The sequence below is a fragment of the Bariatricus sp. HCP28S3_A7 genome (assembly GCF_052066375.1).
Classification (GTDB): domain Bacteria; phylum Bacillota; class Clostridia; order Lachnospirales; family Lachnospiraceae; genus Allocoprococcus.
In genome coordinates, this window is sequence record NZ_JBQHSG010000009.1 from 1 (window position 1) to 114,142 (window position 114,142).

A 114,142-nucleotide genomic window follows, 5' to 3' on the forward strand; every position below is an offset into this window, starting at 1 on the left:
CGCACACTAGGGGAAATCAGCTATGCTGATTTCGCAGCTCGCACCTGTTTGATATTACATCATCTATCACTTTCCGGCGATATTTCACAACCATAATCAAATGATAATATAGCAAAAATACTGAATGTGCATTATTATCCAAATCCATATTATAATCAATCCTTTCTTTTATTCGACTGATTATATTGTACCACATCTGGCACATTAGAACAAGTGTTCTCTCGTATTTTTTTGCAATTCATCTCGCCACCTAAAGAGGTGGGAGAATTCTTGCTATATCTTGTTAAAGTTATATCTGGCAAATCCGTAAGCAACTACGGCTGCTGAAGCCATAGATCCCACCGCAGAAAGTACGGTTACCGTTAAGGAATTCAAAAAGAATTTTCCGAATGGCTGCGCCTTCCACGCATCAATAAAATTCCCCCAGTTCCAGTTCTCCGGGAAAAAGTTCGGCGGATATGCTACTGCTTCTGCCTCTGTCTTAAATGCAGAAAAGAACATATAGATGAAAGGGAACAAAAAGTAGATTGCAACAAGTGTCAATAATACATAAATGATTATCTTCGATTTTTTAGACATCTTCCCCCGGAAAAATTCAGTGCTTTAATATACGAAATGCTGGAAGCTCACCAGATGACGCTTACCAACGAATTGAAAAGATGCGGGACTTTGTTTCATCTGTTTGCTTTACTTACAGAATCAAAACAAGCCTCCACTTCAACACCGGAAAAACCTCAGTATGACTACTCAAGCAGCACTTACTTTGAGCATGCTCTGCAATTTATACAATTTAACTATAACCGTAATATCCAGATCTCAGATATCGCAGATTACATCGGAATCACACGTTCTTATTTATTTAACATTTTTAAGCAAAATCTGAATCTGGCACCAAAAGAATATTTATTGCAGTACCGCATGGACAAAGCGAAAGAATTCCTGGAGGAAACCACCGATTCTATTCAGGATATCGCATTAAGCGTCGGATATAATGACGCTCTGGCTTTTTCCAAAATGTTCCGGCACATTGTCGGAGTTTCTCCTTCCCAATATCGAAAAAGCTTTATGAATCAAAAATAGCAAACCGTCACACTGACAGATCATATTGCCTGCCCGTGTGACGGTTCTCCTATGCAGCACTGCTGCTGCCACAACTTTTTTCTCTTCCACTCAAAGCCTGACTGTACTCACGCAGCTTCTGCCTTGCTTCAGGACTTAGTTGTCCCGGAGATGGCACCTGGATCTGCACCGTGACATACTGATCACCATGTACAGTTGGATTCTTCATAGAAACGGCACCCTTTCCTTTCAGACGGATCTTGCTTCCCGATTGTGTTCCTTCCCGTATTTTACACACAACACGCCCATCCACGGTAGGCACTGTCACTTCTCCACCAAACACCGCTGTTGTAAACGGAATATTGACTGTAGTATAAATATCTGCTCCTTTTCGTTCAAATCCTGCTTTCTGCCCGACATGCACTTTAAGAAGCAGGTCTCCCGGTTCTCCGCCACCGCTTCCAGGCATACCCTTTCCTTTCAGGCGAATACTTTTGCCATCTTCCATTCCTGCAGGAACATGAATCTGAAGGGACCGTACTTTTTGACCTTGTGTTCCCTGTTCCTGCAGACTAATAATCTTATCACACCCGTGAAATGCCTCATCAAAGCTGACAGAAATATCTGCATGGTAGTCTTCACCTTTCTGCCGGAAGTCCTCCTGACGGAATCCTCCCCTTCCAAAACCTCCTTCATAAAATCTGCTTCCATTTCCCCTAAAGCTTTGGCCTCCAAAGCCACTTCCTGTATTTCCTCGGAACATGTCTCCAAAAACATCTCCGAAAATATCATCCATATTGCTTCCTTCAAAATGGTATTCCCGATAATTTCCATTCGGATCACGGTATGAGCCACTATAGCTTCCATTAAATCCATTGCCATAAGGATTATAACCAGTTGTATTTCCATCCAGACCTGCATGTCCGAATCTGTCATAAACTTTCTTCTTCTCCGGATCACTTAGCACATCATACGCTTCATTGACTTCCTTGAAACATATTTCTGCTTCTTTATTTCCCTGATTGGTATCTGGATGATACTTCTTGGCCAGTTTACGATATGCTTTTTTAATCGTGGCAGCATCTGCATTTTTATTAATTCCAAGTATTTCATAATAATCTCTTTTTGTTCCCATATCCACTCACCTCTGTTCTATTTGTAATATAACACCCGTTTTCAAGGAAGTCAACACAAGAATTAAAAATTCTGAATTTTTTTCATTAGAAAAGGGAACGATTCCTCTAACAGAATTCGTTCCCGCTCTGCTCAATACAGTTCTGAAATTATAATTTACTCATTCCCCGCAATCATCTTCGCTCCGCCGTAGATTCCTGCATTATTTCCTAATGTGGCAAGCTTAAATTCGGTATCTCTTGATGCATGGAATGCATATTCTTTAAAATATTTTTCGATAGGATCCAAGAGTACACTTCCTGCCCTTGATACTCCGCCGCCAATAACAAAAGCTTCCGTATTCACTACACATGAAATACACGCCAATGCTTTGCCGAGTGTTTTGCCCACCAGATCGAGGATTTCAATCGCTATAGCATCATTCTCTTTCGCAGCATCACAGACTTCTTTTGCAGTGAAGTCATCATATTGCCGAAGAATACTTGGCTCATCATGCGCCTTAAGATATCTTTTCGCCACACGGACGATACCCGTTGCCGAACCGTACTGTTCCAGGCATCCTCTCTTTCCGCATCCGCACATTTCTGTTTCATCATCCCAAACCGGAATATGTCCCACTTCACCGGCTGCTCCGTTTGTTCCAGAAAGAATCTCTCCATTCAGGATGATTCCTCCTCCGATTCCGGTTCCGAGCGTGATCATGACAATACTGTGACAACCTTTACCGCCTCCTTGCCACATCTCACCCAGAGCTGCAACATTGGCATCGTTGCCCGCTTTCACTTTCAATCCGGTCAATTCCTGCAGACGGTCAGCCACATTGAACACACCCCATCCAAGATTCACACACTTGAAAACAGTTCCGTCTGCTCCTACCGGTCCCGGAACACCGATTCCGATTCCTTCCACATCGTCTTTACTGATTTCTCTTTCTCTTAAGGTTTCAATCACGGAGTCCGCTATATCTCCCAGAATATATTTTCCGCCTTTCTCAGTTCTGGTAGGTATCTCCCAGGTATGTAACAATTCTCCTGAAGATAAAAATAATCCCATCTTAACCGTCGTTCCTCCAAGGTCAACACCAAAAATATATTTCTTCATAGCCCCTGTCCTCCTATTGAATATTTCTTCTTCACATTATACAAAAAAACCCCTGGAATTTACAATGCCTTTACAACATCACACGTTCCAAAATTTTCTTTATTTTTTCTTTCGTCGGCACCTGCCCACTGATAACCACTTTTCCGTCTATCATGATGGACGGCGCAGACATTACTCCCAGTTTTACAATTTCAATCAGATCTTCTACCTTTTCAATCTCTGCTTCCAGTGCCAGTTCTTCCACTGCTTCCTGCACCAATGCATAGACCTTATCGCATTTGTCGCATCCGCTCCCTATCACTTTAATATTCATAAGCAACCTCCCGCATTCTAGTTCTTCAATTTCATCGGTAATCCTACTTTATCTTCCCAGGCAGCAAAAATCTTCTTGATCACCGCCGTACCAATCTTAGAAATAAAAACAAGCTGTGACTTTTCCTGGGGTTCATATGGTGCATAATCAATTTTCTTTCCAACAACATCTACTTTCTGCCATCCTTCCTCCTGCACTTGGAAGAATCCTTTGATTCTGTGCACATCCGGTGACATCGTTCTGAGGAATTCATCCAGACTTTCCTTCGCGACCTCACCTTCAAATTCCATATAAAGTGTCTTCGGTTTCGTTTCAACAGAATTTGTCGTCTCTTCACACTCTGCCCACTGATATTTCAGCAGATCTTGATTCAGAAAATCCAGACTCAAATTACCATTTTCACTTTGTACAATCGGACATACCGGATTGATTTCCCGAATTTTTCCACAGATTTCCATGATTTTCTGTTCATCCGACAAGTCTGTTTTTGTAAGAACCGCCAGGTTACAATGTTTCAACTGACGATCTACCGTCTCCTGATCAACAATCTGATCCATAAAATTCACACAATCAACCAGGCAGATGGTTCCCTGAAAATCATACACATCTCCGCCTGCCGTGATTCTTACCGCCTCCAGAATTTCTTCCAGATTAGACGGATCTCCAAATCCGGAACTTTCTACAAAAAGGTAATCAAACGCTTCCTTTGCCATTTCTGTCAAAGCCTGTACGAATGAAAGCTTCAGACAACTACAGAAAATCGATCCGCGCGTAAGCTCAACCATTTTGATATCATCATCTCTTAAAACGGTTCCGTCAATACTCAGCTTACCCAATTCATTCTGAATGATTCCTGTTCGTTTTCCTTCCAGTTTTTCCAATATTTTCTGCAATACCGTAGTTTTCCCGGATCCTAAAAATCCGGTCAGAATGTACAATTTTGTTTTCCCCATTTTCCTTTACACTACCTTTCTTTTTATTAGTTATACAGATTATCCTGCCAGTTTGTTCTTATGCTCTCATTCTCACATTGAAGCATTTCTATACATTAGTTTATCACATACATAGAATCTTTTCAATATGATTAGAAAAAAAGAAAGCCCATGATTGACTTTCCTTTTTTTCCTGTGTAATATCTTTATAGTAACTATGATTCTTTAACTCTGCCATCTGACGGCATACTTGAAAGGAGATTTATCCATGACTAAAGCAAGCTGCTGCGATACCTGCACTTATTACATCTATGATGACGATTATGAATGTTACACCTGTGACCGGAATCTGGATGAGGACGAGATGGTGCGTTTTATGACAGACCACAGCTATCAGTGTCCTTATTATCGTTGTGGTGATGAATATCGCGTCGTACGCAAACAGATGTAACTATTCTTTTTCCGGTTTTGTCCAATTTACAATAAAAATACCTGCACATACCAGAACCAGTGCAATCCCCCCACTCATTCCAAACGCACTTCCTTCTCCCAGAATCAATGCCGAAAGAATTACTCCGAATACCGGATTGGTAAATCCGAAAATTGACACTTTAGAAACCGGATTATATTTCAGAAGAATTCCCCACAATGTGTAAGCGACTGCCGAAATCAGTGCCATATAAAGGAGGAGCATCCCGCCTTTTACGCTAACCGCCGTAAGACGGCCTCCCGCCGCAGTCGCTCCTGCCACCATAATGATTCCACCAAGCAGAAACTGATATCCGCTTAGCATAACCGGATTCTCCGTCTGAGAATATTTCTTGATCAACACTGAGGAAAACGCATAAGCGAGTGCGGAAATAAATACAAATCCATCCCCCATCAGGTTAAAGCTCATACTCACATCGTTTCCGCTCAAGTTAATAATCACCACTCCTGCAAAGCCGATCATGCATCCGATTATTTTCTTTGCATCCAGTTTCTCCATGCGGAACAACATGCTGGATACAAGAATCGACAAAAACACATTGGACGCCTCTACGATAGACCCCTTCACACCTGTTGTGTGTGCAAGCCCCACGTAGAAGAAGAAATACTGCAGTACCGTCTGAAGCAGGGAAATCTTGATGATCTTTGCGATTGCTGTTCTTCCCGGCTTCAGGAATGTTCTCTGGAGAACGGCTCCAAACAGAATCACGAGCACCCCTGCCAGTGTAAATCTGCATCCCGCAAACAATATTTGTGCCGCCGTATCAGTCGAATCCACCTGAAACAACTTATATCCAACTTTGATACATGGAAATGCGCTTCCCCATAACAGACAACAGATCATGGCAAGCAGGCATACTACCCATGTCTTTCTCATTGTACTTTCTTTTAATTTCATCATGCTTTTCATTCCTTATCCATCAAAATTTTTGAAAGCCGGAAGTAAAACTCCCGGCTTCTCTTCGTTTTTCTATTCATTTTTTATCATACCACAGAATTCTATGACTTTCAACGCAAAGCAAAAATGTACGAAAATAAATTTTCTATCCTGCACAAGCCACAGACGACTGATCTCGGATTACAAACGGCGCGTCAATCGGACTTTCCATATCCCAGAGATGATAACTGCCGTTTGCATAATAAGCCGGACGGCATTTTCTTTCTTTTACTTGTTTCACCAGCTCTTCAACCGTCTGAATTTTTTCCGGGAAAAATGTCGCATAAAGTCCCAACTTCTCCGGTACATGACAATCACTAGAACCAATCGTTGCCAGTCCCAGCATTCTGGCGTACTCCGCAGCCTTTTTATTCGCATCATAGAGCGTACTTCCATTCAGCACTTCTACTCCGTCCAAACCATGAACCAACTTCAGATTCTCTTCCAGTCCGCGATTGTTATTTCGGAACGGATGTGCAGAAAAGCACATTCCCCCCTGCTCCTTTACCATAGTAATAAATTCCTGAGCCGGAATTCTTTCCCTGGGATACTCCTTTATTCCCATTGCCACAATATCTCCCTGAAGCGAGAAAAATTCAATACCCGTAAAAATCGGAAAACCCGTCTTTTCTGAATACTCTTCCGCAAAGTCCCGGATTCCCATATTATCATGATCTGTAATACAGATTGCATCCAGACCTCTTGCTTTCGCCAATTCCACCATAATCTCCAGCTTAAGAAAACTGTCTCCCGAATATCTCATCTCATGCATATGCATATCAATTAACATCTGGTTCCCTCCATATTTACCGCCAATAAATATTCGTTGTTTCCGCATAATTACTAAGCTAATCTTAGCACGAAACCATGCAGCCTTGCTAATTGATATTTGCAATATATCTCCTTCACATATTGATATTCTCTATAATTCAGTTTTCTACCGCATCAACTCTGTCAATCTTTCACAGAGTCCATCCCACGACACTGCTTCCAGTCCTTCTTTCTGTGGGAGCGGCATACTCTTCGCTTTCAAAATAGCATCCGCCAGATTTTTTTCAAATTCAGGAAGGTCTTCTTCCAACGGCTCATCTTCATTCACCATACAAGGAGGTTCTACAAAAACAGTGCCATTCCCCGGTATATTCCTATCCAGCCACGGCCGAATTCCAGGGAGATCCGTACACACTGTATGCAGACCACACGCCAGTGCCTCAATCACAACAAGCGGAAGTCCCTCATAGAACGAAGGCAGTACAAAAATATCGCTTCGATTCAGTTCTGCGGCAAGTTCTCTTTGTGCAAGTTTTCCCAGAAATCTTATCTGACAGGGACATTCCTCCGCCACCTTAAGAATCGTACGGAATTCCTCCTCATCTCCATAGCCTCCCGCCAGAACCAGTTCCACGTCTCTTCCTGTTTTTTTCAACTTCTCGTCCACCCTGTCCATGGATCGGATCAGACTTTTTACTCCCTTTTTCTCAGAAATCTTCCCGGCAAAAATAATTCGTACTTTGTCTTCTTTTTTCTGTTTCTTACGTTCCTCATCAATGCAGAATATCTCACTGTTATACCCGGTTCCAACCACCTCAATCAGCTCCGGATGACAGCCGTAACACTCACAAATTTCCCAGCTCTGCTCCTGATGTAAAGCAAAAATACCATCCAGCTTTCGGATCTGTTCCCGAATATATTCTCTCTCCCATGCATTTTTCTTAATCTGCCGGATATCTGACCCATGCGCAATTCCATATACCCGGATGCCCGGACAGATTTCCCTGGCCATTGCTGTCAGGAAATACAAATGATGGCATAAAATTACATCCGGTCTGAATTTCTTCACTGCATAACGTATCTGACTGCGAAATGTTCTCATAAACTGCTCTGTCATCACATCCGTCATATCAGAATATCTGGTGCTTTTATACGGCATCTCGTCTGACATGCCCGCAATTGGGAACGGCAGATCGCCAGATTCAAAGTATACCGGAAAGCATTCTACACCGTCGGGAAAACGCATCGTATCTTTCCTTCCAATTCCGGCTATGACAGCCTGCTCATGTCCCATTTTTTCAAATCCCCTCACCAGCTCTGTCAGATAGATACCACTTCCGGTACTATCGGGCTTCTGAGCGGTAACGCTTAATATTCTCATATCATCATTCTCTCCTGCATCCGATTTATGACAGCATCATTCTATCATTTGCGAATTCGCCGCCACTTACTTCTTCGAACTTAGCCAGCAAATCTGATACATGCAATTTCTTTTTCTCTTCTCCTGAAACATCGTAGATGATCTTACCTTCATGCATCATGATCAGTCTGTTTCCATGTGCAATAGCATCTTTCATATTATGTGTGACCATCATTGCGGTCAACTGATGTTCCTTAATGATTTTATCTGAAATAGCAAGCACTTTCGCTGCCGTCTTTGGATCCAGCGCCGCTGTATGCTCATCAAGAAGAAGTAGTTTCGGCTTCTTAAGAGACGCCATCAACAAAGTAATCGCCTGTCTCTGACCACCTGAAAGAAGTCCCACTTTACTATTCAGTCTTTCTTCCAGCCCCAGGTCCAGCTCACGAAGTGCCTCTTTGTAGCTTTCTCTTTCTTTTCTGGTAATGCCCCAGCCAAGCCCTCTTCGTTCTCCGCGCCTTGCAGCAATTGCCATATTTTCCTCGATCGACATCGTTGCCGCAGTACCAGTCATCGGATCTTGGAACACTCTTCCGAGATAAATTGCACGTTTATGTTCAGAAAGCTTTGTAATATCCACGCCATCGATAATAATCTTCCCTTTATCCACACTCCAGACACCCGCGATTGCATTCAATGTTGTGGATTTTCCGGCACCATTTCCACCAATAACAGTAACAAAATCTCCGGGATTCAGATTCAGATTCACTCCATCAAGCGCCACCTTCTCATTGATCGTTCCCGGGTTAAAAGTCTTATGTATATCCTGAATTTCAAGTAAATATCCCATTACATTGTCCTCCGTTTCTGTAAGTACTTTTCCTTCATGTAAGGAATCGCAAGGAAGCATGCAACTACAACTGCAGAGAACAGTTTCATGTAATCTGACGGCATCTTCAGCCAGAGTACAAAGGCGATTACAATATAATAAATAATTGCACCAACAAATACTGCGCCAAGAGTCAAAGCAAATGCGATTTTCTTTCCTGAACAGAATTTACCGAAAAGTACTTCGCTGATAATAACTGCTGCCAGACCAATTACGATTGCTCCACGTCCCATATTGACATCGGCAGCGCCCTGATACTGAGCATATATTCCACCGCTGAGTCCCACAAGTCCATTGGAGATCATAAGTGCCAGAACTTTGTTGAACCCAGTATTGATTCCCTGAGCTCGTGCCATCTGCTGGTTGCATCCGGTTGCACGGATGGACGCTCCGAGTTCTGTCCCAAAGAACCAGTAAATAACAGCAATCAGTAAAACAGCCCAAATCAGCAATTTCAGAAAGAAATAACCCCTTCCTTCTCCGGTAACATATCGAAGAGATGCCACCAGATCATACTGCATAACATTGATTGCCTGATTCGATTTACCCATGATTCCGAGATTGACCGAATACAAACTGATCTGAGTCAGAATACTGGCCAGGATTCCCGGAATTCCGAATACGGTGTGCAGTATCCCTGTAACAAATCCTGCAGCCATTCCCGCAAGAAAAGCAAAAGCAAGTGCCAGTGCCGGATCCATGCCGCCGCGGATCAACATAACAGCCACCGCTCCTCCTGTTGCAAGGGATCCATCTACCGTCAAATCCGCGAAATCAAGGATCCGGTATGTAATATACACTCCAAGTGCCATAATTCCCCAAATGACTCCCTGCGCAATATTTCCTGGAAGTGCACGCACAAGAGACATTGGATCAAGAGATGCAAAATACGTTGTTACCATGTCTTCTTCCTTTCTTTTTGCCTCCTTTCCTCAAAATCTACAGAAATTCAGCTTGTAATGATTTATTTCCATTTCCCAAGAAAGGACTGTCCCTCCAAACCCACTTGTTCAGAGAGGCAGCCCTGTCCGGAAATCAGATTCCGTTATTCTCAAAAACTATTCTTCAATTGCTTCGTATCCTTCCGGAATCTCGATGCCAAGTTCTTCGCAAATCGTAGGATTGTACATCTTGGTTACTTCCGGAGCTGTTTCAATTTCCATCGTTGATATATCAGCGCCATTTACCAGAACCTCGTAAGCCATCTCACCAGCTCTGTATCCGATATCATAATAGCTGATAGACAGAGTAGCGATACCGCACCCTGAACAGATTCCCTGTTCTCCAGCAATGATCGGCTTCTTAGCCGGCAGGCAGATGTTATTAATTACTTCTGTATTTCCAGCCATTGTATTATCTGTTGGAATGTAAAGTGCATCACATTCAGAAATTGCTGAATTGACGACAGATTGAATCTCATTCGAATCTGCTGCTGTAAATTCTTTACATTCAATTCCTTCTTCTTTCATAGCTTCCGTAAATAATTTTGCCTGATATGCAGAGTTCGGTTCCGCTGAGCAAAAAAGAATTCCAACTGTCTTTGCATCCGGTAAGAGCTCAACCAGCATCTTAGCCTGTTCATCAATCGGAGCCAGGTCGCATGTTCCGGAAATGTTCATTCCTGTAGATCCACTCCAGTCCTTAATATCAAGAGCTGTTGCATAGTCTGTTACAGATGTTCCCAGAATCGGAATACTGTCCGTTGCTGCCGCTGCACACTGAAGTGCTGTTGTTGCGTTTGCAAGAATCAGATCTACATTATCAGCAACAAAGTTATTTGCAATCGTAGCACAGTTAGCCTGCTCGCCCTGTCCATTCTGAACATCAAAGGTCACATTGTCTTTACCAAACTTTTCTTCACAGGCATCTTTGAATCCCTGTGTTGCCTGGTCCAATGCCGGATGTTCCAACTGCTGACAAATACCAATCTTATAAACCTTTGCGGAATCTCCTGATGATTCTGCTTCACTTGTCGTTGACTTGCCGTCGCATGCAACAAGTGCCAGTGTCATTACAGTTGCAAGAAACACTGCTAATGCTTTCTTCATTTTCATAATATTGCCTCCTGTCATTTGTCTTACTTTGTCAGAGTAAAACCGTCGCACTTTAACGCGCTAAATTTTTTCACGTGTCTGATTATACAACTTTTTACTGATTTAGTCAAGATATTTTGCCGGCCCCCATCTATAACTGTCAGCCCTCATGGCCAGAGAACAACTATTTTCAGATAATAAAAAGTCGCAACCCCTTGACTATTCAAAGAATCACGACTAAACTGCGGATGACAGGAATCGAACCTGCACGGTTGCCCACCAGATCCTAAGTCTGGCGCGTCTGCCAGTTCCGCCACATCCGCATAATCTTGAATCCACTCGCTTTCCTCTAAATCGAACTGGATTATTAATCCGGAAATCATTTCTTTCCGACTCATGAGCGTGCGGGGATTCGAACCCCGGACAACTTGATTAAAAGTCAAGTGCTCTACCGACTGAGCTACACGCCCTTACCTGGGCCAGTTGGATTCGAACCAACGAATGCAGGAGTCAAAGTCCTGTGCCTTACCGCTTGGCGATGACCCAATAAAATCCCATTTAATAAAAAAAATGCCAGCATCTCTGCTTGCCTTTTTTTACCCTCTATAAATGGAAGGGTGGATACAGGGATTCGAACCCTGGGCCTCCAGAGCCACAATCTGGCGCGCTAACCAACTGCGCTATACCCACCATAAAACGTGCTTGGAGGGATTCGAACCCCCGACCCACGGCTTAGAAGGCCGTTGCTCTATCCAACTGAGCTACAAACACATATGGCATTCAGCCAAGCGGGTGATGGGAATCGAACCCACGTATCCAGCTTGGAAGGCTGGTGTTCTACCATTGAACTACACCCGCATAACCTATCGGGGTGACAGGATTCGAACCTGCGACCTCCTGGTCCCAAACCAGGCGCTCTAGCCAAGCTGAGCCACACCCCGATAACACTTCGCATGATTCATCATTTGCGATCAACATCACTACCCGTGACGCAAGATTTATTATATAATATGTTTTCTCGCTTGTCAACAATAATTTTTATTATTTTTCAATATTTTTTACAGTTATTTATCCAGATATTTAATCTCGCATTTCACATCACAATCCGGTTCGATCTCCATCATAATATAACTGCCTTTTCTTCCTTCCTGCCGAGGATAAGAAAGGCTTCCCGGATTCAAGACAATCATGCCGTCAATCATTTCCAGAAACGGCTTATGCGTATGTCCAAACATGACAATATCTGCATTTCTCATTTTCCCCTCTTCGATGATCCGCTCCGGGCCCAATGATACATAATAATAATGCCCATGTGTCATAAACGCTTTTTTAGTACCGAACACAACCTCCATTTCTCTGAGATTATCAGAGAAAAAATCATTATTTCCCGCAAGCACGTATGCCGGGCATCCACAAACTGCTTCTATGTAATCTTCGCCACCTTCGGTATCGCCAAGATGAACCAGCGCATCAATCTTTCCCGCTTCTTTTAATGCCTTGTCAAACGCTGAATGTCTTCCATGTGTATCACTCACAATCAGAATTTTCATAATTTTTTCTCCATTATCTCACGCATCATGCGGAGTCCTTTTCCTCTGTGACTGAGTTCATTTTTTTTCTCGGGAGCAAGCTCCGCTGAGGTACACCCATACTCCGGCAGATAGAAAATCGGATCATATCCAAATCCATTTCCCCCTGCAATCTCATATCCAATTTTCCCCTCCATCGTTCCACGCACAACTTCATGACTTCCATCCGGGAAAACTGCCGCAATCGCACAGACAAACCGGGCCGTCCTTTCTTCGTCCGGAACCCCTTTCATCCTTGAAAGGAGAAGGCTGTTTTTAATATCATAGGAAGTATCTGTCCCAGCATAACGCGCCGAATAAATCCCCGGTTCTTTATTCAGATAATCAATCTCCAATCCGGAATCATCCGCCATAACAATCGCATTCATATTCTTAACTTTATCCAGGCCTGCGATTGCCTTCGCCTTGATCATTGCATTTTCTTCAAACGTCTTTCCGTCTTCTTCAACCTCCACATCAATTCCAACTTCCTTCATGGAAAGTATCTCCATTCCCAGATCGGACAGAATCATACGGATTTCTTTCATTTTGTTCTTATTTCCTGTTGCAAAAATAATCTTCATCTCTCTACCCTCTTTTCGGCGGTTTCGGTCCCATAAACTGATAAAAATACGTTTTCAGCATTCCATTATATATTTTCCGGTTTTTATCTGCCTTGCGTCCAAAGTATCGTTCTGCGTCCTCATAACTTGTAATCATGTACGCCGACCACGAATCCAGGAGTCGGAAGCTTTCTCCAAACTCGCGATAAAGCTCCGGAAGGTTCTTTTTCTCTTCCAGACGTTCCCCATAGGGCGGGTTCGTGATAATAAAACCATATTTTTTCGGATGTCTCAGATCCTTCACCGCTCGCTCCTGAAAATGGATCAAATGATCCACTCCTGCATCCTTCGCATTCTGTCTGGCAGCCTTCACCGCCTCTGCATCAATATCATAGCCTTGAATATCCACTGAAACATTCACATCTACCAGATCATTTGCCTCATCCAATGCATCATACCAGGCCTTTTTGGGAATCAGATTATCCCATTCTTCCGCAAGGAAAGAACGGTTCATCCCCGGAGCCATATTCGCTGCCATCATCGCCGCCTCAATCGGAAATGTTCCACTTCCGCAGAAAGGATCTACCAGAATCCGCTCTTTCTTCCATGGTGTAAGCATGATAAGAGCGGCAGCCAAGGTCTCTGTAATCGGTGCCTTCACTTTCATCTGACGATATCCTCGCTTATGCAGTGATACACCCGAAGTGTCAATTCCGATCGTGACAACATCTTTCATCAAAAAAACACGAATCGGATAAGATGCTCCGTCTTCCGGGAACCATTCCAGCCCATAGTATTCCTTCAGCCTTTCCACCATTGCTTTCTTCATAATGGACTGGATATCGGAAGGACTAAATAGCTTACTCTTAACAGACGCTGCTTTTGTCACCCAGAATTTTCCGTTTTTCGGTATATATCTCTCCCATGGCAGAGCTCTGGTCTTATCAAATAATTCTTCAAACGTCTCTGCCTTAAAAGCGCCCACCTTCAAAAGAACGCGTTCTGCCGTGCGCAAAAAAATATTCGCATCGCAGATTGCCTGCGCATCTCCCCAGAAACTTACTCTTCCATCATCAACCGACGCTATTTCATACCCCAGATCAAGCACCTCTCTTTTAAGAACCGATTCCAGTCCAAAATGACAGGGTGCAATCAACTCCATTTTTTCCATGTGTATCCTCCAGTTTTTCTTCCATTCTATATTACGTTTACTGATACTGTTTTGTCAACACTTCCCTGCAAACAAAAAAACGTCCTTTGGACGTTTTTATCTATATATGATATTAGAATCAGGGGATGCAGTGCCTGTTTAACGGCACCACATCCCCAGCCTTTACAGCAGTACTCTAGTATTTGTCACTTCCCGCATTCCGGTTCTGACCAGCATTGTTTCTGTCAGATACATTTTTGTCCGCTGCGTTTCTTCCTGACGCATTTTTGTTAGACCCATTCCTGTCTGACGCGTTTCTGTTTGATGCATTCCTGTCTGATGCATTTCTACTCTGTTCGTTTCCATACGAAGAATACGAATTTTTGTTTGTGCTGCTCTCTGATGAGCTATAATTCTTTGCCATTTGATATTCCTCCTGCCTGATTTAATAAACATTTTCCGGCTACAAGCACCACTTGCTTGTATCTGGTACAGACTATAGTATCTCCCGGCATTTCCTTTTTATGCGAACCTTAAAGATTTTTTAATTTTTGCTTGATTTTTTTACCAGTTTATATTATACTGATTTCTGTAGAGAGAACACTTTCTACAACCCCTTATTAATTATTTATACTCCCCTCAAAAGACCGGTAGCTCCCCTATCGGTCTTTTATTGTACCCTTCTATTCCTTTGATCCTTTTATCAATTTTATCAGTAGCATAATGATCAGTATCGGAATCACAACTGGTGCAATCAGGCTGACTAATCCGGTGATTATCGAAACGACAACGCAGATAATACCCACAACAACCAGCACAAGCAACAGCTTTTTCCACCATGTATCAAACCGGAACACTTTCACCTGGTTCGTACTGTAATCCTTTCCGGCCCCACCGGCTGCCCCATATCCACTGTTCGATTCATAAATATACTCTCCGCCATTCTTCGCTTCCTCGGAGTCAATGATCGTCTTCGCAATCACCCAGGGATCTCCCAATTCTTCCAGTATCTCCTGTTCGCTTCGTCCCTTTCTCATCTCTTCATTGATATATCGTCCGTAATATTCTACATTTTCCCGTACCACATGCGGTGAAACATTCTGATCGAGTGCTTCTCTTAATTTTTCCAAAAATTCTGTTCTGCTCATCCTTGTTCTCCTCTATACTCTCCAACTGGCTTTATCCCATCTGAAACAAACTGCATTTTCCAAAATCCACTCTCTGTTTCAAAAAAGACCTTAGACTTAGCGTAGCATAAAAGCTTCCACTTTCCAAGTCTAAGGTCTTAAAATTATATTATGATTTTCTATGCTTTTTCTAAAATTTCCACTTTATCCCACAGAGTTTTAAACTTCAAACAGAAGATCTCCATAAGAAGGCATCGGCCATACTTCCTTATCCACAATCATTTCCAGTTCATCCACCGGTTTACGAAGTGCTGCCATTGCCGGTACTACACTGAAATGATAAAATTCAGACTGAACTTTTCCTTCTTCTTTTTCAGCAGCTTCTTCTGTAATATCAGACAGAGCAGACAGAGCTTTCTTAGCCTCTGCAAGAAGTGCTGTCACTTCAGAAAGCATCTCTTCCTGAACAGAAGCATCTGCTCCTGCCTCTTTAACTGCGATTACAGTATCAGCGAGAGTCTTTGTATATTTCACAACTGCCGGGATAATCTGTTTTGCAGCAATGTCAATCATCGCTTTCGCTTCAATATTAATTGCCTTGGCATAATTCTCGTATTTAATCTCAGCTCTGGACTCCAGTTCCGCTTTGGTAAATACATGGAATTTACCGAACAACTCTACCGCTTTATCAGTTGTAAGCGCCGGAATTGCTTCCACCATGGACTTAATGTTCGGAAGACCGCGTTTCTCAGCCTCTGCAACCCATTCGTCCGAATATCCATTGCCATTGAAAATAATTCTCTGATGTTCCGTCAGATATTCTTTGATTAAGTTATGTACTGCAACATCAAAATCTTCTGCTTTCTCCAGAACATCACATGCCTCAGAAAAAGCTTCTGCAACGATTGTGTTCAATACAACATTCGGGCCTGCAATCGAATCACGGGAACCTACCATACGGAACTCGAATTTATTTCCCGTAAACGCAAACGGTGAAGTTCTGTTTCGGTCAGTTGCATCTTTTGTCAGATCAGGAAGTGTTGACACACCTGTCATCAATTTACTTTCTGCAAGGCTGTGTGTTGCCTCTCCTGTACTGATCAACTGTTCCACAACATCTTCAAGCTGCTCACCAAGGAATACAGAAATAATAGCCGGAGGTGCTTCATTTGCTCCCAATCTATGATCATTACCAGGATCTGCCGCAGACTCACGAAGCAGATCTGCATGGGTATCTACCGCTTTCAAAATGCAGGCAAGTACCAGAAGGAACTGGATATTCTCGTGTGGAGTTTTTCCCGGATCAAGAAGATTAATTCCGTCATCTGTTGTAATAGACCAGTTATTATGTTTACCAGAACCGTTAACACCGGCAAACGGTTTTTCATGAAGAAGACATTTCATGCCATGTTCGCATGCAACTTTTTTCAGTGTCTTCATTACAATCTGATTATGATCTACCGCAATATTTGCCTCGGCATAAATCGGTGCAAGTTCGTGCTGTGCCGGGGCAACTTCATTATGCTGTGTTTTTGCAGCCACGCCAAGTTTCCAGAGTTCCTCATTTACATCTTTCATAAAAGCAGCGATTCTCTGACGAATCGTTCCAAAATAATGATCGTCCAGTTCCTGCCCTTTCGGAGGCATTGCTCCAAACAATGTACGTCCTGTATAGATAAGATCTTTTCTCTGCATGAATTTCTTCGCATCTACCAGAAAATATTCCTGTTCAGGACCAACAGATGGTGTCACTTTCTTGGATGTTGTATTTCCAAATAAGCGAAGAAGCCTGATCGATTCTTTATTAATCGCTTCCATCGAACGAAGAAGTGGTGTCTTCTCATCAAGCGCCTCACCGGTGTAAGAGCAGAATGCTGTAGGAATACAGAGGATTGCCCCACCTGCATCTTTTCTCACAAATGCCGGTGAAGTGCAGTCCCACGCTGTATAGCCCCTCGCTTCGAAGGTGGCACGCAGTCCGCCTGACGGGAATGAAGAGGCATCCGGTTCACCTTTGATCAGTTCTTTTCCGGAAAAACTCATTAATACTTTACCACTCGGCAGCGGTGCTGAAATGAAAGAATCATGCTTTTCAGCAGTCACACCGGTGAGCGGCTGGAACCAATGTGTATAATGAGTAGCACCTTTTTCAATTGCCCATTCTTTCATCTCATGCGCAATTACATCTGCAGTTGCAAGATCCAGCTCTTTCCCCTCTTCAATTGTCTCTTTCAGTTTCTTATAAACTTTCTTTGGCAGTCTCTGCTGCATAACAGTATCATTGAATACATCTTCGCCAAAAATATCTGCCACATTAAACAGTTCACTACTCATAACTACCTTCCTTTCCTGATACAAAAAGTGAGGGCATCCCGCCTTATGCGGAACGCCCTCGTTCATGTTCTAAATATATTTGCTTTTTAGATACGTTTACGATACACTCTTTTTTCAAAAAATGCAAGACAATTTTTCCTTTTTGTGGATTTTTTCACAAATCATCATAGCATCTTATGCGATTTTCAACATATCCACCAATACTTTCATGGATTATACTTCAAATAACAGATCCCCGTAAGAAGGCATCGGCCACATGCTCTTGTCCACAATCATTTCGAGTTCATCAACGGGTTTTCTTAATTGTCCCATCACCGGAACTACTTCCTGCATGATAAAATACGCCTGTTCTCTTCCGATTTCTTTTTTCGCGACTTCATCCGTCACGGAAATAAGCTTCTCCAATGCATTTTGTGTATCTGTCAACAGTTTCGATGCCTGTACAAGCAATTTGTCCTGTACGACTGTGCTCGCATTCGAATTCGCCTGTTTCACCTGATTAATTGAATTCGCGAGAGAAGTCACATAATGGATCACCGCCGGAACGATGTGCTTACTTGCAATATCAATCATAGAACGCGCCTCAATATTCACTGCTTTGGAATAAGTCTCGTATTTAATCTCCGCGCGTGATTCCAACTCAGCACGGGTAAACACGTCGAATTTTTCGAACATCTGAACCGTATCTTCTGTGGTCAGATACTCCACAGATTCAACCATAGTTTTGATATTCGGAAGGCCACGTCTTTCCGCTTCTTTCACCCATTCCTCGGAATATCCATTACCATTGAACACAATTCTCTGATGTTCAGAAGCATACTGCTTGATCAGATTGTGTACAGCCATCTGAAAATCATCCGCCGCTTCCAGCACATCACACGCATCCGAAAACGCTTCCGCAACGATTGTATTCAAAACAACATTCGGAGCAGCTACAGAATCTCTGGAACCCACCATACGGAATTCAAATTTGTTCCCTGTAAAGGCAAATGGTGAGGTTCTGTTGCGGTCAGTTGCATCCTTAGCAAAATCCGGAAGTGTACTCACACCCGTATGCAATTTGCCGCCCTTCAAGCTGTGTGCCGCTTCCCCAGTATTGATCAGCTGTGTAAGTACATCCTCCAACTGTTCCCCAAGATACGCTGAAATAATTGCCGGCGGCGCTTCATTTGCCCCCAGCCGATGATCATTTCCCACATCCGATGCCGATTCTCTCAAAAGCTCCGCATGCCGATCTACTGCACGTAAAACACAAGTCAGAACCAGCAGGAATTGAATATTCTCGTGCGGAGTTTTTCCAGGATCAAGGAGATTGATTCCATCATCCGTAACTAAAGACCAGTTATTGTGTTTTCCGGAACCATTCACCCCTTCAAATGGCTTTTCATGAAGCAGGCAATGCAGATTATGACGATACGCGACCTGTTTCAGCGTCTCCATCACAAGCTGGTTGTGGTCAACAGCCACATTACACTGCTCATAGATTGGTGCAAGTTCATGCTGTCCCGGAGCTACTTCATTATGCTGCGTCTTAGCAGAAACTCCCATTTTCCAGAGTTCTTCATTCACATCTTTCATAAAAGCTGCAATTCTTTCACGGATTGCTCCAAAATAATGATCGTCCAGTTCCTGCCCTTTCGGAGGCATTGCGCCAAACAACGTACGTCCTGTAAACACCAGATCTTTTCTCTTCAAATATTTATCCCGATCCACAAGGAAATACTCCTGTTCAATTCCAACTGAAGGGATCACTTTCTGAGAAGTTGTGTTTCCGAACAATCTCAGAAGGCGAATAGATTGTTTATTGATTGCTTCCATGGAACGAAGAAGCGGTGTTTTCTGATCCAGCGCCTCGCCTGTATACGAGCAGAATGCCGTCGGGATATAGAGAATAGCTCCGGTCCCCTCTGGATCCTTTTTCACAAATGCCGGCGAAGTACAATCCCACGCTGTATAGCCCCTTGCCTCAAACGTAGATCTGAGTCCTCCCGACGGGAAAGAAGATGCGTCCGGTTCTCCCTTAATCAATTCTTTACCCGAGAACTCCATCAGTACCTTCCCATCCGATCTGGGCGCAGAAATAAAAGAATCATGTTTCTCTGCTGTCGCTCCGGTAAGCGGCTGAAACCAGTGCGAATAATGAGTTGCACCTTTTTCAATCGCCCACTCTTTCATCTCATGCGCTATTACATCGGCCGTTGTCGCTGCCAGTTCTTTCCCCTCTTCAATTGTTTTCTTCAGTTCCTTGTAAGTTTTTTTCGGAAGACGTTCCTGCATGACAGCATCATTAAATACATTTTCCCCAAAAATATCAGCTACATTTACTACACTACTCATATGTTTCCCTCTCAGATTCTTTCATTCTTATTTCCGGCAGTTATCCCTCTGCCTAATATTATCAAAAAGGAGTCTTGCAGTTAAGCAAAACTCCTTTTATACCATTTTTCATAGGACATCCTTGTCCATTTTCCAAATGATTATTCAGCTTTTCCCACAGAGCCAAATAATTCCATTTTTTCTTTTACTTTAGCAACAATTGCTTCTGCACCCGGTTTCAAAAGTTTACGAGGATCAAATCCTTTTCCTTCCAGGTCTTTACCAGCTTCAATATATTTGCGAGTAGCTTCTGCAAATACGAGCTGACATTCTGTATTAACATTAATCTTAGACACACCAAGATCAATTGCTCTCTTAATCATATCATCCGGAATACCTGTTCCGCCATGAAGCACTAACGGGAGATCTCCGGTAAGCTGCTGGATTGCATCCAAAGTTTCGAAGCTGAGCCCCTGCCAGTTAGCCGGATATTTTCCATGGATATTACCAATACCAGCCGCAAGGAAATCTACTCCAAGGTCAGCAACCATCTTGCACTCGTTCGGGTCTGCGCATTCGCCCATACCAACAACGCCATCTTCTTCTCCACCGATAGCTCCAACTTCTGCTTCAAGAGACAATCCCTTTTCAGCACAAATTGCTACCAGTTCTTTTGTCTTTGCGACATTCTCTTCAATCGGATAATGAGAACCGTCAAACATAACTGATGAGAAACCTGCTTCGATACATTTCATACATCCGTCATAGCTGCCGTGATCCAGATGAAGTGCTACCGGAACCGTAATATTCATTTCTTCCAGCATACCATTCACCATACCAACAACTGTCTTGTATCCGCACATGTACTTTCCAGCACCTTCAGACACACCAAGAATAACCGGTGATTTTGTTTCCTCTGCTGCAGTTAAAATTGCTTTTGTCCACTCAAGATTGTTGATATTAAACTGTCCTACTGCATAATGTCCAGCTTTTGCTTTCTGAAGCATCTCTTTTGCTGATACTAACATTTTCATTCCTCCACTTCTCTGATGGCATTAAAAAAGGCTGACCCCCAGGGGAATCGAACCCCTGATTCGACCGTGAGAGGGTCGCGTCTTGACCGCTTGACCAGGGGGCCAGGTGATTTACCTCACTTGCTTATTGTATCTCATTTTCCACTAATATACAAGTGTTTTTTTTATTTTTTTACTTTTTTTACTGTTTCAATAGCGAAACTCCCCGTTTTCGCAGGCTATTTCTCCTTTTTCTTTCTTCCTTCTAAAGACAGATCTTTTACACTTTTTGCAGGCACGACAATAGTCAGACCGCGCTGACAATTATAAATATTCACTTCATCATGCTCTCCTCCGAATTCACCGTCCAATGTCCATGGAATCTCTTCCACTGACTCAAAATGGATTTCCTTGGTTCGAAAAGAATACATATATTTCGTATCGATCTGGCTAATCAGAAGCGCTGCTATAATTTCCTGAAGTGCTATCGGATTTTTCGGTGTTTTAATCAGTGTTACTTCAAATTCCCCATCATCAAATATGACGTTTTTCCCGATCATATTGCGAAATCCACCGACTGAACGCGAATTTGTTACCATTCCGAAAATAAATTCATCCTCAAATTCCTCTCCGTCATGCGATACTTTGATTTTATAAGATGGAATATCAAAAAGCCTTGTCATTCCTTCAAGAAGATATGCAAGATGCCCCAGAATGTTCTTCATCTCCTGTTTTGTCTGGTAAGAAACATCCGTAAACAGGCCGAAAGCTGCAATATACACAAATACATCGTCATTAAATTTTCCGATATCACATCCGAACTCCGCTCCGCTGACTGCAGTATCTGCAGCCTGAAGCAAATCTTTCGGAATATGAAGGCTATTAGCAAAATCATTTGTAGTTCCGGTAGGAATGTATCCAATCGGCACTTTTTCTGTTCTCTCCATCATTCCGGTCACAACTTCATCTAACGTTCCGTCTCCTCCGCTGCAAATAACCCTGTCATATTTTTCAGTAAAGGATACAACCTTTCTGTACGCATCTTTATAGCTCTGAGTCGGATAGACCACCACCTCATATCCTGCTTTTACGATAATGTCAAGAATATCCGACAGTTTCGGCTTCAAAAGTTCTTTTCCTGCATTCGGATTATAAATGAATAATGCTTTTTTCATACAGACACCTCCTGATCCATTTCCCCTTCCTCTCCACCCCAAGGCAGTCCGCCGAATCATTTCTACAGACGTTGGGCAAACATTTAAAAAAAGGCATGGCTATCCATGCCTTTTCCAGATTACTTATTTATTCTTTACATTGACAAGAAATGTTTCGATTCCTTTCGCTGCTTCCTCTTCATCTGCCCCGTTGGCTACAACAGTAATCTCTTCACCTGGGGTCAACCGTAAACTCATCATGCCCATAATGCTCTTTGCGTTGACCTGCTTGTCAGCAACTTCTATGTACACTGTGCTTGAATACTGACTTGCTTCCTGAACAAGAAGCGCAATCGGTCTGGCATCTAATCCTTCTGACAATTGAATCGTTATCGGTTTTTTAATCATAATGCTCCTCCTTGCTTTGCCCTTAACTCTTCTGCCATTTCACTTAATTTTCTCAATCTGTGATTCACACCTGACTTACCAACAGGCGGGGTCAGCAGACTTCCCAGTTCCTTCAAAGATGCCTCCGGATATGTAAGTCTTGTAAGGGCCATATCCTTCAATCCTTCCGGCAGCTTATCCAGTCCTTTTGTTTCCTGTATATATCTTATATCATCGATCTGCTTAACAGCAGCGGAAACCGTTTTATTGATATTCGCAGTCTCACAGTTTACCTTACGGTTCACCGTATTCCTCATATCTTTCAGGATGCGCACATTCTCAAATTCCATCAATGCCACATGTGCCTCCATGACGTTAAGCACATCCGCAATCTGTGAACCTTCTTTTAAGTATACTACAAAAGATTTCTTCCGCAGTACGATCTTGCCATCCAGTTCGAAGCACTTCATAATCTTCTGTATCTGCTCTGCCTTCTCTCTCGTAGCGCATACGATTTCAAAGTGATACGACTTTTCCGGGTCGCTCATGGAACCAGATGCCAGAAAAGCGCCTCTTATAAAAGCTCGCTTGCAGCACGTCTCCTGAATTACAATATTCCGCACCACAGAAAGTTCTTCTTCAACCTCTCCGTACTGATCGATCAACTTCGTCGCCTGTAATATTCTGAGTGCTGCATCATGCTCTTTTACAACGATATAATATGACACACTTCCCTTCATACGGTTCGTGCGTATTGCGATATCAGTTCTTATATTAAATGTTTTTGTTAATAAAGTAAAGCACTTTCTTGCAACTGACAGATTTTCTGTATGAATTTTTAAAGAATACCGGCCTCTACTGTCAATCATAACCCCGCCGCAAATACTGATGATTGCAGCAGTTTCGGCGATACGGCAATGCCTGGCACTACCCAAATGATGCGAAAGCTCTTCTTTTACATTTCCCGAAAACGACATTTTTCCTCCTACTTTGCTTTCACCACAGCATCTTTAGCCAGATCTCGGTGTTCCTTCTTTAATCCATAATCTTCTTCCGTTACAGTCAATCTGTCATACAAAGCATTTGCAATTGTAACAGAACGGTGTTTCCCTCCTGTACATCCAATTGCTATCACTAGCTGATGCTTCCCTTCAGCCGCATAATTCGGCATCAAAAATTGAACCATATCTACCAGCTTCTCCAAAAATTCTCTGGCAAGCTCATTATTCATCACATACTCCTGAACAGGCTTGTCATTCCCACTCTGCGGGCGAAGCTCGTCTATATAATACGGATTCGGAAGAAACCTGACATCAAAAACCAGATCCGCATCATTTGGGATTCCGTATTTAAATCCGAATGACAAAACGGTAATATAAAGGTTCTTATATTCACGGTTTTCAACAAATATTTTACTTAGTTCTGCCTTTAATTCTCTCGTAAGGAGCCTGCTGGTATCCAGAATATAGTTTGCGCGTTTTTTCAGGAATCCCACTTTCTGCCGTTCTAATGCAATTCCCTTTTCTACTCGTCCCGCGCCAGCCAGCGGATGATTTCTTCTCGTCTCTTTGTATCGTTTGATCAATGTTTCATCCCGTGCCTCTAAAAACAGGATCTCATACGGGATTTGAGCGAGATCCATCTCATTCAGGATATTTTCCAGTTCATCCAGATTCTGTCCGCTTCGGATATCAAGTCCAAGCGCAACTTTATTAATCTCTCCATTTGGCACCATAAACAGTTCCGTAAGTTTTGACATCAACGGAATTGGCATATTATCCACGCAAAAATATCCCATGTCTTCCATCATTTTTAATGTGGTACTCTTTCCCGCTCCTGACATCCCCGTCACAATCACGAATCTCATCCTAAAACTCTCCAATCTGTTTTACTTCCGGCTCCAATGTCACGTTTGTCGTTTTCCTGACTCGGTCAATCACCTCTCCAATCAGGCTTTGCACATCCGCTGCCGTTGCATTCCCCGTATTAATCACAAAGCCACAATGTTTTTCTGACACTTGAGCACCCCCGACCGAAAATCCTTTCAATCCGGTATCCTGGATCAGTTTACCGGCGAAGTAGCCTTCCGGTCTTTTAAATGTACTTCCCGCGCTCGGATATTCCAGCGGTTGTTTTGTGACCCTTTTTTCCCGGAGTTCTTCCATTTTTGCCCTGATTTCATCTTTTTTCCCACCGCTTAAAGCGATTCTGGCTGACAGCACAATATACCCCTCCGTCGGGACAATACTGGTACGATATCCCAGCTTCAACTCTTCAGCCTGCAAAGTAAGAATTTTACCTTCCTTCGTCAAGACATCCACAGAAACCAGTACATCTTTCATCTCTCCTCCGTAAGCACCGGCATTCATGACAACAGCTCCTCCCAAGGTACCCGGAATCCCGGCAGCAAATTCAAACCCGGTCAATCCGGCTCCCAGTGCAGCAGATGCAATCTGAGCCAGCGAGCTTCCTGCTCCCGCAGCAATCATATTGTCCGACACTTCGATCTGATTCATCGATTTGAAAATCTGGATCACCACTCCACGACATCCTTTGTCACCCACAAGAAGATTACTCCCATTTCCTACTATATAATAAGGAGTTTTCTCCCGTCTGCAAAGTCCGATTATCAATGCGATTTCTTCTGCATTGTTCGGTCTTACAAAATAATCCGCCGGACCTCCAATCCGAAATGTCGTATGATTCTTCATTGGTTCGTCTTTTAGAATTCTTTCTTTATCTATTAGTGTAAACAGTTCATTTTCAAATTTACTTTTCATGTCAATCTCCTGCTTCTCTTCGTTTTCAATCCTATTAATCATACACTAAATTTTCCTTGAGTTCAATGCGCTCTTGCAAAATGCCCGAAAATGCGTTATATTGGATAACAAATACCAATTTATAAAGGAGTTGATTTACACTGTGGACTCGAGTGACGTCACGCAAATAATAATCTTATTCATTCTGCTGATTCTTTCCGGATTCTTTTCTTCCGCAGAGACAGCACTTACAACTGTAAACAAAATACGGATGCGCGCCCTGGCAGATGAAGGCAACAAGCGCGCGGTCACCGTACTGGAGATAACAGAGAATTCCAGTAAAATGCTGAGTGCAATTTTGATCGGCAATAATATTGTCAACCTGGGAGCCGCCTCTTTGACCACGACCCTGGCATATAGCCTCGGCGGATCAGCCGTCGCATTCGCAAGTGCTCTTCTGACCGTATTTATTTTGATTTTCGGTGAGATTACTCCAAAGACAATGGCTACCATCCACGCCGAAAAGTTTTCTCTGCTCTATGCACCGTTCATCCGCGTTTTCATTAAGGTGATGACACCGGTCATTTTCTTGATTAACATTTTATCGAACGGAGTATTATACTTGCTGAAAGTTGATCCGAATGCTAAAAATGATGCAATGACAGAGACAGAACTGCGCACGATCGTCGATGTCAGCCATGAGGACGGCGTGATTGAATCAGAAGAAAAAGAAATGATTTACAATGTATTTGATCTGGGAGACGCTAAAGCAAAAGACGTTATGGTTCCCAGAGTTAATGTAACTTTTGCAGATGTCAACAGCACTTACGAGGAATTAATCCACTTATTCCGCGAAGACAAATTTACACGTCTTCCGGTATATTCCGAGTCGAAAGACAACGTAGTAGGCACCATTAATATGAAGGATTTACTCCTTTTCGACAACAACAAAAAGGAATTTCACATACAGGATATTCTTCGCGAGGCATATTTCACATATGAATATAAAAACATTTCCGAGCTTCTCGTGGAAATGCGTCAGGCTTCTTTCAACATTGCCATCGTCCTTGATGAATATGGTGAAACAGCCGGTTTGATTACATTAGAAGACATTCTGGAAGAAATCGTTGGAGAGATTCACGATGAATATGACGAGAATGAAGAAGAAAATATTGTCGCCATAAACGAGCTTGAATATATTGTGGAAGGTTCTACCAATCTGGATGATCTGAATGACAGCCTGGATCTGCATCTTGAATCTGAAGATTATGATTCCGTAGGCGGTTTTATTATTGAACGTCTTGACCGACTTCCTGAAGAAAATGACGAAGTCACTACCGAAGACGGAATCCGGATGGTTGTTGAAAAATTGGACAAAAACCGGATTGAGAAAGTCCATCTCTATCTGCCATCTTCCAAAGAAAGTGTATAATTTTATCATATAGTATGAAAAAAGGTCCTGACGGACCTTTTTTTCATACTTTTATTCACCTGCAAGCCGCAGAATATCTTCAATTTCTTCTTCGCTTACTCCCATCAGCTCCACCAACTCGTCTACACTGATCTTTCTCCCCATTTCTTCCGTCAGCTTTTTAATCTGCTCATCCAGATTATTGACCTTTTCTACCATTTTGCGATCCTGAAGCTTCATCTCCGTCTGTGATTCCAGAAGGGCCTGCATGCTTTCACGCGCCATAAGGAGCATCGTTTCTTCTTCTTCCGTCTGGCTTGCCGCCAACATCATCCCCATATTTCCTTCTTGTATCAGATCACCAATAAACACTTCCGGGCGATGCATTTCTTTTGCCATCTCTACAATTCTCGGCAGCAACGCAGCAAACGGCTCGTCCCCTTTCATCACCTGTAGTTCCTTCTCATATACTGCCAGATACTGTTCTTCTTCACTGCTGAATACCGAATTTCCTTCCTTTCCGGACGCAGCGATCACGCTGCCCCCGGCTTTCACGTATCCCTTTACAATAACTCTCTGAGACAACAGATAATCAAATACCAGTTCCATCTGTTCCGGTGTAAGGTTATCTTCCTGAAAAAATGCCTCCACCTCCTCTTTCAAAACCACATTTTCTTTTGATTCGCATATCTTCAGAATTCCTGTCAGTTTCTCACGAAATTGCAACTTTTCCGCCATATTTATTTCCTCCAGCTTTAACATTTTATCCTTTTTCTTTGTATATCGATCTTCTAAGACGCTTCATACTCTATAACGGGATACTCACGATAACCGTAGGATACCCCGCCATTTTCAGTCGCCGCTCCATAGTCGCCGCCTCATCCAGTGTCCGATATCTTCCCACCTGTACCCTGTCAAATTGTCCCTTATCATCAATATATGCCGGGAAGTCCTGTTCTGTCAACTCCCTAAGCAATCTCTCTGCGTAAACACTGTTTCGAAAAGCCCCTACCTGTACCCGCAGCTCTGTATCCGGCTGTGTCTGTCCGGTCGTTCCTACATTCAATGTATCCATGATCCCATCTGCAATCGCCGATGCAATATCATTAAAATTTTCGTCAAACAGTTTGTTGTCCGTATCTGAATTCATAAATCCGACCTCCACCAGAACCGCCGGCATTTGCGTTCTCCGAAGAACCACCAGATTAGGACGTGCCTGCACTCCAAGATTAACAAATCCTACCGTTTCCAGTTGGGCATTGATATTTTTTGCCATCTCATATTTGATGCCGGAAAGATCATATACAAGGCTCTCCACTCCCATGTACTGGTTCGGAATTGGACTGGAATTTCGGTGTATTGATATGAAGAAATCCACTCCTGCCTCATTTGCCTCCATCGCTTTCTGATATGGGCTCTCATAAACATCCGTTGTTCTCGTATATTCTACATCAATTCCGTTATTTTGTAAAATCTCACCAATAGCAAGTACAAGGTTCAAAGTATCATCTTTCTCCTGTCGTCCCATATAGACTGCTCCCGGCTCTTCCCCACCGTGTCCTGCATCCAGCATAATTGAATACGGCATTTCTTTTCCTCACAAGAAATCTTTTCCTTATTAATATATGCAAAATGCCATCCCTCGTTCGCCCCTTCTCTTGACTACACTCCATCAGAGTGCTACAATAGACAAGTAAACACGGGGTGCTTGCAGAAGCAGGCTGAGAGTAAGCTGTATTGCTTTAACCCATAACCTGATTTGGATAATGCCAACGTAGGGAACAAATTGCTTTTATACTGCGATACCGGTTGGTGTACCGCAGTTTTTTTGTTCTATAATAGCTTTATTCCATAAGGCACCCACCGCGACCGATTGGGGGCACCACCTTCTGCCGCGGTGAATAGGAGTTTTCCTATTCAGGTAACCAAAGCCGGATACCTCCGGCGCCATTTTCATATTTGAAAACAAGGAGGAAAACGAGATGTCAAATTACACAACACAGATGAATGCCGCACGAAAAGGCATCATTACCCCACAAATGGAAATTGTTGCTCAGAAAGAGCATATGGATGTGGAGGATTTAAGAAAACTGATTGCAAAAGGAGAGGTAATCATTCCATGCAATAAAAAACATACCAGCTTAAGTCCGAGCGGTGTCGGAGCCAAGCTGACCACCAAGATCAATGTAAATCTGGGCGTATCCCGCGACTGGAAAGATGTGGATATGGAATATGAGAAAGTCCGTTCTGCAGTTGATATGGGTGCCGAAGCAATCATGGATCTCAGTTCCTACGGCGATACCCGTACTTTCCGCCGCAAATTGACAGAAACCTGTCCGGCTATGATCGGAACTGTGCCGATTTACGACGCTGTCGTTTATTATCATAAAGCCCTCGGCCAGATCACTTCTGAAGAATGGCTGGACATCGTGCGCATGCACGCAGAAGACGGTGTGGACTTTATGACCATTCACTGCGGAATGAATCGTGCTACTGCTGCCCGCTTTAAGCAGAACAAACGTCTTATGAATATCGTTTCCCGCGGTGGATCTATCATGTTCGCCTGGATGGAAATGACCGGAAAGGAAAATCCGTTCTATGAGCATTATGATGAAATTCTCGATATCTGTCAGAAATATGACATTACTATGAGTCTCGGTGATGCATGCCGTCCCGGCTGTATTGCAGATGCTACAGACACTGCACAGATTGAAGAATTGATCACGCTTGGAGAACTGACAAAACGTGCATGGGAGAAAGACGTTCAAGTAATGATCGAAGGCCCTGGCCATATGCCGATGAACCAGATTGCAGCAAATATGGAAATCCAGAAAACACTGTGCCATGGTGCTCCGTTCTACGTGCTCGGACCTCTTGTAACAGACGTTGCTCCGGGATATGATCATATAACCTCTGCGATCGGAGGCGCAATCGCCGCTGCAGCCGGCGCTGCGTTCCTCTGCTACGTAACACCTGCAGAACATCTTCGTCTTCCGAACGCAGCCGATGTAAAAGAAGGAATCATCGCAGCAAAAATAGCGGCCCACGCTGCTGATATTGCCAAAGGAGTTCCAGGAGCTGCTGATTGGGATTACAAGATGAGTGAAGCAAGAAAGCGCCTTGACTGGGAAGCTATGTTCGAACTGAGCATGGATCCGGAAAAAGCCCGCCGTTACCGTGCCGAGGCAAAACCGGAAAAAGAAGACACCTGCAGTATGTGCGGTAATTTCTGTGCTGTCAAGAATACCAATCGTATCCTTGACGGTGAGATTGTAAGCATTTTCGACGAGTAATACACAGAGATATCACTGTCGGGAGGATTGTCTGAACCACTACAATCCTCCCGACAGCAGTAAAAAACGCTCATATGAAATATATTTTCAGAATTCTAAAGGATTTTTGACAGGAATTCTTTCAGACGTTCATCCTTCGGATGCTCAAAGAATTCTTCCGGTTCAGCCTGTTCTTTCACTTTTCCTTCATCCACAAAAAGAACACGCGTTCCCACTTCTTTCGCAAATCCCATCTCGTGCGTGACGACTACCATAGTCATGCCGTCTCTGGCGAGTTGTTTCATAAGTTCCAGTACCTCTCCTACCATCTCAGGATCAAGAGCTGAAGTCGGTTCATCAAACAGCATCACATCCGGATCCATTGCCAGCGAACGCACAATTGCAATCCTCTGTTTCTGCCCTCCTGAAAGTTGGGAAGGATAAGAATTCGCTTTCTCTTCAAGATTAACAAGTTTCAAAAGCTCCATAGCTCTTGTTTCTGCTTCCTCCTTGCTTTTTTTCAAAAGCTTGATCGGAGCAAGTGTAATATTTTCCAGAATCGTTTTATGTGGGAAAAGATTAAAATGTTGAAATACCATTCCCATCTTCTGACGGTGCTTGTCCAGATCCACATTCTTGTCCGTAATATCTACATTTTCAAAATAAATGTGTCCTTCTGTCGGGACCTCAAGCAGATTCAACGAACGGAGAAATGTAGATTTTCCCGAACCCGAAGGCCCCACGATCACAACCACTTCACCTTTTCTAATTTCTTCATTGATTCCATCTAGTGCATAAAAATCGCCAAAGCTCTTGCGGAGACCTTCAACACGGATTAAAACTTCTCCATTAGTGATCACTGTTTCTCAGCCTCCTCTCCAGCAGACTCACGAGTTTCGTGAAGATCATCACCATAATCAGATAGATCAGCGCCACTGCCATCAACGGCATGAATGCATCGAATGTACGGCTTCTGATAATGTCGCCGCCCTTCGTCAGATCCTGAAGAGCGATATATCCGGAAACCGAAGTTTCCTTAAGCAGAACAATAAATTCATTTCCGAGCGCCGGTAGTACATTCTTAAATGCCTGCGGCATAATAATGTAAAACATTGTCTGCCGGTAATTAAATCCCAGGCTTCGTCCGGCTTCAAACTGTCCGTTATCGACAGACATGATTCCTGAACGGAAGATCTCAGCCACATACGCACTGGAGTTCATTCCAAATGCAAGAATTGCAACCAGTTCTTTGCTTATATCTCTTGCGCTTCCAAAAATAACAAAATAAATAATCAAAAGCTGCACAACTACCGGCGTGCCACGAATCACCGTAATATATGCCTGGCAAAGAGCATTCAGTATTTTCATGCGTCCGGTTTTATCATATGTCGAACGTACAATGGCAAGAAGGAATCCCAATACCACACCGATTATTACAGCACAGAAGGTTACAACTAATGTAACCTTCAGTCCATCTGCGATATAATGCCATCTGCTGTCTTCTATAAAATTCGTATAAAAACGTTCTTGTAAACTACCCATCATGGTTCCCGCCAATCTGTCTATCCACTAATCTGTGATATATTTTGAAATAATTTCATCAAAAGTTCCGTCTTCTTTTAATTCTTTAATCGCAGCATTTACCTTTTCAAGGAGCTCATCGTTTCCTTTTTTTACTGCCATTGCATAATCTTCTTCCACATACTCTGTTTCCAGTATTTTCAAACCTTCCACCTGTTCTGCGAAAGTCTTTGCCGGCTGGTCGTCGATAATCACAGCATCTACTTTTCCCTGCGCCAGAGCCTGTACTGCTTCCATACCTTTGTTGTAACGCTCGATATGTTCATCACCATAATCATCTGTTGCATAAATATCACCGGTTGTCCCCTGCTGAACACCGATCTTGATCTTATCTCCTGCAAGGTCATCCGGAGAAGCAATCGTACTTCCTTCCGTAACAATAATAACCTGGCGTCCGGTATAATATGTGTCTGTAAAATCTACCTGTTTCTTTCTCGTATCATCTACCGTGATGCCTGCAACACCAAGATCTGCTTTACCGCTCTGTACAGCAGACAGAATAGAATCGAATGCCATATCTTCAATCTTCAGTTCCATCCCGAGTTTTTCGGCAATCGCTGCTGCAAATTCTGCATCGATTCCCACAATATCATCACCTTCATAATATTCATACGGTGGGAATTCAGCATTTGTAGCCATAATCAGGGTTTCGGTCTCTTCTTTTGTTTCTCCGTTATTTTCTTCTTTTTTAGATCCACAAGCTGTCATCGTCAAAGCGCAGGTAAGGACAAGCGCAAGACTTACTAATTTTTTCATTTTCATAATCTTTTCCTCCATTCTATCATAGACACTTCGCATTGGTATTATTGTATCACTTTTTTTCTAAAAGTAAAGTGGTTATTTATACATTTATATGCATAAACAACCACTTTTTTCTGTTCAATATGCAGAATTATAGTTTTTTATCCGTCACACTTAGCCCCAGATAATAAAATAAAGTAACACCAGCACACCGAGTGCAATCCTGTAATATCCGAACACTTTGAAATCATGCTTCTTGATATAAGACATCAGAAACTTGATAGCAAAAACAGATACAAAGAACGCAACCAGACATCCCGTGATAAGAATTGCCACTTCCATTGCCGAGTAATGCAGTCCGAACTTAATCATTTTAAGCGCACTCGCCCCAAACATGACCGGAATCGCAAGATAAAATGTAAATTCTGCTGCAACATACCTGGATGTACCAAGAAGAAGTCCTCCCAGAATCGTAGCACCGGAACGGGAAGTACCCGGAATCATCGCAAGTACCTGAAATAATCCTATGTAAAGAGCTACCGTATATGGGAGTTCCGAAAGTTTCGTAATAATCGGACGCACATGTGCATTTCTCTTCTCAATCACAATAAACGCAATACCATAAACAATAAGCATAATCGAAACGACTACATAATTATACAAATACTTATCCAGGACATCATCAAACAGGAAACCGATAATAGCTGCAGGAATACAAGAAACAATAATCTTAGACCAAAGATTCAGTGTATTCTGCCTTTGTTTGGCCGTCTTCCGTTTCGAAAACGGATTCAGTTTATGGAAATATAACACCACAACCGCCATGATAGCTCCGAGCTGAATTACCACCCGGAACATCTCCATAAACTCATCAGATACAGACATATGAAGAAATTGCTCTACAAGAATCATATGTCCGGTACTGCTGATCGGAAGCCACTCCGTAATTCCTTCAACAATACCCAAAATAATTGCAATTAAAATATTCAACATCTTTTTTCCTCTTTTCTCTCACAGTATTTATTTTATTCTATGAAAAACATCCTTCGGTATTACCTGCTCCAGGACGATTTTTTCAATCGCTTTTGCCGCTCCGTCTTCTTCATTCGATTCCGTAATGTAGTCAGCAGCATTCTTTACCTCATTTGTTCCGTTTTCCATGGCAACTCCTACTCCCGCCATACGAATCATTTCGAGATCATTGCTGCCGTCGCCACATGCCATTATTTCTTCCGCCTTAATTTTCAATAGTTCTCCCAGTCGAAGCAGTCCTGCACCCTTATTAACTCCTTTCGCATTGATTTCCAGATTCCTTCCCAAAGAACTGCTGATAGAAAGAGAATCAGCACAATCTTCAATCCGCTTTGCCGCGGCCTTCTGTTCCTCTGTATTCGCAAATAAAGCGTGCACTTTATCCATGCCATGACCATCCATTTCTATGATCTTCTCCCAAAGATTCGGAACAACGATACGGGTATTTCGTATATAATCGGCCATCGGTTTTGATAGGATATACCGGTCAATTTTTGCAAGTTCATCCGCCTGCACATATCCCTGCCCGTCAAAATAAATCTCTCGCATTGTGTCATATTCTTCAAATATCTTCACTACCCGAATCGCATCTTCATATGGCACAAGATTCTCATAAAGTATCTTTTGATACTGCATATCAAGAATTCTTCCTCCGTTAGCAGTCACTGCATAACGCATGCCCGGTATCTCTTTCAATTCTTTTGGAATTCCTGTAATCGGTCTCCCCGTTGCAACAAGCACAGTTACACCCGCATCCAGAGCACGGCAGATTACATCCCTTGCATACGCCGTCAATTCTTTTCTGTCATTCAGCAATGTTCCATCCAAATCCAGACCTACCATTTTAATTTTACTCATTTTTATTCCATTTTCCTCGATTTTTCAAAATTTCCTGTATATCAGCTCTTTTACTTTCATATCATAGTATAACAAAGTTTGCTAAATAAAGCAATTTGTAGTATAATATTATAGACTCATTTTTGACGAAAGGAAATATGTTATGAAAAAGAAGTTAAAAGCGCTGTCCAGGACATGCCTTGCACTTGCCTGCGCTATTACTGTATTCTCTGCCGATACAGTAATCTACGCAACAGATTCTGTAGAGAGTCTCGAAAAACAGACTTCTAATCTGGAAGACAAGCTGAACTCTTTAAATCAGGATCTGGATGCTTTAAGCTCGGACATCTCAGAACTCGCATCAAAAATTGAGGATACAGATGCATCTGTAAAGAAAGCGGAGCTCGATCTTGCCGCAGCCCGCGTAAATGAAGAGATGCAGTATGATGCAATGAAGAAGAGAATCAAATATATGTATGAAGCTGGAAATACTTCGCTTCTGGAAATTATATTCTCATCTCAAAGCATGGGGGAATTTTTAAACAATACAGAGTTTGTCCGAAATGTCACAGAATATGACCGAGAAAAACTTAAAGAATTACAAGAAGTACATCAAAATGTTAAAGCAAAAGAAGTTTCACTGAAAGAAGAACAAGAAAAACTCCAGAAGATGAAAACCCAGCTGGATGATCAGAAAGAAGCATTAAACTCTGCAATTTCAGCAACGTCCAGCGAACTTGCCTCTTCCTCGGATGCACTTGCAAAAGCCAAAGAAGCCCGTGCTGCGGCGGAAGACGCATTAAAAGAAAAAGAGCAGTCACAGCAGCATTCATCCGGCAGCAGCGGAAATATCATTGTTCCGCCAACCACTGCCGAAACAAATGATCTGGTTTTATTTGCCGCTCTTCTTCAATGCGAGGCAGGATCCTCTGATTATGATGCTTTGCTCGCAGTTGCCACAGTAGTCATGAATCGCGTGGAGAGCAATCGCTATCCCAACACACTTTACGGCGTAATCTACCAGAAGGGGCAGTTCTCACCTACCTGGAACGGCTCTCTGAACCGGGTACTGAATAAAGGTCCCGCTTCACTCTGCTATCAGGTTGCTCAGGATGCGCTTGGAGGTGCGCGGCTCGCCGCTGTTAAAGACTGCTATTCCTTCCGTGCTTCCTGGAGTGGACATGCCGGAGTACTTGTAGGAGGAAACGTATTCTTTTAAATTGAGTAGGAGAGATTTCTCTAAATGAGAAATCTCGACCTCTCACACCACCGTGCGTACCGTTCGGTACACGGCGGTTCAATCAATTTAACAAGTAACACACCTTTCGGTGTAGTAATCTAACATGGAGACTAATCCAAATGAGGTTAGTCTCTTGTTTGTTATAGCGATATTAACTGCTCCACAACTGCATACATGTGCATATGCTCGGCTACAGTTAGCCGCTTTGTGAGCTGTTTTCTTATCTATTCCTAACTTCATCAAGTTACGTTCTCTTGTTTGCGGGTTCTTCCAATGCTTCCATATACACTTGCGCAATCGAAATCTAATGTTTGCGTCGAGTTCTTTGCAGAGTGTTTTCATACTTCCTATCTTGAAATAGTTAATCCACCCTCTGATGAGTTGGTTGAGTTTCTCCACTTTGTAGCTGTTGCTAACGCCCCAACTACGACGCGTGAGTATTTTCATCCTTTTCTTGAACTTTTCAACTGATTTTGCATGTGGCTTTGCCTTGTATTGGTGTGCTCTTGAATCAAAGTAAAATCCAAAACCGAGATATTTCAATCCACTTGGTCTGTCTACTTTGCTCTTTGTCACGTTGACTTTAAGTCCTAGTTTCTCTTCAATAAAACGAGATATATTTCTCATTACTCGATTTGCAGACATTTCACTTCCAACCATGATGATACAGTCATCTGCATATCTGACTATGACGCCCAGTTCCTTATGCTTTCCCCAGTAGGAGTCCAATACATGAAGATAGATATTTGCTAACAACGGACTAATGACTCCTCCTTGCGGTGAGCCTTTTTCCGTTGGATAATATTTCCCATTTTCAATGACTCCTGCTTGTAACCACTGTCTGCATAACTTAATGACCCTTCTATCACTGATGCGACGATTTATTAATCCCAGTAGTATTTCATGATTGATGTTTTCGAAGTATCCCTGTATGTCTGCGTCTACTACATACCAGTTTTTATACAATTCTTTTTTCACTTTTTCTGTAGCCTGTTTTGCATCTCTTTTAGGGCGAAATCCATAAGAACTATCTAGAAAGTTTGCTTCAAAGACAGGTTCTATCACTATCTTACAGGCTTGTTGCACAATCCTGTCTCTAATAGTCGGTATTCCCAATGGTCTTTGCTTCCCATCCGGTTTTGGAATGTATACTCTCTTTACCGGCTTGGGTCTGTATTTCTTATTCTTCAAATCCTCTTGAATATCCAACAAGTATTCTTCTACTCCGTATTCCTCAATCATTTCAAAGGTAATGCCGTCAATCCCAGCGCTCCCCTTGTTTTCTCGCACTTCTTTCCATGCCCGCCACAAAATATCCAGGCGAAAGATACGGTCATACAACGCATGAAATCTGCGTTGCTTATCCTTTTTGGCTGCCAGGTATAGATTACGTTGAAGTTGTCGTGATTTTTCTATTGAGTGTTGTTGTCCAATATTTGGCATGCACTATCCCTTACCTTCCCGTTAATCTTGATTAAAGCAGAGCCCCTTTTCTCCCATTGTTTTTCTTACCAATAGTTCATAGATACTATGGGCTCCTCCGACTTCTCATACCACTTCCCGAGAAATTTCGCATGCGTGCTTATATCCTCAGTTACATACTTGTGGTTATATGATGGTATGAGATCTCTTCTGTTCCGTTATCAACTTTCATAACATTCCGCTCCCTCTACACCGAAGGGTTCTTCAATGCTGTACTCCAGTATCTCCACATCTTCCATGGTCTTCGTCAGAAAGTCAGTGACTCGACTCCCTCTTGTCCCTTACAGGGCTAACGTAACGATGCTACAGGATTCACTTTATGTTACGGACTGCTATTTTGCACCTGTTTCTCACAGGCATACCTCGCTTCAACACAATCGGTCACCCAAAGGCATTGGAGGTTCGCTACAAGGCTCACTGGCGATTACCTTGACCAGGCTTTCACTGGCAAGCTGATAACAGCTTGCAGAACACACGACTTTCACCCGTTAGAGCGCGCCCATGGCGCGCAAACTTAAAAAGGAGTGGCATCATGCCACTCCTTTTTTCTTTGGATATTTTCAACTTATAATCCGTCTTTCAAAATCTTCGTCTTATTTTCTAAATGCAGCTTCATTCCACATTAATTCATTCTTGAAGTTTCTGATCGTTGTATCCTTATCAATGTAAACAGCCTCGATACCCATTGCTTCTGCCCAGTCTCCCATCTGCTCAGCAGTCAGGTCATAAGAGAATGCAGTATGATGTGCTCCACCTGCAAGAATCCATGCTTCAGCACCTGTCTTCAGATTCGGCTGCGGTGTCCAGAATGCAGTTGCAACCGGAAGCTTCGGCATCGGTTTTTCAACTTTCTTGCACTCTACGTCATTGATGATCAAGCGGAATCTGTCGCCAAGGTCAATGAGTGATGTTGCAACAGCCGGACCAGTCTTTGAAGTAAATACAAGACGTGCCGGATCCTCTCTATTGCCCATAGAAAGCGGCTGACATTTGATGCTGATCGGGCCATCTGCAATTGTCGGGCAAACCTCAAGCATGTGAGCCTGCAGAATACCTTCTTTTCCCGGAACTAGATTGTAGGTATAATCTTCCATGAAAGAAGTTCCTTTTGCGTTCTTCATTCCCTGAGTCATGATCTTCATGATACGAACCATAGCGGCGGTCTTCCAGTCACCTTCCGCTCCAAATCCATAACCTTTTTCCATCAATCTCTGAATTGCAAGTCCCGGTAACTGCTGAAGAGCCCCCAGATCACCAAAATGTGTAACGATTGCCTGATAGTTTTTCTCTTCCAGGAATTTCTCAAATCCCACTTCAATCTGAGCCTGTACTGCTACATGTTTTCTGAACTCAGCTTCATCTCTTCCTTCCAGAAGGATCTCATATTTATCATAGTATTCTTCAACCAATGCATCGATATCGCCCTGTGCAACATCTTTTACGGCATCGGCAATTTCATTTACCGGATAAGCATCAATTTCCCAACCGAACTTAATCTGCGCTTCTACTTTATCACCTTCTGTTACAGCTACATTTCTCATGTTATCTGCAATACGCATTACACGAACATGACTGCTTTCAATAACACCAATTGCAGTTCTCATCCAGGATGCGATTCTTTCCTGTGTATCCTTATCTTCCCAGTATCCCATAATTACTTTACGGCTCTTGTTCAGACGTGTGAAAATATGTCCGAATTCACGGTCTCCATGGGCAGCCTGGTTCTCATTCATGAAATCCATATCAATCGTATCATATGGGATTTCACGATTGAACTGTGTATGAAGATGAAGCAACGGTTTTCTGAGCTCTTTCAGACCTAAAATCCATGATTTTGCCGGCGAGAAAGTATGGCACCATGTAATAACGCCCGCACAATTTTCATCTGTATTTGCTTCATTAAATGTCTTTCTGATCACTTCATTTGTGATTAAGGTTGGTTTCCAGATGATTTCATATGGAAGAATTCCGGAATCATTTAAAGCCTTTACAATAATTTTTGAATGCTCAGCTACATGTGCAAGGCATTCATCTCCATATAAATCCTGAGAACCTGTACAAAACCAAAATTTGTAATCTTTGCATGCTAACATAATATTAATCTCCTTTTTGTTCATTTTTCAGAAAGTTCCGACACGCTTGGCACGTGTTCATAAATTTGTTATTTGTTTATTGTCCGTAGTAGGCATTTGCACCATGCTTTCTGTAGTAGTGCTTGTCTTGCAGTTCCTGCGGTGCCGGTTTCACATCCGGATTGATCATCTCACAGCGTGCTGCCATTTTTGCTACTTCTTCCAATACTACCGCATTATGTACGGCTTCGTGTGCATCTTTCCCCCACGAAAATGGTCCATGGTTTTTGCAGAGTACTGCCGGCATTGCCATGTATTCTGTTCCTTTAAAATGTTCTACGATTAGAAGGCCTGTATTTTTTTCGTAGGCTTCATCGATTTCTTCTTTGGTCAGATTACGAACACACGGGATTTCTCCATACATATAATCTGCATGAGTCGTTCCATAGCAAGGAATTCCTCTTCCTGCCTGAGCCCAGCTTGTCGCCCAAGGTGAATGTGTATGAACAATTCCTCCCATATCCGGGAACGCTTTATAAAGCTCCAGATGAGTTGCTGTATCAGAAGAAGGATTGTAATGACCTTCTACTTTATTACCTTCCAGATCCATGACTACCATATCTTCCGGGGTCAGTTTATCATACTCCACACCACTTGGCTTAATTACGAACAGCCCGCTTTCACGGTCTATTCCACTTACATTACCCCATGTAAATGTTACAAGACCGTATTTTGGCAGTAACATATTGGCCTCATATACTTCTTTTTTCAGTTGTTCTAACACTTTTACGCCTCCTCATTTAAAATATATTATTTCAGAGAGTCAACGGCTGCTCTTTCAATTGGAAGCCCTTCAAGGTATCTCTTGCTGAATACATCAAAGCCTTCTACATCCTTTGGATTCGGTTCCATTCTGCTTCCTGCCTGACCAGCAAATACTTTATTGGCAAGATAAGCATCCAGAGCTTCTCCTTCTTCCTTATTGAGCATGTAAGAAGCCAGAAGAGCAATTCCCCAGGCACCGCCTTCTCCTGCAGTTTCCATAACAGAAACAGGCGTATTAAGAGCTGCCGCAAGGATTCCCTGTCCTACGCCTTTTGTCTTGAAAAGTCCGCCGTGGCCGAGGATTTCATCCAGCTTCACTCCCTCTTCTTTCAGGAGAATATCCATTCCTGTTTTCAGGACTCCAAGAGAAGCAAACAGATTTACTCTCATGAAATTTGCCAGATTAAACTTGCTGTCCGGTGTACGCACGAATAACGGGCGTCCCTCTTCAAATCCTGTAATGTGCTCGCCTGAGAAATAATTGTATGCCAGAAGTCCGCCACAATCAGCATCACCTTCCAAAGCCTTGTTATAAAGTGTACCAAACAGTTTATTCATATCCACTTCCATTCCAAATGCTTCAGCAAATTCCTTGAAAATTCCTACCCATGCATTCAGGTCAGACGTACAGTTGTTGCAATGAACCATTGCCACAAGATCACCTGCCGGAGTCGTCACCAGATCAATTTCATCGTGGACTTTTTGAAGTTCTTTCTCCAGAACTACCATTCCGAATACACTGGTACCGGCAGAAACATTTCCTGTGCGTACCTTCACGCTGTTTGTAGCAACCATACCGGTTCCCGCATCGCCTTCCGGCGGGCATACCGGAATTCCGGCTTTCAGTGTTCCGGTAGGATCCAGAAGTTTCGCACCTTTTTCGGTAAGAGCACCTGCTTTTTCACCGGCAAGAAGTACCTTAGGTAAAATTTCTTCCAATTTCCACGGATAGCCTTTTGGTGCAACCAACTCATCGAACGATGCAACCATTCTCTCATTCCAGTTTCTGGTAGCGATATCAATCGGGAACATACCGGAAGCTTCTCCAACTCCGAGTACCTTCTCGCCTGTAAGCTGCCAGTGAATATACCCGGCAAGTGTTGTAAAGAATGTTACATCCTTTACGTGTTCTTCACCATTTAATATTGCCTGATACAAATGAGCGATACTCCATCTCTGCGGAATATGGAAATCAAATAACTTCGTCAACTCTTCTGAAGCCGGACCGGTAATTGTATTTCTCCAGGTACGGAACGGAACAAGAAGTTCACCGTCCTTGTCAAATGCCATATATCCATGCATCATTGCACTGAATCCAATAGCGCCAACAGTCTCCAAAGCAACTCCATACTGTTTCTTTACATCCTCTGTCAGATTCTTGTAACAATCCTGCAGTCCGGTCCATATATCCTCCAGCGTGTAGGTCCAGACTCCATCCACATATCTGTTTTCCCATTCATGGCTTCCGGAAGCAATCGGTGCATTATCCTCCCCCACCAGAACTGCCTTAATACGGGTCGAACCAAATTCAATTCCCAATGAGGTTTTCCCATTTAAAATGGCATTCTTTACATCACTCATAGCGTTAACACCTTTCCCTTTCTTTTTTTATTTGAAAGACCTGCGTCTTCTCAATCTTTTAAACTTCTAAAATCCATCTCTCAGGCGTACTGAATTACGATTCACAATTTCAGGATCCAATTCAGTCACTTTTGGTACCGGCATTCCTTTCATCATTTCAAGCATTTCCAATGCTGCTATTTTACCCAGATCTCTTACTGGATTTTTTGCAGAAGTAAGCGGAACTTCACAATAATTTGCCAGATCCGAATCATCAATTCCGATGATAGACAAATCCTCCGGAACCCGGATCCCCTGCTCGAGACAGACCGCAACCAACTTCGTTGCCACTTCATCATTGTAGCACACACACGCAGTACATCCTTGCAATCGTCTGAGGATCCACCCTGCATCTTCCTTCATATGTCTGACTTCTTCCGTATCGATCCAGATTACCTGCATTCCTTTAATTTTGATGTCTGCCTCCATCAACGCTTCCACATATCCGGCATATCTGTGGTGTCCCTGCCCGTCATCAGCCTTGAAAATCGCACCGATATTACGATGTCCGCACTTAAGGAGATGATTGGTGACCATCTTTCCTGCCAGTTTATCATTCAAAGATACATGCGGAATATCAAGTCCCGGATAATAACTATTAATAAAAAGAACCGGGATTCCTTTATTCATAATTTTTCTGTATATATCTAAATTTGGATTGGGAAGTCCGCTCTTGGTCGTCTCAGCGATCAGGCCGTCCACCATATTCTTTTCCAAAATATTTTTCAAAACAAACCTTTCTTTTTCGACCGCATTGTTCGTAAAAGAAATCTGCAAACCATATCCCGCGCGGGATAACTCATTCTCAATCTGTTGTATAATAGAAGAAAAAATATATTTCTGAACATAGGTTGTCATAACAGCAACCTGCATGGTTTTTTCTTCTTTTTCTTGTACATTTACTGTGGCTTTGATATAGGTACCACTTCCTCTTCGCCTCTCCACAATGCCTTCTTCTTCCAGAAGTGCAATTGCATGGCGAACTGTCTGACGGCTCACACGAAAATGTGCGCACAATTGATGTTCCGATTCTACGCGATCACCGGGCTTCAATTCTCCGCTTTCCAAACGCATTTTCAGCCACCTTAAGATTTCTTCATATTTGGCCAGTAACTCTTCCATAGTTATCTGTCCCCCTTTGTATCAGGGCGAAGCCCAGACAAGCTTCGCCCGACATTCATCTTAATAATTATTTTTTCTTCTTGTTAGAAAGTATATCGAATGTTACAGCTCCAAGAAGTACAAGACCTTTTACTACTTTCTGAAGGTCTGTAGAAAGTCCGATCAAGAACATACCATTGTTCAAAACACCCATAACGAATGCTCCGACTACAGCACCGATTACAGTACCGATACCACCGGCTGCCGCTGCACCACCGATGTAGCAGGATGCGATCGCATCAAGCTCGAATCCGTCGCCGGCCTTCGGTGTAGCGGATGCGTTACGTGCTGATAATACGATACCAGCAATAGCTGCAAGGAATCCCATGTTTGTATATACCCAGAAGAATACTTTTCTGGTATCAATACCGGAAAGTCTTGCAGCCTTTGCATTACCACCCAATGCATAAATCTGACGACCCGGTACCGTCTTACTTGTAATGAAATGGTAAATACCAACAATAACAGCCATAATAATGAGCACAATTGGAATACCATTGTATCTTGCAAGTTTGTAGAAGAAGAACCATACGATTGCAATGATAATTGCAAGTTTTACAATTGTCTGCCATGGAGTAACAATTGCAAGACCGTATTTCTGTCTTGTCTTAATAGATTTTAATTCTGATAAAATGATCAGGGCTGTTGCAACAATTGCAACGATAATACATACGATATCAAGTGTACCTGATCCCATCTGGATTTTATTTGTAATAAAGAAACCAGCACCAACCTTTACATATGCATCCGGAAGCGGTCCTACTGTCTTTGATTCAAGAAGTGTGTATGTAAGACCACGGCCAATAAGCATACCTGCCAGAGTAACTACGAATGGCGGGATATCAAGGTAGGCAATAAAAAATCCGTTAAATGCACCAAAAGCAGTTCCAACAAGGATAGTAATAAGGAAAGCAAGCGGAATGCTCATGCCATTTTCAACTACCAATTTTGCAGCAATTGCACCACAGAGTGCGACATAAGAACCAACACCAAGGTCAACGTTACCAGTTAATACACAAAGCAGCATACCGGTTGCAAGAATGACAACGTAACTGTTCTGCATGATCAGGTTGTTCATATTCATAGGTGTTGCATTAATTCCACCTGTCATGAAATAAAAGATAATATAAATTGCAATCAAAGCAAATACCATACCGAATTGCTTTAAATCAAGATTAACTGTTTTTTTCTTCTCCATTGTTATTCCCCTTTCCTGTTATTATGCTGCATAATGCATTTCATAATCTTTTCCTGAGATAACTCTTCTTTTGATAATTCTCCTGCGATCTGTCCTTCGTTCAGTACATAGGTTCTATCACAGGTTCCAATGATTTCCGGCATTTCAGAAGAGATAACGATGACCGCTTTTCCAGCCTTTGCCAAATCATTAATTGCACAATAAATCTCGTATTTTGCACCAACGTCAATACCACGGGTAGGTTCATCCAGAATCAGTACATCCGGCTCTGTCAACATCCATTTCGACAAAACTACTTTCTGCTGGTTACCACCTGACAAGGAACCAACCGCCTGGTCAATGGAGTTTGCTTTGATGTTAATGAGCTTTTTGTATTTCTCTGCCGCAAGCACTTCTTCATTGGCATTTACAATACCATTCTTAGAGAAGAATCCACGAAGGGCAGCCAATGTCATGTTCCATTTAATGTCATTGATCAATACAAGTCCATATGTCTTTCTGTCTTCAGAAGTATATGCAATCTTATTAGCGATTGCATCTCTTACATTCTTGATCTTAACTTCTTTTCCGTGCATAAAAATCTGTCCGGAAATTTTCTGACCATACTCACGTCCGAAAAGACTCATTGCGAACTCAGTTCTTCCTGCCCCCATCAGACCAGCAAGTCCTACAACCTCTCCTGCACGAACTTTAATATTCACATTCTTCAGTACCTGACGGTTCGCATCTTCCGGATGGAATACATTCCAGTTTTTCACTTCCAGGACAACATCTCCGATCGGGCATTCCTCCGGATTTCTTTCCGGATAACGGTTTGTCAGCTCACGGCCAACCATTCCCTTAATGATACGGTCTTCTGAAAAATCATCAATTCCTTTTGTAAGAGTTTCAATCGTGTGTCCATCACGGATAACAGTGATAGCATCTGCGACATAGCTGATCTCATTCAGTTTGTGTGAGATGATGATACATGTAATTCCCTGTTCTTTCAGTTTCAGCATGATCTCCAAAAGCTGTGCACTTTCTTCATCATTCAATGCTGCAGTCGGTTCATCCAGAATCAACAGATCAACCTTTTTAGCAAGCGCTTTTGCAATCTCGATCAGCTGCTGCTTTCCTACACCCAACGTGTTGATCGGCGCATCCAGATTTTCGTTGTAAAGTCCAACCTTTTCCAGCATTGCCTGGGCTTTATTATGCGTCTGTGTCCAGTCAATAACTCCCTTCATAGAAGTCTGCTCATTTCCCATAAAAACGTTTTCTGCGATAGAAAGATATGGGCTAAGTGCAAGTTCCTGATGAATAATTACAATACCTTTTTTCTCACTGTCCTTAATGTTGTGATTTTTCACGATTTCTCCGTTATAAACGATATCACCAGAATATGTACCGAACGGATAGATACCGGATAATACATTCATCAAGGTTGATTTTCCAGCACCATTTTCACCGCAAAGTGCATGAATCTCACCGCGTTTAACCTTAAGGTTTACATCGTCCAACGCCTTTACGCCTGAGAATTCTTTGGTGATATGGTTCATTTCCAGAATGTAATCAGACATTTTCTCAGCTCCTTTTCTTTTATATTTCCAAAGCCTTGCGGCTTCGTTTTCAAACTCAAACTCCCCCTGCTCATGCCTGAGGTTTCTTCTGTTCCCCGAATCACTTCCAGGGACTTTACTTCGTAATAAGGATTTCAAAAATCAGGGCGGCAGCAATATCGCCGCCGCCCTATCTTAAACATTATTCAGATTATTCTGCGTTCTGAATTTCTTCTTCTGTGTAGTATCCACTGTCTACTACGAGTTCTTTGTAGTTATCTTTATCAAGAGCTACTGGTTCGCAAAGGTAAGAAGGTACAACCAATTTGCCATTGTCGTATGTTTCAGTATCGTTGATTTCCGGTTCTTTTCCTTCAAGCACTGCCTGAACCATTGTTACACATTTTTCTGCAAGAAGTCCTGTGTCTTTGAAGATTGTAGCTGTCTGTTTACCAGCAATGATATTCTTAACTGCCATAACTTCTGCATCCTGTCCTGTGATGATTGGCCAGTTTTCTTCAGTATATCCAGCACCTTCAAGAGCAGCTTTGATACCATATGAGAAGCCATCAAATGCTGAGCAGCAGATGTCAAGATCTTCGTCTGCATAGAATCCTGATAAGTAGTTCTCACAGTTCTGCTGAGCTGTTTCCTGAGACCATCTTAAGATACATGTATCCTCGAATGATGTTCTTCCTGATTTGCATACAAGCATTCCATTGTCAAGATACTGCTGAAGGACGCCCATAACACCTTTGTGAAGAAGAACTGCGTTGTTGTCGTCCGGAGATCCCATGAAGAATTCAATTGTCTGAGGCTCTGTGGCAGTCTTAAGTCCAGCTTTTTCTTCGATGTATTCACCAATCTTTCTACCAACACCTTCATTATCGAAAGATGCATAGTAGCTTACTGCATCTGTATCCATTAACAGACGGTCATAAGCGATAACCGGGATGTCATTGGACTTAGCCTGAGCAAGTACGTTAACCAGAGCTGAAGAGTCGATAGCTGCAACAACCAGGCAATTAGCACCTTTAGCAATCATGTTCTCAATCTGAGAAACCTGTGCCTGAACATCGTCTTCTGCGTACTGAAGGTCTACTTCATATCCGATTCCCTCCAGTTTTTCTTTCATGTTCTTACCGTCTCTGATCCATCTCTCTGAGCTCTGAGTCGGCATTGCCACACCTACTTTTTTACCATTGCTCTCCGTCTTGCTTCCGCTGTCTCCGCTTCCACCTTCTTCAGACTTGTTACCGCATCCTGTAAACGCAAGCGAAAGTGCCATAACTGCTACAAGAGCTACACTGAGAATTCTCTTTTTCATGCTTCTTTTCCTCCTTTAAATTCTCTTAATGAGCGGATTACAAATTTTTTGTTGAATTTGTATAGTTTTCCGTCTCATCAATTTTGTTTATGGTATTAATATACAACACAACTTTTCATTTAGCAAGACGTAATATATTACAAAATCAAGTACAACTTTTTGTACAAATTTTAAACTTGTATTTATTTGTATATAAGTTGTATGTATACATATTTTATTTTTTTCGCGGCAATACATCAAAATATGTACAAAAACTATAGTATTATTTCTACGTTTTTTTACTTGACATGATATTATTAAGAAAATCTGTATTAATCCATACATACAAAACAATTCTATTAAAAAAGCCACAAAACATCTCTCTTATATTTTCCAGATGCTCTGCAGCTTAGTTTTTATATTCTATTCCTATATCAACTACTATTCTATTGTCGTTCTTCAATCGCCATGATCATATCCACTCGATCCTGATGACGTCCGCCCTTGAATTCTGCATTCAGCCACTCATCAAGAATCATCTTTGCAGTCTCTATACCAATGACTCTTGCACCAAATGCAAGTATATTCGCATTATTATGTTCTCTTGCCATTCTTGCTGTATATGGTTCCGAACATACGGCAGCCCGAATACCATGTACTTTATTCGCAGCAAGTGAAATTCCCAGACCTGTTCCGCAAATCGCAATTCCCAATTCAACTTCTCCATTTACAACTGCATGCGCAATCTTTTCGCCGTATTCGGGATAATTGCAGCTTTCATATGAATCTGTTCCGTAGTTTATGACTTCGTAACCTTTCTCAACCAGGTATTCGACGACCTGTTTTTTCATGTCAACAGCAGAATGATCATTCGCAACTCCTATTTTCATATTAACATTCTCCTTTTTTCATACTCAAAATGATTTTACAAGCTAGTTTTATTATAAGCATACAGTTCTTCGTAGTCAAGAATGTGAAATAAAGAGTTTAATATGATCTTTTTTCTATAACTTCTTCAAGATCGTTATTGATATCGTAATAGCTTTCTTTCACATATTGCTTTTTATCAATATTGATTCCTGCCTCTAATTTTTGAATAATTTCAGCTGTTTTGGGTGCTAGAAAAGGTGTACATTCAAAAGATATATTGATTTTCCCTTCCTGCACTGCTTCAAGGCCTTCTCTACTCGCATCAAAAGAAATTAGAATGACATCCCCGTCCGATCCTGAACTCATATTTTTTTCTCCCAGTGCATCAATTACGCCCATGGCCATTTGATCGTTTTCCGCTATAACAACATCTATTTTATCCTCATTTTCAAGAAACATCAACATGACTTCTTTTGCAGTTGTTCTATCATTTTCAGCTGTTTGCTGTCCTACGATTCTCCAGTTTGAATGCTTTCCGAGTATTTTCTGATATCCTTCCGCTCTCTCCATTTGCTCCGGCGAACCGATACTCCCCTGAATCATCGCAATGTCCAATTCTTCTTCGTCCTCGGCTTTATCTTCTTTATCCAGATGATCTTCAAGCCATTTCAGTGCCTGTTTACCTTGTTCTTCATAGTTACTTCCAATCCAGCATTCATACATGGAAGCATCGCTTTCATCAATCTGCTGATTGACAAGAATAACGGAACTTCCAGCGCGTTTTACGTCTTCCAGTGCTTCTTCCCATCCCATTTCCGCAACCGGATTCAACAAAATATAGTCCACGCCTTCTTCCGCAAATGCACGAATAGCCTCAATCTGTTTTTCCTGATCATTTCCGGCATCCTTAAATAAAAATCTATATCCGTTTTCCTCTGTAAAGATTGATTGAAAAGATTCTGTATTTGCCTCTTTCCACGCAGAGTCCTCTCCTCCCTGAACCATTCCTACCGTTATTAGATAATCAAATTCTTCCTGCTGTCCACTTCCATTTCTTCGTTCTCCAGTGCATCCAAGTCCAATTTTTGAAATTGCAAAGGCTAAACATATTGCCGTCATAAGAGCAGCTGTTTTCCATTTCATCAAGGTTCACCCTTTCGCAAATATTATTTCAAATTTGAAAAGACCGCACATCATTATGATATGCGGTCACATTTTTATAGTTAAGTTCTATACTAATTCGATAAGAACTTCCATTGCAGCGTCACCTTTACGCTGTCCAATTTTAATAATTCTTGTATATCCACCATTACGATCTGCATATTTCGGCGCAATTTCTGTAAACAGTTTATCTACAAGATCTACTTCTTTCGTATTTTTTCTTCTTCCTGCTGCAGCAGTCGGTACTTCTGTTACAGGATAAAGAACTTTGAGCATCTGACGTCTTGCATGAAGTCGTGACGGATTATCCTTTTTGATTGTCTTTTCAACTTCATCGTAAACGGTTACTCTCTTACCGTCAACAACTTCTTTTACTCTCTTTCCGTCTTTGTCTTTTCTTGCAACTTTCGCTTTGATAGTTACTTCTTCATAATTATCTTTTTCTTTTACAGCAAGAGCAATCAGGCCTTCTGTAATCTTGCGGATTTCTTTTGCCTTAGCTTCTGTTGTTTTGATCTTTCCATGCTGAAGTAACATCGTTACCTGATTTCTTAATAAAGCTTTTCTCTGACTTGATGTTCTGCCAAGTTTTCTATATTTTGCCATTTTCTTAATCCTCCATTTATTTGGGACATATCACGTGCTTCTTTGGACTTACCGGGATATGCCATCTGGTTATGCTTTCATCGGGCTTACTAGCCAGATAGTTACCTGAAAGGCAGAGCCATATGCTCTATTCCTCTCCCTGACTTAATTCCAAGCCAAGTTCTTTTAATTTAGCCAGAACTTCTTCGAGTGATTTACGTCCGAGGTTACGAACTTTCATCATATCTTCAGGCGTTCTGTTTGTAAGTTCTTCTACCGTATTGATACCTGCTCTCTTCAGACAATTGTATGAACGTACTGAAAGTTCAAGTTCATCAATACTCATTTCAAGTACTTTTTCTTTTTCATCATCTTCTTTTTCAATCATAACTTCTGCAGCCTGAGCTACTTCAGAAAGATCAATAAATAATTTCAGATGTTCATTGAGTACTTTTGCTGCCAGACTGACTGCTTCATCCGGCAAAAGTGTTCCATTAGTCCATACATCCAACGTAAGCTTATCAAAATCTGTGATCTGGCCAACACGCGTATTCTGTACTGTAAGGTTTACACGTTCAACCGGGGTGTAAATGGAATCAATCGGAATCACGCCAATCGGCATATCTTCCGTCTTATTCTTGTCAGCGCCCACATATCCCCTTCCCTTTGTAATGGTCAGTTCCATGTAAAGCTTGCTGTCAGTTCCGCCATTCAATGTAGCAATCACTGTATCAGGATTCATGATTTCAATATCAGAATCAGCCTGAATATCTGCTCCCGTTACGACACCTTCACCTTCAAACTCAATATAAGCCGTTTTCGGTTCATCTGTTTCGGAAGTATTCTTGATTGCCAGGGATTTCAAATTCATGATGATTTCAGTTACATCTTCCTTAACTCCAGGAATGGAGCTGAATTCATGCAGTACACCGTCGATTTTAATCTGGCTGATTGCTGCACCCGGTAAAGAAGAAAGCATAATTCTTCTCAAAGAGTTACCCAACGTCGTACCATATCCTCTTTCCAAAGGTTCTACTACGAATCTGCCATATTTTTTATCTTCAGAAATTTCTGTAATTTCAATATTTGGTTTATTAAAATCAAACACTATTTTGGTCCCTCCTTATGGGTTTTTGAATGTTGAGGGTTGCTTTGTCCCGGACCCTCCTCCCTGCAGGATAGCCGGGTATTCTTTTCAACAGCACCTTAACGAACCCGAAAATCAGGTTCGTTAAGTACTGCATCTTCTTAAATGAATGCGTTTTATTTAGAATATAACTCGACAATCATCATTTCGTCTACCGGAACATCAATTGCTTCGCGAAGCGGAAGTTCTTTTACCGTTCCCTTTAAAGCTTCCGGATCTGCTTCAAGCCAATCCGGAACCATGCGTCCAGCAGTCACTTCCATAATGTCTTTGTATCTCTGAAGGCTCTTCTTTCCTTCTTTGATTTCGATAACATCACCGGCTTTGATCTGGTATGATGGAATGTTTACCTGTTTTCCATTCACAAGTACATGCTTATGATCCACAATCTGTCTTGCTTCACGTCTTGTTCTGGCAAATCCGAGACGGAAAATTACGTTATCCAGTCTTGATTCAAGAAGAACCATCAGGTTATCACCTGTCATACCTTTCATACGATCTGCTCTTTCAAAGTAGTTTCTGAAAGGTTTCTCTAATACACCATAGATAAATTTAGCTTTCTGCTTCTCGCGTAACTGCAGACCATACTCGCTCATTTTTCTATTAGATCTTTTCAACTGTCTGTTAGACTTTTTATCAATTCCTAAATATACCGGATCCATTCCTAATGAACGGCATCTTTTCAGAACCGGAACTCTATTTACTGCCATGCTCTTTATCCTCCTATAATAATTCGACTAGACTCTTCTTCTCTTCGGTGGGCGGCATCCATTGTGCGGTACCGGTGTTACGTCTCTGATGCTTGTTACATCAATTCCGCATGCCTGAAGTGCACGGATTGCTGCTTCTCTTCCTGAACCAGGTCCTTTTACGAATACATCTACTGATTTAAGACCATGAACTAAAGCTGCTTTAGCTGCCGTCTCTGCTGCCATCTGAGCTGCATAAGGAGTAGATTTCCTTGAACCTCTAAATCCCAGACCACCTGCACTTGCCCATGATAAAGCATTTCCCTGAGCATCTGTCAAAGTAACGATTGTATTATTGAAAGATGACTGGATATGTGCCTGTCCGCGTTCAACGTTTTTCTTGACACGTTTTTTTGTCACTTTTTTTGTAACTTTTTTAGCCATAATAAAACTAACCTACACTTTCCTATTATACTGTTATCTGTTTCTCAAATTATTTCTTTTTGTTTGCAACTGTTCTCTTCGGACCTTTTCTTGTTCTTGCATTCGTCTTTGTCTTCTGACCACGAACAGGAAGTCCTTTTCTGTGACGGATTCCTCTATAGCATCCGATTTCCTGAAGTCTCTTGATGTTCAGCGCGATCTCTCTGCGGAGATCACCTTCTACCATCTGAGTTTCGTCGATTACTGCACTGATTTTCTTAACTTCGTCATCTGTTAAGTCTCTGCAGCGGGTATCTGGATTAACTCCAGCTTCTGCAAGAATACGGTTTGAACTTGTTCTACCGATTCCGTAGATATAAGTCAATCCGATTTCTACACGTTTGTCTCTTGGTAAGTCTACACCTGCAATACGAGCCATTTGTGATTTCCTCCATTTGATTCATTTTTTGATACTGTCTTAAATTGAGGCTGAGGGTATCCCGTTATCAAAAGCACCCTACCGGACATTCCTTCACCTTACATGACTTGTCCGATATACCAGCCCAGATGCGTCGGTATTCGCATCCTTTCCGGCAACCGATCTATCGGCTAATGACCGCCGGTATTGTAAGCAATATACTTGAAACCACCGCTTTAGCTTTATGGCAGATGGGGTGTTTCCCTGTATATTTGAAATAGCATCCAACGCCCTACACACTTCCAGGCGTATCGTGCTATCAGCCGCCTAATTCATTATAAACATTCGTCATTATCCCTGACGCTGTTTATGTTTCGGATTTTCGCAGATAATTCTGACGCTTCCTTTTCTCTTGATAACTTTGCATTTTTCGCAAATCGGTTTTACTGATGATCTAACCTTCATGTCAAATCCTCCTTTCATACCTTGCCAGTTTGCATTTTCCCACCACTGTCTATTAATACCCGACAGCAGTTCGCCTAATATTATAGCATTACACAAAATATAAAGTCAATAGTTATTTTACTTATCTCTCCAGATAATTCTTCCTTTTGATAAATCATATGGCGAAAGTTCCAATGTTACTTTATCTCCCGGTAAAATTTTAATAAAATTCATACGAAGCTTTCCGCTGATATGTGCCAGGACCTGATGACCATTTTCGAGTTCTACCTGAAACATTGCGTTTGGAAGTTTTTCAACAACCGTCCCTTCAATTTCAATTACATCTGCCTTTGACATATTAAGATTCCTCCTTCATTCCTGTCAGTGATTTGCTGTACTCTTTCAATATCCTTTTTACTTTTTCATCATCTGCTGAATTAATTTCATGTTTTATCCGAATAAGCTGCACATGCTTTTTCTTTTTCTTTTTTGGATTATCTGTTTTTCTGTTTTTTCCGTCTGACAGATATACATATGCATCTTCTATCTTAGTAATGACATAAACTTTTTCTTTATCATGCCCCGCCAGTGACCTGGCAAGCATACCTTCTTCCCATCTTTCCATATCTTCGCGCCTCATCATGTTACACAGACTTACTTTATTTTGCCGCCAAGTGTCAAAAGTATGGGCTCTCCCTTTGTAATCAGCACTGTATTCTCATAATGTGCCGAAAGCTTCCCATCTCGCGTCACAACCGTCCAATCATCATCCAGCCATCTGACTTTCTCAGTACCAAGATTGATCATAGGCTCGATCGCAAGGGTCATTCCGGCTTTTAATTTAGGTCCGCGTCTCATCATCGGAAAGTTCGGGATTTCAGGATCTTCATGCAGGTGGGTTCCGATTCCGTGTCCGCAAAGTTCCCTTACTACTCCATAACCAAATCCGGCAGCATATCTTCCTATTGCACCGGAAATCTCAAATAAATAATTGCCTTCTTTTGCATATTTTATTCCTTCAAAAAAGCTTTGTCTGGTCACTTCGATCAGTTTTTTTGCTTCTTCACTGATTTCTCCTACTGCATGCGTCCTTGCCGCATCTGAATGATACCCCTTATAAATAAGTCCCGCATCCAGACTTACAATGTCTCCCTCCTGAATGATCCGATTTCGTGATGGAATTCCATGAACAACTTCTTCATTAACCGATACGCAGATAGATGCAGGATACCCGTTATAATTCAGGAAAGAAGGTTCGCAGCCGTAGCTGCGAATCACTTCCTCTCCAATTGCATCAATGTCCAGTGTTGTCATTCCCGGCTTTAATGCTTTTTCCATCTCCTCATGTACGATTTCCAGAATCCTTCCGGCCTGGGTCATCAGTTCAATTTCTCTTTCTGATTTAATCGTAATTGCCATGAGCTATTCTCCCAAGATAGAAACAATGGCAGCAAATACGTCTTCCATATCTACTGTTCCATCTACAGTTTTTAAAATGCCTTGATTCGTATAATACTCGATCAGCGGCTGTGTCTGTTCATGATATACGCCAAGACGTTTCAGAACAGTCTCCGGTTTATCATCATCACGCAGAATTAATTCACCGCCACATACATCACAAATTCCTTCCTGTCTGGTCGGTGCATATTCAAGATGATATGTAGCGCCACATCCCACACAGGCGCGTCTTCCGCCCATGCGGCGAACAATATTTTCATCCGGAACATCTACATCGATAGCATAATCCATTTTCTGTCCCTGGGCAGCAAGCGCTTTATCCAGTGCTTCTGCCTGAGGAATTGTTCTCGGAAAACCGTCAAGTACATATCCATTCTCACAATCTTCTTGATTGACACGATCTACTACAAGATCCACAACAAGTTCGTCCGGAACGAGAAGTCCCTGATCCATATAAGTCTTTGCTTTCTTTCCAAGTTCCGTACCGTTTTTGATATTTGCCCTGAAAATATCTCCGGTTGAAATATGCGGAATTCCATATTTTGCCGCTATTTTCTTAGCCTGAGTTCCTTTTCCTGCTCCAGGAGCACCTAACATAATAATCTTCATACTGCTACCTCCTTTTTTAACATGTTCAAATAGCTCGTTGCAATTTATCTATTATGTAATGATAAACAACAACGAGCCACTGTGTTCTAAAATCCAAGGAAACTGTTCTTCATTGCATTTCCTTTGTTATTTAAAAATCCTGTATAGTTTCGTACGAGCATCTGTGATTCAATTTGTTTCACAGTTTCAAGTACAACACCAATAATAATGATCAAAGATGTTCCACCGAACGATACCTGCGCTCCAAATACTCCATTAAAGAAGAACGGAATCACCTGCACAATTACAAGACCACACGCACCGATAAAGATAATATAATTTAAAATCTTCGTCAGATAATCTACAGTAGGCTTACCAGGACGAATACCTGGAATAAATCCGCCGCTTTTCTTCATATTATTCGCAATTTCAAGTGGGTTAAATGTAATGCTCGTATAGAAATATGCAAAAAATACTGTCAATGCAATGTATACGATCAATCCCCATGAATATTGAAGATGAGACGGGTTACACCAGTTTCCTGAATTTAATCCACGAAGTATTTCACTTCCAATGCCAGTTCCATTGCCTTTTCCTAAAAAAGAAGCAATTACAATTGGAAACTGCATAATAGATGAAGCAAAAATAACCGGAATAACTCCTGCTGTATTTACTTTAAGCGGAATATTTGTTGACTGTCCGCCAACACTTCTTCTTCCCTGTACTTTCTGAGAATACTGAACCGGAATTCTTCTTTCTGCATCCTGCAGCACAACTGTAAACACTACAAGTGCAAGAATAATTGCCAGAATGATAAACGCCGCAAGCCCACCTTTTGCAAGGCCTTTACCTTTGACAAAAGTTTCATACAACGTAGTCAGATCACTTGGTACACGCGACAGAATATTAATTAAAAGAACGATAGAAATTCCGTTTCCTACGCCCTTCTCCGTAATTCTCTCACCTATCCACATCAAGAATGCAGAACCAGCTGTCAGTGTCAGAACTACGATTGCTGCATTTACAAAATTGTATTCTTCCAGAAGTCCCCGACGTCCAAAACCAACTGCCATGGCAGTTGATTCAATCAGAGCCAGACCAACTGTTACATAACGTGTAATCGTAGCAATTTTCTTTCTTCCGTCTTCTCCCTCTTTCTGCATCTCTTCCAATTTCGGAATTGCAATCGTGAGGAGCTGCATGATAATGGAAGAAGTAATATACGGTGTAATACTCAATGCGAAAACGGACATCTGTTCAAAAGAACCACCGGTGAAAGCATTAAAGAAATTAAATGTTTCACCGGTCTGATTTGCAAAGAAATCCTTAATGTAGTTCGGGTCAACTCCCGGGGTAGGGAGTTGTGACCCGAGGCGTACTACAAACAACATCGCAAGGGTATACAGTATTTTTTTCCGTATATCTTCAATTTGAAATGCCTTACGGAATGTCTGTAGCATTAGATCACCTCTGCTTTTCCACCAACTGCTTCAATCTTTTCTACAGCACCTGCACTAAATGCATCTGCCTGAACAGTAAGCTTTTTGGTTAACTCTCCATTTCCAAGAATTTTAACACCATCTCTAGGATTCTTAACGATTCCTGCTTCGATCAAAGTCTCAACGGAAACAACTGAATCATTTTCAAATACTTCTAAAGCACTGACATTAATTCCTACGATTGTCTTAGAGTTTCTGCATGTGAAACCTCTCTTAGGAATACGTCTGTATAATGGCATCTGACCACCTTCGAAACCTGGTCTGGTTGCTCCAGAACGGGCTTTCTGACCTTTGTGTCCTTTTCCGGCTGTCTTACCATTTCCTGAACCGTGTCCACGGCCTCTTCTGAAATTATCGCTATGTTTTGCTCCGTCAGCAGGTCTTAAATTTGATAAGTCCATTGTGACACCTCCTTATCTATAAGATTTATGCTTCTTCTTCAACTTTTACCAGATGTCTTACCTGCTGCACCATTCCTCTGACTGCAGCATTATCCGGCAATACAACTGTTTTATTTACTTTTCTCAGCCCTAAAGCTTCTACTGTTTTTTTATGTTTCGGAACAGCACCGATTGTAGATTTCACTAATGTGATTTTCAAATTTGCCATCTGTAATCTCCTCCTTAGCCTAAAATCTCTTCAACAGATTTTCCGCGAAGTTTAGCTACTTTTTCTGGAGCTTTCAGTTCACTTAAACCATTGATTGTAGCAAGTACTACATTCTGCTTATTGTTTGAACCAAGAGATTTTGTACGAATGTTCTTGATTCCGGCAAGCTCGATAACGGCACGAGCCGGTCCACCAGCGATAACACCGGTACCTTCCGGAGCTTTCTTCAGAAGTACAGAAGCACTTCCGAATTTTCCGATATAGTCATGTGTAATACTTTCATTTTCATCTAATGTTACTGTGATGAGTTTCTTCATGGCATCTTCTTTTCCTTTGCGGATCGCTTCCGGAATTTCTGCTGCCTTTCCTAAACCTGCACCAACATGGCCGTTTCCATCTCCGACAACTACTAAAGCTGTGAATCTCATGTTACGACCACCCTTAACAACTTTGGTAACACGTTTAATTGATACTACTTTTTCGGTAAGTTCTAACTGTTTAGCATCAATACGTTCCTGTTTCATGTGTGCGCCTCCTTACTAGAAATTCAAACCAGCTTCTCTAGCTGCGTCTGCTAATGCTTTAATTTTTCCGTGGTAGATGAATCCACCTCTGTCAAATACAACTGTTGTAATACCTTTTTCCAATGCCTTCTTTGCAATAACAGTTCCAAGGTATGCTGCTGCTTCAACGTTGTTGGTCTTTTCCAGTTCAGCTTTTACATCTTTCTGAAGAGTGGAAGCTGAGACAAGAGTATTTCCAACAGTATCGTCAATGATCTGAGCATACATATGATTATTACTTCTAAACACAGCAAGACGCGGTCTTTCAGCTGTTCCGCTGAAACGGTTGCGTAATTTTCTATGCTTATTTTCACGAACTTCGCTTCTAGATTTTTTACTAACCATTTGTTCACACTCTCCTTACTTATTTTTTACCAGTCTTACCAACTTTACGTCTAATAACTTCATCAGCATATTTGATACCTTTACCTTTGTAAGGTTCCGGTCTTCTCTTATCTCTGATTTCAGCTGCATACTGGCCAACTTTTTCTTTGCTAATTCCCTTAACGATGATTTTGTTCTGTCCTTCAAGAACCGTTTCAATTCCTTCTGGATCTTCCATCTCAACCGGGTGAGAGTATCCCAAACTCAATGTTAATTTATTTCCAGATTTTGCTGCTCTGTAACCAACACCGTTGATCTCAAGAACTTTCTGATAACCTTCTGTTACACCAATCACCATGTTATTAATAAGAGTTCTTGTAAGACCATGTAAAGATTTCATCTTCTTTAAGTCATTCGGTCTTGTTACTACAACTTCGTCGCCTTCTTTTTTGATTTCCATTTCAACCGGAAGTTCTCTAACGAGAGTTCCTTTTGGACCTGTAACGGTCACTACATTATTCTCTGCGATTTCAACAGTTACACCTGCCGGGATCGCTACCGGATGTCTTCCAATACGTGACATGCCTTTTACCTCCTACACTTACATTCTCGGAATGAGTGCTGTGCTCATTCTGTTTTCAGTTGCTACTTTATATTACCAGATAAAGCAAAGAACTTCTCCGCCTACGCCAAGTTTTCTTGCTTCTTTATCAGTAATGACTCCCTGATTTGTAGAAATAATAGCTGTTCCAAGTCCTCCGAGTACCTTCGGGAGTTCGTCTTTACCAGCGTAAACGCGAAGACCCGGTTTAGAGATTTTCTTCAGACCAGAAATAACTTTCTCATTTTTATCTGCACCGTATTTTAATGTGATGCGGATTGTGTTGAAGCTGCCTTCTTCTACGATATCGTATTTTGCAATATATCCCTCATTCAGAAGAATATCTGCAATAGCGATTTTCATTTTAGATGCCGGAACATCAACTGTATCATGTTTTGCAGTATTTGCATTACGGATTCTTGTAAGCATATCTGCAATTGGATCACTCATAGTCATCTGGATTGTCCTCCTTTTCTACCAACTTGCTTTCTTAACGCCCGGAATTTCACCCTTGTATGCCAGTTCACGGAAGCATACACGGCAGATTCCATATTTTCTTAAATATGCATGTGGACGTCCGCAGATTCTGCAGCGATTGTATTCTCTTGTAGAGAATTTCTGTTTGCGCTGCTGTTTCAGTTTCATTGCTGTCTTTGCCATGAAAATTTCCTCCTTACTTTGTGAATGGCATGTTGAACTGTGTTAATAATTCACGAGCTTCTTCGTCAGTTCTTGCAGTTGTAACGAAGATAACATCCATACCTCTTACTTTATCCACTTTATCGTACTCGATTTCAGGGAAGATCAGCTGCTCTTTGATTCCAAGAGCGTAATTTCCTCTTCCGTCAAATGCGTTCGGGTTAACTCCTCTAAAGTCACGAACTCGCGGCAGTGCAAGGTTGATCAGACGATCAACGAATTCATACATCTTCTCGCCTCTTAATGTAACCTTGCATCCAATTGCCATACCTTCACGGATTTTGAAGTTAGCAACAGATTTCTTAGCTCTTGTAAGAACCGCTTTCTGTCCGGTAATTTTTTCCATATCAGCTACTGCTGAGTCTAATGCTTTTGCATTATCTTTTGCTTCGCCAACACCCATGTTGATTACAACTTTATCGAGTTTTGGCACTTCCATAATATTCTTATAACCAAATTTCTTGATCATTGCATCAACGATCTCATTCTGGTACTGTTCTTTCAGTCTACTCAAAGCTCTGGACCTCCTTCCTCGAATTAATCAATCACTTCGCCTGTTGATTTAGCAAAACGAACTTTCTTGTCTCCTTCAAGTTTAAAACCAACTCTTGTGGCTTCTCCCTTGTGCACATACATTACGTTGGACGCATCGATCGGTCCTTCCTGATGGATGATTCCACCTTCCGGATTGGAAGCGCTCGGTTTTGTATGTTTTGTTCTCATGTTAACATTTTCCACAAGGACAGTTCCGTCTTTTTTATTAACAGCGATTACTTTGCCTTCTTTGTCTTTGTCTTTTCCGGCGATTACTTTAACAGTATCACCTTTCTTGATCTTCATTGTTGACATATTCGAACCTCCTTACAGTACTTCCGGAGCCAGGGAAACAATTTTCATAAACTGTTTCTCACGAAGTTCTCTGGCTACAGGTCCAAAAATACGAGTTCCTCTTGGGTTTTTGTCATCTTTTATAATTACTGCAGCATTCTCGTCGAATCTGATGTAAGAACCATCTTTACGACGTGTGCTGTTTACAGTACGAACTACAACAGCTTTTACTACATCACCTTTTTTAACAACGCCGCCTGGTGTTGCATCTTTAACAGACGCAACGATCACATCGCCGATTGCTGCATATCTTCTTGTAGAACCGCCTAATACACGGATACAGAGTAATTCTTTAGCACCTGTGTTGTCAGCTACTTTTAATCTGCTTTCTTGCTGTATCATGCAGGTAAACCTCCTTATACTTATTCAAAGCCAAACTATTTAACTTCTTCTACGATTTCAACAAGTCTCCATCTCTTATCTTTCGATAACGGTCTTGTTTCCATAACTTTTACTCTATCGCCAATATTGCATTTATTCTCTTCATCATGCGCTTTTAATTTATAAGTTCTTTTTACGATCTTATTGTAAAGCGGATGTTTTACATGGTCTTCTACTGCAACAACGATTGTCTTATCCATCTTGTTGCTTACAACCTTGCCAACTCTCGTTTTTCTCAGGTTTCTTTCCACGGTTTTGCTCCTTTCTAGAACACTCTAAGCTACGCTGCTTATTCGTTGCCTTTTTCAGTAATCACTGTCTGAATTCTTGCGATGTTCTTTCTGACTTCTTTGATTCTGCTTGTATTATCTAACTGGTTTGTTGCGTTCTGGAATCTCAGGTTAAAGAGTTCCTTTTTAGCAGCTACTAATTCTTCGTTCAGCTCCGCAACTGATTTTGCTTTTAAATCTTCTACGAATGTCTTAATTTTCACTGTTATCACCGCCTTCTAAATCTGCACGAGAAACGACTTTACATTTGCATGGTAACTTGTGCATAGCCAGACGAAGTGCTTCTCTTGCAACTTCTTCAGGTACTCCTGACAGCTCAAACATAACACGTCCTGGCTTAACAACTGCTACCCAGTATTCAAGAGTTCCTTTACCAGAACCCATACGAGTTTCAGCCGGTTTTGTTGTTACTGGTTTATCCGGGAAAATCTTAATCCAAACTTTACCACCACGCTTGATGTAACGTGTCATAGCAATACGGGCAGCTTCGATCTGATTGGATTTGATCCAACATGGTTCCATTGCCACAAGACCATATTCACCGTTCGTGATCTTGTTTCCTCTTAATGCTTTACCCTTCATGGAGCCACGGAACTGTTTTCTACGTTTTACTCTTTTTGGCATTAACATTATTTATCGCTCCCTTCCTTACTTGCCTTTGTTGGAAGTACTTCGCCTTTGTATACCCATACCTTAACACCAACTTTTCCATAAGTTGTGTCTGCTTCAGCGAAGCCATAGTCAATGTCTGCTCTTAATGTCTGAAGCGGAATCGTTCCTTCACTGTAGAACTCTGTACGAGCCATATCAGCTCCGCCAAGACGTCCTGATACAGAAGTCTTAACACCAAGCGCTCCTGCTTTCATAGTTCTGGACATGCAGGACTTCATTGCACGACGGAATGAAATACGGTTTTCCAGCTGCTGTGCAATATTCTCAGCTACTAACTGTGCGTCCTTATCCGGTCTCTTCACTTCTTTGATATCAACGATAACTTTTTTATCCGTCATTTTCTGAAGTTCAGCTTTTACTTTTTCAATCTCTGAACCGCCTTTACCGATTACGACACCCGGTTTAGCAGTATAAATAATAATCTTCACACGGTCAGATGCTCTTTCGATTTCAATCTTAGAAACACCGGCACTATATAATTTCTTTTTAAGAAATACTCTGATTTTATGGTCTTCTACCAGGTAATCAGCGAAATCTTTCTCTGCATACCATTTTGAGTCCCAGTCTTTGATAACACCGACTCTCAAGCCATGAGGATTAACTTTCTGTCCCATGATTGTCCTCCTTATCTTTCATTCAGCACAAGTGTAATATGACTCATTCTCTTTTCGATTCTGTAAGCTCTGCCCTGTGCTCTCGGTCTGATTCTCTTCATTGTTGGTCCTTTATTTGCGTAACATTCCTCGATATAAAGGTTTTCAACATTCATACCATTGTTGTTTTCAGCATTAGCAATTGCTGACTCTAATAATTTCTTTATAATGCTTGAAGCGTATCTTGGGTTATATGTCAAAATACCAAGCGCTGTCTGTACATCCTTACCTCTGATGGCATCTAATACGAAGCATGCTTTCTGAACAGAGACTCTAGCGTAAGATAACTTAGCTGATGGTCTGGTGTCTTTATTTGCATTTCTTTCTCTCTTAATTTGACTTCTATGTCCTTTTGCCATGGGATGAAACCTCCTTTCAATACGTTAAATATTATCTAACTTTGGATTTCTTTTCGTCTTTTCCATGTCCTCTGTAGGTTCTGGTTGCAACGAACTCTCCGAGTTTGTGTCCAACCATATCCTCTGTTACATATACCGGAACGTGTTTTCTTCCGTCATGAACTGCAATTGTATGTCCAACCATAATCGGGAAGATTGTAGAACGGCGAGACCATGTTTTAATAACACCCTTGTCTCCTGATGCGTTCATTGCTTCCACTTTTTTCAGCAGACTTGCATCTGCAAATGGTCCTTTTTTAAGTGAACGAGCCATAGGTTATAACCTCCTTCAAAATTAACTATTTGATTCCTCTACCGTCTTTTCTTCTGATGATCAGCTTATTAGACTGTTTGTTTTTCTTACGAGTCTTAAGGCCAAGTGCCGGTTTACCCCAAGGTGTGCACGGACCCGGACGACCAATTCCAGTCTTACCTTCACCACCACCATGTGGATGGTCATTCGGGTTCATTACAGAACCACGAACTGTAGGTCTGATACCCATATGACGTTTACGTCCTGCTTTACCAATATTTACCAGGTTGTGATCACCATTACCAACCACACCAACTGATGCGCGGCATTCGATCGGAACCATTCTCATTTCGCCTGAAGGAAGACGAAGTGTTGCATATTTACCTTCTTTAGCCATTAACTGAGCACTGTTTCCTGCAGAACGAACCATCTGTCCGCCTTTTCCAGGATGAAGCTCAATGTTGTGGATCTGTGTACCAACCGGGATGCAGCTGAGCGGCAGGCAGTTTCCTACATGTACTTCCGCTTCCGGTCCGTTCATAACTTTCATTCCATCCTTAAGTCCTTCCGGTGCAAGGATGTATGCTTTCTCGCCGTCTGCATAACAGATCAATGCGATGTTAGCTGTTCTGTTCGGATCGTATTCAATTCCGATTACAGTAGCCGGGATTCCGTCTTTTTTACGTTTAAAATCCACAATTCTATATTTTCTCTTAACTCCGCCTCCGCGGTGTCTTACAGTAATTTTACCCTGATTGTTACGTCCGGCTGTCTTATTCAAAGATACAACTAAGGATTTTTCCGGAGTTGTCTTTGTGATTTCTGAGAAATCAGAACCGGTCATATGTCTTCTGGATGGTGTATATGGGCGGTATGTTTTAATTCCCATTACTCTATCTCCTTTCGTTACTTCTAATTATTAGTGTCACGGAATTGCACCGTTTAATCAGTTTGTTCTTACAGTCCCTGGAAGATTTCAATCTCTGCTGAGTCTTCTGTTAACTGAACAATCGCTTTCTTTGTTTTCGCTGTCTTTCCAAATGTCATGCCACGACGTTTTGTCTTGCCATCAAGATTCATTGTATTCACTCCGGCAACTTTTGTTCCCGGGAACATTTTTTCAACAGCTTCTTTCACCTGATTCTTTGTAGCTTCTGTGTGAACTAAGAACGTGTATTTCTTATCAGCCATAAGCTCCATTGTTTTTTCTGTAATTACCGGTTTAAGGATTACATCATAATACTGAACGTTTGCCATTATGCGTACACCTCCTCAATCGCTTCAACAGCAGCTTTCGTAGCGATCACTGTGTTGTATTTCAGGATATCATACACATTGATTGTATTTGTTTTGGCTGTCTTAACATCAGCAATGTTTCTTGCAGAAAGTTCTGCATTCACATTTCCATCTTCCAATACAACTAATGCTTTAGATACTGACAGGTTGTTTAATACTGCCTGGAATTTCTTTGTCTTGATTTCATCAAAATTCATCTCATCAACTACGATGAATTTGTTTTCTTCTACTCTGGAAGTAAGTGCAGACTTAAGAGCTGCTCTCTTTTCTTTCTTGTTCATCTTGAAAGAATAGTCTCTCGGAACCGGTGCGAATACTACGCCGCCGCCTGTCCACTGTGGAGCTCTTGTAGATCCCTGTCTCGCATGACCGGTACCTTTCTGTCTCCACGGTTTTCTTCCACCACCGGAAACTTCAGAACGAGTTTTCGCTTTCTGCGTTCCCTGGCGATTATTTGCAAGCTGGTTAACAACTGCCATGTGTACAAGATGTTCGTTAACTTCTACACCGAAAATAGCGTCGTTCAGTTCGATTGTACCAACTTCTTTGCCTTCGATATTGTAAACAGATACGTTTGCCATCTGTGTGTTCCTCCTTTCCTAGTGCAAATCTTAGATAGATTTTACAGATTCCTTAATAGTTACTAAAGATTTCTTTGGTCCCGGTACGGCACCTTTTACTAAGAGCAGGTTGTTCTCAGCATCTACTCTTACAACTTCAAGGTTCTGAACTGTAATTCTCTTTGCTCCCATGTGTCCCGGCATTCCTTTTCCTTTGAATACCTTGCTCGGGTCAGAACAAGCACCGTTTGAACCTGCATGACGATGGAATTTAGAGCCATGCGCCATAGGTCCTCTGTGCTGATTGTGTCTCTTGATTGCACCCTGGAATCCTTTACCCTTTGAAATTGCTGTTGCGTCAACTTTGTCGCCAGCCTCAAAGATGTCAGCTTTAATTTCCTGAGCCAGCTGATATTCATCAGCGTTCTCGAATTTGAATTCTCTTACGAATCTTTTTCCTGTTACGCCAGCTTTGTCAAAATGTCCTTTTTCAGCTTTTGTAACACCGTGTCTATGCACGATTTCTTTCTTTCCGTTCTTGTCCACGTTAACGATCTTTTCTTTCTTGTCAACGAATCCAACCTGAACAGCACTGTAACCGTCATTCTCAACAGTCTTGATCTGTGTCACAACACAAGGACCTGCCTGAAGAACAGTTACCGGAGTCAATACTCCATCTTCGTTGAAGATTTGAGTCATTCCGACTTTTGTAGCTAAGATAGCTTTCTTCATTATAATTACCTCCTGTGATTTACAGCGGAACATCGGATTGATGTTCATCCTAAATTTTAGGAATTACTGTGTTCTTATTTTGTTTTCATTTTGATATCAATATATACACCAGCCGGCATTTCCAATCTGGAAAGAGCATCAACCGTCTTCTGTGTCGGTGCAATGATATCAATCAGTCTCTTATGAGTTCTCTGTTCGAACTGTTCTCTGGAGTATTTGTATTTGTGAACCGCTCTTAAGATTGTTACAACTTCCTTCTTTGTCGGAAGCGGTACCGGTCCGCTAACCTGTGCTCCATTCTTCTTTACAGTTTCGATGATTTTCTTGGCAGATGCATCAATCAGCTGATGGTCATATGCCTTCAATGTGATTCTCATTACTTGACTTGCCATAAAAAAAGTCGCCTCCTTTTCGTACTTAAACCTCAGTACGACAAGCGGTGACTGTACACTTCCCCGTGTGTGTCGTGAGAAACTCACACGTTGTTACCGCATCTCAGCGGCTGTTATGATTCAGTACAGTGACTTGTCGCCAGTTTCCTAACTTGACATTCGCTCCACGGAAAACCTGCCATATCAGGCAGCAACCTCACGCTTCACAGCTATCATGTCACAGCTTTTTCAGTATACAAGATATCTTTCTTATTTGCAAGGCTTTTCCGAAAAATATTGTATTTTTTTAGGTACAATCCCACCAACCGTATGCATTTATAAAAATACATTTTTTTGCATTTCGCTTATTGACACCATCACAATAAAGTGTTATAGTGTAACCAACTTAATCGAAAGCAATAAACCAAGGACGGTTTCCAAGAAAGTTGGATATCGTCTTTTTTTATTTTTTCAATTAGGTATAAACCGATTGGTTGCTGTTGCAGTTATATCATTGCCGATTGTTTCCCCCAAGAATAATCCTGCGATGGTAAAACTCAATTTATATATACTTCCTCTTTCGAGGAGCATTCCCCAGCTTTGTATATAGACAAGACTGCAAGGCAACGAGGAAAAACCTCTCAATGACATACCAAAAAGAAAAGGCACGACTACAGTCGTGCCTTTTCTCTTTTAATCAGGCCTTTCTTAATGGTATGTAATTTACATTTTTCTAACATTGTCCGCTCTCCGGTGCAAGAAAATATACATGGTATTTTTGCGTATCTATTTCAGGAAAAGGAACAAACTCAAGTCCTTCCACTTCAAAATGCAACTTTTCTTTCATTGGTCGGATTTTCTCAAGATCCGGGAGTGGAAAGAATTCTTCCACATCAGACAGCGCCGCAAGAATATAGGGCCCATAGGCGAGATTCACAAACCTGCAGTCTGACGGATTTTTCACAACACGTAGCTGCATCGGCAAATGCAGAACGATTTCATCATCCGACCTGCATTGTTCCCCGACACAGAGATATCCATCTTCCAATGTAATTCTGCTTATTTCTCTCCCGTTAAGTTCCGCCCGGAGTCCATCTTCCGCCCAGGATGGAATGTGAATCTTAAGTCCCTTGTCCATATCATTTCGGCATACCACTTTTACGATTCCGTCCGTTTCCGAAGTGTCAACTTCTATTGAAGCCTCCCCACCCAAAACCGAATCAATCAAAAGATTAACATACACATATTTTTCATCCGTTGCATAGATATTTTCCATATAACGGAATCTACTTTCCATTCCCGTTCCATGACAGCATGTATTTTCTGTTGTCGAATACGCTTTTTGTTGTCCCGGTCCCAGCGGCATGAAATAAGTGGTTCCTCCGTCATCAGCATGGCTGGCCGATGTAAGGATATGATTGCGGAGCGTATTATCATAATAATCCATCATCGCCCCATCAACAGTATACTCAAACAACTGCGCCGTCAGCCTAAGCATATTATAGCTCGCGCAACTTTCAGCTGCTTTTTCTGTCAGATAGTCGCATGTCGTTCCGGCACAGTGGAACATTTCCGTTTCTCCCACACCACCGATACAATACGCATGATCTGCGGTCACAATTTTCCAGAAATTTTTTCCGATTCTCCACCATTTTTCTTCTTTCGTCACCCGGAATAACTCCATCGCTCCTATAATTTGAGGAATGTGCTGATTTGCATGCACATCTTCCAATGTATCGCACTTTTCCAGCATCGGATAAAATAGTTTATCATTCACAAAAAAGCACGCAGCTTTTAAATGATTTTCTTTCCCGGTAATCTGATACAGTTTTACCATCGTACCCAACATGCCACCAAATTCTCCAGCAATGTACATTGACCACATTCGATCGAGTACTTCCCTCGAAAGACGCGAAAGCCTGTCATAAACCCAGTCCCCCATCTTTTCTAATATTATTTTCGCTTTTTCACATCCGGCAATCTGAAAGCAATCATACAGCCCACACATAATTTTATCCAAAGTATAATAAGGTGCCCATATTTCCGGATAACGCGTGAATTGTTCTAACAGATCAAACTGTTCTTCATCATAGGCGCTCAAATACCCTGTATGATGTTCTCCCGACTCAGCAAATGCCACCTGACATTCCTCAAGTCCGTCCACAATATAATTTATTTTCTCCCGGAATTTCGGGTTCCCTGTAGCCCCCCAGGCCAGTGCCAATCCTGACATATAATGCCCTGTCGTATGCCCTTTTAATTTACAGTTTTCTTCATCCCAACCGGTCATAGGCGCCGCACCATGCGTATCCAGACCGGATGCTCTCCGGAAATTATACAACATTTGATCATCGTCTATGTTCAAAAGATAGTTCAGCATATTCTGCTGGCGTTCATAAAAGATCGTCCCCTCTTTAAGCCGCACTTGCCCAATCGGCAAAAACTCCACCTTTCTTTTTGGTATGTCATAATGAGTTTCTTCTATATTATAATAATGTATACTGGCAATTGCGCTCTCCTTATATTTTTCTACAATCCCCCGCACATGTATGATTCCTTCTTTCCAAAGTGGTTCATATTTCTCCCACTTAACAGGTAGTGTGGTTCTACGTCCGTCCGTAGTTCTCGCAATCACCACTGACGGTAGTGCCGCTTTTTCTCCTGGCATCGCTTCCAAATTCACTTCCAGAATTTCCGCTACAATATTTTCTTTCTTTTCCTGCAGAACCGTTGCCTCAAATTCACGCTCCTCGCTGTACCCTTCGTACACTGCTTTTACTTTCAATTTGACATTCCGATTTCCCATGCCATATAGCGGCCTGTGAACTTTACCGTCAGCCCTGATAAATCTTTCCTCTTCTGTAAACCAATTTAATACAGAACCATATTTCCCATGCAGCGGCAGACTCAAATCTTCATCTACCGTATTCAAATTCCCGATATAGATAGAATCTACATCCATTTTTACAATTTCTTCCGGTTTTAATTTTGCTAAATACTCACTCATATGTTTCTCCTTTTCAGCCGCATTCGATACTCAAAGCCATTCTTCCACCATGTTCGCATCAATTACACTGTAATATTGGATTCTTATCACAAATACCTCATTCATTGTACCAAAGTATTTCCACATTGACCAGATATCTATTCATCCATTACTCCAAAATACTCTCTTAATTCTTACAGCGAATATTAATTGACCGAAAGTCATTATTTTGCTTATATAAATTGACTTTTGTCAATTTTGCATTTATAATACGAATTGCGAAATCATTTCCGACAATTATAATTTCACTTTGACAAGGGGAGAATATACCATGGGGAAGGTAGACGAAAACAAACAGCAAAAATCCGATGCCCTCTATCGGAGCGCCTATGATTTGTTCATAGAACAGGGCATCGAGAAAACCTCCATTAGCGACATCGCCAAGTATGCAGGTGTAGCAAAGGGAACATTTTATCTTTATTTTACAGACAAATATGAATTACGCGACCGGCTCATAGCCAAAATAACAGGGAATCTTTTTCTTGCCGCCTGGCAGGCTCTGGAGTCTTCTCACACTCCCCAGTTTGAAGACCGAATTATTTTTATTGTAGATTATATTCTGGAGCGTATGAAGGAAAATAAACCAATGCTTCGCTTTATTTCCAAAAATCTGAGCTGGGGAATTTTCAAGCAGGCAATTTTACAAAGTAACGACGAAGAAGAGATCAATGTAAAGGAACTGTACAGAAACCATCTTCTAGAGAATCCTGTCGTTAAACTCAGAGATCCCGAAACAATGATGTTTCTAATCATCGAGCTTGCAAGTTCTACCTCTTACAGCACAATTCTGGAAAACGATCCAATGCCTTTTGAGGATCTCAAACCTTATCTCAACGCGAGCATTCGCGCAATTATTAAGAATCATGTGATTTCATAAAGAAAGAAAAGAGACGCTTTACGTGTCTCTTTTTCGCATTTTCAGCTTCAAAAGCGCCGTAACCTTTCTGGCGTCAAGCTGTGTCACATTATTTTCCCCGACCATATTGGTCTCGACACCTTCTGCGCTTTTATTGATATCCAGAATTCCGTCCAGATAGTCATTCGTCACAACAAACTGTCCAACCGTTCCGCTGAATTTAAGGCCCGCAACCGGAATTCCACGGATTTCCATCTGCTCCACCGTATTTGCAAAATCCACATCACTGTTCCCCCATCCGTCAGAGGAAAGTATCACTCCGTCAGCGCGCATGGCTTCCGCCCAAACAGCAGCGCGAGTTCCTACCAGCAATTTATCGGCATTGTCATCCGGAGTTCCCACAATCATGATCCCCATCAGATCCAAATCCTCGTCCGCCGAAACCACATCCAGCAGCGGATCCCGAAAATGATGTAACGACGTTTCTTTTGTAGATGGCCCAATTCCCATATTCTCTACCTCCTACTGCATAGAACGGATGATCCCGTCCCGATATTCATTCGGCGTTACGATTACCGGCATGTTCCCCATGTCAATGATCGAATGTCCGCCTTCTGTTCCGGAAGGTTCTTTTCCGAAGAGCGATGTATCATACATAGCCCCTTGCCCGGCAACCTGCTTTATGATTAATATGCGTTTTTTTCCCGGCCGCGCGACATCATGGTATTCATGCCGTTCTGTACACAAATCACCCCGAAATTTTTTCATCTGTTCCCGGAATATTTGAATAAACTCATCGCACGCACGATGCGCTGCAAGAACACCTTCCCGTTCCTGTCCCATTCCCGCTTTCAGTACCACATCAAAGGACAGAATATAATCTTCATCCCCCGGGGTCCCCGCACGATTCAGATATAATTTCTCTTTTAGCTTTCCTTCCGAAGAGCCAAATTCATGCGTCTGCTTTCCATTTACATCCACCCCTGTCAAAATTACATACGCTCCGGTAAGAGTATGTGTGATTCCATCCCCCAATTTTCCGAGTACTTTTGTAGAAATCGGAATGATATCCATCATTGTATTGGTAAAACGATCATGATCACAAGGAGGAATAATCTGTATATCCATTTTCTCGAGCTGCGGATGTTTTTCAAGGATTCCTTCAAGAACCGAAACATCCACCGTCATCACCCCATCCGGAGTCACTCTGTTCTCTTCACCGTAGGACACATCCCGAACGTGAAATGCCTTTATTACAAGGCGGCGTAAATCTTTTTCCATAGCGTCCTCCTGCCATTTTTCTTTCCAACCATTATAAATCATTTTTAGCAAAAACTCCACAGCATAAGCCATGGAGTTTAAAAAATAGTTCTATACTTTCGCTACATATTCATATGGAAGCGGAACAACTTTTCCGGCAGACTCAATGCTCACCAGAGCTTCAAGAGTTGCTTTGACAATAGCTGTCTGCATTTCCACATTGTTCGGCTCTCCTGCATTTGCTCCCATCGGAACAAGCGGAGCTACCGCACGTGGTGAACCGGTCTGACGTACAACCGGCGGAAGTGCCGCGATAATGATAGTCGGAATGCCAGCGGCTTCAATTGCTCTCTGCACCAGAACTGCAGAGCGGTGGCAGGTACCTCAACCAGCGGTGAGGATAACCGCATCCACGCCTTCCTCAACAAACATCTGAGCGATCGCAGGACCGGTTTCACCCTTGAATTTCTCCTGATTTCCGCCGCCGCCCATGAATCCTGCATGAACCGGTGCACAGGCTTTGATAAATCCTTCCTTTGCCAGCTCATGGATTCTATCAATTGGGAACATACAGTTGATGTCTTTGTTCACATCACTGTTGTCATATCCTCCGTGTGAAACCATAAGCTCACTTGACGGCATCGTATCGGTAATTTTTCTCCAGGTAAAATCTCCTGCAAGATTAAATCTTTCCTGTTCTTTATGGTGCACACCTGCCGCTGTAGCAAGTGCAATCGTCATATCTTTTAATTCTTTCTTTACAGGCGCCCATACCGGCGGCGGAGTAATCGGAACATAGATTTCTGACTGCAGCCCTTTAACAACTGTTAAACTCATGTTACTACCTCCTCTAATTGCTATTCACATTCTTCTTTATGAGACTTCATTTCTTCCTGACGTCTCTGATAAGTATCCAGGTTACTTACATATTTGTCATTGGCCTCGGGACCTAACTGTTCAATAAAACTCATATTCCATCCAACTTCCTGTCCCACCACTAATGGATAATCGGTAATCAGCATTCGCATCGGAATCTTCAGATAGCCCAGACGTCCTTTGAGATCGATCCCAACACATCCATCATGAATTTCTACGATTACCCCTTCCATATAAATGATCTTATCGCCATATTTCATGTTCTTCACCTGTTCTTAGTCGTATTTTTCTTTTCTCTTCTGGCTCATCGGCAAAGACTGCTCATTCTTTACCAGTTCCAGCGTATCGTCCATCGTCTCGGAAATTAATTCCACATTGGTTGATTTCACGTTCGGATTCCATTTTCTTTCCGGTTTCTTTACTTCTTCGCCAGCCATTGCAGCTTTCAGCATTGCAAGTGCGCGTACTGCGTCTTCCTTGCAAAGCGTGTTGCAGGCAAGAACTTCATTTTCAATACCAGACTCAGATTTATTATTATCAATCATATGAGTCATATATTTATTTCCAACAACCAAAGCTCCCTGAACTGCGCAGAAAGACATTCCGACAACAGAGATTCCTCTCATACCGATCTGTTCAATATGACTTGCAAAGTCAATGTGGTTGTTTCCAAAGCCTTCTGTTGTGACGAAAGCTCCGTCAACATCCAGTGCTTCCACCATCATGCCGACACGTTTGGATACATAGAATTTTTCCGCATTGATCTGTGGACTTCCCACGAAAATAACACCGCAAAGGTCTACTTCTTCGTCATGGAGCACTTCCGTAACCAGAGGTTCTCTCCAGTAATGTCTTGACATTTCCTTAGAAGCAGGTCCAATGCAGGTCAGTGCATGGATACATCCGTCCAGTACCTCAAGCGGAGAAACCATAACCGGAACATTTCCAAGGTCTACGTTCGGTTTTGCCCCAAGAACGCCGACCGGCTCAACCGGAAGGATCAGGTTATCATGCATTGCGCCCTGTCCCATGATCTCTTTTACGATTACAACCTTCTTCTTTCCAGGTCTTCTTACCTGTTCAAATGTTTCTGTATTTACTACAAGGCTTTCATCTTCAAGCGCTTTTAAAGCCACCCGGATTTCCTGTGTGATCACATCTGTTGCGGTATGTGCTGCAAGCGGGCCCGGTCTTTCCATATTGGTTCCTTCTTTGATCACAACTTCTGTCTTGATAAAGATCTCGCCTTTATCCGGTGCACCCGGACGGTTCCACATGATGTTTTCGTCCAGATAGCCTTCGGAAGAACCGAATTCACCAATCTGTACACCGTTGTCATCTGTTCCTGTGACCATCATAACAACACCATCAAGTACTCTTGTTGTTCCGCTTCCGATCTCGTCATCGCCTTCTTTTGCAGCGATTGGCTGAACGTCCATAATTGTCTCAGAATAGGTATGATACATATCCGGTGTAATGATATCAATTTTAAGGCTGTGTACCAACTCCTGAGAAGCAACTGCTTCTTCCTCAATTCCTTCTCTGATGTAAAGAGTCGTGCCTTCAATCTTTGTCTCCGGGCCGCGTTTTACTTCTGTAATCTTATAGTGCTTTCTTGTTACACTTCTTACAACTTTCGGTTCCGGTTCTTTCACCGCCGGTGCTGCCTCCTGAACCGGAAGCTGTGCAGGAACTTCTGCTACTGCAGCACCGCCATTAAAACCCACCGGAAGTTCAATATTGATATCTTTTCCTTCTCCGATATGTATTTTCAAAATACCGGATGCCGCAGATGCCTGGCATACCTGTGCCGGTGCTGCAGCAGATGCTTCTACCGGAGCCGCTTCTTCCTCTTCTTCTACCGGTGCTTCTGCAACTACATTGGCTCCTTCTACCAGATCAGCGGTAAGCGGTGTAAGAGAGTCACAAGTCTTAACCAGAGTTGCTCCCAGAACCTGTTCGATCGTAAGCGCTCCTTCCAGATTCAAAAGTCCTGAATCTACCAGATCATCGAAAATAGCCGGATCTTCCAGATTTGCTGCCTGAATTGTAATTCCGCCTTCTGCTCTGCAACATAATACGGCAGGGTCTTTTGCATGTTCTTTTGCTGTTTCAGCTGTAATTGACATAATATTACCTCCTCGTTACTTGTCCTATTGTCTCATTCCGCGGCCTATTTGCCGTCCGGAAGTTGTTCTACCTGTTTCGATACCCGCAGATATCTGTAAAGCGGATGCCCGATCGTCCTCATTACATGATCCGTCTGGTGGAATACTTTCAATCCCATCTTCGGAGCAGATCCCATTACTGTATTGGAACAGTCAGAGCAGTTTCCTATGATAATGTATTCACATCCGTCTTTCTTAAACTGAATGTTATTCTTTGCCTGTCCCGGACAATTACCGGGGCGTTCGCACTTCAATGGTGCTCCCGGTTTATTCTCAATCGCCTGTTTACATCTTGCGACAGACGCAACTACACCATTCATCTTAGCACAAATATCACGCATTCTTTCTTCACTTCCTCCGCAGGCACATACCAATAAACCTACTTTTGCTCCGTGAAGATCCGGAAAATCAATCGTAACAATGATTCCTCCGGTTGTCTTGGTGATTGGTTCTTCTTCAGTAGTGGCCTTTCCGGTAAATGGTCCTCCCATAATAATTTCCCCATAAAGGCCATCAATACCGCCAGCCCTCTCAATCAGATCACCAACACTCGTTCCTACAGGAACATCCATAAAAACATGTGGTTCATTTCCACCATTAATCTTACCAATCACAGTAAGATTCTTTGAAAAGCAAGGCTTTCTTTCATCAATTGCTTCCGATACCCTTGCCAGCGTCTCTACATTGCAGACGATCGCATTTGCCGCTGAGGGCAGCTGAGTCGTTTGAAGTTCAATTCCCAGACACTCTCTTACAACCGCACGTTCTTCTCCCATCGGATAGATATCCGGAAGCAGATGAATCGTAATCGCGTCCTCATCTTTCAGTGCTTCGCGCAGTCTTGCAACAGCTTTCTCATTCTTCTTTTTAATTGCAAAGATTGCTTTTGCCGCATTTGAAATTTCCATGCAGTGTTTTACGCCGCGGATGACTTTCTCGCAATCTTCTTCAAGCTGCTGAATATTGTGCCTCAGTCCAGGCTCACATTCTGCCGCATTCACCAGAATATATCCACCCTTCAGGTCAGTTCCCAATTTCACACCTGTCGGAAATCCAGCTCCGCCCATACCAACTACGCCCGCTGATTTCACCATATCCAGCTTGCTGCCTTCCTGGATCGGAACAAATTCATCTTTCTGAACTTCATCAGGCCTGATAATGATCCGATCTTCCTTCACTTCCTCAACCACGCCATACGCACTCGAGAAAATATTTGCGCCAAGGCCCGTCGGTGTCGCGATCAAGGTGCCTTTTTCAACTCTGTCACCAGCCTTTACCACCGCCGCGCAGGGTGCCCCAACATGCTGACGCAGTAAAATTTGTAAGTTTCCCATGACCCTTCTCCCTTTCACTTATAAATATTTTCTATATATAATATGAAAAGCGAACGTATAAAAATACGATCGCTTACTTTACAGGTGTCATCTTAAGTCGGAAAGCCAATCTTTTCTTGGCGAGGGCATGTGGGAATCGAACCCACCCAGGACGCTCTTAACGCCCCACACTAGTTTTGAAGACTAGGAGGCACACCAGTTACCCATCTACCCCCATATTATTTCCGGCTTTCTAACTGTACCACAGTTTATTTCATTTTTCAACATTTATTTCGTTTTTTATTGTAGCAAATTTCTATTGACTTTTCAAGGCTTTTCGTAGATAATATTTTCAGAAACTGTACTTCATACTAGAATCAAGTCTAGACAACATTTATTTCACAGCGGAATGCTTAATGCCGCACAGGTTTTGTCGTCCATTTTATTACACAATACATAATAATATTTAGCAGACTGCAGAAATATATTTCCAAAGGCTGCTCTATATTCTATTTATCATTTTGGTTTCTACTACTATGCTGCCCGCTTTATGCTGACAGCTTATAGATTATTTCTATAACTTACTTTAAGGAGGGAATTGGGAAATGGAAATTCATCCAAAGCTTAACCTTGACGCTTTTGAAGCGTCTTTTCATGCAATTGATACTCATACAGTGGGGGAATTTACGCGTATCATCATGTCCGGTTTTCCGGAGCTGAAAGGTGACACCATGATCGAACGCAAGAATTTTCTTGCAGAGAATTATGATCAATACCGCCGTGCCTTGATGTTCGAACCACGTGGACACCATGATATGTTCGGAGCTCTTTTAACAGAGCCGGTGCATCCGGAAGCTGATTTCGGAGTAATCTTTATGGATACAGGCGAATATTTAAACATGTGCGGACATGGCACGATTGGATCTGTAACCGCAATTATCGAAACGGGGCTTGTCCCGGCCGTAGAACCATATACGGAAGTCGTTCTGGATGCTCCTGCCGGAATCATTCGCACCAAGGCCGAAGTAAAGAACGGAAAAGTTTTGAACGTTACTTTAACGAATGTGCCTGCTTTCCTTTATAAGGAGAATCTGACTACCACCGTAGACGGAAGGGAAGTAAAATATGACATTGCTTTCGGCGGAAGTTTCTTCGCCCTCGTAGACGCTGAGCAATTCGGTTGGACTGTTGATCCGGATTCTATTCCAAAGCTTACCGATTTCGGTATCCATATGTTGGAACAGGTCAACAAAGAAGTAGAAATCAAACATCCAGAATTGGATATCACAACAGTAGACCTTGTAGAAATGTACTGTTCAACCGACACTCCTGGCTGTAATAAACGCAACGTTGTTATTTTCGGCGACCATATGGCAGATCGTTCTCCGTGCGGAACAGGAACAAGTGCTAAACTGGCGACCTTATACAAAAGAGGCGAAATCGGGATCGGAGAACCTTTCGTATATGAAAGCTTTATCGGCTCCCAGTTTAAAGGCGTCATCCTGAAAGAAGCAAAAGTCGGAGAATTTGATGCAGTTATTCCTCAGATTACCGGAAGCGCCTACCTGACCGGCGATGCAACTTATGTGATCGACCCGGACGACCCACTGAAATACGGCTTTAAAGTCGGAAGCAAACGTTAGGAAGTGAGGTTATTTAATGCCTAAGAAACGCCGTTCCACAAAAAGCAAAATTGTAAAAGCTGCGTGGACTCTTTTTCACAAAAACGGATACGAGCAAACAACAGTAGATGAAATCATTGCCGCCTCCAAGACTTCGAAGGGTACATTTTATCATTATTTCAAAGGAAAAGAAGCATTGCTTAACACGCTCTCATACCTTTTTGATGATAAATATGAGGAGCTTGCAGGAATCGTCGATCCTGACTTATCAGCCTACGACAAATTGCTGTTTTTCAATCATGAACTGTTCTATATGATTGAAACTACAATTGATGTGAATCTGCTCGCATCTTTATATTCTTCACAATTGATTACCAAGGACAAGCGATCTCTCCTGGAAAGTGACCGTTATTATTTCACTTGGCTTACCGATACGATTTCCAGCGCGATCGAATCCGGTGAATTCAAAAACACCAGCACTCCGCAGGAGTTGTTGAAGATATACGCAATGTACGAAAGAGCTTTACTCTACGATTGGGCACTTTGCAAAGGGAATTACTCTCTGACCGAATATAGCGACAAATTATTGCCGCATGTTCTGGATCAGTTTGTGGAAGGATTTTAAGCATAATAATGGGCAGCATCCCGAAAAGATGCTGCCCTTGCTTATTTTTTCTTCATTTGCGTTATCCTTTATACGATCAAAAAACTCTCCTGTTCAATCCCCATTCCGGTTTCAATCATTTTGTCAATCAATTCCTTCAAATCAGGGATCTCTGTTTTCTGCAATTTTGCCATTGTTTCCTTACTGATCGGCTCTGCAAAAGAGGCATATTTTTCAAACGTCTCCACATCCATCTTCAGCGGCTGTACGTCCGGAAGAATCTGCTTCTTAATATACTCATAAATTTTCACTCCGCCATAGTCCAGATCTCCGCTGTGAAAATACTCCACCGGCTTCCCATTCAGCGCTCTTCTAAGCTTTTTCAGGAATTCTCTGTCCAGAGGCGAGAAATATCCGTGACTGAATACATACAATGTGTCCGGCTGATACGGCATCGACACATAATTTGCTTTATTTTCAATTGTCACCACTTTTTTCAGTCCCGGCTGATCCAGCTCTACTACAGCATGCTTCAGCGTCTGGCTGTTCAGTACAGTACCATAAACAAAGTCAGAAAGATCCACTCGCTTTGCCTCTGAACCGCGCCATATTTTAAGTTTCAGTGGTCCTTTCACTGCCAGTTCCTGGGAATATTCCTCAATCATAAGCTGTTCCAATACCGTAGAAGAATCCATGTCTTCTGTAATGGTATCGCAGTATTTTCTTGCCACACTGATTACATGTCTTTCAAGTTCACGTTCAAACATCTTGGAATCTTTCAGATACTGTTTACTAAAAATTCGTTTCAATACCGGTTCTTCCAGACTATCGATCCCCCGAAAAGCCGCAAGCGACATTTCCAGCTTCTCCACCTCTTTCGGGAACTCGCCTTTACCCAGACGTGCTCTCAGACTCTCAAAATATTGTTCAATCCATTCTTTCTGGAAACCTTCCGAAAGTTCTTCCTCAATTTTTCTTGTATAATAATTCACACGCGCCTGTTTCGGCCAATACTCTTCCCCACTTTCGCTGTCCGCAAGCCGGTAGAATTGCGAAAGTTTTTCAACTCGATATGCAATCAATTCAATATCACTGTCCGGTATCACCCACTTTTTAATTGTAAGAAGGCCTGCCGACTCCAGTTTTCTCGCCTCATCGATCAGTTCTTGCTTCCCGCAGAGGTCATAATCCTCCTGGGTGATCCTCAGTGTTCTGCCGCCGGTTGCTCCCTCGCGCCAGTCACGACTGCTGTGTTCACATTTCTCAATAATCTTTTTTACAAGATACATACGTTTTCCCCTTTATTCCTCAACATCCGCAAGCTGCGAAAATTCCGTTTTTTCAAATTCCTGAATCGAAATATGACGCTTGTTCGGATTTGCATATACAAATGTTTTATCTACATTTTCCAGATAGTTCTGAATCTTATCATTGGTCGCACTGATAATTGCCTGGAATCCCAGCCCCCTTATCAGAGAGATGCAGCTTGCCACTTTCTCCGCATCCATCTTCGAGAACGCCTCATCCAAAACAACCAGCCGCAGCGTCGGACGTCTCTGCACTTTCGGCGACAGATTGATTCTGTAAACCTGGGCAAAGCTTGCCAGCAGCGCCACATACAGCGGATTTTGTCCCTCTCCTCCGGAATTTTTCTTGATCATCTTCCCGAGACCGATGGTCATATTTTTCTCCCCTTGCACGATCTGCTGCATATCAAAAGAAAGATATGTCCGGTAATCCGCATATTTTTCCATGTTCTTTCTGGCTTCATCCAGCTCTTCCCTCGTCGCATTCTCCGGTGGAATAAAGATATTGATCAATTCATTCATCATCTCTCCATATTCCTCTTCATGCTCCATTGTAAACATATTAAGCTGGTTATCCATCGTATTACCAAGATCAGCCGGATTGATCTGCAGAGCGTCATCCATGAACATCTTATAATATTTTCCATCCGCTCCTTTATTCCGTGTGATCACAAACTGATACTTATCCTTTCCGAAATCCAGTCCGCTTATGATCCGGTTCAGCTCATCTCTTCGCTGGTAAGCCTCCCGGATTGCGCTGCGGATTTTGAAAATAAAGTCATCTTTAAAATGTTCCACGGCCGAGCGAGCCTGTTCCTTTGCCGACTCACGGTATTTCTCCAAGTCATCACACTGAAGGCTGTCCAGCAGTTTGTCATAGTCTGAATTTTCTTTGACACTGGTGGAAAAAGTTCGATTCGGATATCGTCTAATATAAACGCTTCTCCTGTCTACCAGCCTCTGATAAGCATCGTCCATTGCATTTTTTAATTCACCAAGTCCCTTGGCAACCTGGCTTTTCAGATACTCATAATTCACCGATTTTCTTGCTTCCAGGAACTTACGGAACACTTCCTCATACTCTGTATTCTCTTGAAAATCTTTTCTGAATTCTGCCAGTTCTTCCTCCGAATCGACAATCTGATCTTTCAACATCTCGATCTTATCACAGCATTTTTCCGTCTGCACTTCGGCAGCAACTACTTGCTTCTTCTTTTCCTCTTTCCGATTTGCGAGTTCCTCCATCTGCCTTTCCAGGGCTTCTACTGAATCCTCCCGAAGCTTTTTCATCTGCTCAGTCAGCTGCTCTTTACGGCGTTCTTTTTCAGGAATCATTCTGGCATCCTGAATCTGTGCCATATAGTCTTCTTCCGGCTGTATCAGGCTTTCCAGATCCAACAGTTTCCGAATTTCCTCAAGCTGATCCTGCAGGGGCAAACGCTCTTCCTGAAGCTTATTACATCGTTCTTCAAGCTGTCGGATTCTTTGTCTGAGACTCGTCTCACCAATGTATGCACGCCTGGTATAATTCTCGGGATTGATATGCTGCAACCGGTAACTATGATACAGCATACAGTCCGGAGTCACTCCGATGCGCTGATTTCTGAGTTCCTCTATATTCCCACATTTCATCACATTTCCAAGGAAGAAACGGATGTATTCCCGGACATAGGATTCCTTTGCGATCACTTCCTCTGCCAGAGCCCCCGGACGCACCTCGTGCTTTTCCTCCAATACTTTTTCTGTATCCAGCACGGCAGCACGATAGTATTTCTTCTTATCCATCTTCTGATAGATTTCCATCGCTGTCTTCGCATACTCCGGCTCAACAACGAGAAGCAATTTGTTACCTCCCATATAACCTTCTACCGCGTTGTGCCATCGCTCATCACGGATATCCAGAAGATCCGCAAGAATCTTCACATTTACGAAGGTACCGGTTCTTTTATAAATCTGATTCTGCAGTTCGATCCTGGCCGCTTCCAGCTCCTTTGGATACGCTTTTCGTCCTTGTTTCAGCTCCTTTAATTCCTCACGTGATTCCTTCTCTTCCTTCTTGATTCGCCGAAGTTCTCCATCAATTTCCCGGCGCTCTTCTTCCAGTTCATTTCTCATCTGAGCCAGCGCATTTTTAAGTCTCTTGAGTTCTCCAAAAGTGATACCGCCGGATGCAAATCGGTCAATATCCCAGATTGTCTGGTTAGAAGTCATCTCCTTTGTCTTCCACTCCTTCAGCCGGTTAGCAGTCTGCGTCCATCTTGCTTTGCTTCCATCCAACCGTTCCAGAGCCTCATTAAGCCCTGCAAGTTCCGTCTCAAGCATTTTATACCCACTGTTATTGAGCCGAATCAAGAGTTCATCATATTCTTGCTGAAATGCCTTCTCTTCCGTTTCCAGCATTGCCTTTTGCTCCAGGAATTCACGATTATCCTGAGAAAGGCTCTGAATTCGATCTCGTTTCTCCTGAACCTCTGCCTCACGACGCATCATTTCCAGTCTCTGAAGCTGGTATTCTCCAAGCTGTACCTTCTCTCTTCTCTCATCAAAATTCCGATACATCTCTCCTATTTCTTTGAGACATGTTATTTCTTCAAGCGTCTCTTCGATCCGTTTCCGCATCCTGCCGTACTGCATAACGCTTTCCTGCATATCTTCAATATGAATATCCTGCTCCATACAGATATATTCCTTCACGAAATCTTCCAGCTTGATATTCATTTTAAAAGGGATTGCCCGTTTAAACAATCTGGGAAATTTCTCCATATCCAGTCCACCCAGGTACACATCATAGAGTTGCCTTCGGAACCGCTCATTGCTCGGCCCGCAGTAATATCCCTCCTGTGGAAACGACCGCTGCAGGTATTCTCTGACTTCCATAGTCGTAAGACATCTTTTGTCTGCCCGATAATGATTCTCAAGAAGTCCTCCTGTATGCCAGAAAAACAGTCTTCCGATTTCATTCGTCGCAGTTTCCACGTCAAACACAACGCCGACACATTGTTTTTCCTTTGTGTTTGTCTGTTCAAGCTCCAGCACGATCGTACTGGAAAAATTGGAATTTCGCAAATATTGTGCTTCATTATTTTCACTGATATTGACCATGCCCCTCAGGTACTCAATCAGTGAACGATCTGAATCATCGGCTGCAGCCTTGTTGAAAAAACCTCTGCCATCCGTGTTAGCATAGAGCACAATCTGCAGTGCATCAATCACGGTCGATTTTCCGCTCCCCGAATGTCCGGTAAAGAAATTGATTCCCTCGCTGAGTGACAGTATTTTTCTGTCTATATAATGCCAGTTATTCAGGCAGATCTTCGAGAGTGCCTTGAACGGCTGCTGTTTCTCCTTCTTTTCCAAAATGTTCCTCCTCACTGAACGTCTCCAATAATTCTCTGATGTCGTCTCCTGCAAGCACTGCATGAATACTCGGATAAATGACAATCCGGGTACTTTCATTTAGTTCTTCCAGAAGATCCAGCGGTTCAATCAACTGATATTTTTTCAAAAGTGTAATCGTCCTGCGCATCTCCGTAGCTGACGGGATGCTCTGAAGTACTCTGAACTCTCCTGCTTTGCCGTTCACGGCACCCAGCGTCGTCACGATCTGACTGCTTGTGGACACATTCTGCATCTGCTCATCATAGATCAGCTTTAGTACCAGTATATAGATAGTTGCAAGTCTCGGAAGTTTTTCGCCCCAGAGCGTCTCTCCCTGAATATACAGCATACCTATATTGTTGTTTTCATAAAGTGTGATTCCCGCCACTCTAAAATATTCTTTCAGAAACGGCAGATGCTTCATCGCAGTCCGGTACTCTTTCCCATACTGAAGCCTGCCCGTCCGTTTGTCGTATTTCCGCTCCAAAAGGAAGGTCTGCCTGAAAAGAGTCTGAACCACTTCTGTGATTGCTTCCTGCTCCTCCTGTGTGAGCTGTTCATAATAATCAATCATTCATTTCTCCCATCTTCATGATGTATTACAGACACCAACTTGTTAAACCTGTCTTTTTACAAATTTCAATGCCGGATAGCGATAACCGTTTTTCTCCACCATCCTTACATCCTCTTCCAGCACCATATACTTGCTGTTCCTTCGTGTGCTGAGATCATACGCAAGAATCAGTTTTTCAAATTCATCTTCTTCCCGCATAGGAAGGGACAGCGCATCCATAACGCCTTCCCGTATATTCTCCTCTATAAAATCTTCTATCTGTCTTCGGCTGTACCGATGCTGAATCCGGTTCAACTTCAGCACATCTTCCTTGTCCAGATCCTCCGTGGTCTCCTCTGGCTGCATCTGACTGATAAAGTCTTTCCTTCCTTTACGCCGCTTATAAAGTGATTTCTCCGAAACAATCTCCAGAAGTGAAAGATTCATCTTTGCACCGGTCTTCTGTACAATTTGCTCATAATCCGCTGCATCTCCCATGCGGTTCAGCAACTGCACCACAAGCCCTTTGGTGTCCGTTTCTCCACTTAACAGATAATTAAGTCTTGTCACGGTTGCGCGCACATATTTCGTGTGTTCCTTATCCATATTGGCAATACGGTGCTCAATATCATCAAATCCCCGTTCAATCTGATCCAGAAGTTCCAGAACATCCTCCTTCGTATCTCCCATCGCCCTGGAACGCTCCCGAACCGTTTCGATCCATTCTTCATTTTCCCGCATATCGCGCAGGCACTTCTTGATATCCATTTTGTAAATATAAAAATTATCGGAAGTCTTCAGTATATGGTATTTGCGCCTCACGATTTCTTCCACATACCCATCTAGATGCTCTTTCAGAAGATCTCCGTAAAATCGCTGATCCAGAAGTCTCTCAAAAAACTTGTCCATATTATGCAGCATATCCTGCAGTGCTTTGTTCAGCCGCCGGGTATTGATCAGCGCCGTGCGCAGCATATTCAGATTCACCCTGGGATCATTCCGGAAGGAAAATAAAGTCGCGTATACATTCTGGATATAGATTTCCGTCTCCTCCATATCTTCAGAGCTGAGACGTTCGAACGCATCGATGAAAACCGCCGAATAATCCGGTATCACAATATTCGTCGCCAATGTATGATAATCTTCAATCTTTTTCAGCCATCCCGTTCTGATCAGCCAATTCAGCATACGAAGTGACGGTGTTTCCAGCATATCAAACTCCGTCTCATTTTCTTCACGCACCAGTCGGAGCTGCTTCTTTGCATACATATCTCCAAGCACCTGTACGCACACTTCTTTCGTGAGGAAATAATTACTGTACTGGTATTCTTCATTAATAACCAGAAGGGCTTCCATATAAGCCTCCCGGTTCACGGAACGGAACAGACTCCAGAACGAATCCGGGATTTCAAAACGCAACTGCATATCCGCACTCCAATCAAATAAATGTTCTCTTTTATTCTATCACATATCGCGCCCCTGCACCACGCAAATTTCAAATGTATAACTCAAAAAATGATCCCCCGGATCATTTTCTCATATAAACGGCAACATAAAAAAGACTGCGCTTACGCGCAATCTTTTTTATACCATGCATTCATGCATCTCTTCTTCTTCGATTCCAACACTTGACATGATCTCTTTCAGTGCATCCCTGTGTTCCAGTCCGGCACACCATGCAAGCCCACAGCCTGCTGAGATCTCCCGCGGCACCGGAATCAGTCTTCCGTCCGCATTCTTTGCCTTACAGGCTTTCTCCATCGCCATGGCATCTGCCGTAGTGTGGAATGTCACGACCAGTTTTAACTCTTTCTTTCTCATTATTCGATCACAATTTCGAATTCGGAGCCTTTCTCTGTCGTTGTTGCTTTTTTTCCGTGGTCCTTTGCAAACTTTTCTACGTTCGTTCTCTGATGCGGTTCACTGACCAGCACTTTGATTGGACCCTTCGCATCTTTTAATGCTTCCGCTGTCATCATAAGCGGTTCCGGGCAGGAAAGTCCTCTTGCATCTACTTCCTTCATATTATTTTACCTTCTTTCTTAGAATAGCATATTATTTTGTTAATATCTACCCTTTGCTTTTTATTTTGTCTTTGCAGTCTCTCTCTTGTTTGTGAATGCAATCACGAAACAAACAATGATGCAGATAATGCAAGCCACTTTACCGTTTGTTGTAACAGCTCCTGCAACCAGTTCTTTTGTCTCCGGGTTCAGGGATGTTCCGCTGGATGCCAGACCGAAGTTATGGCAAAGAGCTGCTCCAAAGAACAGACCCAGAACGGTAACTGCCGCATCGGAAGATCCCTGTCCTGCAAGGATCAGCTGACGAAGCGGGCATCCTCCTGCCAGTACTGCAGCAAATCCTACTGCATACATACCAAGAATATTCCACAGATGCTGAGAATGTGCAATGATTCCCGGTGTATTGAATCCAAGAACAAATCTTCCTGTTGCCACATTAAAGATCAACATAACTACAAATAAGCTTCCAATTACGGTAAACAGATCAAAATTCTTCATAAGCACGATATCACGGATACTTCCTGCAAAGCACATTCTGGATTTCTGTGCAACTGCTCCAAAAATGAGTCCGCCAACCAGCGACAGAATCAGCGGTGCATGGATACTTCCCGGACCAGCTTCACTTGCCTTCAAAAGTGATGTGCATGTTGCAAGAATCAGGATTCCAACCATGATGACCGGAAGCACTGCTCCGCTTGTTTTGTTCGTCTCATGAGACCGTCCAAGACTGAACCCTTTCTTCAGTGCAAATGCACCGGTCGATACACCCAGAACAAATCCGATCAGTGCTACCCATGCATTCAGATCACCTGCTGACATACGGATAATCATACGAAGCGGACATCCCAGGAAAATCAGGGAACCGATCATAATAATCATACCCAGTACGAAACGAATCATCGGTGATGAACCTGCTGTAGAACGATATTCCTTCGTTGCCACAGAGATAATAAAAGCGCCCAGTACAAGTCCGATGATCTCCGGTCTTGCGTACTGCACAACTTCTGCCTGATGCATTCCCAGTGAACCTGCCATATCACGTACGAAGCAGGCAATACAAAATGCCATGTTTGCAGGGTTCCCGAAAAATGCAAGACATGCCGCTACAAGTCCGCAGATCACACCCGCAATCGCGAGTTTCTTTTTTGAATCTGATAAATTCATGTTACTTCCTCCTTATGCCTTTTACTCTCTTCTTCAGAGTTACTCTTCGGCAGCCATTTCTTTCACTGCCTGAATGGCTGTATTTAATTCTTCATCCGTGTTGTAATGCGAAAAGCTGAATCTCACCGCACCCTGTTCTACCGTCCCCAGTGCCTCATGCATAAGCGGTGCACAGTGTCCTCCGGCTCTTGTAGATATTCCATATGTCATAAGAAGCTCATCACTCACTTCTGAAGAATCATAATCTCCGATATTCAGCGTCACGATCGCACATCGCTCCCGCGTACTGAAATCTCCGTAAACTTTTACTCCGGGGATGTCCTTCACCCCTTCGTAAAATCTCCACATCAGATCCTGCTCTCTCTCTCTGATCGTATCAATTCCTGTCTCCATCAGATATTCCACTGCCGCATCCAGACCGGCGATCCCGTGTCCGTTCAGTGTTCCGGCTTCCAGAGCAGTCGGCATCTCAGAAGGATGCTTTTTATTATAAGTCTGCACCCCGCTTCCGCCACATAACAGAGGACGGACTGTCAGTCCTTCTCTCACATAGATTCCACCTGTTCCCTGCGGTCCTAAAAGTCCTTTATGACCGGTAAAACACAAAATATCGATCCCCATCTCCTGCACATCGATCGGAAATACCCCCGCCGTCTGAGATGCATCTACGATAAACAAAAATCCATGTTTCTTCGCAATCTCGCCTACTCGCTTCACATCCACAAGGTTTCCTGTCAGATTTGAACCATGTGTACACACGATTGCTTTGGTGTTTTCCTTGATCGCCTTCTCAAAATCCTCATAATCCAGCGTCCCCTGCGGATTGCTTTTCAGAATGGTAAGCTCCGTTCCCTTTTCCTGCAGTTCATACAGAGGGCGAAGTACTGAATTGTGTTCCAGCATCGTTGTGATCACATGATCTCCCGGATTCAGGACCCCCTTCAGCGCTATATTCAGACTTTCCGTTGAATTCATCGTAAATGCAATCTGTTTCGGATTTTCCGCATGAAAAAAACAAGCCAGCTTCTCTCTGGCATCATAAATCGTTCGCGCCGCGCCGAGTGATGCTGCATGTGCGCCTCTGCCCGCATTCCCCATAGAGCACATTGCCGCTGCCACCGCATCGATTACCTGTTGCGGTTTCTGCATCGTCGTCGCCGCATTATCCATATATATCATATGTACCTTCCTCCAATTTCCTTTTCAAGTACAGCTTGTATCTTCCCAAATGATACCTATGTATTTTTCCCCGTACAATTTGACTATCTCTAGTATAGCCTTTATTCCCGCTTTCGTCTAATCGAAAAGTACAATAAATAAGCCCATTTATAGTTTTTATCTATAAGCAGGCTCATTTCTTATATGTTATACATCTCTTTCACGACACGAATAAAACGTTCCGCAGAATTAGAAAGCTGGTAATTCTTGTTATAGACCAGATTCAGATCTCTTCCATCATCTTTACTCGAAAGCGGGAAATCCAGCACTTGCCCGGATTCAATCACATCCTGCACCGCAAGCCGCGATATCATAGTAATACCTATTCCGCTTTTAACTGATTTCTTAATAGCTTCCGAATTCTCAATGCTTGCTACAACATTCAGTTTCTCCACATCAATTCCGGCACGGCGAAGCTGCTTTTCCGCTTCTTTCCGCGTTCCTGATCCCTCTTCCCTCATGATGATCGCTTCATTTGCAATCCAGTCAATTGTCGTTTCTTCTTCCTTGATACGCTGGTATTTTTCATTATTTGGCATAATAATCACCAGATCATCTTTGTAAAACGGTATGTATTTACAATACTTTTTTTCAAGAACGGTCCCCGTAAACCCAATATCCACAATATGTCCGGCAACCTTTTCCACAACTTTTGCACTGTCCGTTTCCATCACACGAAACTGTTCTTTCGGATATCTGGAACTGAATTCTGCCAGAATATCCGGCAAAAGATACTGTGCGGGAATCGTTGATGTCGCAATCGTAATACACTGAACATCTTTTTTCGTTTCTGTTGAAAAAATCTCGGTAATCTTATTCTGCAATTCAACCATCTGCCGGGCATACTCATAAAGTACCTTGCCCTGCTCTGACAGAATAACCTCTTTTGTATTTCTCACAAACAATCTGACGTTCAGTTCTCTTTCCAGGGAGGAAATATGTGCACTTATGGTAGGCTGAGTCAAAAACAGAGACTTTGCCGCCTTTGAGAAGCTGCCTCCCTCTGCCACCTTCACAAATGCCTCCAATTGTTTTAGATTCATAAGTATGCTACCCTTTCACTTTCTGCTCCGGTCTTCTTTGTAACCTTAATGCTGTCCATATATTCGAGTATCGGCTTGGCACTTTTTCGGCTCGTGGAGAACATATCTCTTACCTGTGCGATCGTAATCACATCCTCATTCTCCAAATGCTTGCGAATCTTCTCCTCTGCCTCATCCATCAGATACTTCATCGTAAACATTTCTTCATTGATCCGCACAACCCGTTCTTCATCTACAAGTAACAGAAGAACATCCTCCGCGGTTTCCCTCGGGATTGTTCCGAGATCAATTTCCGAAAATCTCACGAAATCAAATCCTGCCTTTTCAAAAGCATCGACCAGAGTCTTTTCCGTCTTCAGGAACATTGCGTCTTTCGACACTTCAAATTCTGCCAGATGCAGGTATTCGTCCTTGCGTCCGATCTGATTTTGTGCCACAAGCTGCTCGATATAAGCATCAAACACGATCGGTTTCACCTTTTTCAGATAGGTGTTATGGATCTCAGCTTTCTTCATACCATAGCGGTAAGGATATCTCTTATGATAAGCCTCAAGCGCCTCCTGTATCTTCTGGCGCAATGCATATTCACTGTCTCTGTGCCAGAGATATACATCTTTCTTCATCGCAAAGACATGAACAATTCCTTCTTCTTTCAATTCTTCCAGGTATTCCTGAAGTTCATCCACAGAATGTGCCATAATCTTCGCAAGTTCAGCCATCGTAATCATTGTATCTGCATGCTGTTTGATATGCAGCTCCATAACATCTGCAAGCGAACCGGATTCTTTCTTCTTTAATTCTTCAATTGCCTTCTCATCGAATCGTTTCTTTCTCACCGGATTCGGCTCCAGCACCACGCCGCCTCCAATGGTCTCCATCGGCGAATAGAAACGCACCACAAATCGGTCGCCTCTCTTCAGCGCGATTTCTTCTTCCAGACGCAGCTGCACCAGTCCGCTTTCTCCCGGCCCGATTTCTTCCTTATCCAGCAGCACGGCACGACAGAGGATCTCGCTGGTTCCCGTATACAGATGTAGTCTTTCATGATTCGTCACAATTCGCATAGAATCCGGCAATACCGATAATTTAACATCCAGCAGATCCGTGTTCTTCATACTGTTCTTCGGAGCGATCACGCAGCCTCTGTGAATCTCTTTCTTCTTGATATTGGAAAGATTAATCGCTACCCTCTGCCCGGCATAGCACTTATCCTTGTCCTGTCCGTGTACCTGGATGCTCCGGATCTTGCACTCTTTCCCGATCGGATACATTTCGAGTACATCCTCTTTGGAAATTGTTCCGGAAATCAAGGTTCCCGTGATGATCGTTCCAAAACCGGAAAGTGTAAACACACGGTCGATCGGAAGTCTCGGGATCGTCTGCGTGTCTTTCTCTTCCACCTCATCCGCCATCACCCGAATGATCGTATCGGTCAGTTCTTCGAGCCCCTGTCCGGTCGCTGCTGAAACACGTACCACCGGCGCATCTTCCAGAAATGTTCCTTTCAGTTCTTCCTGTATTTCCTCTTCAACCAACTCCAGCCATTCCTCGTCCACCAGATCACATTTATTGAGGACGAGAATGCTTTTCTTAATTCCCAGAAGTCCCAGAATGTCCATATGTTCCCTTGTCTGCGGCATGATTCCTTCATCCGCCGCCACAACCAGCATGACGAGATCCATTCCCACAACTCCGGCAACCATGTTATTGATAAACTTCTCGTGGCCCGGAACATCAATGATTCCTACCCGGTCACCATTTTTCAAATCGAACCAGGTAAATCCCAGATCGATCGTAATTCCACGACGCTGTTCTTCTTCCCAACGATCCGTATTTCGCCCGGTCAGAGCCTTGATCAATGTTGTCTTCCCGTGGTCAATGTGACCTGCGGTTCCTATGATGATATTTTTCATAACAGCTCTCCCAGCATTTCTGTAATCTTCTTAAACCAACGTGTTTCTATGGTTCTTACATCCAGATAAATCGTATCATTCGCCGTTCTCGGGATGATAGGCACCTCCAGATGTCTCATTTTTTCTTCTAACTGCGGCACACTCATTTTTTCAGGCTTTATCGTAACCGCCATACTTGGGATCCGCTCCAGAGGGAGTGATCCTCCTCCAATCTGTGACTCGCATTTTTCAAGTCCAAATTCCGCCGCAAGACCTGCTCGTCTCAACATCCTTTTCAGGTTCTGGGCGCGATGTGCCACTTCTTCTTCGGTCTCCGTGATCATACGAAGAACCGGAATATTCTGAATTGCTTTTTCCTCAGATAAATATTCTTGAAGAACGAGTTCCAGCACCGTCGCCGTAAATTTATCGATACGCAGTGCACGTGTAAGCTGGTTCTTCTTCATCTGATCAATATATTTCTTCTTACCGATAATAATTCCTGCCTGTGGCCCTCCCAGCAGCTTGTCTCCGCTGAAACATACCACATCTGCTCCTTTGCGGATGGAATCCTGAACCGTCGGCTCATAAGTCAGTCCATATTTGCTCAGGTCGATCAGCACGCCGCTTCCCAAATCCTCAATAATAGGAAGGTCGTGTTCCTTTGCCAGCGGAACCAGATCATCGATCGTGACCGTATCGGTAAAGCCTACGATCCGGTAATTACTGGTATGTACTTTAAGGAGCGCTTTTGTATTTTCAGTAATCGCTTCTTCATAATCGGAATAATGTGTCTTATTGGTCGTTCCGACCTCTACCAGAGATGCGCCGCTTTGTTCCATCACATCCGGAATACGGAACTTTCCGCCGATTTCCACCAGCTCTCCTCTGGATACAATAACTTCGCCGCCTTTTGCCATAGAACTCAAAATCAGCATCACTGCGGCTGCATTATTATTGACGGCCATTGCCGCCTCAGCTCCCGTGAGTTTACACAGAAGCTTCTCAAAATGGGAATATCTCTCTCCCCGCTTCCCGGCCTCCAGATTATACTCCAGATTGGAATAGCCGGTGACAATATCAGCCAGTTTTGATACATGCTCCTGACTGATTGGTGCACGTCCCAGATTCGTATGCAGAATCGTACCGGTTCCGTTAATCACCATGCGCATGTTCGGTGTATGGAGTCTCTCCACATGCCTTACGATCTGCTGCGGCAGATCCTGAATCTGCCGCACAATCTTCTCTTCTTCTTCACATGCCCCGATAAATGCTCTCAGGGCCTCCATCTCCTCCCGGATTGCTTCCATGACAGTCTCTCTTCCGTACTGTTCGATCAAAAGCTGAATGATCTCCATTTCCAGAAGCACATCCACTTTCGGGATATTACGATATAATTGATTCTTGTTCATCTTCTTCCACTTCCAAATACTTTATTATCTTTCAGGCAGCGCCCGGCATTTGCTCTGCCGGGCGTATATTGTCCTGCATAAATGCTCTGTTATCAGTGCAGACGTATAAGCTTGTCACTCTTCTCTTCCACTGTTCCTATGATAGAAACCTTCGTTTCCATGTGTTTCTTCTCAAATGTCTCCATGATTACTTCCACATACTGCGGTTCCACACTGAGCAGAAGTCCGCCGGAGGTCTGTGGATCATAAAGCAGATCAATAAAATGTTCCTCTACGTTTCCCATATCCACTTTCATCTGGGAATATCCACGATTCTTATAGGCTCCCGCCGGAACCAGTCCCATCTTGGCGTAGGCGATCGCCTCGTCAAAATATGCGATATCGTGGACATTCAGATTGAACGTCACTTCACTGGCTTCTGCCATCTCCACACAGTGTCCCAGAAGACCAAAACCTGTAATGTCTGTACATGCATTTACCGGATATCCATCTACCACTTCCTTGGCTTTTTTGTTCAGCGAAGACATAACCATTTCCACTTCACGAATCGCCTTGTCGGAGGCCATCTGCGCCTTGATCGCCGTATTAACGATTCCGCTGCCTACCTGTTTGGTCAGAATCAGAACATCTCCCGGTTTACATCCGTAATTTTTGAAAATGCGCTGCGGGTGAACAAAGCCGGACACACAGAGTCCATACTGAGGTTCGTCATTCTGAATCGTGTGACCTCCCACCAGAACAGCTCCTGCTTCTTTCACTTTGTCAGCTCCACCTGCCAGGATATCCCCCAAAATAGACGGGTCAAGGCAATTCGGGAAACCAACAATATTCAGAGCCACTTTAGGCTCTCCTCCCATGGCATATACGTCACTGAGAGAATTGGCCGCTGCGATCTGTCCAAACATGTACGGATCGTCAACGATCGGTGTAAAGAAATCCACCGTCTGAATCATTGCGATGTCATCTGTCACTTTGTAGATTGCCGCATCATCAGATGTCTCGATACCAACCAGAAGGTTGTCATCGTGAAATTTCGGAAGCTTACCCAGAACCTGGGCAAGGGTCTCCGGACCTATTTTAGCGGCTCATCCCGCGGTTTTTGCCAATTGCGTCAATTTGATATCCTTACTCATTTTCCCATTCTCCTAAAGTTTGTTATTTTGCCGTGAACCATCTACGGTCTGATGATTCTTCCAGCCTCGGCCATAGCTTCTACGATCGCATACATATTGGTCACAGAGCCAACGGCCAGTTTTTCTTTCAAATGGTAGTAATCCAGACATGTACCACAGGTCAGGATCTCTACCCCCTGTGCCTCAAGAGACTTTAAGTCTTCCAAAGAATCAGAACCTTCTGCAGTCAATGTAGCACCGCCATTGTAGAACAGCATCTTCTTCGGCAGTGTATCAAGCTGGGTTACTGCGAAAATAAATCCCTTGATCAATACTTTTCCAAGTTCATCATTGCCGGATCCCATACGGTCAGAAGAAACAACCACGATCGTGTCACCCTTTCTGTCCGGAGTGCAGACAGCTTCTTCAGCCTCCGCACTTGCCGGTGCTCCCTGCATTTTGATCGTAACCTTGAATTCTTTTTCTCCAAGCTTCTCAGAGCTTACTTCTCCGCCCTGTGCAGCTGCCATCTTCGTTACATTCTGAACAGCGATCTCATTATCTACCAGAACTTCGATCGTCTCCGGGCCGGTCAGCGCCTGCATTGCTTTTTTTGTCTTAATAACTGGAATCGGGCAGTTATCACCCATTGCGTTTACTGTAATCATTTGTCGATTACCTTCCTTTCTTTTGATGTTTTATGTCAAAATTCCCTTCTTCTCATTTATAGATACATTCTATCACTGAACTATACAAAGGTAAACTGTTATTTTTGAAATTTTGTGAGGAAGGGGGTTCAAGGGGGACGCCTTTGTCCATGTGGGGTGGGTTCCCGGACTCGCTCTCGCTCGGAGGAAAACGCAACGGTACTAAGCTTGCAGGGCGCCGCTGTCTGCGGCTGCTGCAAGCAAGTGCCGGCGTTTTCCACGGTCCGGGAACCCACCCCGCATGGACGAAGGCTGTGCGCTTGAACGAGAGCCGGGGAGTAAAATTCCAAAGGGGAGGGAATGTGATAAATTGTAGGGGTGTGAAAGACTTGCCTTTGAGTGGCTCCTACTTTGTAGGAGCCACTCTCGGCACTTGATATTGTATTGTTAGGGCTTTTGTTTTTTGTTTGCGACTGATTCTTGTGTTGTGGGTGCGAATAGTCAGCGGGATTGTCTCTGTGTGTGTAGCGGAGGTTAAGTGGAGCGTTCCGAAGATACATGCCGAAGATGTTAGGCGGCGGGAGGGGAGCTGCTTTCAGCGACCCTTCCGGCACCTTACATATTCGTGCATGAGCTGAGGTAGAGCGCAACGTCGTAGCTACACACATGGAGACAAGCACGCGTCCCTATTCCACCCGCCACTCCCCGTGCATGAGCTGAGGTAAAGCGCAACGTCGCAGCTACACACATAGAGACAATCTCGCTTCCCTACTCCACCCACCATCTCCCACTTGCTCCACAGGGGAGGACGAGTCCATTCGATGTTACGGGCAGTCCGATTTCCTGGGAATCGACGTAGCCGTTGTATTTTTTCAGTTCTGTTGCGAGCATGTAAGTCAAGACTGCAGGTGCAAGTCCGGTGGTGTAGGAGTTGATGAGGAAGAAGAGGGGATCATCCGACAGGATCTGTGTACAGAGTTTGATCAGGGGATGGATGGCATCTTCTATTTTCCAGATTTCTCCTTTGGGTCCCCGGCCGTAAGAGGGGGGATCCATAATGATCGCGTCGTAGTGATTGCCGCGGCGGATCTCGCGTTCTACAAATTTCATACAGTCGTCCACCAGCCAGCGGATCGGAGCATCTGCGAGTCCTGAGGACACGGCATTTTCTTTGGCCCAGGTCACCATGCCTTTGGAGGCATCTACGTGTGTCACCTGTGCACCGGCTGCAGCCGCCGCGAGTGTGGCGCCGCCTGTATAGGCGAAGAGATTCAGCACTTTTACAGGACGTCCTGCATTGCGGATCTTATCAGAGAACCAGTCCCAGTTCGTCGCCTGTTCCGGGAACAGTCCGGTGTGTTTGAAATTGAAAGGCTTCAGGTTAAAGGTCAGATCTTTATAATGAATCTGCCACTGCTCCGGGAGATCGAAGAACTCCCATTCTCCACCGCCTTTTTTGCTGCGGTGATAGTGCGCATTCCGGTTCTTCCATCCTTTCTGTGTCTTCGGGGTATCCCAGATCACCTGCGGATCCGGGCGCACAAGGAGATACTGCCCCCACCTTTCCAATTTCTCCCCGTTGGAAGAATCAATCACTTCATAGTCTTCCCATCCATCTGCAACCCACATATGATTATTTCCTTTCTGTATCTGATATTTGTTCCGCATGAATCACTCATCCGTATACATTCATTATTACTTTGTCACTATCTTTTTAGTATATCGAAAAAGTGCTTCCAGTACAAGCACAAATCTCCTCATTAACCAAAAGCCTTATCACCAGAGGTCTCTTACTGCAGAGCTGCCTCCTATCTCAAAGCAAAAAGAGATGTATGCCTCATCGTTATACACACAACGGGGCACACACCTCTATTTCGTTTTCTGTACTATCTTTTCAGACAGCCGGAATTTATTTCTCTTTCTTTGCCACAGCCGGGTTATCCTCTACAGTAATAACACCTTTCTTCCAAAGAATACGTGATGTAATGATTGCGATCGGAAGCATTGCAATAATCAGGAATCCGATTGCTCCGAACAGAGATCCGCCGGATGTAATTCTTACGAACAGTGAAAGGAGTGTTACGATAACAAGTACCGGAATAACGCCCTTTGTACCGCCTTTTACGATCTTGCTTCCTGAACTGCTGCTTGAGAACAGACCCAGAGTCAAAGAACCAAACAGAGCCGGAATGATATATCCGGAAGCCGTCTTGATCTGCGGGATTTCGAAAATGAAACCGATCTGTGAGCTCAGCAGAGCTGCAAGTGCCAGGATGACAATTGTCATGATAGATGAAACTGCTACTGCTACAGATGCAACTGCATCACCTTCCGGTGTATTCTGCTCTGTTTCTGTCAGCTTGATTGCATTGATTGCAACCGGGAGTTTCAGGTTCATGATATTACCGGTAATAAATGTCAGGTAAGATGAACTTCCCAAAATCGGGGTATAACTGATTGCTTCTGAAATACCAACCGGAATATAAATAAGCAGGATACTGATCGTTGAAACATTGATAACATCACCGAATGACGGCATTGCATCATAAACAGTCAGCACAACAAACGGAATTGCTGTCATATAGATCAAAGCGATGACCGTTCCGAGACGTCCTACACTGTGAGACCATTTCTGAAACGGATCCATTACTACACTGTTTTTCTCTTTACTCATAATAACTTCCTCCTCTATTTAAAGATGCTGGTCCACAGTACGGATGATGCCATACCACCGATCATTGAGAACGCCATGATAAAGTCGTTCAGCCATTTCAAACCCGGTTTCGCAGCCAGGACACCAAGAACAACAGCGATAATAAGACCGGTAACCATAACTAACGCCTGAATTGTATCACCGATCAGAAGAACCGGAACATAAACTGAGAACAGACATAACATAAAGCATCCGCTCAGAACGTATTTCCATGTGCTTGCATTTTCACTCTTGGAAACACTCATACATAACTTCTTTCCTAACGGAATTAATACGAAGAATCCACTCAGCATACCGATCGTCATAAGGATCATAACAACACCGAACTGGCTTCCTGTTGCCTGTTCCAGCATCTGTGAACTTGTCTCAAATCCGATTGCAGAAGCAACGCTGCTTGAGATCAGAGTCTCATAAGACAGTGAACCGATAACGGAAAGTCTCCACCATGACCATACAGTTCCGAGAACCGGGATCAGTGCAAACAGACCTACAACGATTGATAAACTTGGTACAATTGAGAAAACAAGGCTTGATTTGATAACTTTGCTCAATGCCTCTTTTGAAATTCCCATTTCAAGGCAGCGTGCATACGCTTTCTTTAAATACAGCAGCGAAAATGCTACAATGTACAGCAAACCGATTATAATCATAATCAGCAGCAATGGGCTAGTAATAATTTCTTTCATACGTCTTCTCTCCCTTTCCTTTTTTGAATCTTTGGTTATTTGTGTTCTTCCAGCCATCTCATGGCTGCATATGCATAAACGGCACTTCCCTGGGCAAGTACGGCATCATCGAATTTTACCATCGGATGATGTTGTGGATATTTGTACCCCTTGCTCGGTTCACCTGCCGCAAGTGCAAGCATAATTGAAGGTACTTCATGGCTTACATAAGCGAAATCCTCAGAACCTGCTGATTTGGATCCGCTTCCGCCACCGGACATCGCTGCAAGCTGTCCTGTTGTAAATGCTTTCGTCGGTCCAAGAAGTTCTCTCATATAAGTAGCAGTTGCTTCTGAGAGCTCATAGTCATTCTTAAGAACCGGACATCCCTTACCGAAATCTACCACCGCAGAAGCACGGAAACTTGCCGCTACGCCTTCTGAGATTTCCTGAATTCTCTGCTTGATAAAGGCTCTTACTTCTTCATCGTATGTACGGATCGTACCACTCATCATCACGGTATCCGGAATGACATTTGCCGCCTGGCCTGCATGAATCGTTCCGATCGTCAGAACCGCTTCATCTACCAGTGCAAGTTCTCTTGCATGAATCTCCTGCAAAGCAGTGATGATATGTGCTGCAACCGTGATCGGATCCACACCATTATTCGGCATGGAGCCATGGCATCCTTTTCCCTGAACACGGATCTCAAAACAATCCGCCCCCGGTGCACTGATTCCTCCGTCGCTTACAACAACAGAACCGGCCGGGAACGGCACACCTGCCATAACATGAATCATCAATGCCGCATCAACATGCGGATTCTCCAGAACACCTGCCTGAATCATGTCATGGGATCCGGCAGAAATCTCTTCTGCCGGCTGGAACATAAGTTTAACAGTTCCTTCGATCTCATCTTCATGAGCTTTCAGAAGCTTAGCTGCTCCAAGCATCATCGTTGCGTGCATATCGTGACCGCAGGCATGCATATTCTCTGTCTCTGATGCAAAGTCTACCCCCGATTCCTCATGCATCGGCAGAGCATCCATATCACCACGGATCAAGAATACTTTTCCCGGTTTTTTACCACCTGCAGTAACAACCACGCCAGCTTTTCCACAATCTTTCGGTTCATATCCCATTGCGGTAAGCTCAGCTTTTACAAAGGCTACAGTCTCTTTCAAATCAAAGCCGAGCTCAGCATGTCTGTGAAGATAATGTCTCTTCTCAACAAGCTCCTGCTCATGCCCCTGAGCCTCTTGTAATAAAAGTTCACCGTTCATAAAAACCCTCCTTGATTTTTCTCCTTGTCATTTAAGGAACATTAAAGGAACACTTTATGTATGGGATTATACACCCGATTTATAAAAATTGCAAATATGTTTATAAATATTGCCTATATTTTGTAAAAAATATATAAACAAAATGCTCTGTTTCATATTTTCGGAAGTTTCTTCTTGATTTTAGGAACACTTTAGGAGAAAATGATTTTGTATATCATCGGGAGGGGACCGCTATGAAAGAACATTTATTGATTATCTCATCTGAATATTTATCACAATACCTGAAAGATATGCTCCGTGATTATCCGGATCCGATTGAGTACCGGGTTATCGAATATCATTCTTTTTCTGAACTAAAAGGCATTTACTACGCAAATGAAAAATGGGCAGACGGAATTCTCACCACCGGTACAGTCGTGCAGACTGTCATTGAGCGGTCAGTTCCACACATTTCCATGCCACTTCTCTCACTTGCCACAGATAACGAGAGTTTTTACCGGATTCCTTTGACACTACTGATTGAAAACCGCATGCTGGATCCGGAGCGGATTATTTTTGATGTATTTGTCAATTCCAAACCTGCAGCTTCCGTCCGGGACCTGATTGAATACAAGAGCATCAATGTCATGTTTCCCGAATTCACCAAATGGCTTTCTTCTGCTTCTCTGGAAGAGTTATATCATGTGGAGGATCAGTCACTCGCAGAGATTAATAAACTATGGGAAAAAGGAAAGATCGATATGGTCATATGCCGTTACGGAAACCTCGTTTCCCGGCTCAAGGAACTGAAGATTCCCTGTGTGTTTGCCTCCTTCAGCGACGAATATATGTACCAGATCATTCAGCTGCTCCTTACCAAAATCAAAATCGATAAGCTGACCGCACATTCTCCTGCTGCTATATCAATCGCCCCACAGAATGCCGTCGCGGAAATCTGGGGTGTCTTAGAAGATGACAAATTGCAGAAAGCATTTCAAGATTTTACTATCCGATACGACCTGGATCTTTCCATCCATCGGAAGCATAATGCCTATTATATCATGACAGAAAAAAAGATTTTATCCTATCTGACCAATGATTTCCAGAAAAGTGTTCTTTCTGATTATCTGGATAAAAACACAAAGCTTTCGCTTACCGTCTCATACGGAATCGGCAATACAATGGATGAAGCCCTTGACAACACTCAGCTTGCTTTCCGGGCAGCCGGGAACACGACCGATTCCTACCTCGTTGATGCGGAGCACAAGCTGACCGGACCGCTTAACACAGATCATCCGGTGATTTCCAGCCAGATTCTCACGCCGCAGATACAGGAAATCGCTGATAAATCTTCTCTTTCTACTGCAACGGTCCACCGCCTGAACCGGCTTCTTATTCTCCTGGAACGGCGTGAACTGACAAGTGTGGATCTGGCTGAGAACTTTCATATTACAGTGAGGGGCGCCAACCGGATCCTTCAGAAGCTTGAAAGCGCCGGATTCGTTCATTCCACACTTCAGAAAAACAACCATATGAAAGGGCGCCCGACCAAAATCTATCATATCGACTGGGATATCTAGAAAACGTTTAAATATGATGCTAACACGATTTCCGGTAGAGTAGGCGGATGAACCTTTCATCCGCCCCTCATCAAACCGTGCATGAGGGTCTCCCTCACACGGCTTTCCGACATTCTTCTTTCTACAGCATTACGTCATGCTTTAGCCATTTTCTTTAATCCTTTTTCGTAAATGCTATTTCTAACAAATCCCACCTTTGACATATGATGTCGTCTTCGGTGCTTCTTGTTATACCATCTTGCAAAGGAGCAGATAATGTACCAGTCTAGTGTCTGCATCCATTTTTCATTTGTCTTAGTAGAATAGTAATTCTTCCATCCTGTGATTTTAGGATTCAGATTCTTTATTAAATCTTCTTCTTTTGCAACTAGCAGGCTTCGATTGTTTACATTCCTTTTGATTTCTGCTTTCATTTTCTTCATGGCTTTTCTGCTAGGGTACTGATAGGTTTCCTTATACAGTTGCCCTTTGCTTGTTTCTGTTGTCATTCTTCTGTGGTGCATTCCAAGAAAGCCAAATCCCTCTTTGCCATCCCAACCGGACTTGCACCGGCAAGTGTGGTCCAGCTTCGCTGGACACACGAAATAAAACAAGGGGAGACTCCTTCTCCCCTTTGTTCATTCTGTCTAAATCTCTCTTGTATATTTCGCCAGCCATTCTTTCTCTTCTTCATTCAGGTATGGAGAAACTTTCTCATATACCTGCTTATGATAATCGTTCAGAAGCTTCTTCTCCTCTGCCGTCATCATATCCGGATTGATTGCATCCAGATCCATCGGAACGTAAGTAATCGTATCCATATACATGAACTGACCATATTCATTTTTCTCACCCTTGCATACCAGAAGCTCGTTTTCCAGACGAACTCCATGAGATCCTTCAATATAAACACCTGGCTCATCGGTAATCACCATGCCTTCTTCCAGCGGTTGAATTTCATGTGCACGATACTGCCAGCGGAAACCGGACGGACCTTCATGGATATTCAGAAGATATCCTACTCCATGACCTGTTCCATGATTAAAGTTCATGTTTCTATCCCAGAACGGCTTTCTCGCCAACATATCCAGAGTTAATCCGGTACATCCATACATGAATTTCGCACTTGCAAGCATAAGATTACTGATAGCTACCAGCGTGAAATCATCCTTCATATACTGCGGGATCTCACCCAACGCATACGTTCTTGTAATATCAGTAGACCCTTCATAGAAACCTGCTCCCGTATCAGTCAGGAACATCGTCCCCTCATGAAGCACTGCATTGCTCTCCGGTGTTGCTGAATAATGTGCACTTGCCGCATGCTCTCCCAAAGCAGAAATCGGTCCGAAGCTCGGACGGATAAAGTTGCCCATCTCAACGCGGAACTCATCCAGCTTCTCAGAAGCGCTGATCTCAGTAATCTCCTGCTTTCCAATATTTTCCTTCAGCCATTTCATAAAACGAACGTGTGCCACACTGTCCTTAATCTGCGCCTTACGGATATTTTCAATCTCCACCGGATTCTTCATAGCCTTGAAAAGCTCTTCCGGATTCCGTTTTTCAACCTTAACGACATTTTCCGGTATATTGCTGTAAAGAGCATAATTCAATTTGCCCGGGTCGATCAGAATGACTTCTCCATCCTCCAATTTCTTAACATCTTCGTAAATGTTATTATACGGATGAAGAACGACGCCGTCTTTCGCAAGTGCTTCCTTAATCTCAGCACTTAATTTCTTCTCATTGATATACAATTCCATGCTGTCCATGGTAATGACCGCATAAGAAAGTACCAGCGGGAAGAATTCCACGTCATTTCCACGAATATTCAGAATCCAGCAGATATCGTCCAACGTCGTAAGAATGTGCTTTGCAGCGCCGCATTCCTTCATGTACTCACGAATTCTCGCCAGCTTGCTTTCTGTTGTCTCACCGGCATACTTCAATTCCAGCGCAAATACGGGCTCTTCAGAAAGTACCGGGCGATCCTCCCACACTTCATCAACCAGATCATAATCATACACGATCTTCGCATTCTTTTCCGCCGTGATCTTCTCATATTCAAGGCCGGATCCCATAGCGATTACTCTTCCGTCAAATCCCAGGACTCCGCCTTCCGGCACTGCTGTCTGCAAATATTCATTCAAAGTCGGCACTCCCGGTTCTCCCATTTTCATCAGCTCTACCGGAGATCCAGCAAGCTGCTTGCCTGCCTGAATAAAATATCTTCCGTCTGTCCACAGACGCGCTTCACTGGCTGTAATGACTGCAGTTCCTGCCGATCCGGTAAATCCGGTCATATATGCACGAGCCTTGAAATGTTCCCCCACATATTCACTTTGATGAAAATCTGCTGTCGGAATCACATATACGTCCATTCCCTTTTCAGCCATTTTCTCGCGCAATCTCGCAATTTTCTCTGCAATACTCATTTCTTTGCTACCTCTCTTCTCACGTTTTTAAGTAATAAAATAATGTATTTATATTTTGTCCAAGACAGAGCTTCTGTCCCTAACACTCAAAACGGTCCACCGGACCATTTTCTCATATGCATAGCAACTAAAACAGATCTTTTCAATCCGCTTTACCTACTTCTTCTGAGCCATAATCGCCTCATGTTCCCGCTCCAGCTCCCGGTACAGTTCCGGAATCGTCCAGCTCTGATTCGTGTCTGTCAGGACCGCTTTATAATCCACCGAACCGATCACTTTCTTTCTCATCAGAAACAATACCTGATTCAACTGCTGCTCCGCAAGCCCGGCAAACACAATCATTTCCTTTGCCAGAACAATACTTTCATCATCATCACTTTCAGACTGCGTCTCCACAATTCCGACAAGCTCACCAATCGTTTTATAATACTCTTCCGGCTCTACAAGCCTTACCTTAACCTTAAGCGTCATCAGAACCATCTGAATCTCACGCAGCTTCTGCTTATCCTTAAAATTAACCAATAACACGGTCGCCCGCATACTGTCACTCCTTCCACGCGATATTCCTTCTCGCTCTTGGCAGTGTAATTCTTCATCCATATAAGGTCATATCACGACGTTCTCACTGTGCATGAACATCATAACACACCTTCCCCAAAAGTTCCATGCCTCAGAAGAGAATTTTCATCTACTTTTTCTTGTCTTTCTTTGCGAACAGTAAAAAACACGCTTGTGAAATCTCTTTTTTTCAGTATAATAAGAAGAGATTCGGATACAAAATCCATATAAATGAAAGAAATGAGGTAATACCATGAACGTAATGACCGCCGGACTTCAAATGTTTGTCATGTTTCTGTTAATACTAACCGGCTATTTCTGCCACAAAGCCCATATGATCTCCCAGGAAAATAATGCCTGTCTTTCCAGGCTGGTTGTAAATGTCTTCAACCCTGCCATGATTTTCTCCAGCGTACTTGGGAATTCCGGAAACGGCACTGTGGACTCCATACCGCTTCTCTTTCTGGTCTCTGCCGGAATCTTTCTCTTCCTGATCATCCTGTCGAAGATCCTTGTTCGGATTTTCCGTGAGACAGGCGACCAGCAACAAATCACTGAACTCCTTTATATATTTGCAAATGTCGGTTTTGTCGGCATCCCTGTTGTAAAGGCACTTTTGGGAACGGATAAACTGATTTATGTTGCCGTATTTATCCTGGAATATAACATTCTGGTCTACACCTACGGCATCTCCCTGCTGAGACACGGTTCGAAAGGAACAGACACCCCAAAAGCCGCATTCCAATTGTCCACATTAAAACCACTGGTTAATCCGGGCACCATTGCCTGTGTAGCAACCCTTTTCATATTTGTCACCGACATCGTCCCTCCGCAGCCACTTAGCGACGGACTCCAGTATCTGGCAAATGCTACCACTCCGATCTCACTCATCGTAATCGGAGTCTCCCTGGGAATCCAGGCAGATCTCGTCTCCCTCTTCACCAGCGGGAAACGCTATCTCTTCTGCCTGTGCAAATTGCTGGTAATCCCGATAATCGGGACCCTGTTCCTCAAACGCCTTCCGATCTCTGATGGGATGTGTCAGGTTTATATGATCATGATGGCAATGCCTTGTGGGAATCTTATCCTGATGCTGGTTGAAGAAAGCGGACGGGACGGACGAGAATGTTCTTATCGAATTATCCTTTCCACACTGCTATCCATACTGACCATCCCAATCCTGGTATTCCTGTATCCATATTTATAATTTATCATAATCCGCATAAATATTTCCCCGGCAAACCACTCTGGCTTGCCGGGGAATCTTATTTCCATCCGAAATCATGTTCAAGAATGTACTGCATCAGGCCTTCACAGCCCTCTCGGATTTCCCGGTAAGCCACATCAAACCGCTCACTGTACCACGGATCGGAAATGCTGGCATTCCTTCCCGCGTACTGTAGCAGAAGCGAAATCTTCCCGCCCTTGTGGCCGGTCATCCGCTCAATGTTGCGGATGTTCATCGTGTCCATGCCGACCAGATAATCATAGTAGTCGTAGTCAGATTTCTTAAGCTGCACCGCTCTCTTACCGTCACACTTGAGGTCGTGGCGCGCAAGCTCCTGCCTGGCCGGCGGATAAACCGGGTTGCCGATGCCGTTCCAGATCTCCTCGGTGCTGGTCGCGGCGGATGCGATCTCAAATTGGTCTGAAAGACCTTGTTTTTCTGCCATGTCTTTGAAAATGAATTCTGCCATTGGGCTGCGACAGATGTTGCCGTGGCAGATGAAAAGTACTTTTATCATAGTCTCTATAAACCTCCATAAACCCTATAACCCTTGATTTTACGGGACTTTTCGGGATTTGAGTTTTTCTTCATTTTTTCATAAGTCTCCATAAATCCATATCACTACACCACTGATTGGTGTAGTAAATGGTGTAGTAGCGGTGTAGTTAACTTAACTAACCGTCACTTTTTTTCCGTCACACTTCATCCCATATTTCTCGTTTTCCGAATTGGTTTTTTGACGAAATTCTGTAATCTTCGCCATCTGATCTGCAGCATGTGCATAGTTTGCATGTGTATACACATTGAGTGTCACCCCTGCATCTGAATGCCCCATCAAATACTGCAAATCCTTAATATCCATACCGGCATTTGCATAATTTGTGCAAAACGTGTGTCGAAGCACATGCGGTGTAATATTAGGCAAAGGTCTGTCAGGATAAAGCTTCTTATATTTCTTCATTGCCCAACGCATCTCGTTCTCAACGTGAAGTGCAACCTTGGGATTGCCGTTCTTGTCAAGCATGATGAAACCCGTATACCCATCCACAACGACCTCTTTTTTGACTTTCGGACGCCTTGCAAGCATATTCTTTAAGGATTGATATATGCTGTCTGTCATCGGTAAAAATCTACATCCGCTACTGGTCTTGGTCTCCTCAACGTAATATTTCCCCCCCCCGTTCACGAACTAACTGATGATCCACACGGATTCTACGATTCTTAAAATCCAGATCCTTTTTCGTCAGTCCGCAAAACTCACTGACTCTCATACCGGTCTCAAGAAGAACGACAAACTCATCATAGTATTTACAATATGTATTATCATTCTTGATGAAATCCATCCAAATTTCTAACTGCTCATCTGTGAGGGCGATTCTCTGTTCCGAATCATTTACTACTGCATCAGTCAACTTAAACGCAAACGGATTCTTTCTAACAGCGTCTTCATCGTATGCCATCTGGAATGCCGGTTTGATAACTCCCCGCACGCTGGTAATGGTACTGTAACCTCTGCCGTCTTTCTGCGACTTCATGAACCACTGCTTTGCATCGGATACTTTGATAGTACTAATTTTTCGGTATCCGAACTCCTCTTTCTTAACCAGATTCAGAACAAACTGATAACCGACCTTTGTATTGTATCGTACCCCCTGTTTCAAACTAATATACTTTTCAATTAATTCAATCACAGTGATTTGTCCAGCTTCATAATCCAACCCATCATCAACTTGCTTTTGTATTTCCTTTTCTTTCTGACGAAGTTCCTGCAAAGTCGATGCATAAACGGTCTGCCTTTTGCCATGGAAATCGGTATACCTATACTGATAAACAAAATCCTTTCTCTGGCTTTCTCCCGTTTTCAGAATACGCCCTTTTTTATCTTTACGTTTTTTATTATTCATGTTCGAACTCCTTTCATTGCAAAGGAGTCTCGATGTGACATTTAAATCATATCACATTGAAGACTCTTTTTCTACGAAAAACTACAGATGTTAAATGGAAAAAGCCTGTTCAATGTATTTGTCGAATAAACGTCTCTTGATTAGTCGTTTACGCCCTACCCAGAGAACGAAATTGCAATTCTTGTCATTGGTGATCTGACGCAACTTACCAGTGCCAATGCCAGAGTATGCAGCCGCTTCTTCTAACGTCAAGTTTGCCTTTTCCCAAATCGGAATCTCTTTCATATCCAAACCATCCTTTCATTTTTATTTTTCATATTGAATATGGAAGATTTTTATTTTTTCGTTCCAATAGGTTCCTTGCATATCTAAGAAGAAACTTCAAAAAATCTCTCCTACCCAGTACATATTGTACCGAATAGGAGAGATTTCACACAAACTCCCAGCGCTGTATCCTTTTTACTTTACACCCTCAACACATAGTCCATCGAAATCCATCCAGTTCCACTTTTCAGCTTTCCCCATCTGGACGCCCCCTGCCCGGCCGCTTCATCTACAATGGTAAATGTTCCCACTCCTGTATACTTTCCGGTCTTTGGATAATTCGTTCCGGGGCCTTTCCGGATATTCAGGTCCGGGATCTTCACTCGAACTAGATATGGCTTAGATTCCTTTTCCACTTCATTCTTTTCTTCTTTCTCTTTTTTCCTCATCAAATTCTTCACCGCTTTTCGGAAACCGTCCATCGTATAACCCATATGTAATCCATTCCACAGATGCTCCGGATCTCCATGATTTGTCGCGATTCCTCTTGCATGTCCTTCTTTATGGCTTAAGACCACTCCGTCTCCCATCGGATCCAGCTCATACATCCGGCAAAGAATAGCAAACAGTTCCACTGCAGGCTCTGTCGAAGGAAGCACGGTTCCAGCTTTGGATAAATACAGATGCTTTCGGCTGCGGGCACCCGATCGAATGGAGCATCAATCCTTTTACTTTGATCTTCCTGCCCGCTTTATAACAAGGGTTCTCTTTCATCATTCTTTGTACAATCTTCACATTTCTCACCTCGATTCTCTTCTGAATACCTCCCGTATTCCGTTATTTCCTAGTCGCTCTATTCTTCCATCCTTCCGCCTAATGTGACTGCCTCAGCTTTTTATCCGGTTCTTTTTTCAGGACATCAATCACCTTCGTAATCGCTTCCGGCATCGGAAGTCCCATCAGTCCTGCATTTTCCACAATTGAAAGCAGTTCATTTGCAATAAATCCGATACAGACCGCATCTCGTACATAGTCTGTTCCAAGTAAAAGATCCAGTCTTGCTGCGATCAGAACGTAGAACAGCATCATACCTTTTCTGCATAATCCCTTAAATCCCGCTCTGCTCTCCAATGTTCCGTTCTCTGATTTAGGGCTTTTTCCAAACACTACCGGAAGAAGGAAACCGCCGGTTATCAAATCAATTGCCATGAAGAGTATCAATGTCTGTAACGCCAGATCCCAACCGCCAAAGGCTGCCGCAACAGCTCCGCCTGTCAGGCTGATAATGGTAAATATACGCTGTTTCATGTTATTTTCACTTCCTTTCCTTGAAATTTGGGTGCAAAAAAGGAACGACCGGTGGGTTAGCCGCTCCTTTTATGCTTCATTTTTTTCTCTCATAGTGATAGGCGTTACTTCTCGGTTATTTATTGAAATTCATCTGTCCCTTCTATTTTTATTCCCCATTCCTTCATCTGTCTAAGAAACGTATCTCTTTCCACTTCATATACTTGCGACTCTTCTGGTGCATCCGGTTCCTTGGTTTCTTTGAAATTTACCATAAAGCTGGAAAATGGATGCCATGCTGTATAGCCATATCCGCTTATTTTTTTCTTTTTCGTTTTCTTCAAGGCAAACAGAACACCTTCATCATAATATGGATAACATGCGGTGGTCTTTCCTCCTGTGGGACACACTCGTTTCATTTTCAACTCTTCCCATAAAAACCTCCTTTTAAATATCAGATACTTCATTGTACATCCGTCTTCATCCATAATCAACTCAGGCCAAGTTTGCCAAGTTATACAAAATGTTCCTATGATTAGCATACTCCACCCCACTATTGTTGCATCCCAATGGTTAAAGTCTGCGAGTTTCCCATCCCACGTAAGAAGGAAAAAAAATATTACTGAACACTCCCACCAAACTACATATCGTCTAACATCTTTACTACATTTAATAACCATCCTTTCCCATCCTTTCAAAACGCATTACTATGCATAATATCCCAACGATTTCATTTTCTGCAAGGAATGATCCTGGAGCATCTGTGTTCTGCTTCTTCTTTTTTTCACATTAGTATTAGCTTTTGCTTTGCTTTTTTCTTGCTTTTTTGATTTATTTTTATTTTTCTTATTCGTATTTGTTCTTGACATTGCTTCTGTTATACTAGAATAAATCAAACCATTTTCCAATCCAAATAATGCTTTCTCTACCAATGTAAAACCAGTTTTTCCCACATTAGCCGCATCCATACAGGTACCTATACTTATAAATGAACACGCTGCAGCCGTTACTCCATTAATAAGAGCATTTTTCTTACTTGCTCCATTATCCATGCTGAATATAAATGTCGATCCTCCCATTATAACCGCACCGGCCAGCGCACCTAACAGGGCCTTCTTACAAACCACACTAACTATAGTAGCAACCGCTATACCGGCTGCATCTTTCAAAGTAAATTTCTGTCCTACCACTTGCGCTGCCAAGAATGAAACTCCTACATTTACCAAAATATTAGCTGTCAGCCAAACACCTTCCGCCGCAAGTGCAAATTCTCCCTCTTTGTCTTGAAAGTTTACCGGATTATTATTACAGTATGCATACAGATTTTTCTCTGTCATCTCTCCCGGTTCTACAGTCAAAACTTTCACATCATCCGCATTCACAAATCTGCGCGTCTCCGGATCATAATACCGGCTGGATACATAATACAGGCTTACTTCCGCATCGTAATAATATCCTCTATACCTAAACGGGTTCTTTTCCGCCAGTCCATTCCCTGAGCCATCTGTTTTACTCAGCAGTTTTCCCCAAGTATCATACGTATAGGTTACTACCTCCGTTCCTGTACTGTCAATGAGTCCGGTGATATCTCCCTGGAGATTCTTCTGGTAGAAGTATCTCTCTCCTGCATATTCCATCGCAAAGAGATTTCCCTTGTCATCGTACAGGAAGTCCAGTCTGGTTCCGTCACTGCTTTTTTGTGCCAGGATGGCAGATCCGCTGGTGTAGAATTCCGTAGTGACGCCGTTCACCACTTTCTTCGTACGGATTCCGTCATTATCATAGCTGTTGGTCTGGGTCAGGTTGGTTCCTGTGATCTTCTTTAACCGTCTTCCCTGTTCCCATTCCATCGTCTTTCCTCGGTAGCTGAGCGGGTTGCCCATGACATCGTAGGTGATCGTCTGGCCTTTATAGGCGGTAAGCTGGTCCTTCCATGCGCTGTTTCCGTAGGTATAAGTATCCGTTGATTTCACGGTTCCGGATATGGTCGCTGCGGTAGTATATGCATGAACAACTCTCCTTCCATCACTGCAACTGCAGTACAAACCAAAACTATACGTTAACATTATAGTATACCACAGTTTCCTGAAAATGGGAATAAACCTGTGGTTGAAAATATTAGCACAAGAAATCGTACCGAATCACCGCACAGTTCTTCACGCCCCATGCAGCATATTCTTCATTGGTCATGTCTGTAAAATAAGACTGAACCACTCTTGCAATCCCGTTATGTGCAACCAAGATATAAGTCTTTTCGTCCGACTCTGCTTTAATGTCATCAAGCAAATTGTAGATTCTCTGTGCCAGACGTAATGTTGATTCACCGCCCTCATGACTGCAGGCAAAAGATTCTTTAGCTTTTTTGAAATTCTGTCCGTCACGTGGGGTGGACTCCCACTTACCAAAGTTCTGCTCAATCAATCTTGGTTCCACTCTGTATGGAATCCCTGTCATTTCGGAGATTAGCTGAGCAGTATCTGCGGCCCGACTAAGCGGTGAGCAGAGAATCTCATCTGCTTGAATTCCTTCGGCAATAATCTTACGACCGGTTTCTCTGGCCTGCTCACGGCCATATTCTGTAAGCGGACTTTCGGTAACTCCGCAAATCTTATTTTCAACATTCCACACGGTCTGACCGTGGCGATGAAACAAATCTGCTGCTTTTCTGGAATTATGGAATCATCCGGAACTGGACAGTGCGGTGGTTCTGCTCTGCCAATTCCCTGGAGCAGTCTGCCGGTATGACTGCAAAAGAATTTTTCCCACTTCTTCGCGAAAAAAAATCTTCCCATCTTACACAACTCTGGGAAGATTATCTGATACATCTGGCCTTTGCCATAAAAAATATAAATATGATTGTGGATGCACCGATCATTATCAGTGGATATCTGGCACCATTTTTCACCGAGGAAGATATTCAGATACTTCTAAAAAATGTTAATTCTGCTTCTCCTTTTCCGCTTGACAGACCTCAGATTTTGATTGGTAACCATGGACAATATACTCCAGCTATAGGTGCTGCACTGTTTTATGTGGATCAGTTTATACGAAGTGTATAGACGTGTCTGGCTTTCGTCCATTCACATCCTCATTCTCTGCGGTGTATCTCCATAAATCTTTTTAAACGTTCTAAGAAAAATCTTATAATTACTGATCCCATGGGCTGCCATCAGATTGGTGATGGAGTCATTGGAATAAATCAGCTCATCATGAAAGCGCATAACACGGACAGCATTTAAATATTCCAGGAAGGTCTGTCCCGTATATTTTTTGAAAATCCTGCAGAAGTATTCCCGGCTCAGTCCCAGATTTCCGGCAGCTTCATCAAGTGTCAGCGGTTCCCGATAATGCTCTCCCACCCAATCCATTGTCTGGGTGAGCCGCAAAATATCACGGTGAGACGCTTTCTGACCATCCGATGCCAGCCAGCAAGAATCATATCTGTAAAGACAGTACAAAAGATCATGAAGTCTGGCAGTAAAGAGAAGCGGATACCCATCCTCTTCCTTCTGGTAAATGTCCAGCATTTCCATCAGATAATGCGTTGGTGCGCAGGTCGAACCTTCCAGAGCAGTTCCGGCAGGAATCCATGTACCAAAATGGAGTACATCAAAATTTGGAAAGAACTGCTGAAGATATCGGGCGGAAATCTGAAGAAGAATATAACTGGTCGTATCTCCATGGGTACGGGTCATATGGATATCCTTGGAATTAATGATCAGGATATCACCTGCAGACAGTTCAAAAGTTTCTGCCTGAATAACCGCAGTCATCCCTCCGGAAACAATAAGAAGAATTTCCAGATATTCATGCCAGTGGGCCAAAATAGTGTGGGCCGGTTCCTGTACATAAGAAAAATGCACAGGCAACCGGCTGTTTTCACGGACCATTTCATAGGTATAAGCAGACATAATAGCATTCCCTCCTGTTTCTTCTCTATGGTATGTCAATTCTGACAATATTTTCTTTCTATATTTTAAGAAATAAATCAAAAAATATCAATATCAACCAAAAAATAGTCAAAAAAATGAATAGAAAAAAACACATATATACTTCATAATCAAGATATCTGAAAAATACAACCATGAAAATGATATATACGATCGGAGGGTTATTATGAAACTCAGAAAACGTCTGTTTCCAGGTACTACATCTGATGCTGTGACTGAGCGTGAGACAAAAAATCGCAAATTAGCCAGAAAGGCTGCTGCCGAAGGGTTCGTTCTTTTAAAGAATGATGAGCACTTTCTTCCTTTGCCGAAAGGAATCAGAATCGGACTTTACGGTGCCGGTGCGATCAAAACCATCAAGGGTGGCACCGGATCCGGTGATGTAAATGAACGTGACTGTGTAAATATTTATCAGGGTATGATAAATGCAGGCTATGAAGTAACCAGCAAAAAATGGCTAGATGACTATGATGCTCAGTATATTCAGGCAAGAGAAAACTGGAGGGATAAGATTTTCAAAAGCCTGCCGGAATATGACAATAATTTCTTTCGTGCCTACTCCGCAGCGCAGTTTCAGATGCCCTGCGGAAGTGCCATCGATGTAGAAGCTGCACGGGCAGATGGAGCTGACATCGCAATTTTTGTCCTGAGCCGAATTGCCGGTGAAAATGCAGACCGATCTGTGTCTGAAGGCGATTATCTGATCACAGCAGAAGAAAAATCACTGCTTACCCAGGTCTGTGAGGCTTATCAGGATGTAGTTCTGGTAATCAATACCGGCGGTCTTGTAGACCTTGGATTTACAGATGAATTTTCCAATATCCGTTCCATTCTGCAGTTTATGCAGGCCGGTCAGGAAGGTGGAAATGCATTTGCTGATGTGATCAGCGGCGATGTCACTCCTTCGGGAAAGATGACCGATACCTGGGCACTGACTTATGGAGATTATCCCAATGCTTCCTTCTTCAGCCATAACAGCGGCGATGTTTACAAGGAGGAATATAAAGAAGGAATTTATGTAGGATATCGCTATTTTGACACATTTGACGTACCGGTACGTTACTGCTTTGGCCATGGACTTTCCTACACGGAATTTGAGATGAATGCCGGAGATATCGCTGTAAATGGTATGGGAACGTCAAATCCAATGGTATCCGTCCACGTAAATGTAAAAAATGCAGGTGCCATATATTCCGGTAAAGAAGTTGCTCAGATCTACGTATCCTGCCCACAGGGCAAAATGGCAAAAGAATACCGCAGGCTTGCCGGTTTTGGAAAAACTCGTCTTCTGTCTCCCGGAGAGAGCCAGAGCCTGGAAATCTCCTTTTCCCTCTACCAGATGGCTTCCTACGACGAAGACCAGGCTGCATGGATTCTGGAAAAAGGAGCCTATGGTATCTGGGTGGGAAATTCTCTTGACAGTGCCAGACTAATCGGTTCCCTGAAGCTGGATGAGGACGCGTGCATGGTACAGTGCGAACATATATGTGAGAAAAAGCAGGAACTGGAAGAGATGATTCCAGATATTTCAAAAATGAAAGAAAAAGAAGCTGCATGGCTTGCGATGACAGATAAGCTTCCGACAATCGAACTGGAGGCTTCCGATATTCCATCAGAAACCATTTCGTATTCCGGTATTCCGGATAAACTACCAGGTAAAGCAGGAGATATTACCGAAAGCCTGTCCCTGGATCAGCTTGTTGCCTTCGCAACGGGAGATGTAAATTCCGGACAGAGCGAATTTGGTTCCGCAGGACAGACCGTTCCGGGTGCAGCAGCTGAGACTGTTTCCATAGCAGCTAAGGATCCCTGGAATGTAGCCAGTATCGTGCTTGCAGATGGCCCCGCCGGTATTCGTCTGAAACAGACCTATCAGGTATTTGAAGGAAAAATTGAAGCCGGTGATCTGATGGAAGCACTGGAAGGTGGATTTTTTGCAGCTAAACGTGGAAAAAGAGGCACCACATATCACCAGTATTGTACTGCTATTTCTGTGGGAACCCTTCTTGCCCAGACATGGAACCTGCCGCTTATCAAAGAAATAGGCGAAATGATCGGACATGAAATGGAACTGTTTGAGGTAACTCTGTGGCTGGCACCAGGTATGAATATCCACAGGAATCCTCTTTGCGGTAGAAACTTTGAGTATTATTCAGAAGATCCGCTCCTTTCTGGTATGATGGCTTCCGCCATGACTCTTGGTGTACAGAAGGTAGCGGGATGCGGAACCACTATCAAGCATTTTGCATGCAACAACCAGGAAGATAACCGTATGGGATCTGACAGTGTGATTTCCGAAAGAACGCTTCGCGAAATCTACCTGAAAGGATTCGAAATCGCTGTGAAAAACTCTCAGCCAATGTCCATTATGACCTCCTATAATCTCATCAATGGTGTCCATGCCGCGAACTGCTATGATATTTGTACAAAAGCCGCCAGAGACGAATGGGGATTTGCAGGAGCGATCATGACAGACTGGACTACTACCACAGATTCCACTGCAGGCATTTGTACCGCTTCAGGATGTATGCGTGCCGGAAACGATATGGTTATGCCAGGAGATCCTGCTGACCACGAGAACATCCGCAAAGAACTGGATGAAGGAACTCTGGATATCCGCGAGCTGAAACGCTGCGTATGCAATACCATCCGGGTAGCACTTCAGTCTAACCAGTACGAGGACGCTGTAAGCTATCTGGATCAATTCGAAAATCTTGACACTTATATGACAGCCAAATAAAAGAAGCATAAATTTGCCCCGTCGGGGTCTGTGCAGTGAACTCTGTACAACTTCCGCCGGGGAATTTTATTTTTATTCTTTCATCCATGTTTTTGATGAAATTCTATACCGATGTAATGGGTGTTTCCAGCGGCCTGGTGGGATTGATGATGATGGTTGCGCGAATCGTTGATGCATTTACTGATGTGGCGAACAAAATAAAAATGTCCCATTTCTCATTCTCCTGCTCTTTTCTTATCACAATTCAAGCTTCCGGTTAGCGCTTTAAAAGGCTTTTTTCTACGCTCTCCCAAAGCCAACCGCCTCCTTGTGTTTCTGTCTTGATTATACTATAATCAAGGCAGAATTGCACATAGCAGATATAACTCTTAACACAACGAAAGAAAAGAGATGATTAAAAATGTACATATTTCTTATCGGCAGCATACTTGCCATCACACTGGCCTGGAAGTCTCATCACTTCTCCGATAATATCCAGCAGCAACTGCTCGTTTTTCTTGCTGTACTGTTCCCGCTCTCAGAGCTGGTCAAGCAGATTCTTTTGTTCATAAATAACGACTGTACCTATGACTGGTGGTATTTCCCATTCCAGCTTTGCAGCATCCCAATGTATCTGCTTCCTTTATACTGTCTTCTCTCTGAGAAATTCTTGGATCTCCGCAAAGTACTGGCTAATTTTATGGTTGATTTCGGTCTTCTCGGAGGAATCTTCGCATTTGCCGATACCAGTGGCATGCACTATGATCTGCCTGTACTCACACTACACAGCTACCTCTGGCACTTTCTTCTAATCTATCTCGGT

124 protein-coding genes, 9 tRNA genes and 2 pseudogenes (1 of these 135 cut by a window edge) are annotated in these 114,142 nt (G+C 43.0%); 14 read left to right on the forward strand and 121 right to left on the reverse strand.

What is annotated here, in order from left to right:
- Positions 1-46: 46 nt before the first annotated feature.
- Both ACTNA4_RS07815 and ACTNA4_RS07820 read right to left on the reverse strand, forming a co-directional pair.
- Positions 47-148 (reverse strand): annotated as a pseudogene (locus ACTNA4_RS07815) (transposase); the annotation flags it as partial.
- Between the two features lie 125 nt (positions 149-273).
- Entirely contained in the window at positions 274-579 is a 306-nt protein-coding gene (locus ACTNA4_RS07820; RefSeq protein ID WP_441029540.1) for a hypothetical protein, read from the reverse strand.
- A 54-nt stretch (positions 580-633) separates the two neighbouring features.
- Here ACTNA4_RS07820 and ACTNA4_RS07825 point away from each other — a divergent pair, with 54 nt between their 5' ends.
- The gene (locus ACTNA4_RS07825; protein WP_441029543.1) at positions 634-1,080 is read left to right on the forward strand and encodes a helix-turn-helix domain-containing protein; all 447 of its coding nucleotides are present in this window, start codon (positions 634-636) and stop codon (positions 1,078-1,080) included.
- Positions 1,081-1,129: 49 nt separating this feature from the next.
- Here the strand turns inward: ACTNA4_RS07825 and ACTNA4_RS07830 are convergent, their stop codons facing one another.
- The 4 genes from ACTNA4_RS07830 to ACTNA4_RS07845 form a co-directional block, all read right to left on the reverse strand.
- Positions 1,130-2,194: a DnaJ C-terminal domain-containing protein gene (locus tag ACTNA4_RS07830; protein WP_427807773.1), complete on the reverse strand. Its 1,065-nt coding sequence runs from the start codon at positions 2,192-2,194 to the stop codon at positions 1,130-1,132.
- A gap of 155 nt (positions 2,195-2,349) precedes the next feature.
- Entirely contained in the window at positions 2,350-3,294 is a 945-nt protein-coding gene (locus ACTNA4_RS07835) for an ROK family glucokinase (protein WP_427807775.1), read from the reverse strand.
- 70 nt (positions 3,295-3,364) lie between these two features.
- Positions 3,365-3,607: a thioredoxin family protein gene (locus tag ACTNA4_RS07840; RefSeq protein ID WP_427818820.1), complete on the reverse strand. Its 243-nt coding sequence runs from the start codon at positions 3,605-3,607 to the stop codon at positions 3,365-3,367.
- A 17-nt stretch (positions 3,608-3,624) separates the two neighbouring features.
- Positions 3,625-4,560: a CobW family GTP-binding protein gene (locus ACTNA4_RS07845; RefSeq protein ID WP_427807779.1), complete on the reverse strand. Its 936-nt coding sequence runs from the start codon at positions 4,558-4,560 to the stop codon at positions 3,625-3,627.
- A gap of 247 nt (positions 4,561-4,807) precedes the next feature.
- On the opposite strand from ACTNA4_RS07845, the gene ACTNA4_RS07850 reads away from it, so the two are divergent.
- The gene (locus ACTNA4_RS07850) at positions 4,808-4,990 is read left to right on the forward strand and encodes a DUF6472 family protein (RefSeq protein ID WP_427807781.1); all 183 of its coding nucleotides are present in this window, start codon (positions 4,808-4,810) and stop codon (positions 4,988-4,990) included.
- On the opposite strand, the gene ACTNA4_RS07855 is transcribed toward ACTNA4_RS07850, so the two are convergent.
- The 27 genes from ACTNA4_RS07855 to murB form a co-directional block, all read right to left on the reverse strand.
- On the reverse strand, positions 4,991-5,929 hold the full coding sequence (locus ACTNA4_RS07855) for a DMT family transporter (protein ID WP_441024281.1): 939 nt from the start codon (positions 5,927-5,929) through the stop codon (positions 4,991-4,993).
- A 142-nt stretch (positions 5,930-6,071) separates the two neighbouring features.
- A complete protein-coding gene (locus ACTNA4_RS07860) occupies positions 6,072-6,755 on the reverse strand; it encodes a PHP domain-containing protein (protein WP_427807784.1) in 684 nt (227 codons plus the stop codon).
- 147 nt (positions 6,756-6,902) lie between these two features.
- Positions 6,903-8,117, reverse strand: coding sequence for a glycosyltransferase family 4 protein (locus ACTNA4_RS07865; protein ID WP_427807786.1), 1,215 nt, complete (start codon positions 8,115-8,117; stop codon positions 6,903-6,905).
- Positions 8,118-8,142: 25 nt separating this feature from the next.
- Positions 8,143-8,946 carry an ABC transporter ATP-binding protein gene (locus ACTNA4_RS07870; RefSeq protein ID WP_441029548.1) on the reverse strand — a complete coding sequence of 268 codons (804 nt, stop codon included), beginning with the start codon at positions 8,944-8,946 and terminating at the stop codon, positions 8,143-8,145.
- Entirely contained in the window at positions 8,946-9,887 is a 942-nt protein-coding gene (locus ACTNA4_RS07875) for an ABC transporter permease (protein WP_427807790.1), read from the reverse strand. Before ACTNA4_RS07875 ends, ACTNA4_RS07870 begins: the two co-directional genes overlap by 1 nt.
- Before the next feature lie 156 nt (positions 9,888-10,043).
- Positions 10,044-11,039 carry an ABC transporter substrate binding protein gene (locus ACTNA4_RS07880; RefSeq protein ID WP_427807791.1) on the reverse strand — a complete coding sequence of 332 codons (996 nt, stop codon included), beginning with the start codon at positions 11,037-11,039 and terminating at the stop codon, positions 10,044-10,046.
- Positions 11,040-11,261: 222 nt separating this feature from the next.
- A tRNA-Leu gene (locus ACTNA4_RS07885) sits at positions 11,262-11,341 on the reverse strand.
- A 74-nt stretch (positions 11,342-11,415) separates the two neighbouring features.
- Positions 11,416-11,488 (reverse strand) — tRNA-Lys (locus ACTNA4_RS07890).
- Positions 11,489-11,492: 4 nt separating this feature from the next.
- Positions 11,493-11,564: transfer RNA gene (locus ACTNA4_RS07895), tRNA-Gln, on the reverse strand.
- Between the two features lie 70 nt (positions 11,565-11,634).
- Positions 11,635-11,708: transfer RNA gene (locus ACTNA4_RS07900), tRNA-His, on the reverse strand.
- Between the two features lie 7 nt (positions 11,709-11,715).
- Positions 11,716-11,789: transfer RNA gene (locus ACTNA4_RS07905), tRNA-Arg, on the reverse strand.
- Between the two features lie 16 nt (positions 11,790-11,805).
- Positions 11,806-11,876 (reverse strand) — tRNA-Gly (locus ACTNA4_RS07910).
- A gap of 8 nt (positions 11,877-11,884) precedes the next feature.
- Positions 11,885-11,959, reverse strand: a tRNA-Pro gene (locus ACTNA4_RS07915).
- Positions 11,960-12,082: 123 nt separating this feature from the next.
- Complete coding sequence (locus tag ACTNA4_RS07920; protein ID WP_427807793.1) at positions 12,083-12,568, reverse strand: metallophosphoesterase family protein; 486 nt, start codon at positions 12,566-12,568, stop codon at positions 12,083-12,085.
- Positions 12,565-13,170: an XTP/dITP diphosphatase gene (locus ACTNA4_RS07925; protein WP_427807795.1), complete on the reverse strand. Its 606-nt coding sequence runs from the start codon at positions 13,168-13,170 to the stop codon at positions 12,565-12,567. Before ACTNA4_RS07925 ends, ACTNA4_RS07920 begins: the two co-directional genes overlap by 4 nt.
- Before the next feature lie 4 nt (positions 13,171-13,174).
- The gene (locus ACTNA4_RS07930; RefSeq protein ID WP_427807797.1) at positions 13,175-14,320 is read right to left on the reverse strand and encodes a THUMP domain-containing class I SAM-dependent RNA methyltransferase; all 1,146 of its coding nucleotides are present in this window, start codon (positions 14,318-14,320) and stop codon (positions 13,175-13,177) included.
- Between the two features lie 175 nt (positions 14,321-14,495).
- On the reverse strand, positions 14,496-14,723 hold the full coding sequence (locus ACTNA4_RS07935) for a hypothetical protein (RefSeq protein ID WP_427818816.1): 228 nt from the start codon (positions 14,721-14,723) through the stop codon (positions 14,496-14,498).
- A 259-nt stretch (positions 14,724-14,982) separates the two neighbouring features.
- Positions 14,983-15,447, reverse strand: coding sequence for a DUF1700 domain-containing protein (locus tag ACTNA4_RS07940; RefSeq protein WP_427807801.1), 465 nt, complete (start codon positions 15,445-15,447; stop codon positions 14,983-14,985).
- 198 nt (positions 15,448-15,645) lie between these two features.
- Positions 15,646-17,760, reverse strand: coding sequence for a glutamine synthetase III (locus tag ACTNA4_RS07945; RefSeq protein ID WP_427807803.1), 2,115 nt, complete (start codon positions 17,758-17,760; stop codon positions 15,646-15,648).
- 213 nt (positions 17,761-17,973) lie between these two features.
- Positions 17,974-20,097 carry a glutamine synthetase III gene (locus ACTNA4_RS07950; protein WP_427818813.1) on the reverse strand — a complete coding sequence of 708 codons (2,124 nt, stop codon included), beginning with the start codon at positions 20,095-20,097 and terminating at the stop codon, positions 17,974-17,976.
- 140 nt (positions 20,098-20,237) lie between these two features.
- Positions 20,238-21,104, reverse strand: coding sequence for a class II fructose-1,6-bisphosphate aldolase (gene fba, locus ACTNA4_RS07955; protein WP_427807807.1), 867 nt, complete (start codon positions 21,102-21,104; stop codon positions 20,238-20,240).
- A gap of 38 nt (positions 21,105-21,142) precedes the next feature.
- A tRNA-Glu gene (locus ACTNA4_RS07960) sits at positions 21,143-21,214 on the reverse strand.
- A 114-nt stretch (positions 21,215-21,328) separates the two neighbouring features.
- Entirely contained in the window at positions 21,329-22,264 is a 936-nt protein-coding gene (locus tag ACTNA4_RS07965; RefSeq protein ID WP_427807809.1) for a diacylglycerol/lipid kinase family protein, read from the reverse strand.
- Positions 22,265-22,387: 123 nt separating this feature from the next.
- Positions 22,388-22,651 carry an HPr family phosphocarrier protein gene (locus tag ACTNA4_RS07970; RefSeq protein ID WP_427807811.1) on the reverse strand — a complete coding sequence of 88 codons (264 nt, stop codon included), beginning with the start codon at positions 22,649-22,651 and terminating at the stop codon, positions 22,388-22,390.
- Positions 22,648-23,607 carry a DNA-binding protein WhiA gene (whiA, locus tag ACTNA4_RS07975; protein ID WP_427818812.1) on the reverse strand — a complete coding sequence of 320 codons (960 nt, stop codon included), beginning with the start codon at positions 23,605-23,607 and terminating at the stop codon, positions 22,648-22,650. The genes ACTNA4_RS07970 and whiA overlap by 4 nt, the downstream gene beginning before the upstream one ends.
- An 8-nt stretch (positions 23,608-23,615) precedes the next feature.
- On the reverse strand, positions 23,616-24,497 hold the full coding sequence (gene rapZ / locus ACTNA4_RS07980) for an RNase adapter RapZ (protein ID WP_427818811.1): 882 nt from the start codon (positions 24,495-24,497) through the stop codon (positions 23,616-23,618).
- A 1-nt stretch (position 24,498) separates the two neighbouring features.
- Positions 24,499-25,410, reverse strand: coding sequence for a UDP-N-acetylmuramate dehydrogenase (gene murB, locus ACTNA4_RS07985; RefSeq protein ID WP_427807843.1), 912 nt, complete (start codon positions 25,408-25,410; stop codon positions 24,499-24,501).
- 142 nt (positions 25,411-25,552) lie between these two features.
- Here murB and ACTNA4_RS07990 point away from each other — a divergent pair, with 142 nt between their 5' ends.
- Entirely contained in the window at positions 25,553-26,821 is a 1,269-nt protein-coding gene (locus tag ACTNA4_RS07990) for an HlyC/CorC family transporter (protein WP_427807817.1), read from the forward strand.
- A gap of 51 nt (positions 26,822-26,872) precedes the next feature.
- Here ACTNA4_RS07990 and ACTNA4_RS07995 read toward each other — a convergent pair whose 3' ends face one another.
- Positions 26,873-27,538 (reverse strand): sigma-70 domain-containing protein, encoded by a 666-nt coding sequence (locus tag ACTNA4_RS07995; RefSeq protein ID WP_427807819.1) that lies wholly within the window; start codon positions 27,536-27,538, stop codon positions 26,873-26,875.
- A 70-nt stretch (positions 27,539-27,608) separates the two neighbouring features.
- Positions 27,609-28,388: an N-acetylmuramoyl-L-alanine amidase gene (locus ACTNA4_RS08000; protein WP_427818810.1), complete on the reverse strand. Its 780-nt coding sequence runs from the start codon at positions 28,386-28,388 to the stop codon at positions 27,609-27,611.
- Between the two features lie 394 nt (positions 28,389-28,782).
- Here ACTNA4_RS08000 and thiC point away from each other — a divergent pair, with 394 nt between their 5' ends.
- Complete coding sequence (thiC, locus tag ACTNA4_RS08005; RefSeq protein WP_427807823.1) at positions 28,783-30,093, forward strand: phosphomethylpyrimidine synthase ThiC; 1,311 nt, start codon at positions 28,783-28,785, stop codon at positions 30,091-30,093.
- A 95-nt stretch (positions 30,094-30,188) separates the two neighbouring features.
- Here the strand turns inward: thiC and ACTNA4_RS08010 are convergent, their stop codons facing one another.
- From ACTNA4_RS08010 to ACTNA4_RS08030, 5 genes are all read right to left on the reverse strand, one after another.
- Positions 30,189-30,932, reverse strand: a complete 744-nt coding sequence (locus ACTNA4_RS08010; protein WP_427807825.1) for an amino acid ABC transporter ATP-binding protein — start codon at positions 30,930-30,932, stop codon at positions 30,189-30,191.
- Positions 30,922-31,617: an amino acid ABC transporter permease gene (locus tag ACTNA4_RS08015; protein ID WP_427807827.1), complete on the reverse strand. Its 696-nt coding sequence runs from the start codon at positions 31,615-31,617 to the stop codon at positions 30,922-30,924. The genes ACTNA4_RS08010 and ACTNA4_RS08015 overlap by 11 nt, the downstream gene beginning before the upstream one ends.
- Before the next feature lie 24 nt (positions 31,618-31,641).
- Entirely contained in the window at positions 31,642-32,415 is a 774-nt protein-coding gene (locus ACTNA4_RS08020) for a basic amino acid ABC transporter substrate-binding protein (RefSeq protein WP_427807829.1), read from the reverse strand.
- Positions 32,416-32,568: 153 nt separating this feature from the next.
- A complete protein-coding gene (locus ACTNA4_RS08025) occupies positions 32,569-33,387 on the reverse strand; it encodes an undecaprenyl-diphosphate phosphatase (protein ID WP_427807831.1) in 819 nt (272 codons plus the stop codon).
- Between the two features lie 27 nt (positions 33,388-33,414).
- Positions 33,415-34,284 (reverse strand): Cof-type HAD-IIB family hydrolase, encoded by an 870-nt coding sequence (locus ACTNA4_RS08030; protein WP_427807833.1) that lies wholly within the window; start codon positions 34,282-34,284, stop codon positions 33,415-33,417.
- A gap of 142 nt (positions 34,285-34,426) precedes the next feature.
- Here ACTNA4_RS08030 and ACTNA4_RS08035 point away from each other — a divergent pair, with 142 nt between their 5' ends.
- The gene (locus tag ACTNA4_RS08035; protein ID WP_427807835.1) at positions 34,427-35,482 is read left to right on the forward strand and encodes a cell wall hydrolase; all 1,056 of its coding nucleotides are present in this window, start codon (positions 34,427-34,429) and stop codon (positions 35,480-35,482) included.
- An 87-nt stretch (positions 35,483-35,569) separates the two neighbouring features.
- Here the strand turns inward: ACTNA4_RS08035 and ltrA are convergent, their stop codons facing one another.
- The 43 genes from ltrA to ACTNA4_RS08250 form a co-directional block, all read right to left on the reverse strand.
- The gene (gene ltrA / locus ACTNA4_RS08040; RefSeq protein ID WP_441029554.1) at positions 35,570-36,946 is read right to left on the reverse strand and encodes a group II intron reverse transcriptase/maturase; all 1,377 of its coding nucleotides are present in this window, start codon (positions 36,944-36,946) and stop codon (positions 35,570-35,572) included.
- A gap of 632 nt (positions 36,947-37,578) precedes the next feature.
- The gene (araA, locus tag ACTNA4_RS08045) at positions 37,579-39,078 is read right to left on the reverse strand and encodes an L-arabinose isomerase (RefSeq protein ID WP_427806724.1); all 1,500 of its coding nucleotides are present in this window, start codon (positions 39,076-39,078) and stop codon (positions 37,579-37,581) included.
- Between the two features lie 76 nt (positions 39,079-39,154).
- Positions 39,155-39,841, reverse strand: a complete 687-nt coding sequence (locus tag ACTNA4_RS08050) for an L-ribulose-5-phosphate 4-epimerase (RefSeq protein WP_427806723.1) — start codon at positions 39,839-39,841, stop codon at positions 39,155-39,157.
- Positions 39,842-39,867: 26 nt separating this feature from the next.
- Positions 39,868-41,463, reverse strand: a complete 1,596-nt coding sequence (locus ACTNA4_RS08055; protein WP_427806722.1) for a xylulokinase — start codon at positions 41,461-41,463, stop codon at positions 39,868-39,870.
- Between the two features lie 66 nt (positions 41,464-41,529).
- On the reverse strand, positions 41,530-42,624 hold the full coding sequence (locus ACTNA4_RS08060) for a GntR family transcriptional regulator (RefSeq protein ID WP_427818802.1): 1,095 nt from the start codon (positions 42,622-42,624) through the stop codon (positions 41,530-41,532).
- A 67-nt stretch (positions 42,625-42,691) separates the two neighbouring features.
- Positions 42,692-43,861, reverse strand: a complete 1,170-nt coding sequence (gene mmsB / locus ACTNA4_RS08065) for a multiple monosaccharide ABC transporter permease (protein ID WP_427806720.1) — start codon at positions 43,859-43,861, stop codon at positions 42,692-42,694.
- A 2-nt stretch (positions 43,862-43,863) separates the two neighbouring features.
- A complete protein-coding gene (gene mmsA / locus ACTNA4_RS08070) occupies positions 43,864-45,423 on the reverse strand; it encodes a multiple monosaccharide ABC transporter ATP-binding protein (protein WP_427806719.1) in 1,560 nt (519 codons plus the stop codon).
- Positions 45,424-45,613: 190 nt separating this feature from the next.
- Entirely contained in the window at positions 45,614-46,729 is a 1,116-nt protein-coding gene (gene chvE / locus ACTNA4_RS08075; RefSeq protein ID WP_441019134.1) for a multiple monosaccharide ABC transporter substrate-binding protein, read from the reverse strand.
- Positions 46,730-47,154: 425 nt separating this feature from the next.
- Positions 47,155-47,598, reverse strand: a complete 444-nt coding sequence (gene rpiB, locus ACTNA4_RS08080; protein WP_427806717.1) for a ribose 5-phosphate isomerase B — start codon at positions 47,596-47,598, stop codon at positions 47,155-47,157.
- 97 nt (positions 47,599-47,695) lie between these two features.
- Positions 47,696-48,721 carry a substrate-binding domain-containing protein gene (locus tag ACTNA4_RS08085; RefSeq protein ID WP_427818801.1) on the reverse strand — a complete coding sequence of 342 codons (1,026 nt, stop codon included), beginning with the start codon at positions 48,719-48,721 and terminating at the stop codon, positions 47,696-47,698.
- Between the two features lie 87 nt (positions 48,722-48,808).
- Positions 48,809-49,345, reverse strand: coding sequence for a bL17 family ribosomal protein (locus tag ACTNA4_RS08090; RefSeq protein ID WP_427806715.1), 537 nt, complete (start codon positions 49,343-49,345; stop codon positions 48,809-48,811).
- 127 nt (positions 49,346-49,472) lie between these two features.
- A complete protein-coding gene (locus ACTNA4_RS08095; RefSeq protein ID WP_427806714.1) occupies positions 49,473-50,432 on the reverse strand; it encodes a DNA-directed RNA polymerase subunit alpha in 960 nt (319 codons plus the stop codon).
- A gap of 155 nt (positions 50,433-50,587) precedes the next feature.
- On the reverse strand, positions 50,588-51,181 hold the full coding sequence (rpsD, locus tag ACTNA4_RS08100) for a 30S ribosomal protein S4 (protein WP_427806713.1): 594 nt from the start codon (positions 51,179-51,181) through the stop codon (positions 50,588-50,590).
- 27 nt (positions 51,182-51,208) lie between these two features.
- Positions 51,209-51,604, reverse strand: a complete 396-nt coding sequence (rpsK, locus tag ACTNA4_RS08105; RefSeq protein WP_016223756.1) for a 30S ribosomal protein S11 — start codon at positions 51,602-51,604, stop codon at positions 51,209-51,211.
- 49 nt (positions 51,605-51,653) lie between these two features.
- Complete coding sequence (gene rpsM, locus ACTNA4_RS08110; protein WP_427806712.1) at positions 51,654-52,022, reverse strand: 30S ribosomal protein S13; 369 nt, start codon at positions 52,020-52,022, stop codon at positions 51,654-51,656.
- Positions 52,023-52,352: 330 nt separating this feature from the next.
- Positions 52,353-52,466 (reverse strand): 50S ribosomal protein L36, encoded by a 114-nt coding sequence (gene rpmJ / locus ACTNA4_RS08115; protein WP_005339020.1) that lies wholly within the window; start codon positions 52,464-52,466, stop codon positions 52,353-52,355.
- Positions 52,467-52,583: 117 nt separating this feature from the next.
- Positions 52,584-52,802 (reverse strand): translation initiation factor IF-1, encoded by a 219-nt coding sequence (gene infA, locus ACTNA4_RS08120; RefSeq protein ID WP_004607275.1) that lies wholly within the window; start codon positions 52,800-52,802, stop codon positions 52,584-52,586.
- A 1-nt stretch (position 52,803) separates the two neighbouring features.
- Positions 52,804-53,070, reverse strand: a complete 267-nt coding sequence (locus ACTNA4_RS08125) for a KOW domain-containing RNA-binding protein (protein WP_427806711.1) — start codon at positions 53,068-53,070, stop codon at positions 52,804-52,806.
- A gap of 29 nt (positions 53,071-53,099) precedes the next feature.
- On the reverse strand, positions 53,100-53,864 hold the full coding sequence (gene map, locus ACTNA4_RS08130) for a type I methionyl aminopeptidase (protein ID WP_427806710.1): 765 nt from the start codon (positions 53,862-53,864) through the stop codon (positions 53,100-53,102).
- Between the two features lie 3 nt (positions 53,865-53,867).
- Complete coding sequence (locus tag ACTNA4_RS08135; protein ID WP_427806709.1) at positions 53,868-54,512, reverse strand: adenylate kinase; 645 nt, start codon at positions 54,510-54,512, stop codon at positions 53,868-53,870.
- Between the two features lie 86 nt (positions 54,513-54,598).
- Positions 54,599-55,951, reverse strand: a complete 1,353-nt coding sequence (gene secY, locus ACTNA4_RS08140; RefSeq protein ID WP_441029557.1) for a preprotein translocase subunit SecY — start codon at positions 55,949-55,951, stop codon at positions 54,599-54,601.
- Positions 55,951-56,391: a 50S ribosomal protein L15 gene (gene rplO / locus ACTNA4_RS08145; protein WP_427806707.1), complete on the reverse strand. Its 441-nt coding sequence runs from the start codon at positions 56,389-56,391 to the stop codon at positions 55,951-55,953. The genes secY and rplO overlap by 1 nt, the downstream gene beginning before the upstream one ends.
- Positions 56,392-56,416: 25 nt before the next feature.
- Positions 56,417-56,599, reverse strand: a complete 183-nt coding sequence (gene rpmD / locus ACTNA4_RS08150) for a 50S ribosomal protein L30 (protein WP_427806706.1) — start codon at positions 56,597-56,599, stop codon at positions 56,417-56,419.
- 14 nt (positions 56,600-56,613) lie between these two features.
- A complete protein-coding gene (gene rpsE / locus ACTNA4_RS08155; RefSeq protein WP_427806705.1) occupies positions 56,614-57,123 on the reverse strand; it encodes a 30S ribosomal protein S5 in 510 nt (169 codons plus the stop codon).
- A 15-nt stretch (positions 57,124-57,138) separates the two neighbouring features.
- A complete protein-coding gene (gene rplR, locus ACTNA4_RS08160; protein ID WP_427806704.1) occupies positions 57,139-57,507 on the reverse strand; it encodes a 50S ribosomal protein L18 in 369 nt (122 codons plus the stop codon).
- Between the two features lie 19 nt (positions 57,508-57,526).
- Complete coding sequence (rplF, locus tag ACTNA4_RS08165; RefSeq protein ID WP_427806703.1) at positions 57,527-58,069, reverse strand: 50S ribosomal protein L6; 543 nt, start codon at positions 58,067-58,069, stop codon at positions 57,527-57,529.
- Positions 58,070-58,141: 72 nt separating this feature from the next.
- A complete protein-coding gene (gene rpsH, locus ACTNA4_RS08170) occupies positions 58,142-58,543 on the reverse strand; it encodes a 30S ribosomal protein S8 (RefSeq protein WP_427806702.1) in 402 nt (133 codons plus the stop codon).
- 18 nt (positions 58,544-58,561) lie between these two features.
- Positions 58,562-58,747 carry a type Z 30S ribosomal protein S14 gene (locus ACTNA4_RS08175; protein WP_008372546.1) on the reverse strand — a complete coding sequence of 62 codons (186 nt, stop codon included), beginning with the start codon at positions 58,745-58,747 and terminating at the stop codon, positions 58,562-58,564.
- A 13-nt stretch (positions 58,748-58,760) separates the two neighbouring features.
- On the reverse strand, positions 58,761-59,300 hold the full coding sequence (gene rplE, locus ACTNA4_RS08180; protein ID WP_427806701.1) for a 50S ribosomal protein L5: 540 nt from the start codon (positions 59,298-59,300) through the stop codon (positions 58,761-58,763).
- 23 nt (positions 59,301-59,323) lie between these two features.
- On the reverse strand, positions 59,324-59,635 hold the full coding sequence (rplX, locus tag ACTNA4_RS08185; protein WP_427806700.1) for a 50S ribosomal protein L24: 312 nt from the start codon (positions 59,633-59,635) through the stop codon (positions 59,324-59,326).
- A 12-nt stretch (positions 59,636-59,647) separates the two neighbouring features.
- Positions 59,648-60,016: a 50S ribosomal protein L14 gene (gene rplN / locus ACTNA4_RS08190; protein ID WP_427806699.1), complete on the reverse strand. Its 369-nt coding sequence runs from the start codon at positions 60,014-60,016 to the stop codon at positions 59,648-59,650.
- A gap of 35 nt (positions 60,017-60,051) precedes the next feature.
- Positions 60,052-60,306, reverse strand: coding sequence for a 30S ribosomal protein S17 (gene rpsQ / locus ACTNA4_RS08195; RefSeq protein WP_427806698.1), 255 nt, complete (start codon positions 60,304-60,306; stop codon positions 60,052-60,054).
- A 38-nt stretch (positions 60,307-60,344) separates the two neighbouring features.
- Positions 60,345-60,548, reverse strand: coding sequence for a 50S ribosomal protein L29 (rpmC, locus tag ACTNA4_RS08200; protein ID WP_427806697.1), 204 nt, complete (start codon positions 60,546-60,548; stop codon positions 60,345-60,347).
- Complete coding sequence (gene rplP, locus ACTNA4_RS08205) at positions 60,538-60,975, reverse strand: 50S ribosomal protein L16 (RefSeq protein ID WP_427806696.1); 438 nt, start codon at positions 60,973-60,975, stop codon at positions 60,538-60,540. The genes rpmC and rplP overlap by 11 nt, the downstream gene beginning before the upstream one ends.
- Positions 60,975-61,631 (reverse strand): 30S ribosomal protein S3, encoded by a 657-nt coding sequence (gene rpsC / locus ACTNA4_RS08210; RefSeq protein ID WP_427806694.1) that lies wholly within the window; start codon positions 61,629-61,631, stop codon positions 60,975-60,977. Before rpsC ends, rplP begins: the two co-directional genes overlap by 1 nt.
- Before the next feature lie 11 nt (positions 61,632-61,642).
- Positions 61,643-62,029, reverse strand: coding sequence for a 50S ribosomal protein L22 (gene rplV / locus ACTNA4_RS08215; RefSeq protein ID WP_427806693.1), 387 nt, complete (start codon positions 62,027-62,029; stop codon positions 61,643-61,645).
- Between the two features lie 31 nt (positions 62,030-62,060).
- Positions 62,061-62,342: a 30S ribosomal protein S19 gene (gene rpsS / locus ACTNA4_RS08220; RefSeq protein WP_008372528.1), complete on the reverse strand. Its 282-nt coding sequence runs from the start codon at positions 62,340-62,342 to the stop codon at positions 62,061-62,063.
- Positions 62,343-62,367: 25 nt separating this feature from the next.
- On the reverse strand, positions 62,368-63,210 hold the full coding sequence (rplB, locus tag ACTNA4_RS08225; protein WP_427806692.1) for a 50S ribosomal protein L2: 843 nt from the start codon (positions 63,208-63,210) through the stop codon (positions 62,368-62,370).
- A gap of 68 nt (positions 63,211-63,278) precedes the next feature.
- Complete coding sequence (gene rplW, locus ACTNA4_RS08230) at positions 63,279-63,578, reverse strand: 50S ribosomal protein L23 (protein ID WP_427806691.1); 300 nt, start codon at positions 63,576-63,578, stop codon at positions 63,279-63,281.
- On the reverse strand, positions 63,578-64,198 hold the full coding sequence (gene rplD / locus ACTNA4_RS08235; protein WP_427806690.1) for a 50S ribosomal protein L4: 621 nt from the start codon (positions 64,196-64,198) through the stop codon (positions 63,578-63,580). The genes rplW and rplD overlap by 1 nt, the downstream gene beginning before the upstream one ends.
- Positions 64,199-64,228: 30 nt before the next feature.
- Positions 64,229-64,909: a 50S ribosomal protein L3 gene (gene rplC, locus ACTNA4_RS08240; RefSeq protein WP_427806689.1), complete on the reverse strand. Its 681-nt coding sequence runs from the start codon at positions 64,907-64,909 to the stop codon at positions 64,229-64,231.
- Between the two features lie 74 nt (positions 64,910-64,983).
- Positions 64,984-65,301: a 30S ribosomal protein S10 gene (gene rpsJ, locus ACTNA4_RS08245; RefSeq protein ID WP_441029560.1), complete on the reverse strand. Its 318-nt coding sequence runs from the start codon at positions 65,299-65,301 to the stop codon at positions 64,984-64,986.
- 712 nt (positions 65,302-66,013) lie between these two features.
- A complete protein-coding gene (locus ACTNA4_RS08250; protein ID WP_441029563.1) occupies positions 66,014-68,287 on the reverse strand; it encodes a beta-L-arabinofuranosidase domain-containing protein in 2,274 nt (757 codons plus the stop codon).
- Between the two features lie 310 nt (positions 68,288-68,597).
- Here ACTNA4_RS08250 and ACTNA4_RS08255 point away from each other — a divergent pair, with 310 nt between their 5' ends.
- A complete protein-coding gene (locus ACTNA4_RS08255; RefSeq protein WP_427818796.1) occupies positions 68,598-69,203 on the forward strand; it encodes a TetR/AcrR family transcriptional regulator in 606 nt (201 codons plus the stop codon).
- A gap of 18 nt (positions 69,204-69,221) precedes the next feature.
- On the opposite strand, the gene ACTNA4_RS08260 is transcribed toward ACTNA4_RS08255, so the two are convergent.
- The 7 genes from ACTNA4_RS08260 to ACTNA4_RS08290 all read right to left on the reverse strand — a co-directional run bounded on the left by ACTNA4_RS08260 (position 69,222) and on the right by ACTNA4_RS08290 (position 75,035).
- Positions 69,222-69,692, reverse strand: coding sequence for a glycine/sarcosine/betaine reductase component B subunit (locus ACTNA4_RS08260; protein ID WP_427818795.1), 471 nt, complete (start codon positions 69,690-69,692; stop codon positions 69,222-69,224).
- A 12-nt stretch (positions 69,693-69,704) separates the two neighbouring features.
- Entirely contained in the window at positions 69,705-70,463 is a 759-nt protein-coding gene (prdD, locus tag ACTNA4_RS08265) for a proline reductase cluster protein PrdD (RefSeq protein WP_441029566.1), read from the reverse strand.
- A gap of 90 nt (positions 70,464-70,553) precedes the next feature.
- On the reverse strand, positions 70,554-71,279 hold the full coding sequence (prdB, locus tag ACTNA4_RS08270; protein WP_427818793.1) for a D-proline reductase (dithiol) protein PrdB: 726 nt from the start codon (positions 71,277-71,279) through the stop codon (positions 70,554-70,556).
- Positions 71,280-71,299: 20 nt separating this feature from the next.
- Positions 71,300-71,578 carry a CBO2463/CBO2479 domain-containing protein gene (locus tag ACTNA4_RS08275; RefSeq protein WP_427806725.1) on the reverse strand — a complete coding sequence of 93 codons (279 nt, stop codon included), beginning with the start codon at positions 71,576-71,578 and terminating at the stop codon, positions 71,300-71,302.
- 15 nt (positions 71,579-71,593) lie between these two features.
- Positions 71,594-73,447, reverse strand: coding sequence for a D-proline reductase (dithiol) proprotein PrdA (gene prdA / locus ACTNA4_RS08280; RefSeq protein WP_427806665.1), 1,854 nt, complete (start codon positions 73,445-73,447; stop codon positions 71,594-71,596).
- 44 nt (positions 73,448-73,491) lie between these two features.
- Positions 73,492-74,820, reverse strand: coding sequence for a proline reductase-associated electron transfer protein PrdC (gene prdC, locus ACTNA4_RS08285; protein WP_427806663.1), 1,329 nt, complete (start codon positions 74,818-74,820; stop codon positions 73,492-73,494).
- 117 nt (positions 74,821-74,937) lie between these two features.
- Positions 74,938-75,035 (reverse strand) — tRNA-Sec (locus tag ACTNA4_RS08290).
- Between the two features lie 369 nt (positions 75,036-75,404).
- On the opposite strand from ACTNA4_RS08290, the gene ACTNA4_RS08295 reads away from it, so the two are divergent.
- Positions 75,405-76,442, forward strand: coding sequence for a proline racemase family protein (locus ACTNA4_RS08295; RefSeq protein WP_427818791.1), 1,038 nt, complete (start codon positions 75,405-75,407; stop codon positions 76,440-76,442).
- 16 nt (positions 76,443-76,458) lie between these two features.
- The gene (locus ACTNA4_RS08300; protein ID WP_441024317.1) at positions 76,459-77,046 is read left to right on the forward strand and encodes a TetR/AcrR family transcriptional regulator; all 588 of its coding nucleotides are present in this window, start codon (positions 76,459-76,461) and stop codon (positions 77,044-77,046) included.
- Positions 77,047-77,114: 68 nt separating this feature from the next.
- Here the strand turns inward: ACTNA4_RS08300 and ACTNA4_RS08305 are convergent, their stop codons facing one another.
- The 17 genes from ACTNA4_RS08305 to ACTNA4_RS08385 all read right to left on the reverse strand — a co-directional run bounded on the left by ACTNA4_RS08305 (position 77,115) and on the right by ACTNA4_RS08385 (position 97,436).
- A complete protein-coding gene (locus ACTNA4_RS08305; RefSeq protein ID WP_441024319.1) occupies positions 77,115-78,314 on the reverse strand; it encodes a Wadjet anti-phage system protein JetD domain-containing protein in 1,200 nt (399 codons plus the stop codon).
- Positions 78,315-78,326: 12 nt separating this feature from the next.
- Positions 78,327-81,689 (reverse strand): ATP-binding protein, encoded by a 3,363-nt coding sequence (locus tag ACTNA4_RS08310; RefSeq protein WP_441029569.1) that lies wholly within the window; start codon positions 81,687-81,689, stop codon positions 78,327-78,329.
- Positions 81,631-82,284, reverse strand: coding sequence for a DUF4194 domain-containing protein (locus ACTNA4_RS08315; protein WP_427818788.1), 654 nt, complete (start codon positions 82,282-82,284; stop codon positions 81,631-81,633). Before ACTNA4_RS08315 ends, ACTNA4_RS08310 begins: the two co-directional genes overlap by 59 nt.
- Positions 82,285-82,326: 42 nt before the next feature.
- Complete coding sequence (locus tag ACTNA4_RS08320; RefSeq protein ID WP_427806657.1) at positions 82,327-83,688, reverse strand: Wadjet anti-phage system protein JetA family protein; 1,362 nt, start codon at positions 83,686-83,688, stop codon at positions 82,327-82,329.
- A 159-nt stretch (positions 83,689-83,847) separates the two neighbouring features.
- Complete coding sequence (locus tag ACTNA4_RS08325) at positions 83,848-84,084, reverse strand: DUF3343 domain-containing protein (RefSeq protein WP_427806656.1); 237 nt, start codon at positions 84,082-84,084, stop codon at positions 83,848-83,850.
- Complete coding sequence (locus tag ACTNA4_RS08330) at positions 84,084-84,287, reverse strand: sulfurtransferase TusA family protein (protein WP_427806654.1); 204 nt, start codon at positions 84,285-84,287, stop codon at positions 84,084-84,086. The genes ACTNA4_RS08325 and ACTNA4_RS08330 overlap by 1 nt, the downstream gene beginning before the upstream one ends.
- 60 nt (positions 84,288-84,347) lie before the next feature.
- A complete protein-coding gene (gene yedE, locus ACTNA4_RS08335; protein WP_427806652.1) occupies positions 84,348-85,451 on the reverse strand; it encodes a YedE family putative selenium transporter in 1,104 nt (367 codons plus the stop codon).
- A 39-nt stretch (positions 85,452-85,490) separates the two neighbouring features.
- On the reverse strand, positions 85,491-86,630 hold the full coding sequence (locus ACTNA4_RS08340; RefSeq protein ID WP_427806651.1) for an aminotransferase class V-fold PLP-dependent enzyme: 1,140 nt from the start codon (positions 86,628-86,630) through the stop codon (positions 85,491-85,493).
- A gap of 179 nt (positions 86,631-86,809) precedes the next feature.
- Complete coding sequence (locus ACTNA4_RS08345; RefSeq protein ID WP_427806650.1) at positions 86,810-87,712, reverse strand: selenium metabolism-associated LysR family transcriptional regulator; 903 nt, start codon at positions 87,710-87,712, stop codon at positions 86,810-86,812.
- Complete coding sequence (gene selB, locus ACTNA4_RS08350) at positions 87,709-89,625, reverse strand: selenocysteine-specific translation elongation factor (RefSeq protein WP_441018530.1); 1,917 nt, start codon at positions 89,623-89,625, stop codon at positions 87,709-87,711. The genes ACTNA4_RS08345 and selB overlap by 4 nt, the downstream gene beginning before the upstream one ends.
- Positions 89,622-91,016, reverse strand: coding sequence for an L-seryl-tRNA(Sec) selenium transferase (gene selA, locus ACTNA4_RS08355; RefSeq protein ID WP_427806648.1), 1,395 nt, complete (start codon positions 91,014-91,016; stop codon positions 89,622-89,624). The genes selB and selA overlap by 4 nt, the downstream gene beginning before the upstream one ends.
- Before the next feature lie 92 nt (positions 91,017-91,108).
- Positions 91,109-92,149: a selenide, water dikinase SelD gene (gene selD / locus ACTNA4_RS08360; RefSeq protein WP_427806647.1), complete on the reverse strand. Its 1,041-nt coding sequence runs from the start codon at positions 92,147-92,149 to the stop codon at positions 91,109-91,111.
- 41 nt (positions 92,150-92,190) lie between these two features.
- Positions 92,191-92,796: a sulfurtransferase-like selenium metabolism protein YedF gene (yedF, locus tag ACTNA4_RS08365; protein ID WP_427806646.1), complete on the reverse strand. Its 606-nt coding sequence runs from the start codon at positions 92,794-92,796 to the stop codon at positions 92,191-92,193.
- Positions 92,797-93,543: 747 nt separating this feature from the next.
- Complete coding sequence (locus ACTNA4_RS08370; protein WP_441029615.1) at positions 93,544-94,404, reverse strand: class I SAM-dependent methyltransferase; 861 nt, start codon at positions 94,402-94,404, stop codon at positions 93,544-93,546.
- A 280-nt stretch (positions 94,405-94,684) separates the two neighbouring features.
- The gene (locus ACTNA4_RS08375; protein ID WP_427818784.1) at positions 94,685-95,449 is read right to left on the reverse strand and encodes a hypothetical protein; all 765 of its coding nucleotides are present in this window, start codon (positions 95,447-95,449) and stop codon (positions 94,685-94,687) included.
- A 14-nt stretch (positions 95,450-95,463) separates the two neighbouring features.
- Positions 95,464-96,174 carry a DUF5058 family protein gene (locus ACTNA4_RS08380; protein ID WP_427818783.1) on the reverse strand — a complete coding sequence of 237 codons (711 nt, stop codon included), beginning with the start codon at positions 96,172-96,174 and terminating at the stop codon, positions 95,464-95,466.
- A gap of 35 nt (positions 96,175-96,209) precedes the next feature.
- A complete protein-coding gene (locus ACTNA4_RS08385) occupies positions 96,210-97,436 on the reverse strand; it encodes a M20 metallopeptidase family protein (RefSeq protein WP_427806641.1) in 1,227 nt (408 codons plus the stop codon).
- A gap of 233 nt (positions 97,437-97,669) precedes the next feature.
- Here ACTNA4_RS08385 and ACTNA4_RS08390 point away from each other — a divergent pair, with 233 nt between their 5' ends.
- The gene (locus ACTNA4_RS08390; RefSeq protein ID WP_441029572.1) at positions 97,670-98,995 is read left to right on the forward strand and encodes a hypothetical protein; all 1,326 of its coding nucleotides are present in this window, start codon (positions 97,670-97,672) and stop codon (positions 98,993-98,995) included.
- Between the two features lie 134 nt (positions 98,996-99,129).
- Here ACTNA4_RS08390 and ACTNA4_RS08395 read toward each other — a convergent pair whose 3' ends face one another.
- The 3 genes from ACTNA4_RS08395 to ACTNA4_RS08405 all read right to left on the reverse strand — a co-directional run bounded on the left by ACTNA4_RS08395 (position 99,130) and on the right by ACTNA4_RS08405 (position 101,949).
- Positions 99,130-99,417 (reverse strand): group II intron maturase-specific domain-containing protein, encoded by a 288-nt coding sequence (locus tag ACTNA4_RS08395; RefSeq protein ID WP_441029575.1) that lies wholly within the window; start codon positions 99,415-99,417, stop codon positions 99,130-99,132.
- 204 nt (positions 99,418-99,621) lie between these two features.
- Positions 99,622-101,409, reverse strand: a complete 1,788-nt coding sequence (locus ACTNA4_RS08400) for an aminopeptidase P family N-terminal domain-containing protein (RefSeq protein WP_441029578.1) — start codon at positions 101,407-101,409, stop codon at positions 99,622-99,624.
- 156 nt (positions 101,410-101,565) lie between these two features.
- A complete protein-coding gene (locus ACTNA4_RS08405) occupies positions 101,566-101,949 on the reverse strand; it encodes a DUF3783 domain-containing protein (protein WP_427818778.1) in 384 nt (127 codons plus the stop codon).
- 271 nt (positions 101,950-102,220) lie between these two features.
- Between ACTNA4_RS08405 and ACTNA4_RS08410 the strand changes: the two genes are divergently transcribed.
- Positions 102,221-103,174: an AEC family transporter gene (locus ACTNA4_RS08410; protein WP_427806636.1), complete on the forward strand. Its 954-nt coding sequence runs from the start codon at positions 102,221-102,223 to the stop codon at positions 103,172-103,174.
- A 58-nt stretch (positions 103,175-103,232) separates the two neighbouring features.
- Here the strand turns inward: ACTNA4_RS08410 and ACTNA4_RS08415 are convergent, their stop codons facing one another.
- From ACTNA4_RS08415 to ACTNA4_RS08460, 10 genes are all read right to left on the reverse strand, one after another.
- Positions 103,233-103,712, reverse strand: a complete 480-nt coding sequence (locus ACTNA4_RS08415) for a low molecular weight protein-tyrosine-phosphatase (RefSeq protein WP_427806634.1) — start codon at positions 103,710-103,712, stop codon at positions 103,233-103,235.
- 153 nt (positions 103,713-103,865) lie between these two features.
- Complete coding sequence (locus ACTNA4_RS08420; protein ID WP_441029582.1) at positions 103,866-104,315, reverse strand: tyrosine-type recombinase/integrase; 450 nt, start codon at positions 104,313-104,315, stop codon at positions 103,866-103,868.
- Positions 104,316-104,352: 37 nt separating this feature from the next.
- Positions 104,353-105,099: an integrase DNA-binding domain-containing protein gene (locus ACTNA4_RS08425; RefSeq protein ID WP_441029585.1), complete on the reverse strand. Its 747-nt coding sequence runs from the start codon at positions 105,097-105,099 to the stop codon at positions 104,353-104,355.
- 90 nt (positions 105,100-105,189) lie between these two features.
- Positions 105,190-105,384, reverse strand: a complete 195-nt coding sequence (locus ACTNA4_RS08430; protein ID WP_441029588.1) for an excisionase — start codon at positions 105,382-105,384, stop codon at positions 105,190-105,192.
- Positions 105,385-105,563: 179 nt separating this feature from the next.
- Positions 105,564-105,998 carry an SH3 domain-containing protein gene (locus ACTNA4_RS08435; RefSeq protein ID WP_441029591.1) on the reverse strand — a complete coding sequence of 145 codons (435 nt, stop codon included), beginning with the start codon at positions 105,996-105,998 and terminating at the stop codon, positions 105,564-105,566.
- Positions 105,964-106,158 (reverse strand): hypothetical protein, encoded by a 195-nt coding sequence (locus tag ACTNA4_RS08440; protein ID WP_441029594.1) that lies wholly within the window; start codon positions 106,156-106,158, stop codon positions 105,964-105,966. Before ACTNA4_RS08440 ends, ACTNA4_RS08435 begins: the two co-directional genes overlap by 35 nt.
- A 78-nt stretch (positions 106,159-106,236) precedes the next feature.
- Positions 106,237-106,671: a phage holin family protein gene (locus ACTNA4_RS08445; RefSeq protein ID WP_427806745.1), complete on the reverse strand. Its 435-nt coding sequence runs from the start codon at positions 106,669-106,671 to the stop codon at positions 106,237-106,239.
- Positions 106,672-106,790: 119 nt separating this feature from the next.
- Positions 106,791-107,330, reverse strand: coding sequence for a hypothetical protein (locus tag ACTNA4_RS08450; RefSeq protein WP_427808719.1), 540 nt, complete (start codon positions 107,328-107,330; stop codon positions 106,791-106,793).
- A gap of 27 nt (positions 107,331-107,357) precedes the next feature.
- Positions 107,358-108,716, reverse strand: coding sequence for an RHS repeat domain-containing protein (locus ACTNA4_RS08455; protein WP_441029597.1), 1,359 nt, complete (start codon positions 108,714-108,716; stop codon positions 107,358-107,360).
- A gap of 52 nt (positions 108,717-108,768) precedes the next feature.
- Complete coding sequence (locus tag ACTNA4_RS08460) at positions 108,769-109,302, reverse strand: histidine phosphatase family protein (protein WP_441029600.1); 534 nt, start codon at positions 109,300-109,302, stop codon at positions 108,769-108,771.
- Positions 109,303-109,391: 89 nt separating this feature from the next.
- On the opposite strand from ACTNA4_RS08460, the gene ACTNA4_RS08465 reads away from it, so the two are divergent.
- Positions 109,392-109,709 carry a hypothetical protein gene (locus tag ACTNA4_RS08465; RefSeq protein ID WP_321069887.1) on the forward strand — a complete coding sequence of 106 codons (318 nt, stop codon included), beginning with the start codon at positions 109,392-109,394 and terminating at the stop codon, positions 109,707-109,709.
- A 21-nt stretch (positions 109,710-109,730) separates the two neighbouring features.
- On the opposite strand, the gene ACTNA4_RS08470 is transcribed toward ACTNA4_RS08465, so the two are convergent.
- Positions 109,731-110,561 carry a helix-turn-helix domain-containing protein gene (locus ACTNA4_RS08470; RefSeq protein ID WP_441029603.1) on the reverse strand — a complete coding sequence of 277 codons (831 nt, stop codon included), beginning with the start codon at positions 110,559-110,561 and terminating at the stop codon, positions 109,731-109,733.
- Positions 110,562-110,766: 205 nt separating this feature from the next.
- On the opposite strand from ACTNA4_RS08470, the gene ACTNA4_RS08475 reads away from it, so the two are divergent.
- The 3 genes and pseudogenes from ACTNA4_RS08475 to ACTNA4_RS08485 all read left to right on the forward strand — a co-directional run.
- On the forward strand, positions 110,767-113,340 hold the full coding sequence (locus ACTNA4_RS08475; protein ID WP_427808712.1) for a glycoside hydrolase family 3 C-terminal domain-containing protein: 2,574 nt from the start codon (positions 110,767-110,769) through the stop codon (positions 113,338-113,340).
- 62 nt (positions 113,341-113,402) lie between these two features.
- Positions 113,403-113,528, forward strand: a pseudogene (locus ACTNA4_RS08480) (MFS transporter); the annotation flags it as partial.
- A gap of 212 nt (positions 113,529-113,740) precedes the next feature.
- Positions 113,741-114,142 carry the 5' portion of a TMEM164 family acyltransferase gene (locus ACTNA4_RS08485; RefSeq protein WP_441029606.1) on the forward strand. The gene runs 297 nt beyond the window's last position, so the window shows 402 of its 699 coding nt (coding positions 1-402); the start codon lies at positions 113,741-113,743; the stop codon falls past the right edge of the window.

Excerpts from the sequence above, each read along its gene's own strand:
- ACTNA4_RS08380 (WP_427818783.1), bottom strand. The coding sequence starts at position 96,174 with ATGAAAGAAATTATTACTAGCCCATTGCTGCTGATTATGATTATAATC.
- ACTNA4_RS08320 (WP_427806657.1), bottom strand. The coding sequence starts at position 83,688 with ATGCAGTTGCGTTTTGAAATCCCGGATTCGTTCTGGAGTCTGTTCCGT.
- rpmJ (WP_005339020.1), bottom strand. The coding sequence starts at position 52,466 with ATGAAGGTTAGATCATCAGTAAAACCGATTTGCGAAAAATGCAAAGTT.
- ACTNA4_RS08255 (WP_427818796.1), top strand. The coding sequence starts at position 68,598 with ATGGGGAAGGTAGACGAAAACAAACAGCAAAAATCCGATGCCCTCTAT.
- ACTNA4_RS08055 (WP_427806722.1), bottom strand. The coding sequence starts at position 41,463 with ATGAGTGATGTAAAGAATGCCATTTTAAATGGGAAAACCTCATTGGGA.
- ACTNA4_RS08430 (WP_441029588.1), bottom strand. The coding sequence starts at position 105,384 with ATGAAAGAGATTCCGATTTGGGAAAAGGCAAACTTGACGTTAGAAGAA.
- ACTNA4_RS08035 (WP_427807835.1), top strand. The coding sequence starts at position 34,427 with ATGAAAAAGAAGTTAAAAGCGCTGTCCAGGACATGCCTTGCACTTGCC.
- prdA (WP_427806665.1), bottom strand. The coding sequence starts at position 73,447 with ATGTCAATTACAGCTGAAACAGCAAAAGAACATGCAAAAGACCCTGCC.
- prdD (WP_441029566.1), bottom strand. The coding sequence starts at position 70,463 with ATGGAAAAAGATTTACGCCGCCTTGTAATAAAGGCATTTCACGTTCGG.
- ACTNA4_RS07850 (WP_427807781.1), top strand. The coding sequence starts at position 4,808 with ATGACTAAAGCAAGCTGCTGCGATACCTGCACTTATTACATCTATGAT.
- ACTNA4_RS08260 (WP_427818795.1), bottom strand. The coding sequence starts at position 69,692 with ATGGGAATTGGGCCATCTACAAAAGAAACGTCGTTACATCATTTTCGG.
- mmsB (WP_427806720.1), bottom strand. The coding sequence starts at position 43,861 with ATGGAGAAGAAAAAAACAGTTAATCTTGATTTAAAGCAATTCGGTATG.
- ACTNA4_RS08465 (WP_321069887.1), top strand. The coding sequence starts at position 109,392 with ATGACTGCAAAAGAATTTTTCCCACTTCTTCGCGAAAAAAAATCTTCC.
- ACTNA4_RS08025 (WP_427807831.1), bottom strand. The coding sequence starts at position 33,387 with ATGTTGAATATTTTAATTGCAATTATTTTGGGTATTGTTGAAGGAATT.
- ACTNA4_RS08030 (WP_427807833.1), bottom strand. The coding sequence starts at position 34,284 with ATGAGTAAAATTAAAATGGTAGGTCTGGATTTGGATGGAACATTGCTG.
- ACTNA4_RS07845 (WP_427807779.1), bottom strand. The coding sequence starts at position 4,560 with ATGGGGAAAACAAAATTGTACATTCTGACCGGATTTTTAGGATCCGGG.
- map (WP_427806710.1), bottom strand. The coding sequence starts at position 53,864 with ATGGCAATTACGATTAAATCAGAAAGAGAAATTGAACTGATGACCCAG.
- ACTNA4_RS07935 (WP_427818816.1), bottom strand. The coding sequence starts at position 14,723 with ATGGCAAAGAATTATAGCTCATCAGAGAGCAGCACAAACAAAAATTCG.
- rplB (WP_427806692.1), bottom strand. The coding sequence starts at position 63,210 with ATGGGAATTAAAACATACCGCCCATATACACCATCCAGAAGACATATG.
- ACTNA4_RS08085 (WP_427818801.1), bottom strand. The coding sequence starts at position 48,721 with ATGAAATGGAAAACAGCTGCTCTTATGACGGCAATATGTTTAGCCTTT.
- ACTNA4_RS08345 (WP_427806650.1), bottom strand. The coding sequence starts at position 87,712 with ATGAATCTAAAACAATTGGAGGCATTTGTGAAGGTGGCAGAGGGAGGC.
- rpsC (WP_427806694.1), bottom strand. The coding sequence starts at position 61,631 with ATGGGACAGAAAGTTAATCCTCATGGCTTGAGAGTCGGTGTTATCAAA.
- rplW (WP_427806691.1), bottom strand. The coding sequence starts at position 63,578 with ATGGCAAACGTTCAGTATTATGATGTAATCCTTAAACCGGTAATTACA.
- murB (WP_427807843.1), bottom strand. The coding sequence starts at position 25,410 with ATGAAAAGTAAATTTGAAAATGAACTGTTTACACTAATAGATAAAGAA.
- rplN (WP_427806699.1), bottom strand. The coding sequence starts at position 60,016 with ATGATACAGCAAGAAAGCAGATTAAAAGTAGCTGACAACACAGGTGCT.
- rapZ (WP_427818811.1), bottom strand. The coding sequence starts at position 24,497 with ATGAGATTCGTGATTGTGACGGGGATGTCAGGAGCGGGAAAGAGTACC.
- ACTNA4_RS08300 (WP_441024317.1), top strand. The coding sequence starts at position 76,459 with ATGCCTAAGAAACGCCGTTCCACAAAAAGCAAAATTGTAAAAGCTGCG.
- ACTNA4_RS08470 (WP_441029603.1), bottom strand. The coding sequence starts at position 110,561 with ATGTCTGCTTATACCTATGAAATGGTCCGTGAAAACAGCCGGTTGCCT.
- fba (WP_427807807.1), bottom strand. The coding sequence starts at position 21,104 with ATGTTAGTATCAGCAAAAGAGATGCTTCAGAAAGCAAAAGCTGGACAT.
- ACTNA4_RS07825 (WP_441029543.1), top strand. The coding sequence starts at position 634 with ATGACGCTTACCAACGAATTGAAAAGATGCGGGACTTTGTTTCATCTG.
- ACTNA4_RS08450 (WP_427808719.1), bottom strand. The coding sequence starts at position 107,330 with ATGGTTATTAAATGTAGTAAAGATGTTAGACGATATGTAGTTTGGTGG.
- ACTNA4_RS07995 (WP_427807819.1), bottom strand. The coding sequence starts at position 27,538 with ATGGCGGAAAAGTTGCAATTTCGTGAGAAACTGACAGGAATTCTGAAG.
- ACTNA4_RS07870 (WP_441029548.1), bottom strand. The coding sequence starts at position 8,946 with ATGGGATATTTACTTGAAATTCAGGATATACATAAGACTTTTAACCCG.
- ACTNA4_RS07820 (WP_441029540.1), bottom strand. The coding sequence starts at position 579 with ATGTCTAAAAAATCGAAGATAATCATTTATGTATTATTGACACTTGTT.
- ACTNA4_RS07920 (WP_427807793.1), bottom strand. The coding sequence starts at position 12,568 with ATGAAAATTCTGATTGTGAGTGATACACATGGAAGACATTCAGCGTTT.
- thiC (WP_427807823.1), top strand. The coding sequence starts at position 28,783 with ATGTCAAATTACACAACACAGATGAATGCCGCACGAAAAGGCATCATT.
- selA (WP_427806648.1), bottom strand. The coding sequence starts at position 91,016 with ATGAACAAGAATCAATTATATCGTAATATCCCGAAAGTGGATGTGCTT.
- ACTNA4_RS08455 (WP_441029597.1), bottom strand. The coding sequence starts at position 108,716 with ATGTTAACGTATAGTTTTGGTTTGTACTGCAGTTGCAGTGATGGAAGG.
- ACTNA4_RS07940 (WP_427807801.1), bottom strand. The coding sequence starts at position 15,447 with ATGAGCAGAACAGAATTTTTGGAAAAATTAAGAGAAGCACTCGATCAG.
- rpsM (WP_427806712.1), bottom strand. The coding sequence starts at position 52,022 with ATGGCTCGTATTGCAGGTGTAGACTTACCAAGAGACAAACGTGTAGAA.
- ACTNA4_RS08315 (WP_427818788.1), bottom strand. The coding sequence starts at position 82,284 with ATGATTGATTATTATGAACAGCTCACACAGGAGGAGCAGGAAGCAATC.
- ACTNA4_RS08425 (WP_441029585.1), bottom strand. The coding sequence starts at position 105,099 with ATGAATAATAAAAAACGTAAAGATAAAAAAGGGCGTATTCTGAAAACG.
- ACTNA4_RS08305 (WP_441024319.1), bottom strand. The coding sequence starts at position 78,314 with ATGTATCTTGTAAAAAAGATTATTGAGAAATGTGAACACAGCAGTCGT.
- secY (WP_441029557.1), bottom strand. The coding sequence starts at position 55,951 with ATGCTACAGACATTCCGTAAGGCATTTCAAATTGAAGATATACGGAAA.
- rpsS (WP_008372528.1), bottom strand. The coding sequence starts at position 62,342 with ATGGCTCGTTCACTTAAAAAAGGACCATTTGCAGATGCAAGTCTGCTG.
- chvE (WP_441019134.1), bottom strand. The coding sequence starts at position 46,729 with ATGAAAAAGAGAATTCTCAGTGTAGCTCTTGTAGCAGTTATGGCACTT.
- rpiB (WP_427806717.1), bottom strand. The coding sequence starts at position 47,598 with ATGAAAATAGGAGTTGCGAATGATCATTCTGCTGTTGACATGAAAAAA.
- ACTNA4_RS08420 (WP_441029582.1), bottom strand. The coding sequence starts at position 104,315 with ATGACAGACAGCATATATCAATCCTTAAAGAATATGCTTGCAAGGCGT.
- rpsH (WP_427806702.1), bottom strand. The coding sequence starts at position 58,543 with ATGACTATGAGTGATCCAATTGCAGATATGCTTACAAGAATCCGTAAT.
- whiA (WP_427818812.1), bottom strand. The coding sequence starts at position 23,607 with ATGTCGTTTTCGGGAAATGTAAAAGAAGAGCTTTCGCATCATTTGGGT.
- ACTNA4_RS07860 (WP_427807784.1), bottom strand. The coding sequence starts at position 6,755 with ATGTTAATTGATATGCATATGCATGAGATGAGATATTCGGGAGACAGT.
- rpsE (WP_427806705.1), bottom strand. The coding sequence starts at position 57,123 with ATGAAACAGGAACGTATTGATGCTAAACAGTTAGAACTTACCGAAAAA.
- mmsA (WP_427806719.1), bottom strand. The coding sequence starts at position 45,423 with ATGTCTGATTACATTCTGGAAATGAACCATATCACCAAAGAATTCTCA.
- ACTNA4_RS08125 (WP_427806711.1), bottom strand. The coding sequence starts at position 53,070 with ATGGAAAGATGGGAAGAAGGTATGCTTGCCAGGTCACTGGCGGGGCAT.
- ACTNA4_RS08400 (WP_441029578.1), bottom strand. The coding sequence starts at position 101,409 with ATGAGTATTGCAGAGAAAATTGCGAGATTGCGCGAGAAAATGGCTGAA.
- ACTNA4_RS07930 (WP_427807797.1), bottom strand. The coding sequence starts at position 14,320 with ATGGAAAAAATGGAGTTGATTGCACCCTGTCATTTTGGACTGGAATCG.
- rpsK (WP_016223756.1), bottom strand. The coding sequence starts at position 51,604 with ATGGCTAAAAAAGTTACAAAAAAAGTGACAAAAAAACGTGTCAAGAAA.
- ACTNA4_RS08340 (WP_427806651.1), bottom strand. The coding sequence starts at position 86,630 with ATGATATATATGGATAATGCGGCGACGACGATGCAGAAACCGCAACAG.
- ACTNA4_RS07840 (WP_427818820.1), bottom strand. The coding sequence starts at position 3,607 with ATGAATATTAAAGTGATAGGGAGCGGATGCGACAAATGCGATAAGGTC.
- ACTNA4_RS08375 (WP_427818784.1), bottom strand. The coding sequence starts at position 95,449 with ATGAGTAAAGAGAAAAACAGTGTAGTAATGGATCCGTTTCAGAAATGG.
- ACTNA4_RS07855 (WP_441024281.1), bottom strand. The coding sequence starts at position 5,929 with ATGATGAAATTAAAAGAAAGTACAATGAGAAAGACATGGGTAGTATGC.
- ACTNA4_RS08390 (WP_441029572.1), top strand. The coding sequence starts at position 97,670 with ATGAAAGAACATTTATTGATTATCTCATCTGAATATTTATCACAATAC.
- ACTNA4_RS07945 (WP_427807803.1), bottom strand. The coding sequence starts at position 17,760 with ATGAGTAGTGAACTGTTTAATGTGGCAGATATTTTTGGCGAAGATGTA.
- ACTNA4_RS07875 (WP_427807790.1), bottom strand. The coding sequence starts at position 9,887 with ATGGTAACAACGTATTTTGCATCTCTTGATCCAATGTCTCTTGTGCGT.
- rplV (WP_427806693.1), bottom strand. The coding sequence starts at position 62,029 with ATGGCAAAAGGACATAGAAGTCAAATTAAGAGAGAAAGAAATGCAAAT.
- rplF (WP_427806703.1), bottom strand. The coding sequence starts at position 58,069 with ATGTCACGTATTGGAAGACATCCGGTAGCGATCCCGGCAGGTGTAACT.
- ACTNA4_RS07950 (WP_427818813.1), bottom strand. The coding sequence starts at position 20,097 with ATGAGTAGTGTAGTAAATGTAGCTGATATTTTTGGGGAAAATGTATTT.
- yedF (WP_427806646.1), bottom strand. The coding sequence starts at position 92,796 with ATGATTACAGTAAACGCAATGGGTGATAACTGCCCGATTCCAGTTATT.
- ACTNA4_RS08090 (WP_427806715.1), bottom strand. The coding sequence starts at position 49,345 with ATGGCAAAATATAGAAAACTTGGCAGAACATCAAGTCAGAGAAAAGCT.
- ACTNA4_RS07880 (WP_427807791.1), bottom strand. The coding sequence starts at position 11,039 with ATGAAAATGAAGAAAGCATTAGCAGTGTTTCTTGCAACTGTAATGACA.
- selB (WP_441018530.1), bottom strand. The coding sequence starts at position 89,625 with ATGAAAAATATCATCATAGGAACCGCAGGTCACATTGACCACGGGAAG.
- rplR (WP_427806704.1), bottom strand. The coding sequence starts at position 57,507 with ATGGTTAGTAAAAAATCTAGAAGCGAAGTTCGTGAAAATAAGCATAGA.
- ACTNA4_RS08405 (WP_427818778.1), bottom strand. The coding sequence starts at position 101,949 with ATGCGGGCGACCGTGTTATTGGTTAATTTTAAGGATAAGCAGAAGCTG.
- ACTNA4_RS08250 (WP_441029563.1), bottom strand. The coding sequence starts at position 68,287 with ATGAGTGAGTATTTAGCAAAATTAAAACCGGAAGAAATTGTAAAAATG.
- ACTNA4_RS08275 (WP_427806725.1), bottom strand. The coding sequence starts at position 71,578 with ATGAAATATGGCGATAAGATCATTTATATGGAAGGGGTAATCGTAGAA.
- araA (WP_427806724.1), bottom strand. The coding sequence starts at position 39,078 with ATGTTAGCATGCAAAGATTACAAATTTTGGTTTTGTACAGGTTCTCAG.
- ACTNA4_RS08060 (WP_427818802.1), bottom strand. The coding sequence starts at position 42,624 with ATGGAAGAGTTACTGGCCAAATATGAAGAAATCTTAAGGTGGCTGAAA.
- ACTNA4_RS08415 (WP_427806634.1), bottom strand. The coding sequence starts at position 103,712 with ATGATAAAAGTACTTTTCATCTGCCACGGCAACATCTGTCGCAGCCCA.
- ACTNA4_RS07925 (WP_427807795.1), bottom strand. The coding sequence starts at position 13,170 with ATGAAGATTATTTTTGCAACAGGAAATAAGAACAAAATGAAAGAAATC.
- ACTNA4_RS08475 (WP_427808712.1), top strand. The coding sequence starts at position 110,767 with ATGAAACTCAGAAAACGTCTGTTTCCAGGTACTACATCTGATGCTGTG.
- ACTNA4_RS08015 (WP_427807827.1), bottom strand. The coding sequence starts at position 31,617 with ATGATGGGTAGTTTACAAGAACGTTTTTATACGAATTTTATAGAAGAC.
- ACTNA4_RS07830 (WP_427807773.1), bottom strand. The coding sequence starts at position 2,194 with ATGGGAACAAAAAGAGATTATTATGAAATACTTGGAATTAATAAAAAT.
- ACTNA4_RS07835 (WP_427807775.1), bottom strand. The coding sequence starts at position 3,294 with ATGAAGAAATATATTTTTGGTGTTGACCTTGGAGGAACGACGGTTAAG.
- ACTNA4_RS08410 (WP_427806636.1), top strand. The coding sequence starts at position 102,221 with ATGAACGTAATGACCGCCGGACTTCAAATGTTTGTCATGTTTCTGTTA.
- rplC (WP_427806689.1), bottom strand. The coding sequence starts at position 64,909 with ATGAAGAAAGCTATCTTAGCTACAAAAGTCGGAATGACTCAAATCTTC.
- rpsJ (WP_441029560.1), bottom strand. The coding sequence starts at position 65,301 with ATGGCAAGTCAAGTAATGAGAATCACATTGAAGGCATATGACCATCAG.
- rplX (WP_427806700.1), bottom strand. The coding sequence starts at position 59,635 with ATGTCAACAATGAAGATCAAGAAAGGTGATACTGTTAAAGTAATCGCC.
- rplP (WP_427806696.1), bottom strand. The coding sequence starts at position 60,975 with ATGTTAATGCCAAAAAGAGTAAAACGTAGAAAACAGTTCCGTGGCTCC.
- infA (WP_004607275.1), bottom strand. The coding sequence starts at position 52,802 with ATGTCAAAGGCAGATGTAATTGAAATTGAAGGGACGGTTGTTGAAAAA.
- ACTNA4_RS07965 (WP_427807809.1), bottom strand. The coding sequence starts at position 22,264 with ATGAAAAAAGCATTATTCATTTATAATCCGAATGCAGGAAAAGAACTT.
- ACTNA4_RS08385 (WP_427806641.1), bottom strand. The coding sequence starts at position 97,436 with ATGAACGGTGAACTTTTATTACAAGAGGCTCAGGGGCATGAGCAGGAG.
- ACTNA4_RS08020 (WP_427807829.1), bottom strand. The coding sequence starts at position 32,415 with ATGAAAATGAAAAAATTAGTAAGTCTTGCGCTTGTCCTTACCTGCGCT.
- rplD (WP_427806690.1), bottom strand. The coding sequence starts at position 64,198 with ATGGCAAACGTATCTGTTTACAATATCGAAGGCAAAGAAGTTGGTACA.
- ACTNA4_RS07970 (WP_427807811.1), bottom strand. The coding sequence starts at position 22,651 with ATGATTAAAAAACCGATAACGATTCAATTGTCAGAAGGATTAGATGCC.
- ACTNA4_RS08000 (WP_427818810.1), bottom strand. The coding sequence starts at position 28,388 with ATGCCGTATTCAATTATGCTGGATGCAGGACACGGTGGGGAAGAGCCG.
- ACTNA4_RS08175 (WP_008372546.1), bottom strand. The coding sequence starts at position 58,747 with ATGGCAAAGACAGCAATGAAACTGAAACAGCAGCGCAAACAGAAATTC.
- ACTNA4_RS08325 (WP_427806656.1), bottom strand. The coding sequence starts at position 84,084 with ATGAGAAAGAAAGAGTTAAAACTGGTCGTGACATTCCACACTACGGCA.
- rplO (WP_427806707.1), bottom strand. The coding sequence starts at position 56,391 with ATGGACTTATCAAATTTAAGACCTGCTGACGGAGCAAAACATAGCGAT.
- ACTNA4_RS08135 (WP_427806709.1), bottom strand. The coding sequence starts at position 54,512 with ATGAAGATTATTATGTTAGGTGCTCCTGGAGCAGGAAAAGGAACTCAG.
- ACTNA4_RS08295 (WP_427818791.1), top strand. The coding sequence starts at position 75,405 with ATGGAAATTCATCCAAAGCTTAACCTTGACGCTTTTGAAGCGTCTTTT.
- yedE (WP_427806652.1), bottom strand. The coding sequence starts at position 85,451 with ATGAATTTATCAGATTCAAAAAAGAAACTCGCGATTGCGGGTGTGATC.
- ACTNA4_RS07865 (WP_427807786.1), bottom strand. The coding sequence starts at position 8,117 with ATGAGAATATTAAGCGTTACCGCTCAGAAGCCCGATAGTACCGGAAGT.
- rpsD (WP_427806713.1), bottom strand. The coding sequence starts at position 51,181 with ATGGCAGTAAATAGAGTTCCGGTTCTGAAAAGATGCCGTTCATTAGGA.
- ltrA (WP_441029554.1), bottom strand. The coding sequence starts at position 36,946 with ATGCCAAATATTGGACAACAACACTCAATAGAAAAATCACGACAACTT.
- rpmD (WP_427806706.1), bottom strand. The coding sequence starts at position 56,599 with ATGGCAAATTTGAAAATCACATTAGTGAAATCTACAATCGGTGCTGTT.
- ACTNA4_RS08330 (WP_427806654.1), bottom strand. The coding sequence starts at position 84,287 with ATGAAGGAAGTAGATGCAAGAGGACTTTCCTGCCCGGAACCGCTTATG.
- prdC (WP_427806663.1), bottom strand. The coding sequence starts at position 74,820 with ATGGGAAACTTACAAATTTTACTGCGTCAGCATGTTGGGGCACCCTGC.
- ACTNA4_RS08370 (WP_441029615.1), bottom strand. The coding sequence starts at position 94,404 with ATGTGGGTTGCAGATGGATGGGAAGACTATGAAGTGATTGATTCTTCC.
- ACTNA4_RS08395 (WP_441029575.1), bottom strand. The coding sequence starts at position 99,417 with ATGAAGAAAATGAAAGCAGAAATCAAAAGGAATGTAAACAATCGAAGC.
- ACTNA4_RS08445 (WP_427806745.1), bottom strand. The coding sequence starts at position 106,671 with ATGAAACAGCGTATATTTACCATTATCAGCCTGACAGGCGGAGCTGTT.